The sequence below is a fragment of the Reichenbachiella agariperforans genome, from assembly GCF_900142205.1.
Lineage (GTDB): Bacteria > Bacteroidota > Bacteroidia > Cytophagales > Cyclobacteriaceae > Reichenbachiella > Reichenbachiella agariperforans.
This window is the reverse complement of record NZ_FRAA01000006.1, coordinates 173,014-267,441: the sequence shown is the minus strand read 5'-3', so window position 1 is coordinate 267,441 and position 94,428 is coordinate 173,014. Positions and strand designations below refer to the sequence as shown.

The 94,428-nt window shown below is 43.5% G+C and carries 74 protein-coding genes and 1 tRNA gene (1 of these 75 only partly in view); 29 read left to right on the top strand and 46 right to left on the bottom strand.

Annotated elements, in window-relative coordinates:
* Positions 1 to 662: 662 nt before the first annotated feature.
* The gene (locus BUB99_RS15725; RefSeq protein ID WP_139281045.1) at positions 663 to 3,302 is read left to right on the top strand and encodes a hypothetical protein; all 2,640 of its coding nucleotides are present in this window, start codon (positions 663 to 665) and stop codon (positions 3,300 to 3,302) included.
* Positions 3,303 to 3,372: 70 nt separating this feature from the next.
* On the opposite strand, the gene BUB99_RS15720 is transcribed toward BUB99_RS15725, so the two are convergent.
* Positions 3,373 to 4,242, bottom strand: coding sequence for a UbiA family prenyltransferase (locus BUB99_RS15720; protein WP_073124026.1), 870 nt, complete (start codon positions 4,240 to 4,242; stop codon positions 3,373 to 3,375).
* Positions 4,243 to 4,321: 79 nt separating this feature from the next.
* On the opposite strand from BUB99_RS15720, the gene BUB99_RS15715 reads away from it, so the two are divergent.
* Together BUB99_RS15715 and BUB99_RS15710 are read left to right on the top strand one after the other, a co-directional pair.
* On the top strand, positions 4,322 to 5,410 hold the full coding sequence (locus BUB99_RS15715; RefSeq protein ID WP_073124024.1) for a type III polyketide synthase: 1,089 nt from the start codon (positions 4,322 to 4,324) through the stop codon (positions 5,408 to 5,410).
* The gene (locus BUB99_RS15710; RefSeq protein WP_073124022.1) at positions 5,403 to 6,113 is read left to right on the top strand and encodes a methyltransferase domain-containing protein; all 711 of its coding nucleotides are present in this window, start codon (positions 5,403 to 5,405) and stop codon (positions 6,111 to 6,113) included. The genes BUB99_RS15715 and BUB99_RS15710 overlap by 8 nt, the downstream gene beginning before the upstream one ends.
* An 85-nt stretch (positions 6,114 to 6,198) precedes the next feature.
* On the opposite strand, the gene BUB99_RS15705 is transcribed toward BUB99_RS15710, so the two are convergent.
* The 7 genes from BUB99_RS15705 to BUB99_RS15675 all read right to left on the bottom strand — a co-directional run bounded on the left by BUB99_RS15705 (position 6,199) and on the right by BUB99_RS15675 (position 13,665).
* Entirely contained in the window at positions 6,199 to 6,780 is a 582-nt protein-coding gene (locus tag BUB99_RS15705; RefSeq protein ID WP_073124020.1) for a nitroreductase family protein, read from the bottom strand.
* A gap of 16 nt (positions 6,781 to 6,796) precedes the next feature.
* A complete protein-coding gene (locus BUB99_RS15700) occupies positions 6,797 to 8,116 on the bottom strand; it encodes a M23 family metallopeptidase (RefSeq protein ID WP_073124018.1) in 1,320 nt (439 codons plus the stop codon).
* Positions 8,117 to 8,127: 11 nt separating this feature from the next.
* A complete protein-coding gene (locus BUB99_RS15695) occupies positions 8,128 to 10,119 on the bottom strand; it encodes a protein-disulfide reductase DsbD family protein (RefSeq protein WP_073124016.1) in 1,992 nt (663 codons plus the stop codon).
* A 62-nt stretch (positions 10,120 to 10,181) separates the two neighbouring features.
* Positions 10,182 to 11,432 (bottom strand): methionine adenosyltransferase, encoded by a 1,251-nt coding sequence (metK, locus tag BUB99_RS15690; protein ID WP_073124014.1) that lies wholly within the window; start codon positions 11,430 to 11,432, stop codon positions 10,182 to 10,184.
* A 57-nt stretch (positions 11,433 to 11,489) separates the two neighbouring features.
* Positions 11,490 to 12,194, bottom strand: a complete 705-nt coding sequence (locus tag BUB99_RS15685; RefSeq protein WP_073124012.1) for an SAM-dependent methyltransferase — start codon at positions 12,192 to 12,194, stop codon at positions 11,490 to 11,492.
* Complete coding sequence (locus tag BUB99_RS15680) at positions 12,191 to 12,952, bottom strand: alpha/beta fold hydrolase (protein ID WP_073124010.1); 762 nt, start codon at positions 12,950 to 12,952, stop codon at positions 12,191 to 12,193. Before BUB99_RS15680 ends, BUB99_RS15685 begins: the two co-directional genes overlap by 4 nt.
* On the bottom strand, positions 12,952 to 13,665 hold the full coding sequence (locus BUB99_RS15675) for a pyridoxine 5'-phosphate synthase (protein WP_073124008.1): 714 nt from the start codon (positions 13,663 to 13,665) through the stop codon (positions 12,952 to 12,954). Before BUB99_RS15675 ends, BUB99_RS15680 begins: the two co-directional genes overlap by 1 nt.
* Before the next feature lie 107 nt (positions 13,666 to 13,772).
* On the opposite strand from BUB99_RS15675, the gene BUB99_RS15670 reads away from it, so the two are divergent.
* From BUB99_RS15670 to BUB99_RS15620, 11 genes are all read left to right on the top strand, one after another.
* Entirely contained in the window at positions 13,773 to 14,222 is a 450-nt protein-coding gene (locus BUB99_RS15670) for a GatB/YqeY domain-containing protein (protein WP_073124005.1), read from the top strand.
* Between the two features lie 4 nt (positions 14,223 to 14,226).
* A complete protein-coding gene (locus BUB99_RS15665; protein ID WP_073124003.1) occupies positions 14,227 to 14,766 on the top strand; it encodes a CvpA family protein in 540 nt (179 codons plus the stop codon).
* Positions 14,767 to 14,821: 55 nt separating this feature from the next.
* Positions 14,822 to 15,592, top strand: coding sequence for an alpha/beta fold hydrolase (locus BUB99_RS15660; RefSeq protein ID WP_073124001.1), 771 nt, complete (start codon positions 14,822 to 14,824; stop codon positions 15,590 to 15,592).
* Positions 15,589 to 16,251: a CBS domain-containing protein gene (locus BUB99_RS15655; RefSeq protein WP_073123999.1), complete on the top strand. Its 663-nt coding sequence runs from the start codon at positions 15,589 to 15,591 to the stop codon at positions 16,249 to 16,251. The genes BUB99_RS15660 and BUB99_RS15655 overlap by 4 nt, the downstream gene beginning before the upstream one ends.
* Before the next feature lie 19 nt (positions 16,252 to 16,270).
* Positions 16,271 to 17,143, top strand: coding sequence for an NAD kinase (locus BUB99_RS15650; RefSeq protein ID WP_073123997.1), 873 nt, complete (start codon positions 16,271 to 16,273; stop codon positions 17,141 to 17,143).
* Positions 17,144 to 17,214: 71 nt separating this feature from the next.
* The gene (locus BUB99_RS15645) at positions 17,215 to 18,342 is read left to right on the top strand and encodes a DUF6089 family protein (RefSeq protein ID WP_073123995.1); all 1,128 of its coding nucleotides are present in this window, start codon (positions 17,215 to 17,217) and stop codon (positions 18,340 to 18,342) included.
* Positions 18,343 to 18,369: 27 nt separating this feature from the next.
* Positions 18,370 to 19,068 carry a type IX secretion system protein PorG gene (gene porG, locus BUB99_RS15640; RefSeq protein WP_139281044.1) on the top strand — a complete coding sequence of 233 codons (699 nt, stop codon included), beginning with the start codon at positions 18,370 to 18,372 and terminating at the stop codon, positions 19,066 to 19,068.
* An 85-nt stretch (positions 19,069 to 19,153) separates the two neighbouring features.
* Entirely contained in the window at positions 19,154 to 19,891 is a 738-nt protein-coding gene (locus BUB99_RS15635) for an isoprenyl transferase (protein WP_073123990.1), read from the top strand.
* Positions 19,892 to 19,919: 28 nt separating this feature from the next.
* Positions 19,920 to 22,604, top strand: a complete 2,685-nt coding sequence (locus tag BUB99_RS15630) for a BamA/OMP85 family outer membrane protein (protein ID WP_073123988.1) — start codon at positions 19,920 to 19,922, stop codon at positions 22,602 to 22,604.
* A 14-nt stretch (positions 22,605 to 22,618) separates the two neighbouring features.
* Positions 22,619 to 23,224: an OmpH family outer membrane protein gene (locus BUB99_RS15625; RefSeq protein WP_245816853.1), complete on the top strand. Its 606-nt coding sequence runs from the start codon at positions 22,619 to 22,621 to the stop codon at positions 23,222 to 23,224.
* Positions 23,225 to 23,238: 14 nt separating this feature from the next.
* Positions 23,239 to 23,790 (top strand): OmpH family outer membrane protein, encoded by a 552-nt coding sequence (locus BUB99_RS15620; RefSeq protein ID WP_073123986.1) that lies wholly within the window; start codon positions 23,239 to 23,241, stop codon positions 23,788 to 23,790.
* Positions 23,791 to 24,108: 318 nt separating this feature from the next.
* Here the strand turns inward: BUB99_RS15620 and chrA are convergent, their stop codons facing one another.
* From chrA to BUB99_RS15595, 5 genes are all read right to left on the bottom strand, one after another.
* Positions 24,109 to 25,308, bottom strand: coding sequence for a chromate efflux transporter (gene chrA / locus BUB99_RS15615; protein WP_073123983.1), 1,200 nt, complete (start codon positions 25,306 to 25,308; stop codon positions 24,109 to 24,111).
* Positions 25,305 to 26,276 carry an isopenicillin N synthase family dioxygenase gene (locus BUB99_RS15610; RefSeq protein ID WP_073123982.1) on the bottom strand — a complete coding sequence of 324 codons (972 nt, stop codon included), beginning with the start codon at positions 26,274 to 26,276 and terminating at the stop codon, positions 25,305 to 25,307. Before BUB99_RS15610 ends, chrA begins: the two co-directional genes overlap by 4 nt.
* A gap of 73 nt (positions 26,277 to 26,349) precedes the next feature.
* Positions 26,350 to 27,042: a DNA repair protein RecO gene (gene recO / locus BUB99_RS15605; RefSeq protein WP_073123980.1), complete on the bottom strand. Its 693-nt coding sequence runs from the start codon at positions 27,040 to 27,042 to the stop codon at positions 26,350 to 26,352.
* Between the two features lie 59 nt (positions 27,043 to 27,101).
* A complete protein-coding gene (locus tag BUB99_RS15600) occupies positions 27,102 to 27,707 on the bottom strand; it encodes a thymidine kinase (RefSeq protein ID WP_073123978.1) in 606 nt (201 codons plus the stop codon).
* A 3-nt stretch (positions 27,708 to 27,710) separates the two neighbouring features.
* Positions 27,711 to 28,037 (bottom strand): 2Fe-2S iron-sulfur cluster-binding protein, encoded by a 327-nt coding sequence (locus BUB99_RS15595; protein WP_073123976.1) that lies wholly within the window; start codon positions 28,035 to 28,037, stop codon positions 27,711 to 27,713.
* A gap of 31 nt (positions 28,038 to 28,068) precedes the next feature.
* Between BUB99_RS15595 and BUB99_RS15590 the strand changes: the two genes are divergently transcribed.
* Positions 28,069 to 29,313, top strand: coding sequence for a hypothetical protein (locus BUB99_RS15590; RefSeq protein WP_073123974.1), 1,245 nt, complete (start codon positions 28,069 to 28,071; stop codon positions 29,311 to 29,313).
* 5 nt (positions 29,314 to 29,318) lie between these two features.
* Here the strand turns inward: BUB99_RS15590 and rodA are convergent, their stop codons facing one another.
* The 9 genes from rodA to BUB99_RS15545 all read right to left on the bottom strand — a co-directional run bounded on the left by rodA (position 29,319) and on the right by BUB99_RS15545 (position 38,611).
* Positions 29,319 to 30,545: a rod shape-determining protein RodA gene (rodA, locus tag BUB99_RS15585; RefSeq protein ID WP_245816852.1), complete on the bottom strand. Its 1,227-nt coding sequence runs from the start codon at positions 30,543 to 30,545 to the stop codon at positions 29,319 to 29,321.
* 35 nt (positions 30,546 to 30,580) lie between these two features.
* Positions 30,581 to 32,380 carry a peptidoglycan D,D-transpeptidase FtsI family protein gene (locus tag BUB99_RS15580; protein ID WP_073123970.1) on the bottom strand — a complete coding sequence of 600 codons (1,800 nt, stop codon included), beginning with the start codon at positions 32,378 to 32,380 and terminating at the stop codon, positions 30,581 to 30,583.
* 2 nt (positions 32,381 to 32,382) lie between these two features.
* Positions 32,383 to 32,898 carry a hypothetical protein gene (locus tag BUB99_RS15575; protein ID WP_073123967.1) on the bottom strand — a complete coding sequence of 172 codons (516 nt, stop codon included), beginning with the start codon at positions 32,896 to 32,898 and terminating at the stop codon, positions 32,383 to 32,385.
* Positions 32,891 to 33,739: a rod shape-determining protein MreC gene (gene mreC / locus BUB99_RS15570; protein WP_073123965.1), complete on the bottom strand. Its 849-nt coding sequence runs from the start codon at positions 33,737 to 33,739 to the stop codon at positions 32,891 to 32,893. Before mreC ends, BUB99_RS15575 begins: the two co-directional genes overlap by 8 nt.
* Before the next feature lie 3 nt (positions 33,740 to 33,742).
* Entirely contained in the window at positions 33,743 to 34,771 is a 1,029-nt protein-coding gene (locus BUB99_RS15565) for a rod shape-determining protein (protein WP_073123963.1), read from the bottom strand.
* A gap of 106 nt (positions 34,772 to 34,877) precedes the next feature.
* On the bottom strand, positions 34,878 to 36,404 hold the full coding sequence (purH, locus tag BUB99_RS15560; protein ID WP_073123961.1) for a bifunctional phosphoribosylaminoimidazolecarboxamide formyltransferase/IMP cyclohydrolase: 1,527 nt from the start codon (positions 36,402 to 36,404) through the stop codon (positions 34,878 to 34,880).
* A 75-nt stretch (positions 36,405 to 36,479) separates the two neighbouring features.
* Complete coding sequence (purN, locus tag BUB99_RS15555) at positions 36,480 to 37,061, bottom strand: phosphoribosylglycinamide formyltransferase (protein WP_073123959.1); 582 nt, start codon at positions 37,059 to 37,061, stop codon at positions 36,480 to 36,482.
* Between the two features lies 1 nt (position 37,062).
* Complete coding sequence (locus BUB99_RS15550; protein ID WP_073123957.1) at positions 37,063 to 37,935, bottom strand: geranylgeranylglycerol-phosphate geranylgeranyltransferase; 873 nt, start codon at positions 37,933 to 37,935, stop codon at positions 37,063 to 37,065.
* A 7-nt stretch (positions 37,936 to 37,942) separates the two neighbouring features.
* Positions 37,943 to 38,611 (bottom strand): hypothetical protein, encoded by a 669-nt coding sequence (locus tag BUB99_RS15545; protein ID WP_073123955.1) that lies wholly within the window; start codon positions 38,609 to 38,611, stop codon positions 37,943 to 37,945.
* A gap of 256 nt (positions 38,612 to 38,867) precedes the next feature.
* On the opposite strand from BUB99_RS15545, the gene BUB99_RS15540 reads away from it, so the two are divergent.
* A complete protein-coding gene (locus tag BUB99_RS15540) occupies positions 38,868 to 39,449 on the top strand; it encodes an FISUMP domain-containing protein (RefSeq protein WP_084190591.1) in 582 nt (193 codons plus the stop codon).
* Here the strand turns inward: BUB99_RS15540 and hflX are convergent.
* Positions 39,446 to 40,615, bottom strand: a complete 1,170-nt coding sequence (gene hflX / locus BUB99_RS15535) for a GTPase HflX (RefSeq protein WP_073123950.1) — start codon at positions 40,613 to 40,615, stop codon at positions 39,446 to 39,448. The genes BUB99_RS15540 and hflX overlap by 4 nt on opposite strands.
* Before the next feature lie 77 nt (positions 40,616 to 40,692).
* Here hflX and BUB99_RS15530 point away from each other — a divergent pair, with 77 nt between their 5' ends.
* The 5 genes from BUB99_RS15530 to BUB99_RS15510 all read left to right on the top strand — a co-directional run bounded on the left by BUB99_RS15530 (position 40,693) and on the right by BUB99_RS15510 (position 46,567).
* Positions 40,693 to 41,799, top strand: a complete 1,107-nt coding sequence (locus BUB99_RS15530; protein WP_073123948.1) for a glycosyltransferase family 4 protein — start codon at positions 40,693 to 40,695, stop codon at positions 41,797 to 41,799.
* Between the two features lie 99 nt (positions 41,800 to 41,898).
* Positions 41,899 to 42,666 carry a polysaccharide biosynthesis/export family protein gene (locus BUB99_RS15525; RefSeq protein ID WP_245816851.1) on the top strand — a complete coding sequence of 256 codons (768 nt, stop codon included), beginning with the start codon at positions 41,899 to 41,901 and terminating at the stop codon, positions 42,664 to 42,666.
* A complete protein-coding gene (locus BUB99_RS15520) occupies positions 42,667 to 45,051 on the top strand; it encodes a GumC family protein (protein WP_073123946.1) in 2,385 nt (794 codons plus the stop codon).
* Positions 45,051 to 45,773, top strand: coding sequence for a tyrosine-protein phosphatase (locus BUB99_RS15515; RefSeq protein WP_073123944.1), 723 nt, complete (start codon positions 45,051 to 45,053; stop codon positions 45,771 to 45,773). Before BUB99_RS15520 ends, BUB99_RS15515 begins: the two co-directional genes overlap by 1 nt.
* Before the next feature lie 92 nt (positions 45,774 to 45,865).
* A complete protein-coding gene (locus BUB99_RS15510; RefSeq protein WP_073123942.1) occupies positions 45,866 to 46,567 on the top strand; it encodes an outer membrane beta-barrel protein in 702 nt (233 codons plus the stop codon).
* On the opposite strand, the gene BUB99_RS15505 is transcribed toward BUB99_RS15510, so the two are convergent.
* From BUB99_RS15505 to BUB99_RS15495, 3 genes are all read right to left on the bottom strand, one after another.
* Positions 46,564 to 47,172, bottom strand: coding sequence for a hypothetical protein (locus BUB99_RS15505; protein ID WP_073123940.1), 609 nt, complete (start codon positions 47,170 to 47,172; stop codon positions 46,564 to 46,566). The genes BUB99_RS15510 and BUB99_RS15505 overlap by 4 nt on opposite strands.
* The gene (gene rpoN / locus BUB99_RS15500) at positions 47,172 to 48,605 is read right to left on the bottom strand and encodes an RNA polymerase factor sigma-54 (RefSeq protein ID WP_073123938.1); all 1,434 of its coding nucleotides are present in this window, start codon (positions 48,603 to 48,605) and stop codon (positions 47,172 to 47,174) included. The genes BUB99_RS15505 and rpoN overlap by 1 nt, the downstream gene beginning before the upstream one ends.
* A gap of 158 nt (positions 48,606 to 48,763) precedes the next feature.
* Positions 48,764 to 49,672, bottom strand: a complete 909-nt coding sequence (locus tag BUB99_RS15495; RefSeq protein ID WP_073123936.1) for an SDR family oxidoreductase — start codon at positions 49,670 to 49,672, stop codon at positions 48,764 to 48,766.
* A 213-nt stretch (positions 49,673 to 49,885) separates the two neighbouring features.
* Between BUB99_RS15495 and BUB99_RS15490 the strand changes: the two genes are divergently transcribed.
* A complete protein-coding gene (locus BUB99_RS15490) occupies positions 49,886 to 50,698 on the top strand; it encodes an arylamine N-acetyltransferase family protein (protein WP_073123934.1) in 813 nt (270 codons plus the stop codon).
* On the opposite strand, the gene BUB99_RS15485 is transcribed toward BUB99_RS15490, so the two are convergent.
* The gene (locus BUB99_RS15485) at positions 50,695 to 53,619 is read right to left on the bottom strand and encodes an FAD-binding and (Fe-S)-binding domain-containing protein (protein WP_073123932.1); all 2,925 of its coding nucleotides are present in this window, start codon (positions 53,617 to 53,619) and stop codon (positions 50,695 to 50,697) included. The genes BUB99_RS15490 and BUB99_RS15485 overlap by 4 nt on opposite strands.
* A gap of 450 nt (positions 53,620 to 54,069) precedes the next feature.
* Between BUB99_RS15485 and BUB99_RS15480 the strand changes: the two genes are divergently transcribed.
* The 3 genes from BUB99_RS15480 to hemH all read left to right on the top strand — a co-directional run bounded on the left by BUB99_RS15480 (position 54,070) and on the right by hemH (position 68,259).
* The gene (locus tag BUB99_RS15480; RefSeq protein ID WP_170863818.1) at positions 54,070 to 55,335 is read left to right on the top strand and encodes a LuxR family transcriptional regulator; all 1,266 of its coding nucleotides are present in this window, start codon (positions 54,070 to 54,072) and stop codon (positions 55,333 to 55,335) included.
* 132 nt (positions 55,336 to 55,467) lie between these two features.
* Positions 55,468 to 66,957 (top strand): cadherin domain-containing protein, encoded by an 11,490-nt coding sequence (locus tag BUB99_RS15475; RefSeq protein ID WP_139281042.1) that lies wholly within the window; start codon positions 55,468 to 55,470, stop codon positions 66,955 to 66,957.
* Positions 66,958 to 67,254: 297 nt separating this feature from the next.
* Complete coding sequence (gene hemH / locus BUB99_RS15470) at positions 67,255 to 68,259, top strand: ferrochelatase (protein ID WP_073123926.1); 1,005 nt, start codon at positions 67,255 to 67,257, stop codon at positions 68,257 to 68,259.
* A gap of 6 nt (positions 68,260 to 68,265) precedes the next feature.
* Here the strand turns inward: hemH and BUB99_RS15465 are convergent, their stop codons facing one another.
* Positions 68,266 to 69,402, bottom strand: a complete 1,137-nt coding sequence (locus tag BUB99_RS15465) for a cysteine desulfurase family protein (protein ID WP_073123924.1) — start codon at positions 69,400 to 69,402, stop codon at positions 68,266 to 68,268.
* A 90-nt stretch (positions 69,403 to 69,492) separates the two neighbouring features.
* On the opposite strand from BUB99_RS15465, the gene BUB99_RS15460 reads away from it, so the two are divergent.
* Complete coding sequence (locus BUB99_RS15460) at positions 69,493 to 69,861, top strand: LytR/AlgR family response regulator transcription factor (protein WP_073123922.1); 369 nt, start codon at positions 69,493 to 69,495, stop codon at positions 69,859 to 69,861.
* 452 nt (positions 69,862 to 70,313) lie between these two features.
* Here the strand turns inward: BUB99_RS15460 and BUB99_RS15455 are convergent.
* The 3 genes from BUB99_RS15455 to BUB99_RS15445 all read right to left on the bottom strand — a co-directional run bounded on the left by BUB99_RS15455 (position 70,314) and on the right by BUB99_RS15445 (position 72,409).
* Positions 70,314 to 70,388 (bottom strand) — tRNA-Val (locus BUB99_RS15455).
* Between the two features lie 99 nt (positions 70,389 to 70,487).
* On the bottom strand, positions 70,488 to 71,144 hold the full coding sequence (locus tag BUB99_RS15450; RefSeq protein ID WP_073123920.1) for a DUF2461 domain-containing protein: 657 nt from the start codon (positions 71,142 to 71,144) through the stop codon (positions 70,488 to 70,490).
* A complete protein-coding gene (locus BUB99_RS15445; RefSeq protein ID WP_084190589.1) occupies positions 71,135 to 72,409 on the bottom strand; it encodes a UDP-N-acetylmuramoyl-tripeptide--D-alanyl-D-alanine ligase in 1,275 nt (424 codons plus the stop codon). The genes BUB99_RS15450 and BUB99_RS15445 overlap by 10 nt, the downstream gene beginning before the upstream one ends.
* Positions 72,410 to 72,508: 99 nt before the next feature.
* Between BUB99_RS15445 and BUB99_RS15440 the strand changes: the two genes are divergently transcribed.
* On the top strand, positions 72,509 to 74,632 hold the full coding sequence (locus BUB99_RS15440; RefSeq protein WP_073123916.1) for a T9SS type A sorting domain-containing protein: 2,124 nt from the start codon (positions 72,509 to 72,511) through the stop codon (positions 74,630 to 74,632).
* 3 nt (positions 74,633 to 74,635) lie between these two features.
* On the opposite strand, the gene BUB99_RS15435 is transcribed toward BUB99_RS15440, so the two are convergent.
* The 12 genes from BUB99_RS15435 to guaB all read right to left on the bottom strand — a co-directional run bounded on the left by BUB99_RS15435 (position 74,636) and on the right by guaB (position 86,747).
* Positions 74,636 to 75,430 carry an amidohydrolase gene (locus BUB99_RS15435; RefSeq protein WP_073123914.1) on the bottom strand — a complete coding sequence of 265 codons (795 nt, stop codon included), beginning with the start codon at positions 75,428 to 75,430 and terminating at the stop codon, positions 74,636 to 74,638.
* Between the two features lie 4 nt (positions 75,431 to 75,434).
* Positions 75,435 to 76,001, bottom strand: a complete 567-nt coding sequence (gene def, locus BUB99_RS15430) for a peptide deformylase (RefSeq protein ID WP_073123912.1) — start codon at positions 75,999 to 76,001, stop codon at positions 75,435 to 75,437.
* The gene (gene ruvX, locus BUB99_RS15425) at positions 75,998 to 76,411 is read right to left on the bottom strand and encodes a Holliday junction resolvase RuvX (RefSeq protein WP_073123910.1); all 414 of its coding nucleotides are present in this window, start codon (positions 76,409 to 76,411) and stop codon (positions 75,998 to 76,000) included. Before ruvX ends, def begins: the two co-directional genes overlap by 4 nt.
* Positions 76,411 to 77,145: a hypothetical protein gene (locus tag BUB99_RS15420; protein ID WP_073123908.1), complete on the bottom strand. Its 735-nt coding sequence runs from the start codon at positions 77,143 to 77,145 to the stop codon at positions 76,411 to 76,413. The genes ruvX and BUB99_RS15420 overlap by 1 nt, the downstream gene beginning before the upstream one ends.
* 97 nt (positions 77,146 to 77,242) lie before the next feature.
* Positions 77,243 to 78,205 carry an AAA family ATPase gene (locus BUB99_RS15415; protein WP_073123906.1) on the bottom strand — a complete coding sequence of 321 codons (963 nt, stop codon included), beginning with the start codon at positions 78,203 to 78,205 and terminating at the stop codon, positions 77,243 to 77,245.
* A gap of 8 nt (positions 78,206 to 78,213) precedes the next feature.
* Positions 78,214 to 79,557, bottom strand: coding sequence for a peptidylprolyl isomerase (locus BUB99_RS15410; RefSeq protein ID WP_073123904.1), 1,344 nt, complete (start codon positions 79,555 to 79,557; stop codon positions 78,214 to 78,216).
* Positions 79,538 to 80,374: a hypothetical protein gene (locus BUB99_RS15405; protein WP_084190588.1), complete on the bottom strand. Its 837-nt coding sequence runs from the start codon at positions 80,372 to 80,374 to the stop codon at positions 79,538 to 79,540. The genes BUB99_RS15410 and BUB99_RS15405 overlap by 20 nt, the downstream gene beginning before the upstream one ends.
* 10 nt (positions 80,375 to 80,384) lie before the next feature.
* Positions 80,385 to 82,343: a peptidylprolyl isomerase gene (locus tag BUB99_RS15400; protein WP_073123900.1), complete on the bottom strand. Its 1,959-nt coding sequence runs from the start codon at positions 82,341 to 82,343 to the stop codon at positions 80,385 to 80,387.
* A 1-nt stretch (position 82,344) separates the two neighbouring features.
* The gene (locus tag BUB99_RS15395; RefSeq protein ID WP_073123897.1) at positions 82,345 to 82,752 is read right to left on the bottom strand and encodes an ATP-binding protein; all 408 of its coding nucleotides are present in this window, start codon (positions 82,750 to 82,752) and stop codon (positions 82,345 to 82,347) included.
* On the bottom strand, positions 82,752 to 83,093 hold the full coding sequence (locus BUB99_RS15390; protein WP_073123894.1) for an STAS domain-containing protein: 342 nt from the start codon (positions 83,091 to 83,093) through the stop codon (positions 82,752 to 82,754). The genes BUB99_RS15395 and BUB99_RS15390 overlap by 1 nt, the downstream gene beginning before the upstream one ends.
* Position 83,094: 1 nt before the next feature.
* The gene (locus tag BUB99_RS15385) at positions 83,095 to 85,071 is read right to left on the bottom strand and encodes a GAF domain-containing SpoIIE family protein phosphatase (protein WP_245816850.1); all 1,977 of its coding nucleotides are present in this window, start codon (positions 85,069 to 85,071) and stop codon (positions 83,095 to 83,097) included.
* A 206-nt stretch (positions 85,072 to 85,277) separates the two neighbouring features.
* Positions 85,278 to 86,747, bottom strand: coding sequence for an IMP dehydrogenase (gene guaB / locus BUB99_RS15380; RefSeq protein ID WP_073123888.1), 1,470 nt, complete (start codon positions 86,745 to 86,747; stop codon positions 85,278 to 85,280).
* A gap of 213 nt (positions 86,748 to 86,960) precedes the next feature.
* Between guaB and hemA the strand changes: the two genes are divergently transcribed.
* Both hemA and BUB99_RS15370 read left to right on the top strand, forming a co-directional pair.
* Complete coding sequence (gene hemA / locus BUB99_RS15375; RefSeq protein WP_073123885.1) at positions 86,961 to 88,235, top strand: glutamyl-tRNA reductase; 1,275 nt, start codon at positions 86,961 to 86,963, stop codon at positions 88,233 to 88,235.
* A 2-nt stretch (positions 88,236 to 88,237) separates the two neighbouring features.
* A complete protein-coding gene (locus tag BUB99_RS15370; protein ID WP_139281041.1) occupies positions 88,238 to 90,436 on the top strand; it encodes a WG repeat-containing protein in 2,199 nt (732 codons plus the stop codon).
* 1 nt (position 90,437) lies between these two features.
* Here BUB99_RS15370 and BUB99_RS15365 read toward each other — a convergent pair whose 3' ends face one another.
* The 3 genes in view from BUB99_RS15365 to porU are tightly spaced (at most 14 nt apart) and all read right to left on the bottom strand, a layout consistent with a single transcriptional unit that may run on beyond the window.
* The gene (locus BUB99_RS15365; protein WP_073123879.1) at positions 90,438 to 91,706 is read right to left on the bottom strand and encodes a M16 family metallopeptidase; all 1,269 of its coding nucleotides are present in this window, start codon (positions 91,704 to 91,706) and stop codon (positions 90,438 to 90,440) included.
* Positions 91,706 to 92,923 (bottom strand): type IX secretion system outer membrane channel protein PorV, encoded by a 1,218-nt coding sequence (porV, locus tag BUB99_RS15360; protein ID WP_073123876.1) that lies wholly within the window; start codon positions 92,921 to 92,923, stop codon positions 91,706 to 91,708. Before porV ends, BUB99_RS15365 begins: the two co-directional genes overlap by 1 nt.
* Before the next feature lie 14 nt (positions 92,924 to 92,937).
* Positions 92,938 to 94,428, bottom strand: partial view of a type IX secretion system sortase PorU gene (gene porU, locus BUB99_RS15355; protein ID WP_073123873.1) — the end only. 1,836 nt of this gene lie beyond the right edge of the window; the window shows 1,491 of its 3,327 coding nt (coding positions 1,837–3,327); its start codon lies beyond the right edge, outside the window; it ends in the stop codon at positions 92,938 to 92,940.

The window sequence follows — 94,428 nt, the reverse complement described above, 5'->3', positions numbered from 1 at the left end:
ATCATACATGAAAGATATCGAGAATGGCAGATCGAACAAAGTCCCCTCGTCATTTCGACAGAGCGTGATTGCCCATGGCAAGTGTGCGACGAGAAATCCCGCTCGGATAGCACTGCACTTTCCAATTCACTCTGCCAACAGAGCATGAGACTCCTCGTCGTAGCGCAGGACTCACGTCCCGTCTACTCTGTCGGAGTGACGGTGGTATTTTCGGGCTGTCAGCAAACTGTCAAGGGGAGGAATTACTTGCCACGAAACCTCCTATCCCCTTCAACAATATATTCGCTAGGATCAAGGCTAGCCTATCATGTCATCTCGACGGCAGGAGAGATTTATGTGCGTTACCCCACTTATGCATTAACATGCGTTAAAAGCATATTATACATGACCCAAATTTCTAGAAGAAACCCTATATTTACGCTCCCGTATTCGAATAATTGATTAAGATGCTTCCCCTTCCACCGTTGCATTCAATCATTGTTTTTATTAGAAGATTTTACTGGATTTGAAGACTAGCCAATGTCCCTCAGTAAGGGACGTAAAGTGTCTACTATCGCCCATACATTGGTGGGTGGTTGATCCATTGTGCTAAGCAAATTTGAATCAATACTATGCATGCCAAGAGGCTGAATAGGCTAAATAAATTTATACCCAACATAATTATGAGAATTTCATTCTTTTCTTTCTTCAGGCATACGATCAGCTTGATTTGTTTTATCTGCTTGACATCCAGCGCCCTGTTTGCTCAGTGCCCCACGGAAAACGATTTGGCCAATGGGGGTGTTTTTAGTGGGAACTGCACGGTAAACGTCGGCGATGAAATAGAGATTACCGGTGCGATATTTTGGACGAGCGGAAGGCTGACCATCAATGGAGGTGACGGAGATGTGATTATTGAGAATAATGGCAGCATCACCATCCAAGACGGAGCGACACTGGATTTGGATGACGGAGATCTTTATATAGAAGATGGAGGCTCACTCACCGTAGAGTCAGGCGGTGCGGTAGAGGTCCTTGACAATGGTCGCGATATTTTTGTTTCCGGTGATTTAGAATTGGAAGCTGGCTCTTCTATGGAGGTAGCCGACTTTGCCTACATAGAAGATACTGGCGATGTATCGATATCTGGGGACTTTGTGACAGGTGATGATATAGAAATAGACGGAGGGAGAGTCGTAGTAAAGAATGGCGGCAGCCTAGAATCTGGAGACAACATCGATGTATATGGCGATGGTGTACTCAGGATTGACGAGGGAGGTAGTGCAGCTACCAGTGGTGGCGGTGGAGACGTGACTAACTCGGATCCCGATGGAGACGAAGGACAAGGGACTATCATTGTCAATGGAACCCTGACAGTGAGCGATGACGTAGTTATAGAAGACACCGATCCCTCTACCGTACTGACCGGCTCTGGCACACTCACTGTAGAAAATGACCTAACGGATGAGGAAGGTAATGAATTCTCAAACTGTGGAGGTGATGGAGTCAACTGCGAAGCAGAAGAGCCTGCCTATACCTGTGACGAGGATACGGCATGTACGCCGAGTGGATGTCCTACAGCAGCTGAATTGGAGGCCGGTGGTGTATTTTGCGGCAATTGTACGATAGACGATGATATTTCTATAGAAAACGATGTCTGCTGGGTCAGTGGCAATCTAGTGATAGAAGACGGAGATCTCAATATAGTCGATGAAGCCACGTTGACCGTCGTAGGAGGCTCTATCGCCATAGAGGACGGAGATGTGGAAGTGCAGGAGGGCACGCTACTGGTACTGGCCGGGGCGACCTTCGAAGTGGACGAAGAATTGGTAGTAGATGCAGATGGCAAGGTAGACATCAGTGGGACTGTAACCACCGGCAGCAACGGTGGCACAGGAGTAGAAATAGATGAAGGAACAGTCGTCGTGAGGGATGGCGGCACGCTTACATCTGGGCAAGACATAGACATGTCAGATGGAGCCGTATTGGTCGTACAAGAGGGCGGCACTGTCAACATCATCAACGGAGGAGACCTAGAAAATGACGGGCCTGCCACGGTGATCGTAGACGGTACCCTCAATGTAGATGATGATGTCGACTTTGAGGATTCTAATCCTAGCAGCACCATCACAGGTACAGGTACCATCAACGTAAATGGAGAGTTTGATGACGGAGATGGAGGGACATTTTCAGATTGTGCTGGAGGGGACACTTGCGAGGCGGTAGCAGACGATAGTTGTGACGAGTCCACCGTATGTACCGAAAACAGCTGCCCTATCAACGAAAACGACCTGAGAAACGGAGGCACCTTTTGTGGAGATTGCTATCTCGACATAGGCAATACAGTAAGAATAGAAGCAGATGTCTGCTGGGTCAGTGGCACCCTTACGCTGGATGGAGATGGACAAGATGGAGAGTTTGATCTAGAGACGGGCGTGACGTTTACAGTAGTGAGCGGCACAGTCATAGTAGAAGATGGCGGTGCAGATGTGATGACTGGATCTACCCTTACTATCCTGAATGGAGGCACATTTGTCATAGATGATGAGCTCAGAATAGATGAGGCTGGTACTGTAATAGTAAATGGAGTGCTCGAAGTGGGCAACAACATCGATATCGGAGAGACTTCTTCTGGTTCCCTGATCGTAGATGGTGGACAAATAAATACGGAATCTATTGACAATGATATCCCAGGAAATCTGGATGATCTACCAGACAATGTGGTAATCGAAAATGGAGGGGCTATCAATGCGACCGAAGTGTCCCTTCCAGTAAGTTGGGTTTCTTTTACCGCATCACTTTATAATGATGAAAAAGATGTTCTACTCAAATGGCTTACGGCCTCAGAGATTTCAAACGATGGTTTCTACGTTGAAAAAAGCACAGATGGACAAAATTTTGATGAGATCGGATTTGTAAAAGGTCATGGAAACATCAATAGCGTCAGCAGCTATCAATTTGTCGATTTTGAATTTGGAAGCTCTGCCTACTATAGATTGAAACAAGTGGATTTTGATGGGAAGTATGATTTTAGCCGGACCGTCCACACAATTAAGTCCAGAGCAGAAACCCCTCTAAAACATCTAAATATTTACCCAAACCCATCAAGTCAAGAAATCGTAATCGATGGTTTGCCAGAAGGGCTTTACAGTGTTTTGCTGGTTGATATCACAGGCAGTCTCTTGCTTCAGTTAACAGGGGTTTCACCGCAGCAAGCCTTAATACTAATCAATGACGTTTTGAGCAATCACCACTCGGGCACGTTTGTAGTAAAATTCGTGAGCTCTGGTTATTCTAGCTCTGGTAAGATTTTAAGATATTGAAAAGCCTCTCCTCTGTTTCAAGTGCCACTATGGACATTTGAAACAGAGTCTTAACCTTTTGAAGTCACGGTTACCCTTCTCCCAAAACATACCACCCCAAAAAGAACACATTGAGTAATAGCGAAGAGATGAGGTTCAGGCGCATGGTGTGTTCGAAGTTGGCTTGGTGCTCATCCTTTCTGACTTTGAGATACCAACTGAGGAAATAGCCCATGACAGGGAGCAGACTGACCTGAAAGGCCACAGCAGTAATCCAGTCAAAATAGCAGTAGAAATAGGTCAAGAAACCCATGTTCGAAAAAAAGAAGAACACTCCGGTGAAGTGAAAAGTCCCCAATATACCAAGCCTTAGGCTGATCGTACGGTCTCCTCGGGCACTGTCCTCCTCATGCTGGTAGACCTGCGTCATCGGATAGCTACCCATCAGCAAGAGTGAGCTTAGTACCGCTGGGATTTGCCACTGCATCTCCCACAGTCCTCCGATTCCCAAATCATTTAATCCCAAGACCACCGTCAAAAAGGTGAAGTAACCCTGAAAAATCCCTGCGGCGAGCCAACCTATAACTGGCATTTTCTTGAGCCGAATAGCAGGATGACTGTAAGCTTTGGAAACCAAGCCGTAGATCAATAGCATCACACCAAACTGCCATGAAATCACCCAACCCATCACCAGCGCCAGTCCATCCAAAGCCATCGCCCACCAGTAGAGTTCTAGCGTCGTTTTGGGTGGCTCTTTGAGGCCTCCTATGCTTTTTTCGTCCTTGTCAAAATAGGAATTGTACCCATTGCTCGCGGGATAGATCAAAAAATGTAGGATGAAGAAAATCCAAATCACTTCAAAAGTCTGATCGCTCCGAGTCACCGCCAGGGCAAACAAAAACACAGGCAACAAAAAGAAAGAAAACGGAAAACGAAGATGTAGAAACGTCGATTTGGTCATCCCTCGAAGATAATGACTTATATCACAACCGATACATAGAAAAATCCTGATTTTATGTCTACTTTAAAGTTTCAAATCTATGAGCGCATACATCACCTCCATCGGCACTGCCAATCCAGACAACCGTTACAAACAAGAAGACATAGCCAACTTCATGTGTGACAATCTCGCACAGAGCGACGAAGAAAAACGAAAGCTTCGGATACTCTATCGCGCCACGGGAATCGAGGAGCGCTATTCGATCTTGGATGACTACAAACGCAAAAACGGGGATTTCAAATTCTTCAAAAACAGTCCAGATCTACAGCCCTTTCCGAGCACCAGCGTCCGAATGAAACTCTACCGCGAACAGGCGGTACCGCTCGCCATATCGGCCATCACCAATTGTATCAACGGGAGTTCCTTGGCATCATTTACGCACCTAATCACGGTGAGCTGCACAGGCATGTACGCGCCAGGGTTGGATGTAGACCTGATCAAAACACTGAACCTAAGCCCCAGTATCAACCGCACCAGCATCAACTTCATGGGCTGCTATGCCGCGATGAATGCCCTCGGTCTAGCCAAACAAATCTGCCAAAACCAGGACGCCAAAGTACTGATCGTGAGTGTGGAACTATGTACACTACACCTACAGTCTACCAAGAATGAAGACAATCTCCTCGCGCACTCGCTCTTCGCCGACGGTGCAGCAGCAGTGGTCGTAAGCTCTCAACCGAGTGACAATTGCCTAGAAATAAAATCCAGCTCCAGCTATCTCGCCATCAGCGGCAAAAATGACATGGCATGGCAAATCGGGGATTTCGGGTTCGAGATGGCACTGACCTCCTACGTCCCCGACATCATCAAAAGCGGAATCCATGACCTCACCCGGCAGCTTTTGGAGCAGACGGACATGGATCTCACCGATATAGACGGCTATGCGATTCATCCTGGAGGCAAACGGATTTTAGAATCGATAGAGGCCGAGCTGGGGTTGACCAAAGCAGACAACCGTCACGCCTACGAGGTGCTCAAACACTATGGCAATATGTCCTCGCCCACGATCCTATTCGTGCTCAAACGCGTACTGGCCGAGCAGCGAGACGATCAGAACATTCTATCCTTCGCCTTTGGCCCTGGCTTGACGATGGAGAGTATCCTGTTCAAATCCCATACGAATGTTTAACTTCCTACATCACCGATCCGAAGAGGAAGAAATGATGGATGATTTTGCCTGTGAGGGAGAAGTCGTCAACCAAACGCTACGTGAACTACATGCGATCAATTCCTATCTAGGCGGCACAAATATCTCCCTGCGTGGAGTCAAAAAACTCATTCGCTCCACTTCTAAGGAGAACTACCGTATAGTAGACCTTGGCTGTGGGGGCGGAGATACGTTAAAGCTATTTGCCAACTGGGGACAGAAAAAAAACATCGATCTAACGCTCACTGGCGTAGACGCCAACCCCAACATCATCTCCTACGCCATCCAAAACACCAACGCTTTTCCGAATATCTCTTTTCTTTCTGAGGATGTATTTAGTGAAGATTTCAAATCAAGAGACTATGATATCGCACACTGTAGTTTGTTTTTGCACCACTTTCGTGAGCAGGAGTTCGTCCAGCTCACCCGGCAACTATACGATCAGGTGAGCACCGGTATAGTCATCAATGATCTGCACCGTCACCCGATCTCTTACTACTTCACCAAATGGCTGCTCACCGCCTGGTCACGCTCCGAGATGGTGCGCTACGACAGTGTGCTATCAGTCGCCCGTTCGTTCACGCGTCGAGAACTAAAAAGCTACCTACACCAAGCAGGCATCAAGAATTACACGCTCAAATGGAAATGGGCTTTTCGTTGGGAGGTCCTTATTTGGAAGGGGTGATTCTCTCGCTAGGTAAAAATATTTGCGTTTTCTTTACATAAGGCCTCTCGTATGTAAAGATTTTGCCATTTTCTTTACATAAGAATTACTCCCTGATCCAGTCTACTTTTTTGTCAATGGGCTTTCGTTTGCTGGTTGGCCATTTGTCTTTGGCAGGCATCCCAATGTATAGAAACCCAAGCAGCAAATCTTTTTTACCCAGATCAAAAAACGGCTTTGCCTCTTCGAGGAAAGTCACTCCACCAGTCGACCAGTAGCAACCTACCCCGTGTGCTGTCGCGGTAAGATGCATGTTTTGGACAGCAGCCGCTACGGCACATATTTCTTCTACCTTTCGGATGGATTTATTGCGCTTCATCCCGATGGCAATCACATGTGAGCATTCGAGGGGTTTGTTTCTCAGCTTCTTTGTTTTGTCTTTATCGACTTTCTTGCCTTCTGCTTTTTCGACCGCTGCTACTTGCAGATCACCCAGCGTTTTCAATCCCTCATCACAGAAGACTTGAAAGCGCCACGGTTCTGTCTTTTTGTAAGTCGGTGCCCAGTTGGCATTTTCGAGCATCTCAGCGATGATCTCGTCAGACACACGCTCTCCCGAATATTGTTTCGGGAATATAGACCTCCTGTTTTGAAGCAATTTGCTTACCTCGGCAGCATCGAATTTCATATGGCTACAGTTTAATTTATTGGACAACCTCTGCGGTCATCCTTTCTTCTTGTACACTATCCACGGGCATTTGGATTTGATCCAGTCGCACAAGATACATCTGCGAAAGCGAATCAAACTCCGCTCTGTACAGCGAATCGATGGGTTCTGATGGAGGCAAGTCCACTTTGAGCGCATCCACCTGTACGCCATTCTTCCAAAAACGGTAGCATAGATGTGGGCCTGTCGCTAGGCCCGTAGACCCTACAAAACCTATCGTTTCGCCACGTTTTACTTTCTTGCCCGGTCTCATCCCTGTGGCGATTTTGGACATGTGTAGGTACTGGGTCGAGATATTCCCGTTGTGCTTGATCTTGACATAGTTGCCATTGTTGGACTTATACCTCGCATCGGTAATCGTACCATCTGCCGCTGCAAAAATAGGCGTCCCCCTTGGTGCAGCATAGTCCGTCCCAAGGTGCGCCTTGAACCGCTTCTGCACGGGGTGATAGCGTCTCCCCGAATAACGCGAACTGATTCGCGTAAACGTCAACGGTGCCTTCAAAAACTCCCGTCTTAGGCTTTCGCCATTGAGCGCAAAATAATCTTGACCATCACCCTGATCGAAATATATCCCGTAGTAGGGTTCGTTGATGTGATTGAAATAAGCCGCTTTGATCTTACCCGAACCGATATACTCATCGTCTACATACTTTTCGTCATAGATGATTTTGTAGTGGTCTCCTTTTTGTATCCCAAAGAAATCTACTTGCCAACCAAATACATCCACGAGGTTATTGACTAGATCGACATCCCCTCCCTGATTCAACATATCTATGTAGAGCGAGGTTTGGATATCGCCCGCTAACTCTTGTTCTCTATAGCTAATCTCACGAGAATTCTTGTAGATATTGACCGAGTCCTTGATATCATAAACCACATAGTCGATGGAGTTCGGTTTGTAGATGAAATGCGTCGCGTGCTTGATGCTATCTCCTTGATAGAGCACAGAGTAAGGCTTTCTCACCCCAATCTTTCGGACATCAAACACCGACTTGGAGCTAGAGGCTAGCTGGTGAATTTTCTCATAAGGCACATTATAAGCAGACAGGATATCGGCCAAGGTCTCATTGCGCTGAATCTCTCCTTCGAATACATGTAGAGAATCCACGACGATTCCATAGTAATAATTAGGGACGTAAATCGGCACCTCTGTCTGGATCGTATCTTGCTTCATGACCACAGCTTGCTCCACCTGATCTTGATCCTGCTCTAATACGAGAAAATAAACTCCAATGAAAATGACGGACAATACTCCGGCAGAAAACAACCTCTTTCTCCCTTTCTTCTTTGACATATAAACTACTACTAATCAGCCCGCTTCTCAAAAGCTTGCTTACTTTGATCTAAAAACTCCACAAAGCTAGCAACATTTAAGTCATAGCCTTTGGGCGCGACCAATAATTCACCATCCGTATCCAAGATGACATAGTAGGGTTGCGCATTGTTGTTGAATCTTGTGATCTGAAAATCTGCATTTTTCTTACCTATAGACTTCTTCATTTTCCCGTCATAACTAGACTTGACCCACGCTGATTCGGGTAAATCGGTCTTATCATCCACATAGAGAGCTACTACTACGAATTCTTCTTTGAGACGCTGGAGCACTTTGGGATCAGACCAAACACGGGCTTCCATCTCTCGACAGTTGACACAGCCATGCCCCGTAAAATCAATAAAGAGTGGCTTGTTTTGCTTTTTGGCACATGCCAATGCTTGGTCATAATCAAAGTAGCCCTGTATGCCATGAGGCAGGTGTAGAAAATCAGCATACTTTGGAGTTTCGCAGATCGTATTCTCCACATCCGAACCGACCTGCACACTGAGGTTAAAATCCTGTGAACTCTGCGGTGGGAGATAACCCGCCAAGGCCTTGAGTGGAGCACCAAACATCCCTGGGATCAAATAAACCACAAAAGTAAACGTGGCAATCGCTAACACCAATCCACTGATAGAGGTCTTGTCAGAGGGTGAGTCGTGCGGAAACCGAATCTTGCCCAGTAGATAAAAGCCAAGTATGGTAAAGATCACAATCCAAATGGCTAAGTATATCTCTCGATCAAGAATATGCCAGTGATAAGCTTGATCCGCTATACTCAGGAATTTGAAAGCAAATGCAAGTTCTAGCAACCCAAGAACAACCTTAACACTATTCAACCAACCGCCAGACTTAGGCAGATTGTTGAGCAAGCTAGGAAACAAAGCAAAAACCGTAAACGGCAATGCAAAGGCCAGAGAAAAGGCAAACATGCCCAATATCGGTTTGAGGATTTGACCACCTGCCGACTCCACGAGGATCGTCCCCACTAGAGGGCCAGTACAGGAGAATGACACCACCACGAGTGTGAAAGCCATAAAGAAAATACCGATCAAACCGCCTTTATCAGACTGCTTGTCGATGTTGTTAACAAATTTATTAGGTAATGTGATCTCAAATAGCCCCAAAAAGGAAAGCGCAAACAAAACAAAGACCGCAAAAAATATCACATTGGGGATCCAGTTGGTGGCGAGTTCATTGGCGGTCTCGGCTCCCATGAATGGAGCGATCACCGAACCGATCACGGTATAGATCACGATGATGGACAGGCCGTAAAATACGCCTTTCCATTTGGCACCCGAGCCTCCTGTAAAAAACGATACCGTCATCGGAATCATCGGAAACACGCACGGTGTAAAGATTGCTGCAAGCCCTGCCAAGAAAGCCGCTATCATAAAACCCCACAGACTATAGGGATCGTTGCTACTACGCTGCGAAAGCAGCCCCTTTTCTGATGTGGACTCTTGTGTATCGCCTGCGGCTACCACAGCGCCTTTCGACTCCTTCTTACCCCCCAAGAGTTTGTCAAAATCAAACTCCTCATCAAAGGGAATGCACTTACCGTCCACATCGGTACAGACTTGATAATAATAAGAACCTGCTACAGCTGGCTCATCCGTAAGTAGTTTGATCGTCTGTCTAAACTGTGCTGTTTTCTTAAAGTAAGTGTACTCGCCCTCCCATAGAGAGTCATATTTTTTCTTGGGATCGACTGGAGTCAACTCACCGACCAGTTCGTAGCTCGCATCTGGCGTGAACTCAAAAGTGGTGACCATGGGGCCAAGGTCAGGGTCAAAATCAGAGGAATAGAGGTACCACTGGTCATCGATTTTCACATCGAAAATCAAATCCAACTGATCTCCCTTTTTAGGATCAGAAACAGAAATGTCCAAAGACCACTTGGCAGGTTTGAGAATCTGCGCCAGTCCTTGGACACTTTGTAATAATAATATTGTAACTATAAATGCGATTAATTTCTTCATACTAGTGATTGCTATAAGCCTACTAATCGCAAATAAGCGGAAAAAGTTTCCGCCAAGGAAATTTATAATCCAAATGCCGCTTTTACTTGATCGACATAGTCCAGTTTTTCCCAAGTGAAAGTCTCTACTTCCATCTTGCTGTTACCGCCTGGTGTATTGAACTCCACGGTCTTCACCTCTGGCGTTCTACCCATGTGACCATAAGCTGCCGTCTCAGAATAAATCGGGTTCATCAGTTTCAGTCTCTTGATGAGCGCAGAAGGTTTCATATCGAACAGCTCTGTGATTTTCTTGGCAATCTGGCCATCATTGAGGTCTACTTTTGCACTACCATACGTATTGACAAAAATCCCCATAGGCTCTGCCACACCGATGGCGTAAGACACCTGCACCAATATCTCGTCCGCTACGCCTGCAGCCACGAGATTTTTCGCAATATGACGTGTCGCATAGGCTGCAGATCTATCCACTTTAGAAGGATCCTTGCCAGAGAATGCTCCTCCACCATGTGCTCCTTTTCCTCCGTAAGTATCGACGATGATTTTTCTTCCCGTCAGTCCTGTATCACCATGAGGTCCACCGATCACGAACTTCCCAGTTGGGTTGATATGGTACTTGATGCTGTCATTGAACAATGCAGCGATCTCTGGTTTCAACTGAGCGATTACTCTTGGGATCAAAATCTCTTTGATGTCCTTTTTGATTTTCTCTAGCATCTCTGCCTCTGGACCAAAATCATCATGCTGTGTCGACACCACGATAGCATCTATACGAACAGGTTTGTTGTCATCACTATATTCAATAGTTACCTGCGACTTAGCGTCTGGTCGTAGATAATTGATATCTGTATTCTCTCTTCTGATTTTAGAAAGCTCTTTGAGCAACATGTGAGACAGGTCCAATGCCAGTGGCATAAAATTTTCGGTCTCATTGGTGGCATAGCCAAACATCATCCCTTGATCACCAGCGCCTTGCTCTTCCTCAGAGGCACGCACTACACCTTGGTTGATATCTGGAGATTGCTCGTGAATCGCAGAGATCACACCACAGCTGTTGCCGTCGAATTGGTACTCTCCTTTGGTATAGCCGATTTTGTTGATCACGTCACGCGCTACCTGCTGCACGTCCACATAGGACTGGGTTTTCACCTCGCCACTCAATACAGTCAGGCCAGTGGTCACCAAAGTTTCACAAGCTACCTTTGACTGATTGTCAAAAGCCAAAAAATGATCTAACAGTGAATCTGAAATTTGATCCGCAACTTTGTCTGGGTGTCCCTCAGATACTGATTCTGATGTAAATAGATATGGCATAATTATTCTTAGTTCTTTTTAAAGTCGGCAAATTTAGGGCAATTGTACACAATTGATTTAAGAGTAAATCGAAAATATTACTGGAACCTTATGCAAATCAACCCTTTCTCTTTTCCAGTCTTTGATTTTTTTCGTTTTGATGTATTCATCTCTCCCAGTGACCCCCTTCGCAACGCACAAATAGGTATCACCGTTGCAGGTCTTTAGTAATTCTTCGAACAGTTTCATGTTTCGGTAAGGCGTATCCATAAACAACTGTGTCTGCCGCTGTTGGACGGTAGCCGTTTCCATGGCTTTGATTTTAGCAGTTAGGTCTTTCTTGTCTATCGGAATGTAACCATGAAACGTGAACGACTGACCGTTGAACCCAGAAGCCATCAGCGCCATGAGTATCGAAGATGGCCCGACCAGCGGCACGACCTGAATCCCCAGCTGATGTGCCACCGCCACCGCCTCTGATCCTGGATCGGCGACTCCTGGGCAGCCAGATTCAGAGATAATCCCGACATCACGTCCACGCTGCACGACAGCCAAATACTGCTCGATCTGAGGACGTTTGGTTTTCTTATCTAGTAATTCGAATTGCAAATCCTCGATCACCAACCCCAGTTTTAGCTTGCTGATGTATCTGCGTGCCGTCCGCACATTCTCTACCAAAAAATAATCCAATCCTTGAATCACTTCTTTGATCTGCGGTGAGAGTACCTTTTCCTCTGTATCATCAGCAATGACTGTTGGGATCAAATATAGTTTTCCGCTCATCCTATGAACTGGATTACCTTGTTATAAAAATCTTCTGGTTGCTCCGCATGTAGCCAGTGCCCCGCATTATCGACCGTCTCTAGCGTCGCATTGGGAAATATCTCCTCGATCTCATCCCAGTCATCATCCAATATATAATCTGATTTCCCCCCACGTACGAAAAGCGTCTCCGTCTCTATCGGTAGGTGATAACTCAACGCCTCTCCTACATTTTCAATATTGGCTTTGATCACCGGCAGATTCATCTTCCAGGCAAAACCTTCGCCAGACCGAGTGAGATTTTTCATCAGAAACGTACGTGTCCCTAGGTCGGCGACATATTCTTTTAGTATATCATCTACCTGCTGCCGACTGGCAATTTCACCTATCGGTACTGCATCCAATCCAGCAAATATCTGTTTGTGGTGAGGAGGGTAAAACTTAGGGCCAATATCCGCAACAATGAGTTTATCCACTTTATCAGGGTGAAAAGCGGTGAACTGCATCACGGTCTTCCCTCCCATCGAGTGCCCGAGCAAAATTGGGTTTTCAATCCCCAACTCATCAATAAAATATTCCAAATCTTCCACCATACGGTCATAGCTCCACTCGTCGGAGTGAAACGATTTTCCATGGTTACGCTGATCAATGAGGTATACTTGATATTGTTCGCTAAATCGTTTGCCTAATGTCAACCAATTGTCCAGCGACCCCAATAGACCGTGTATGATAATGAGCGGCTGTCCCTCTCCGAATGTCTTATAATTCAACAACTCCATTATTTCAATTGCTTTAGGTACATCTGAATCGTATTTTCTAACCCCATATAAAGCGCATCACAGACCAGTGCATGACCGATCGACACCTCATCCATAAAGGGCAGCTTCTCTTTCAGATATTTCAAATTATTTAAATCCAAGTCATGCCCAGCATTGATACCCAGCCCCAGCTCTTTGGCCAGCTTACCCGCCGTGACATAATCTGCCACAGCAGCGGCTGGATTACTAGCATACCCCGTAGCAAAAGGCTCAGTGTATAACTCAATTCGATCCGTACCCACTTTTTTAGCGCCTTCGATGATCACTTCACTGGGATCAGCAAAGATCGAAACACGCACACCGTACGACTTGATCTGCTGCACGATATCACGTAGCATGGTCTCGTTTTTGACCGTATCCCAGCCAGCATTGGAGGTGATTGCCTCTGGTGGGTCAGGCACTAGCGTTGCCTGCGCGGGACGCACTTCTTCGATGAATTTTAGGTACCTCGCATCAGGATAGCCCTCAATGTTAAACTCAGTCGTGCAAACCTCATTGATCCGATACACGTCCTCAGTCGTGATATGTCGTTCATCGGGACGAGGATGCACTGTGATCCCCTGCGCACCGAAGCGCTCGCAATCACGAACAACCTGTACTAAATTGGGATTGTTTCCACCCCGGGCATTCCGAAGCGTGGCAATTTTATTTACGTTTACACTAAGTTTCGTCATGAGAATCTGATGAGCTAAAGTATATTGAGCCGCGAATTGGCTTAGAACTGTTTCTAAATTAATTTGCACCAAAATTACACATTTTAAGAGATTAAAAAACAGAGATAATGAGCCTCAAAGATCAAATTAATGCAGATATAAAAGCCGCTATGCTGGCCAAAGAAAAAGAGAAATTAACCGCTCTGAGAGCCATAAAATCTATGATCCTTTTAGCCGAAACGGAAAAAGGTGCGGTAGAAGAAATCTCTGAAGATGCTGAAATGAAGCTCCTTATGAAAGCGGCTAAACAAAGAAAAGATTCTGCAGACCTATTTAGAGAGCAAGGTCGAGAAGACCTAGCTGACAAGGAGCAGGGTGAGCTAGACATCATTAGCAATTACCTCCCAAAGCAACTCACAGAAGATGAATTAAAAGCAGAGGTTCAGAAAATAATCGATCAAGTAGGTGCTACAGGCCCGCAGGACATGGGGAAGGTAATGGGAGCTGCGACCAAAGCAATCGGTGGCAAAGCAGACGGCAAGACAATCTCTGCCATGGTCAAATCTCTATTGAGCTAGTACAGTGAACGTCATCGATATAGTCATATTGGTGTTCCTACTCATAGGTGCAGTGACCGGATTCCGAAAGGGGCTACTCATGGAAATTATTTCCATAGGAGCCTTTTTCTTAGCCATTATATTAGGCATCAAGCTGCTTGACTGGGGCATTATGGTTTTAGCAGACTACATAGAAGGGTATGACAACCTGCTCCCCATCATTGCGTTTACCATCATCTTTGTCGCCATCATTGTCTCATTGCATTTACTCGGCAAAGCACTAAAAAAGATTCTAGATTTGACCTTGCTAGGCAGCCTCGATGATATTGCTGGTAGTTTACTCGGGATACTAAAGTGGGGGTTATTCATTAGCATATTCTTTTGGATATTCGACTCCTTTGGAGGTACGATAGATGAAGAGCGAACCGAAACGAGCTTTCTGTATCAACCTATCGCTTCGTTAGCACCAACCCTGTTTGACTTGTTCTCAGGTCTATTTCCTTACTTTATGGAGTTCTTCGATCACTCCAAAGAGATGTTAAATCAACAAGAAGTTAATGTTTGATTGATCGGAAATTAATATATTATAGATATACTTATAAAAATTATTCACTGAAGACATGCTGGAGGTAGCAAATTTAAAACAAGAAGGAGAATTCAAATTCATAGAACAAGGTGAAGGAAAAGTGATGCTCCTGCTCCATGGTCTATTTGGCGCATTGAGCAACTGGGAAAGTGTGATAGAAAAATTCTCGGCAGATCATCGAATCATCATCCCGATGCTACCCATCTACGAGTTGCCAGTTCGGGAAGCTGGTCTACCCAAATTGATTGAGTACCTTGAAGACTTCATTGCTCACAAAAACCTAGATAATTTTGATCTCATGGGTAACTCACTAGGGGGACACATGGCACTCATGTATATTTTAAAACACCCCAAAAAAGTGGACCGACTGATTTTGACAGGTAGTTCGGGACTCTTCGAAAATGCCATGGGTAGCTCCTTTCCTAAGCGTGGTAACTATAGTTTCATTGAAGAAAAAGTTAGATACACCTTCTACGACCCTAATACTGCTACCAAAGAATACATTGACGAAATTTTCAACACGATGCAAAGCATGCCTATGTGTCTGCGCATCGTAGGGATAGCCAAATCTGCTCAAAGAAATAATTTAGCCACAGAACTGCACAAAATCGAAAACGAGACGTTATTGATATGGGGATTGAACGACACGATCACTCCTCCACGTGTAGGACATGAATTTAACAGACTTCTAAAAAACTCTACGTTGCGGTTCATTGACAAATGCTGTCACGCCCCGATGATGGAGCGACCTGATGAATACAATATAATTCTAGAAGAATTTTTGAACGAAAGAAAAAGCGCATGATAGCTCGAGATCTGATCAACTATACCATTCCACCGCTAAAGCCTACTGACAACATTTCAAAGGCACAAAACTGGATGAGTGAATTTCATGTTCACGAACTCCCAGTAGTGGACAATGGCAAGTTCATCGGAATCTTCAATGAGAATCTCATATTCGACCAAGTCGAGGACGCAGAACTCATTCAGGAGTTTCATCTCCTCAGTGCGCACCTCTATGTCGATCAGAATGAGCACTACTACGAAGTACTCAAAAAAGCCTATGAAGCAAGTTCAAACCTTGTCGCAGTCCTCAACGAGGACAAAGACTATATTGGCAGCATTACCATTCAAGATGTCGTAGAAGCCTTTTCCAAAATGTCTTCTATCAATAGCCCTGGCAGTATTATCGTCATCTCTATGAGCATGATGGATTACTCTATGGCAGAAATCAGTCGTATCGTGGAGTCAGAAGGAGGCAAAATACTCAGCAGCTTTATAGAGCATGCTGACCAGACCGAAAACATACGACTGACGCTAAAAGTTAATTTAGAAAATGCATCTAGTATCGTCTCATCATTTCAACGGTTCGGATATAACATTGCATCCGTGTTTGGCAAAGGCCAAGAGCATCAAATAGACCAAGAACGTTTAGACACCCTCTTGCACTACCTCAAAGTCTAAAAAGAAGAAATCTAACCTCATGCGTATAGCCCTACATGGCAGAATCAATAGAGAAGACTCTATTCACTATCTCGAGCAAATCATCAGCGAGATAGAAGAAAACAACTCTGAAGTCATCTTCACAGAAGAACTACATATATCTACCAAAGGTCACTTTAATACCAACCGTTTCGAAATCATCGATTCCAAATTTGATCTCGCCTCAGTAGACTATTTTTTTAGCCTTGGTGGTGATGGTACATTATTAGAAACGGTCTCCAAAGTCGGCAGTCTAGAAACTCCCATTCTTGGCATCAATCTCGGCAAATTAGGCTTCCTTGCCACCATCAATAAAAAAGACATCAAAGAGGCACTTAACGGGTTCTTTGCAAAAGAATTTTCTTTTGACGAGCGAATGCTCATCCATCTCGACAGCAACAATAAAATATTTAATGGACAAAACTTCGCGCTCAATGAAGTAGCAATACTCAAACGTGACACCTCATCCATGATCATTGTTCACTGCTACATCGATGGTGAATTTGTCAATACATACTGGGCAGACGGAATCATGGTCGCTACCCCTACAGGTTCTACAGGTTACTCACTTAGTGCTGGAGGACCTTTGGTTCTTCCTCAGTCTGACAGCTTTATCATCACCCCCGTGAGTCCGCACAACCTGAACGTAAGACCTCTAATCGTCTCAGGCACGAGTATCATCTCTTTCGAGATAGAAGGCAAAGGGCGTTCCTTTTTGACCTCCTTAGATTCCAGGTCCTATAAAGTTGACAACTCGGTCAAACTATCCATTAGAAAAGAATCATTCGCCGCTAAACTAATCAAGCTCAAAGGATACAATTTTTTCGATACCTTGAGAGTTAAACTTAACTGGGGACTAGATATAAGAAATTAGTTTTCGCGAGATAAATATTTTTATTACTACATTTATGTAGTTTTGTAGCAACAGGTTGTATGAATTTTGTAATGAAGAACACACTAATAGTCACGCTTTTACTGGCTTTATTTATGTCTTGCATCCATGATGCAGAGGCACAAAGAAGACGTAAACCAAGGTATAGTTACCAAAAAAAGAACAATAGCAAGAAGTATTCTAACTACCGAGGGGGTAAAGTAGGGTACACAAATGGTGGCAACTCCAAATATGCCACGATTGGAATTAGCGCTAATATGAACAACTACTTTGGTGACATTTCCAATAACAATGGCAGGTTCAGTACTGACTACAAGTTCATCCCTGATGGATTCGGGATTACTGCATCCAAATCACTATATCCTGGCATATTCGCTAGAGCAGGCTTCAACTATGGCACTATCAAAGCATCTGACTACAGTACGGGTAGTAGTGATCCAGATGGTGATCCTAATGATTACGGAAGATACCAACGAAACTACCATTTCAAAAACTCTATTAAAGAGCTCTCCCTAGGCTTAGAAATAGACTTCTTCCCAACGAAAGGTGGTGCAAAAAACCGTTTTCCAATCAATCCATATATGTATCTAGGAGCAGCTGTATTTCACCATGCCCCTAAGGCCAAAGCTCCTGAAACGGACCAAGCAGGCAACCCTACAGGTCATGGAGGAGAATGGGTAGATCTCCAAAAAATCGGTACAGAAGGACAGTATTCAGACTCACTAAACCTAAAACCATACAGTAAATTTCAATTTGCAATACCTCTAGGTTTAGGAGTAAAAATCAAATTGGCCAGAAACTTTGACCTCAATTTCGAAGTTGGTTTTAGATACCTATTTACAGATTACTTAGATGACATAGGGGGCAAATATGCGAACCTAGACTACTTCGGTAGTGACCATTTAGCTAGAGCGCTTTCGGAGCGTGGTGGCGAGGGTGTAGCTCTAATGGAAAACAAGCCACACGATGTACCTACAACCAGTACAAATACTAACTTAAACGTTAACGACCCTAGTCTACAGTGGGACCCTAATGCAAGTTCCTCCTACACCCATGGATGGAACTATATTCCTGGTACAGACAGGGCAGACGCTAGTAATAAAGACTTCTTGGTGACAACTCAGATTAGATTAGTCTATGTCCTAGATAAAAAAGGAATGGCTAGAGGGAAGTTCAGATAAGTTTAAGACATCTTAGCATACGCTGTTATGAAATATAAAATTTTGCCGATTCTGTCGGCATTTCTTTTTTTGGGACAATTCGCTTTTGCACAACGTACAGAAGTCGGCATAGGAATCGGTGGCATGAGCTACTCGGGAGACCTCTATAGAGGCTATGATGTACTGAACCAAAACCTCGGTGCACAACTTCTATACCGAGTGAATTATGACAAAGATGTCAGCTTCAGATTTTCAGCACTTTATGGAAAAGTATCTGGAAGTGACGAACACCCATTCGACGCTCTCGGAGAGGTTAGAAATGCGAGTTTTGAACGAAGAGTACTAGAAGGAAGTGCTACAATAGAATTTCATTTCTTAGATTACAAGAATCCAAAATCCCTCATTAAATGGTCTCCATATATATTTGGAGGTGTGGGAGTAATGAAGATTTTTGATACTGGATCAGAGGATATCAGCGGCATTCAGCCTGTCATCCCGTTCGGAGGAGGGGTAAAGCATCTCATAGGTAGAAAATTCAATGTCGGGCTTGAGTTTGGCGCCAGAAAAACCTTTACCGATCAATTCGATGGGATATCCGATAATGAACTATTTGAAAAACCAACTTTTCAATTTGGCAATCCTGAAGACAAAGACTGGTATTACTTCGTAGGCGTGTCTGTATCCTACGTGATTTTCAAAGTACCATGTACCTATAAGTATCAACCAAACAAAACACTGTACCGCTAAGGAAATCCCTCTCTAGAGTTCATTTTCAGTAAAAAAAAGTACAACTTTGCGGGTTATTTAGAGATAAAAGCCAGAGCAATTCGGCATGAAGGAGAAGATTGATTCAACAAATATCCCAAAACACGTAGCAGTTATCATGGACGGCAATGGGCGGTGGGCCAAGCAACGCGGTGCTACTCGCCTGTTTGGTCACAGGAATGCCATTAAAGCTGTTCGAGACACAACAGAAGGCTGTGCCGAGATAGGGGTAGGACGATTGACACTCTATGCTTTTTCCACTGAAAACTGGAACAGACCCAAAGTCGAAGTAGATGGCTTAATGAACCTACTCGTCTCTACTATCAAAAAAGAGATACCAACTTTGATGAAAAACAATATCCGGTTGCAACCAATCGGGGACATCTCGCATTTACCAAAGGAGGCACAAAAGAACCTCGAGCAAGGGATATTAGAAACTAGCAAAAACGATGGCATGATTCTCTCCTTAGCTCTGAACTACAGTGGCCGATGGGAAATTGGAAAAAGTGTGAATAAACTGTTACAAAACATCAAGGATAACAAAATTGACATTGATCAAATCGACAACTCATATATCAATAGCTATATCAGCGAACACAGTACTCCTGACGTGGAACTAATGATCAGGACCAGTGGAGAACATAGAGTGAGCAATTTTTTGCTATGGCAACTCGCCTATGCTGAGTTATACTTTACCGACAAACTTTGGCCTGACTTTAGGAAAAATGATCTCTTCGAGGCTGTAATTGACTTCCAAAATAGGGAAAGAAGATACGGCAAAACCAGTGAACAACTAACGCAATAATAACGGCAGGAGCGTCGGCACATATACAATGAAAATCAAGTTATTATTTATACTTCTTATAACATGCACAGGTGCTTTTGGGCAGATTAGGTATGGCAACTACGGTAGAACCAAATCGGAAAATACCGTACGTATCAACTATTCCAACCCTAAAGAATACACTATCGCTGAAATCCAAGTAGTAGGTGCCGAATACCTCGACCATATCGCGCTGACATCCATCTCTGGGCTCAAAGTCGGTGACAAAGTGAAAATTCCTGGTGATGACATCACTCAGGCCATCAAAAAACTTTGGAAACAAGGACTAATCGGTAATGTAGAAATCTATGCCACCAAAGTAGAGGGCTCTAATATTTACCTCACTATTGAACTAACCGAACGTCCAAGGCTTAGTCGATTCAACTTTCATGGTATTACCAAAAGTGAAGAGTCTGACCTACGGGAGAAAATTAACCTTATCCGAGGACGTGTGATGACAGACGCTATTATCAAAAACAGCGAACTCACTGTCAAAAAGTACTTCTATGAAAAAGGATTTCTAAACACACAAGTAGATATCAGATACAGCCAAGACTCTATTATCAGCAATAGTGTCATGTTAGACATTGATATCGAAAAAAATAGAAAAGTTAAAATCAGAAACGTCAATTTCGTTGGCAATGAGAACTTCCCTGAGATGAAACTAAAAGGGAAAATGAAGAATACTGGAGAAAGACCAAGATTCAAAATCGCAGGAGCATTAATCGCGACAGGTATCAATGCCTTAAAGCCCAAAGACAAACGTGTAAAAATCAAAGACGAAGAAGACACAGCATGGTACAGTCTCACTAAACCACTAATAAACTTAGTGATTGAAAACGTTAAACTAAACGTTTTCAAATCTTCTAAATTCGTAGAAGAAAAGTACAAAGAGGACAAAGAGGCACTTATTGCATTTTACAACTCCAAAGGGTATCGTGATGCCTACATCGCAGAAGACACCATTGTCACCATAGACGAGAACTCTGTTGACATAGACATACGCATCGTTCCTGGTCAACAGTACTTTTTTAGAGAGATCACGTGGACGGGTAACTTTATCCATGATGACAGAACACTTGATCAAATTTTGGGTGTAGAGCGAGGTGACATCTACAATATGGAATCTCTGGACAAGAAACTAAATTATAACCCGAACGGCCCAGACATCAGTTCGCTGTACATGGACAATGGGTATCTATTCTTCTCCGTCAATCCAGTGGAGGTCAAGATTGAAGGAGACTCCATTGATGTGGAAATGAGAATCTACGAAGGGGCACAAGCAACTATACGTAAGGTATACGTAACAGGTAACGACCGTACCAACGACCATGTGATCATGCGTGAACTCAGAACGCTTCCTGGACAAAAATTCAGCAGATCGGAGCTTATCAGGACACAGCGCGAACTATCACAACTTGGCTACTTCAACCCCGAAACAGTATCACCTAATCCGATACCAAACCCTGTAGACGAGACCGTGGATATAGAATGGTCACTAGAAGAAAGACCAAGTGATCAAATCGAGCTATCCGGTGGATGGGGTGGATCTTTCGGGTTTGTAGGAACCTTAGGACTGACTTTCAACAATTTCTCTTTGAGAAACTTGACTCACTTTGACAAATGGAGACCTCTCCCCGTAGGTGATGGTCAAAAGCTGTCTCTTAGATTGCAAGCCAATGGCCGCCAATTCCAGAGTTACTCTATTAGCTTCTCTGAACCTTGGTTAGGCGGTAAAAAACCGAAATCTTTCGGCGTGAGCTACAACTATTCTGTACAACGCAGTCTCAACCCCTACAACAGAAGAGAAATACTAGGGTCAATGCAGGTAACAGGTGTGACAGTTAGTTTGGGACAACGACTCAAGTGGCCTGATGACTATTTCACACTGAGTAACGCTGTATCTTACACGAACTACAACCTTTACCGATTTGGGCAGAGCCTAGGTTTTGATGAAGGAACTGGTATAGCAAACAACTTTACCTTCACTACTACGCTATCAAGGAATAGTGTCGACAGCCCGATGTACCCTAGAAATGGGTCATCAATCAGCTTGAGTTTAGCACTAACTCCTCCGTATTCTTTGTTCAATGACCTAGACTACCAATCTGCATCTAACAACGACCGATACAAATGGGTAGAATATCACAAATGGATGTTTGACGCCAAATACTACATGCAGCTAGCGGGTAACCTAGTCCTATCTGCACGAGCACACATGGGATATTTAGGATCATATCAAAGTACTACAGGAATAGGTCCATTCGAGAGGTTCCAACTCGGGGGTGACGGTCTCACAGGCTCTAACTTCCTCTTGGGTAATGATATCATTGGACTCAGAGGGTATGACAACAACTCGATCACTCCTACCGAAACAGTCAATGGTAACGTGATCAGAGGAGGTACTTTGTACAACAAGTTCGTTTTCGAACTGAGATATCCAGTATCATTGAACCCATCGGCAACCATATATGTATTGAGTTTTGCAGAAGCGGGCAACAACTGGCTCGACTTTACAGAGTACAATCCTAACAACCTCTACACCTCGGCAGGTGCTGGTGTCAGGATATTCATGCCCGCATTTGGTCTCTTAGGCATTGACTGGGGCTATGGTTTCGATCCAGACCCAAGCAACCCGAACGGGTCGGCTAGTGGTGGTCAGATTCACTTCTCAATCGGCCAAACCCTACGCTAGAATAAAAAGCAAGAATGAACAAATCATTAGCAAACAATGGACTAATTTTAAATCCTATGATGCGCAAAATGAAGAATATAATTAATTTCGGTTCGATTCTTGTAATACTGCTTCTATGTCAGTCAAATGCGCTTTTGGCACAAAAATTTGGTTACGTAGACACGGATTACGTGCTAAGTCAGATGTCTGAATACAAAGAAGCTAATGCAGAGATTGCAAAATTATCCAAAGCATGGGAGGCCGAAATACAAGAAATGTACAAGGAAATCCAAGCGCTGGAGACATCCTTAAAAGCAGAAGAAGTCTTGCTAACTAAGGAAATGAAAGATGATCGTTACAAGGAAATCGATCGAAAATGGAACGAAGTAAAAGAGTATCAGAATAAGATATTCGGATTTGAAGGCTTGTTTTTTCTCAAAAAGAAAGAACTCATCAAACCTGTTCAAGACAAAGTTTTCGAATCAGTAGAAAAAGTAGCAAAAGTTCATAGATTGCAGATTGTTTTTGACAAATCTGGTGATCTAGTCATGATATATACCGATCCTGTGCATGACTACACGGATTATGTGTTAGAAGAATTAGGGTTGGGTGATAAAAACGATGTAATAAGTAATAACTAATTTAGGATAGAAATATGAAGATCAAATCATTAATCGCAGTATTGGTATTGGTATCTGTATCGCTTGGGGTTCAAGCTCAGGCAACCTCTTTCAAATTTGGATACACCAATGTAGAATATATATTGAGCCAAATGCCAAAAGCTAAACAAGTAGACTCTGAGTACAAAACCTACGAGTCTCAGCTTCAAAACCAATTGCAGTCAAAAGGACAAGAATTCCAAACTAAACTGCAAGAGTATCAGCAAGGAGCTGCTACAATGACCGACATCATGAGAGCTGACAAAGAGTCTGAATTGCAAAATCTACAAGCGCGATTGGAAAAATTCCAACAAGATGCGCAAGTGTCATTACAAAAAAAGCAAAACGAGCTGTATGCGCCACTTTTTGAGGAAATAGGAACAGCGATTAAGGCTGTTAGAACTGAGCAAGGGTTCGATGCTATATTCAGCACAGGTGTACCAGGCGTTGATATTTTATTGGATGCTGATGAGAAATTTGACGTATCAGATTTAATTTTCAAGAAATTAGGCATCACTCCTCCTACTACTGGCGGAGCAGGTAACTAATCAGAAGCTACAAAACGTTTTTAGGGCCTTGTTTAACAGATGTTAGACAAGGCCTTTTTTCTGCGCCACGTTTCCAACAAAACAATAGTGCAGTCTATATTCCCGAGAATTGCTTCATTATTCAAATACTTTTTCTATGCAGTATAGAGATAGCGTTTCCATGAGCAACAATAGAATATCGAACACTCACGCACCCTCTAACAAATTAAACAGGTATTGAATTTCACTCTAGCATAATTGATTGATCCAAAACAATCGCAACTGGTACAAGACAACAAGTATGATAGTATTAGCCAAAGACAATCTCCTAATTTATTACTATAGTAATATCCCTAGAATCAATCCAAGTCCAATCAATACAGGTGCAGGGATCTTAGTATAGATGAGAACCAAAATGGTAGACAAGACAATACCAATGTTAAGATAGCTCTCATACCCAGGGAAAGAAAAATCTATCAGTGGTAAAAGCAATAACAAAGCAGCTGCTAAAATCATACCCGCACTTACTGCATTGACTCCATCTAAGGAGGCCTTTACAATTCTAAATTTCTTTAATTCATCCCAAAAACGAATCACAAAGAAGATCAAAAATGCACCTGGTAGAAATACGCCCACGGCAGACAGAAAGCCGCCTAAATATTGACCTAAAACACCATACTCCCTCATAGATACAGACCCTACAAAACCAGCAAAAGAAAATACGGGACCAGGCACTGCCTGTACCAAGGCATAGCCAGACAAAAACTCTTCTGATGACAAATACCCCTTGAACTCTACAAACTCCGTAAACAGGAACGGCACGAGCACTTGCCCCCCACCAAATATCAAACTACCAATTCGATAGAAATTCTCAAAAAGATCTATTCCTCTCCAATGTGTCACAGCACCTAAACCTGCAGCTCCTAATAACACAGCTCCCCAAAGAAAGAAATTAGCCCATTCTATATTGATCCCCTCCTTCTCTTCCTTTTGCTGACGTTTGTAATTGACCCCTGTAATTGCCCCTCCGATTAAAATCAAAGCGGGAAAAACATAGGGTGTACGGATGAGAAAACTACTAACAGCAGCAGCGATCATCAGACCTATCGCCAACCTAGTGTGAATCACTTTTCTAATGATTATATATGCCGAGTAGCTAACGATCCCTACCGCCGTTGGCTGTATATACCTCGTGAAACTCAACGATATATCATGCTCCTCCAAAGACGAAATCAACACACCAGCCGTAGACATAATGATAAACGCAGGGATGATCCAAACTAAGAGTGTTAAATATGCCAAATTTGGCCCTCCTACCTTGAAGCCTATCGCGGTAAGTGTCTGAGTGGAGGTAGGACCTGGCAAAAATTGACAAAGCGCATGGAGCTCTATAAAATCCTTCTCGTCGAGATATCGTCTCTTCTTGACCATCATATCTAGCATCATAGCAAAATGAGCCTGTGGGCCACCGAATGCAGTCACAGCTAAGATGATCACATCTCTTAAAAAAATATAATATCGAACTTTCTTAATGGTCATTTTTTCAACCCAATCTCAGCGAGACGCTGATGCAAAAACTCTCCCGCAGTGATATCTTCGTATTTTTTTGGATGTTCGTCATCTACACACCCAGGCAAACAGGTCAAATCCATTTCCGATCTTGGGTGCATAAAGAACGGAATAGAAAAACGAGATGTCCTCATCAGTTCTCTTGGTGGATTGACCACCCGATGTATTGTTGATTTCAATTCATCATTGGTGTGCCGAGCCAGCATATCTCCTACATTCACAATGATCTGCTCAGGCAGGGCGGTAATAGGTATCCACTTGTCATCTCTACGCTTGACCTGGAGTCCATCCGCACTAGCCCCCATCAGTAGCGTGATCAAATTAATATCACCATGCTCCGCAGCACGTACTGCATCTGCTGGTATCTCCTCAGGGTTGTCTATTGGGAAATAGTGAATCGGACGCAGGATACTGTTGCCATTATGTACACGACTTTCGAAATAGTCCTCTTCCAAATCAAGATACAGCGCAATTGCTCGCAGCATATTTTTACCCGTCGATTCTAAGGTTTTGTAGGCCTCTGACGCTACATTCTCAAATGCGACCACTTCGGCAGGCCATATATTATCTGGATACTGTTCCTTGATGGGGTCATCATCCTCTACTATTTGTCCAACGTGATAAAATTCTTTTAAATCCCCTGTCTTTCTACCTTTCGCGTGCTCCTTGCCCTTGCCGATGTATCCTCTCTGACCAAACAACTCTGGCACTTCGTACTTTTCTTTGACCTCCGTCGGCAGGGAAAAAAAATCCTGCACACATTGATATAGATTTTGAACCAATGCATCAGATAACCCATGATTTTTTATTGCCACGAAACCAATGTTGGTATAGGCACGACCCAGTTCAGCTACGAAATGGGCTTTAATGTCTGGATCTGTGGATAAAAAATCTGCCAAATCCAGTGACGGTATCTCGTCATATAGATGCTCACTCATGTCATTTTGATTTGAAGTAGTTGTTGTTCATTTCGACTGTTAAATTAATATATGTTCACCAGATTGAGGGAGACTACTTAAACAATTGTGACAGCACCGTCATTGATTTTAGTTCCCCAAACCCTTCAATGTGCTGACCATAATAGTTGACCATATAACTAAGACAGTCCTTCCTCAGCCTATTGTCCAATACTAGCGGAGCATTAAGATCATGATTGTTCATATACAATATACTATCATAAATCTGATTAAAATCTGTATTGACACGCTGGAGTATGTTGTCCTTTTCGAGTTCTGATTTTTGGTGGATCCCAAAACCAATAAAATGGGTCAGGTGGACCATCAAATACACATGCATACTTTCATATCCATTGGTTCTCTGATCCAGCAGCATGATAAAATGACATAAAAATTCGAAGACTATTCCCCGTTGATCTTCCTCCCTGAGGACTTTGTGCAGCAGCTCCGTCACAAAGAGAGCGATAGACGACTTCTTGACCTCAAATGGGATACTCGAAAGCGTATAGGCAGACTTGTACTCTGATATTCGCTGCAGCTGATCGACCTTGTTGTCCTTGTGATAGACTACCATTTCCAATAGTGTAAGAGGCTGTAGCAGCGCCAGGCCCTTCTTCGATCTCTGGCTTCTCACCCCATTGATGATATAGGATTGTAAACCGAATTCGTCAGTATAGATGCGTGCGATGATCGAACTTTCGCGGTATTTGATATAGTTGAGAACTATTCCTTTCGTCTTATGTAGCATGTGCTAAAAATTTGACCTAGCGAAATTCCAATTCAGCAACTGACACACGACCATATAGCTCATAATTTTTCTTTGGGATCAAAATCCTCATAGAAACATTTTCTACATCTCGCTTCGTACACATTCTTCTCCCCCAACATCACCTTGTCCTTGGTCGCTGACAGCCGATACGAAAACGAAGCGACACTCCCGCACTTCATACAAATCGCTCGGACTTTGGTGACATACTCAGCTATGCCCATTAGTGCTGGAATAGGCCCAAATGGCTCTCCCTCAAAGTCCATATCCAAACCAGCTATGATTACGCGCTTACCTGAGTTGGCCAGCTTACGTGATACGGCTACCAGTTCCTTGTCAAAAAACTGCGCTTCGTCTATCCCCACCACATCTGAGTTACCTGTCAACAGCAGGATATCATCGGCAAACTGCACTGGGGTCGATCGTATGGAGTTTTCATTATGCGACACCACATTCGTATCATGATATCTCGTATCTATAGCAGGTTTGAAAATCTCAACCTTTTGATTGGCAATCACGGCACGGTTGAGCCTACGAATCAGTTCCTCTGTTTTGCCTGAAAACATAGACCCACAAATCACCTCTATCCAACCTGATGACTTGGCACCCATAGCTCCTCCCTGATCAATCCCTGGTTCTATGAACATAGCTTAATCTTCCGAATATTCGAGATGCATAAATTTATTTTCTTCCGCCACCTTGATCACAACATCTCCCAGCACGGAGCATTGACATGCTAGCCTTTCGTTAGGCTGAAGGCGACTATTAGCCCTAAATTTTTCTTCCACAGGGGATAATTCCGAAAGCTGGTCTGAACCTTGTAGCACGATAGCACGACAGGTCGTACACCGACCTTTGCCTCCACAGGCAAACATCCAATCCACATGGTTTTGATGGATCAGTTCTAAAAGGTTTTTATCTTCGTCGTTGGTGAAAATTTCCTTCTTGTGAAGGTTTTGTATAACGATTCTCAGCATATTCTATAACTTTACAAAAGAAGCAATTATTATGCACGGTAGCAAATTAAATCCCCAAGCCAAACACTCCTTCATTCACGATTATAGCCAGCTCATATTGGACGATTTTTTCGGACAAAACGAAGCAATCAGCGGGCAACAAATCATTTCTCTCACTTCCATCAAACAAGTTAACTTCTTTATTTTAAAGGTACTTTTTGAGGAATGGCAGGAGGAGACCAAAAAATTCAAAAGCCCATATTTTAACTACCAAAACGAAGAGGTGAGTCATGCCCTTCACACGTTGGTCAATACGCTATCCAAGCACATTCATATCCAAAAGGAAGATCTAAGACCACTACTAGAGCGGGCTGTCACAGAAACCATAGACTACCTCTATACGCCGAGTGATTATCTGCTACAAGAAGCTACCAAACTGAATTCTACTGATCTAATCCAAGAGTTAAAAAATCTAGGAAAATATATCAAGCTCTATAAAGACCTGTACGATGCGATCATACAAAATCTGGAAAAGGGCATGTCAACAGATGCACCTGTTCTAAAAAGTGTAATTAAAAACGGGGTAGAAAATTACGCGCTCAATCAAGAAGAGCAACAGGAAATAGAGATACTCTTCAATACCGTGACTCCTTTTGATCTCCTAGAAAAAGAAACGCCTGTAGAGCCAGTAGCCTCCGAGCCTGAGACAGCAGAAGAAGTAAATTTCTTTGATACGCTAGAAGAGCTACCCGAAGAACCCGTTCATGTCTCACCAGAACCGATAGAACCAGAGCCACAAAAAGAGGAACTCATCACAGCGCCTGAAGAAAGGCCTAGTCCAATCTATGAAGAAGACTCGATGGTAGAGGAGTTCGAGCCAGAGGTTGCACCAACCACATTTGAACCTGAAACTCCTGTAGAAGAAAAACCTAAGAAAAAAGGCACTTCATCTAAGCCTAACTTGAATGAGCAGTTTGCTCCACAAGACATACGTACACTACACCAGCGCTACGAAGAATCAGGAGAGCAAGCAACGATCGCCTCATCCCATGAGTCCAAACCTACGCCAGAGTTGGTCAGCTCTATCAGTATCAATCAGCGTTACCTGTTCATCAAAGATCTATTCGAAGGAAACGAAAAAGACTATGAAAAGGCTCTTTACCAAATGGAGACAAGCAAGTCTTTTGATGCATCAGTAGAATTACTCGTTCAAAGCTATGCTAAAAAATACGCTTGGGACATGAACTCTGATGAGGTGAAAGAGCTGCTAAAAGTGATCTTTAAACGCTTTAGATAAATACGCTATCTCACTAGTACCTGCATCCTATTGGCATCTAAAGCAAGTAGAATAAAAAGCAAAACAGTAAATGACCAGAGGGACGACCCCCCGTAGCTAAAAAATGGGAGGGGAATACCAATTACCGGAAACAAACCTATGGTCATGGCTATGTTCACAGCGAAGTGAAAGAAAATAACGGCCAACACGCCATAGCCATATACACGAGCAAATTGTGTCTTTTGTCGTTCGGCGATAATTGAAATTCGTATCAGTAGGGTCACAAATAAAACAACCATCACCAAGCTACCCATCCAGCCCCATTCTTCTCCCAGCGTACAGAAGATAAAATCTGTACTTTGCTCTGGCACAAAATCAAACTTGGTCTGAGTTCCTTGTAAAAATCCTTTCCCAAAAAATCCACCCGATCCTATCGCAATTTTAGACTGTGTCACATTCCATCCAGCACCTAAGGGGTCTGCGTCAGGATTGATCAATGATACGACCCTACTACGCTGATGAGGTTTCAGAACATTTTTCATAATAAAGTCTACACTCGTCACCGTTGCAAAAATTCCAAAACCTACTACCACAGTGATCAAAATGCGTTTCGGGTGCTTCACCGATGCTCCGATTATCACCAAACAAAGTACACCTGCCGTAATAAAGATTACAGTTTTGCTCACCAAAAGTGTCAGCACAAACAAGACAACTAATCCAATCGCCAGTATAAAATAAATCGGGGAGAGCCCTTCTCTAAACAGTATAATAGCAAACGCAGCAAATACCATAGCAGAACCAGTATCCCCCTGCATGACGATTAGTACCATAGGCAAAAACATAATACCCGCAGCAATCAGTTGTGTCTTGACATTCGTCATCTTGACATGAATATCACCTAGGTATTTCGCTAATGCCAAAGCTGTGGCGAACTTGCTAAACTCAGATGGCTGAAACCTGAAGCCACCGATCTGAAACCATGACGTAGATCCAGCGACTTCACGTCCAAACAAGAGTACCGCGATAAGCAAAAACACCATCACACCATAGATTATATAACCAAAGGAGTCAAAAAATTTGTAGTCCAGACTAATCACACCAATGATCAGCAGAATAGAAGTACCTATCCATACCAGCTGCTTACCGGGATTGAAAGACAAAGAGAACATACTAGATGCCAGCTCTTCTTCATAGACTGCTGCATAGATATTCACCCAGCCTAGTATCACCATGGCAAAGTATAGTAGGACCACTGTCCAATCAATTCGATCTAATACGCTATCTCCTCTCAATACAAAAAGTCCCCTTTTAATACAAAATCCTCAAGCCACTGGCGGGTTATTTCTCCCTTGATGTAGGACTCTATCATCAAACTCGAAATCGAGGCTGCAGCCCTACCTCCCCAGCCGGCATTTTCTACATATACCGATATAGCAATCTTCGGTTGCTCCATAGGTGCAAACGCCATGAAGGTAGAATGATCCTCGCCATGTGGGTTCTGAACCGTCCCTGTCTTGCCACATATCTCAATATCTTTGATAATAGCACGGCCTGCTGTACCACTTAGTGCCCGTTGCATTCCCTCTATCACTACTTGAAAATGCTCTGGCTTAATCCCCGTTTCGATTTTCTCAGAATAATAGGGATCCAAATATTTCGTAGAACCTACCGACTTGACCACATGAGGTCTATAGTAATGCCCCCGATTGGCCATAATCGCTGCTAGATTAGCCATCTGAATCGGGTTGAGTAACGTTTCTCCTTGGCCAATACTAAGCGAACTCAGATTCGACACCTTCCATCTCCCAGTTCCATAAATCCTATTGTACAGCTGTGGACCTGGCACTTGTCCCGCCTTTTCGTTAGGGAGATCCACACCTAGGGGAGTTCCCAAACCAAATTTGTGCATCTGCTCTTTCCAATTCTTCAATCCAATAGGAGCCTGTTCGAATTGACTCAGTTCTGGATGCTGATTGATAATCCTTCTAAATACTTTGAGAAAATAATTGTTAGACGAATACATGATTCCCTTTCGCATATCGTAGTACCCAGGAGGAGCATGATCCCCTATCAAGCTGTTGTCACAGTAAATTTGTTCGTTGGCAGTGACCACACCTTCCTCTAGGGCTATGAGCCCTTGCACTACTTTAAAAATAGACCCTGGTGGATACATCGCCATTAATGGGCGGTTAAAAAGTGGCTTCAGACTGTCCTGAGTTAGCTTTCCATAGTTGCTACTAAACTCACGGCCACTTAGTAAACTGGGTTTATAAGTCGGTGCAGAAACAAAAGCCAATATCTCTCCTGTCGAGGGTTCGATCGCTACCACACTACCAGTCTTCCCCTCCATCAGCTTCTCGGCATATCGCTGTAAATCCAAATCTATTGATAATAATAAATCATCGCCAGGTATAGAAAGGGTATCCAATTCTCCATCTTTGAATGAGCCTTGATCCACGCCTCGAACGTTCACCATTTTGTACTCTACACCACGTTTACCACGTAACTCATTCTCGTAAGAAGACTCTATACCCGTGATACCAAGATAATCTCCCTGTCGATAGTAGTTCGTTGTGTCCGCTCGTAATTGCCTCTGGTTGATCTCCCCGATGTACCCGAGAACATTACTGAGGTTGTCAAAACTGTAACCGCGAATCGTCCGTGCTTCGGGGTAGAATCCCTTTACACCCGTCATTTGATCCGAAATAGAGGCAAACCACTCACTAGAAATTTGCTTAGCAAACTGTGAAGGCTGAATATAAGAGTACCTCTTGGCCTTGTTCATCGTCGCATCAAAATCCTCTCGGGTGATCCTAAACAACTTACAAAATGCCAAAGTGTCGGGAATAAAGACCTCTTTGGGAATGACCATCAGGTCGAATATTGGCTCATTGTGTACGATGAGCTGGTTATTTCTATCATAGATCAACCCGCGATAGGGATATTCGACGACCTTGTGGATGATGTTGTTTTCTGCTGCTGCTTTATAATTTTCATCCAAAATCTGAATAAAAAATAACTTGACCAAAAAGGTCGCAGCGATCAGTACGATGAAGATCCTGACGATATATTTTCTATCATCATGCATCCCTATTTGATCTTTCGATAAAACAAATACTGAATAATCAATATCATGGCTAACGTAAACAGAGAGGTATAAAATGCAGTACTAAGTGTCTTCCAAAACATCGAAAACCCTGCTGCCTCTATAAAGAATATCAGTAAACTATGAATCAATATCAAAGGGTAGGCAAACATCACAAACCATCGAAAACCTTGATTTCGGATATTGATTTTGGCTCCCGCGTCATAGCCTCCACTAGGTGTCATCACTCGAGACCAGTACATTTTTAGATACACCAAACCCAAACAAGCCGCAGCATGCATACCTAGCGTATTATAAAAAACATCGACAATCATACCCACGATGAATGCCAATATGAGCTGAATAATAGCTCCAGTGTCTACAGGGATCAACAGCAAGATCATCAAATAACCAAAACAAAAAGCTACGTCAAAGAGCACCATGTTCTTGAACAACAATACCTGCCCTAGTAAGAGCAAGAAAACACCCAGTAATCCCTCGAAAACTCTAAATCTACCCATCCTCTCGAGTCGTTATTTGGATCAAAGAATCTATTTCCATTTTGTCTGGCAAAGACAACAAATAGACATGTTTCAGTCTGTAAAAATCAGTAGCTAGCTTAATCTGTGCATCATAAAAAGTCGCTTGATCTTCTAAGTGTACTTCACTCACTGTACCTATCAACTCCCCTTCTGGAAAAATCGAATTGTACCCAGAAGTCACAATAGAGTCCCCCACATTAAGCGCAATGTGCCTTGGGAAATATTCTATATCGGCATACTCTGGATCTTCGCCACTCCATGAGATCGTACAGAGCCCATTGGACAAGCCATGTTTGGCAGAAATCATCGCCCGTCCATGTAACAACGACACCACGGTCGCATAATGCTCCGAGACATATTTAACCTGCCCCACGATACCATTAGAACTGATCACGCCCATGCGTTCTTTCACGCCATCAGCCAGCCCTCGGTCAATCGTCAAGTAGTTGTTTCGGAAGAAAACGGAGTTGTCTATCACACGTGCATGTAGCGCGGGAGTTTGAGTAACCATACTGCTATCCAAAGTATCTGTCACAGCAGTAATCAAAGGCAAGGTCGAAGTATCTCCAAAATCCAATAGCTGCTGACGAAGCATAGCATTCTCTGCTATTAATTCATTATTTCGCTCTAGGAGAGAAAAATAATTGGTGACCGACGAAGACGTTTTATATAGGGATGCAGCCACCTGATTTGACGAAGTAAAATACGTCGCACTATGGTAGCTGTTGCTTTTAACAATCACGAAAAAACAGATTCCCTCCAAGACAATGAACACCAGTAGTGTTCTATACTTGAATAGAAACTGAAGGAGTCTGTTCATTTACTATGACATTAATACAGCCTTGAAAGCTTCGATGTTTTTAAGCGCCTCACCAGTACCTCTTACGACGGCCTTTAGCGGATCTTCTGCGATGTGTATCGGCAGTTTTGTTTTCAGTCCCAGACGCTTGTCTAGCCCTCTGAGCAAAGCTCCTCCGCCCGTTAGGTAGATCCCATTGTCATAGATATCTGCCGACAACTCTGGTGGTGCTATCTCTAGTGCTTTGAGCACAGCCTCTTCTATTTTAGAAACCGATTTGTCAATTGCAAACGCCACTTCTGAATAAGATAATTTGATCACTTTAGGAATCCCTGTCATCAAATCTCTACCTCGGATATCAAAATCCTCAGGCCCCTCATCCAACTCTGTTAGAGCTGAACCCACGTTGATTTTCACTTTCTCAGCAGTTCGCTCACCGATGAGCAGGTTATGCTGACGTCTCATGTAATCCAAAATATCCTTATTGAAAGCATCTCCCGCTACACGGATCGATTGATCACATACGATACCCGACAGGGCAATCACCGCAATCTCTGTCGTCCCCCCTCCAATATCTACAATCATACTACCAACAGGTCTTTCAATATCTATCCCTATTCCAATCGCCGCGGCGATTGGCTCATGGATCATATATACTTCTTTGGCGCCTGCATGCTCACACGAATCTCTTACTGCTCTTTTTTCCACTTCGGTAATACCTGATGGGATACAGACAATCATTCGATGTGAAACAGGAAATAATCTTCTTTTGTCCTTGTCGATCATTTTGATCATACCACGGATCATAGATTCGGCTGCCTGAAAATCTGCGATCACACCGTCTTTGAGAGGACGTATGGTCTTTATGCTTTCATGCGTTTTTTCATGCATCTGCATGGCCTCACGCCCGATAGCCAACACCTTGTTTTTAGCTTTATCGATAGCAATAATTGAAGGTTCGTCTACAACCACTTGTCCTCTACTAATAATCAACGTGTTAGCGGTACCCAAGTCAATGGCAATGTCGCTCGAAAACAAATCTAAAAATCCCATACTGATAGCTTAATCAAAAATTTTATATTGAGTGGATTGTGACAAATTACGCACAATTTAACTCTCAATCAACATTATACAACTACGAATATATTATTTGTATTCCTTAATGCTTAAAGTGCCTCGTACCTGTCATGACCATCGCCATTCCGTGCTCGTCACAGTAGTCGATTGACAGTTGATCCTTAATCGATCCACCAGGCTGAATCACCGCTACTACCCCTGCATTGTCTGCAAATTCAACACAGTCTGGGAATGGGAAAAATGCATCGGATGCCATCACAGCTCCTTTTAGCTCCATCCCGAAAGTTGCCGCTTTTTCTACCGCTTGGTTGAGTGCATCGACTCTAGAGGTCTGACCAGTCCCACTCGATAGCATCATGTCCTTGTTCGCAAACACCACCGTATTAGACTTGGTATGCTTACAGACTTTAGATGCAAAAAGCATGGCCTCCACTTGCTCCTGCGTAGGTGCTGTTTTAGTTACTGTTTTCAGATCTTCCGCTACATCGGTTTTCAGATCTGCATCTTGCATGATCACACCATTAAGAAGCGTCTTGAATTGCTTCTTGCTCGTAGCAACAGGCTTGATCTTGAGGATAATTCTATTCTTTTTAGACTTCAAAAGCGTTACGGCCTCTTCGTCATACTCTGGAGCGATAAGCACCTCACAAAACAACTTGTTAATTTCTTCTGCAGCAGCCATGTCTACTTTCGCATTGGTAACAAGCACTCCACCAAAGGCCGAAATATTATCAGATGATAATGCTCTAAGATAGGCCTCCTTTACTGATGTCCCTTTGGCAACACCACAAGCGTTAGTATGCTTGATGATTGCAAACGCTGTCTCTCCTTCAAATTCTCTAATGAGGTTAACCGCAGCGTCTACATCGACGAGATTGTTGTAAGAAAGCTCCTTACCGTTCAGTTTGTCAAACAGTTCATTCAAATCCCCAAAGAAAGCGCCCTGCTGATGAGGGTTTTCTCCATATCTCAATGGAGAAGCCTGACGAATACTTTCTTTGAAAACATCCTCTTGGCCTCCCTGATTAAAGTAATTGAATATCGCACTATCGTAGTGAGATGAGATATCAAATGCTTTGGTAGCAAATCTCTTTCTCTGCTCTAAAGTTGTCTCTCCGTTTTGAGCAGAAAGTATATCAACTGTTTCTGCATACTGCTCCATTGACGAAACGATCAGTACGTCATTAAAATTCTTAGCCGCACCTCTAATGAGCGAAATCCCTCCGATATCTATCTTCTCTATAATCTCTGCTTCGGGTGCTCCGCTAGCCACTGTAGCTTCGAATGGGTACAAATCCACTACGACCAAATCAATATCTGGAATGCTATGCGTCGCTTTCTCTTCTTTGTCACTTTCATTGTCTCGACGGTTTAGAATACCTCCGAAAATTTTAGGATGAAGTGTTTTGACACGACCAGAAAATATAGACGGATAGTCTGTGATCTCTTCGACAGGTGTCACGGCTATACCCAAATCTTCGATGAACTTTTGCGTACCTCCTGTAGAATAAAGCTGAACATTATTGTCAGCCAAAACTTTAACCAACTGATCTAAATTGTCTTTGTGAAAGACTGAAATAAGTGCGGATTTGATTTTTTTAGAACCCATTTTCTCTGCTTAAAAAATAAGCTGCAAAGCTACTTATTTAATTGACAGACGCATAGTGTTCTCTCTAAAGATTCCCTAGCCTTTATGTTCTAGAAGATAAGACTCGATAGCTTTAGGAAAATAAGCGTATTCTAATTCGTGAATTTTTTCGGCAAGGCTATCAGGCGTATCATCTGCTACTAAACTGACACGCTCCTGACACAATATCCGGCCATTGTCATAGACCTCATCTACGAGATGAATCGTGATCCCACTTTCGGTCTCCTGATCCGCTATCACTGCACGGTGCACCCGATCTCCATACATACCTTTCCCTCCATACTTAGGCAAGAGAGCCGGATGAATGTTGATCATCTTCTCACGGTAGGCTTCTATCAAATATTGGGGAACTAACCAAAGAAAACCCGCCAGCACGATGTAGTCTACCTCATGCGTACGTAAACTATCTAACACGTTCTCGCTTTGATAAAATGTCGGACGATCGAAAACCTGTGAAGGAACCCCCAGTTTGGCAGCTCGCTCTAGCACATAGGCAGTAGGTTTATTAGACAAGATGAGCACGACCTCTATCTGGTCATGACCTGAGAAATAATTTGTGATTTGCTCGGCGTTAGAACCACTACCAGATGCGAATATTGCGATTTTTATCTTGCCCATATTATATATAAAGAATAGCCATGCTGAATATGCCTGCAACAATAAGCCACTTACAATAATTACTCAAACGCGTGAAGGCAATTTTTGTATCCGCGCGTACCAGTAGTCCAATAAAGTGAACATAAAACAACCCCATGATTGAAAAATAAATGGTCATTTCCAAACTGGCCAAACGATACAAAAAGTAACACAGCGCAAAAAAGAAAGCCACCATGAGTACATATAACACATATTTTGTTTTCCTCATACCTATGACTATAGGTAATGTTGCACCACCGAATCGTTCGTCTCCCTCCATATCTTCTATATCCTTGATCACCTCACGAATCAATGTAATCCCAAAGGCAAAAAAGGCATACACAAAAAGCAACAAATCAAACCGCTGGTAAAACACGCCTAATACCAGCAATGTCGCTGCGGTCATCAGTGCCACGACAAAATTCCCCACAAAAGGTAGTCTTTTCAACTGATTCGAATACCACCATAGCAATACCGCACAGACCAAATTAACCAACCCCACCCATACCGACACCCATACACCTAGTAATATACCAGCGGTATTCATACCAAGGTGAGCCAGCATCACAGGTCTTCGTTTGATGTTTTTCCCAACGATCACTTTGTTGGGCTTATTGATGAGGTCTATTTTAATATCGTAGTAGTCATTGATAAAGTATCCGCTGGCCGCTACAATCATAGTCGCTACTACCAATCCGAGCAATCGAGCATCCATCAATAGGTCGAATGGATTTTGATTGCGCCCGAGCACAAACACCGCTCCAGCGTACTGCGTGCATCCGATGATGAAAAGATTATTGACACGGCTCAGTTTGAGCGCATCGATTAGTAATCTAAAATGAGATTTGATTGGCATATATATCCTACATATTGCCCCAGTCCTGCTTGAGGTCGCTCAAGGTCAGTGGAGGCAAATCCGTAGCGGTAGTATCTGTACCTATTTCTATTGAATTCGACTTCCATCCAGCGTGCGCTCTCGAAAAAGAAATGGTCTTAATCTCCAAACCCGCACGAATCAGAGTGTAACCGACGAGTAACACATCGGCATTACTCACAGAGTCTCCCACGTACATGGCGTTGGATTGATCGCTCGCTCGCAAAGGAGAAGGCCTCTCATGGATATAAAACCCATACTTTTCCAATCCATACACCTTGTCTGCGTCTTTATCTTTAACATAGTACCGAATGATTGTCTTTTTGACGGGAGAGCCGTACTCTGGAGATTGTCGCATCAGTTCTGCATAAAACAAAGAATCTGTATTCAGATCCTTCACAGGTTTGAGCTTTGCCTCAGGTTTGGTCTTGAGTATTTTAACCTTGTGAGGCTGGTTAATTGTCTTTCCGCTGTCTATGAATAAACTGTAATTTTCTATAGGCTGCACATTCCCCTCCTCGTCTATAATGACACGTTGGTGGGTCACCTTTTCTTCCGTATGCGTATTAATTACCGAAAGGTGAAGCGCAACGATGGACAGTGTAATTACAACCAAGGTAATTATAGGGTTATGAGAGCTTGAACTTTCGTCTGTCATCAGCTATGTTTTTTTGGTCGTCAATGGTGTGTAGTTCATCGATCCATGCAATTTAGCATAGCTTAAGGTGAAAATACACTTCGAAATGTGCTATTTTATCGCTTAAATTTAAGCTAGAACCCAAGAAAGCACAAAATCACCACAGATTGCTAGAAAATTTTATATTTTTGGGCGTGCTACGTAAAACTATACTTAGCATAATTCAAATTATTAAGAACTGGAATTATACCTAAATAAGAGAACTCAATTAAATCCTATGAAAAAATTATTACTGTTGCTGATAATTTTCACAACCACACTAAGCTCCTACGGCCAAGAGATGAGTACGATGACCGATGCTCGTGACGGAAAAGTGTATAAGACTGTGAAACTACAAATCGAACTAGAAGGTGGGATTTTTATCGAAAGAGAATGGATGGCCGAAAACCTGAATTTTGAAATGGAAAATTCGGTCTGTTACAAGAACTACCCCGCCTACTGTGGCAAGTTCGGTCGTTTGTACAACTGGGTAGATGCTAAATCTGCATGTCCAGAAAACTGGCATCTCTCTACTCAGCTCGAATGGCAAGAACTCATGATCGCCTATGGCGGATACAAGACTGCAGGAAAGCACCTCAAAGAGGGTGGTTCCAGCAATCTAGGCATCATTATGGGGGGCTTCTCAAACGTAGAGGGTCAGTTTAGTGACATCAGCAAAACTGCCCATCTCTGGGATGCAGAACTCGGTGATAAAAGGACTGCAGGTTTGATATCGCTTTATGCTGACTATGACGAAGTATCACACGATGTAATCAGTGCGCGTAATATGAACAGCTGTAGATGCGTAAAGGACTACTAATAGTAGTCTGGTGCTAAGTAATTAGGATATATCTGTAAGTGGTGCTTTTTGACTTTCTCAAAGAGCATCCTTCTAAACTCCGCTACATTCTGTTTTTTCACTGCCGATATAAATATATTGGTTTTACTCGTAGAGGTCGTGTCTATACCAGACGAAAAATCAAAGCCTCCTTCTTCAGGAGATCCAAGTTGATCTATCTTGTTATAAACCACGATCATCTCTTTATCCCCAGCACCTAGCTCAGTCAAGGTATCATTCACCACCGTCATTTGTTCTTCGAATGATGGATGAGAAATATCAACTACGTGTAGGAGAATATCTGCTTCTCTCACTTCCTCCAAGGTAGACTTAAACGATTCTATCAGGTTATGAGGTAGTTTTCTAATGAACCCAACCGTATCTGACAACAAGAAAGGCACGGTATTGATCACTACTTTTCTGACCGTAGAATCTACCGTCGCAAAAAGCTCATCCTTGGCGTATATTTCTTCTTCCTTGCAGAGCATCTTCATAATAGTAGACTTACCCACGTTGGTATACCCCACCAATGCTACGCGTACTACACCCTCTCTAGATTTTCTCCTAGTCTCTCCTTGCTTATCTATTTTCTCCAGCTTCTTTTTCAAAACGGCAATTTGATCCCGAATCATCCTTCTGTCCGTCTCTATCTCCTTTTCACCTGCTCCACCTCTGGTACCAGTCCCTCCACGCTGACGCTCTAGGTGCGTCCACATTCTAGTCAATCGAGGCATCAGGTATTGATATCTCGCTAGTTCCACTTGAGTCTTTGCCTGAGCCGTTTTTGCTCTTTTGAGAAAAATATCAAGAATCAACAAACTACGATCATAAATCTTAACCTCAAGATCACGCTCCAAATTACGCAACTGCGATGGCGTCAAGTCATCATCGAAGATCACAATATTAATCTCACGATCTACCACATAGGTATGAATCTCCTCCAACTTACCTTTCCCTACAAAACTCCGAATGTCTGGCTTATCTAACTTTTGCACGAAGGTCTTAGAAGTCTCTATACCCAGCGTACTTGCTAGGAATTCCAGCTCGTCTAAATACTCTTGTGTTTTCTCCTCAGATTGTTTCTGTGGTGACAATGCCACTAACACCGCTCGTTCTGTCTCCTTCTCTGTTAGATAATAATCTCCCATTCTTTGATTTTTTTACAAAATTCATCAATTATCTGGATTTAGTATAGTTTTACATCAAATCCTTGAAGAATCCATTCATGAGAATTGCCATTACCGTCAATACGTCTTGGAATATATACAACTTTAGGTCAGGACTGATCAGAGTACTATTGGCACAAGGTCATACAATCATTGCCGTGGCACCCAAAGATGAATTCTCCCAACGACTCATCGACATGGGGTGCATCTACCGAGACGTCACCATGAACAATACGGGTTCTAACCCCATCAAAGACCTAAAACTATACACTCAACTCAAGACAATCTATCGAGAAGAAAAACCTGACATCATCTACCAGTACACCGTCAAACCAAACATCTATGGATCAATGGCTGCTAAATCACTCAGCATCCCAGTCATCAACAATGTTAGCGGTTTAGGTACTGTATTTCTAAACAAAGGAATCACCCCTCGTATAGCCAAGCTTCTCTATAGACAAGCCTTCCAAAAAGTCGAATTAGTTTTCTTTCAAAATCAAGACGACAGAAAGGATTTTACCGATCAAATTAAGCTACCTAGACTCAAAACAAAACTACTACCAGGGTCGGGTATTAATCTATCCGAATTCAAATCTGAACAGGAGCTGGTTACTACCCCATTTACCTTCCTCATGATTGCACGTCTAATCTTAGACAAAGGAATCATTGAATACCTAGATGCTGCTCGGGAACTCAAAAAAACACACCCTGAAGTCACCTTCCAGCTACTGGGGCAACTCGATGAAGGTCATGCTAGAGGCCTCAGTGCCAGTACTCTTCAGACTTACATAGACGATGGATCTGTAAGCTACCTAGGCACCAGTGATCAAGTCAAGGCGACCATAGAGCCCTGCAGCTGTGTCGTACTCCCCTCATACCGAGAAGGGACCCCAAAGACACTACTAGAAGCCTCCGCCATGAGTAAGCCTATCGTCACGACGGATGTACCTGGATGCAGAGAAGTCATCATCGATGGACAAAACGGATATTTGTGCATGGTCAAAAACACTACAGATCTACAAAAAAAGCTAGAAAAAATGCTCACCCTAGACCATGACACACTCGTAGAAATGGGGAAAGCAGGCCGAAAACTGGTAGAGAAAAAATTTGATGAATCGATCATTATAAATCATTATCTAACCGAGACATACAAGATTCTCTCCTAAGAAGAGAAAAGAAGTAGCTATTCTCAGGTATATTACTCCTTTTATTTGCTGTACTTCAGGGCATTTAATAAAATTGCACACTACAAAATTGACACGTACTTGAACAAAACCATAACATTGATCTTACTCGCCTTTTTATGCTCCTGCAAGGCATACAAGCAAGACATTATGTTCAAGCTGGATTCGAAATTTTCCGAAGCTCAACTATCAACAGCCATACTCCATGCTGAGCGCAACTACGTCATCCAAACCAACGACTACTTAGAGATAGATGTATACACCAACAAAGGTGAGCGACTCATTGATCCTAACAACGAACTGCAACAAGGCATGACGGGCAACAACCAGCGCATGCGTGAAGAGCTTTCCTATCTCGTACAAAAAGATGGCACTGTCAAGATACCCATTGTCGGACAAATACACCTAGATAGCCTAACCCTCAACCAAGCGGAAAAACTTCTAGAAGAACGTTTCGACGAGTACTATAAAGACGCTTTTGTCAAGCTAAGCTACAGCAATAAAAGAGTCATCGTTCTCGGTGCTGTAGGTGGCCAACTCATCCCTCTCACCAATGAAAATATGAGTTTACTCGAGGTTTTAGCACTCGCAGGAGGTCTAGAGTTAGGGGCGAAAGCGCAAAACATTAAAATAATCAGAGGTGCTCTCAACAAGCCCGAAGTGTACCAAATCAACCTGAGCACTATCCATGGAATGACCGACACCATGATCAACATGGAACCTGGAGATGTCATATATATCGAACCATGGAGAAGACCATGGCTACAGGCTACCAAAGACATTGCACCTGTTCTAAGCTTGCTCAGTAGTACCCTAGCACTCGTATTGGTACTTCAAAACCTAAAATAATTGAATTTTTCGCCAGAACATAACGTCCTCAACCAAACCAACAATCAGAACGCTGATAGTAGTGGCTCACCACTTGATGATTTGGATTTTGACAAAATCAAGCAGGTTTTTGTCAAAAACGTCATCTGGATGCTACTCATTCTATTACTCATCAACGCCAGTACCGTACTCTATGTCCGCTATACCAAGCCCATCTATAGCTCCGAGTCTATTCTAAAACTCGACATCAAAAGTGAGGCTGGCATATTGGGGATACAAAACCCAATGGATCAAGACATCAAAGGACTTTCTGGGGAAATAGAAATTCTGAAATCTAGATTATTTGCTAGTCAAGTAGTTAATGCCGTGGGCATGGATGTGTCTTATTTCCGCCCAGGAAGAAGCCACCTCTCAGATGAGCGTTACGGCAACTCTCCATTTCAGGTATTGTACAATGAACTGAGCTCAGAGCTACTAGACCGCCGTATCTACATAGAATTTGTAGGGGACAACCATTTTTATCTCAGCCTAGATCATGATCAGACAGAAGGGAGGCCCAAATACAAGTTTGGAGAAATGATCTCCCACAGACTTGGAGAACTCACCATCCAAAAGACCAGCAATTTTGCATCACAAAAGAACCTTGTAGAGTTCTATTTCATCATCAATAGTGAAGATGCTCTGATTAATTATTTTCAAAAAAACATCGTCGTAGAGCCTATTAACTTCAACGCAAACACCATAAAAATAGCCCTCTCTGACCCTAACAAATACAAAGCAAAAAGTCTACTCCAAGCAATAGACACGATATATCTGAACTTCACTAAGGCGGCCAAAAATCTAGCAGTAGAGCAAAAAATCTCTTTCCTTGATAGACAGATGAAAAAAACACAAGTCGAATTAGAACAATATGAAGACTACTTTGAGAAGTTCACCATCCAAAACCGAACCACAGACTTGTCCAGAGACCTGAACAATACCATTCAGTTACTTAATCAACTCGACTCGCAGCGTTTCAAAATCCGAAATCAAATCACTGCCATCGAACTAGCCTCCGAGCAACTAGACGAGGGCACCCCTATCAGCCCAGTAGACATGCCCAAAGAAATCATGCAGTTGTTGGTCGACTACAACAAGCTGAAAAATGAAAGAATGTTAAAACTCGAAAGTTACAATGAGAACACACAAGTCATACAACGTTTAAATCAAAGGTTAGAAATCAGCCAAAATTCTGCAAAATTTAGACTTACCTCTTACCTAGACAACCTAATCTCGACGCAAAAAGAGCTGGCCGAAAAACGCAAATTCCTTGAAAGTAACTTTGCAGAACTCCCTTCTATGGGAACCTCCTACAACAAAAACCGCAGGCTTCATTCCTTACAAGAAGAATTTTATTTCTCTCTCATCCACAGTAAGATAGAGCTAGAGATTGCTAAGGCAGGTACTGTCACCAACTTTGTTATTCTCTCTCCAGCCTCCATGCCCAACGAACCAATAAAGCCAAAAAAATTAATCATCTATGGTGCTGGCGCAATCATCAGTTTAGTGATTTGTTTTCTATTTGGCGCGATTGCTTACATCAGTGATGACAAAATTTCAAATTCGCGCGAGCTCGAGAAACACCTAATGGCTCCACTACTCGGCGTAGTGCCAAAGTATAGGGCAGAAAAACTCCCTACGACTAGACTTGTGGTATCTAACAACCCTAAGTCATCTATGAGTGAGGCACTGCGATCTATCCGTACCAACATGGAGTTCATGTCCTCTGGCAATGGCCGGAAAATCATCTCCATCACTTCTACAGTTAGTGGAGAAGGGAAAACTTTTATCACGGTCAATCTAGCAGCCATATTTGCTTATTCAGGACTCAAAGTGGTAGTCATCGATCTAGATATGCGTAAGCCTAAGGTTCACTTGGCTTTCGGAAAACAAGAAACGAGCAAAGGTGTTAGTACCATTCTCATCGGCAAAAACACGGTTGATGAATGTCTCAATACGACCGAAGTAGAAGATCTGCACTATATCAGTGCTGGCCCGACACCTCCGAACCCCTCAGAACTATTGCTCGGCAAACGGTACGATGAATTTATATCTGAACTAAAAGAAAAGTTTGACATCATCATGTTAGACACACCACCAGTGGGACTAGTGACCGATGGTATACTTGTGATGAAGAAAAGTGACCTTCCGCTCTATGTAGTTCGTGCCAACTATTCTAAACGATCCTACCTTAAGTCTGTACACGGACTGATTAGAAACAACAAATTTCATAACATGTCCGTCATATTCAACTCCGCTAGTAACAAAGGAACCTATGGCTATGGATACGGCTCAGGTGGCACATCAGGCTACTATGAAGAAACCGTTAAATCTAAAAAAAGAAGCTTCTTTAGAAAAAAATCATAATGATCAATTGGTTTAACCATCGAAAACCACAGCCCTCAATTCATACAGATCTCCATTCACACCTCATCCCAGGGATCGATGATGGAGTAAAATCTTGGGAGCAATCATTAAATATTATTCAAGGGCTTTATGCATTAGGTGTTAACAAAATCATAACGACACCACACATCATCAACGACTACTACCCCAATAAGCCTGAGACAATCTTAGCCGGGGTAGAAGAGTTAAATCAGCGGCTCACAGAGGCCGATATTAAGGCTAAAGTAATAGCAGGAGCAGAATACTATATAGACGATTGGTTCATCGCAGCGATTGATGATGACACAGAATTACTCACCTTTGGCAACCAATACATACTGGTAGAAACAGCTTTTATGAACAAGCCTCTGCAATTAGAAGAGGTGTTTTTTAAACTACGAGCAAAGGGGTTCACCCCTATCCTAGCTCACCCAGAGCGATATCAGTACCTCCAAGAAAACTATAGTCTGATCCAACCCATCATCGATATGGGTGTCAAACTACAAATCAATTCCAGCTCCTTCATTGGTTATTACTCCAAAGAAGCAAAAAAAACAGCTGAGCACCTTGTCAAACAAGGGCAAGTACACTTCATCGGATCTGATATCCATCATGAGCAACACCTAGCCAATTATCAAAAGGCCATGAAAACAAAATATTTCAAGAAGGCAGGGCAACTTTCACTACTCAACAACTCATTGTAACACTAGGCATAGATAAACACCGCTGAAAACTTATAATTTCAAAATTCATCTATCTTTGCCAGTCGAAAATCGAAAGGCTTTAAATCAAGCAAATGAAGAATAGAATCACAGTTATCCTAGGAGCGCTCACACTTCTCCTTACTTTACATATAGAAGCAAATGCTCAGTTGAGCGAAGAAGTGACCAAAAAAACACCTGAACTACCTGGTGAATTGATGGTGGATTTTGGATTCAACCTTATGACCGGTAAACCAGGCTACTGGAGCGATACCCACTGGTGGAGATCTAAATCGGTTGCTATATACTTCGTAAAACCTTTTGAACTCAGTAAGAAAATAGAATTTAGGCCTGGGATTGGCGTAAGCCTAGACAAACTAGGGTCAAAAAATGGCGACTTCTTAGGAGACAAATATGAAGACGTTGATGATGATTGGAGCTATACCAAGGCTCAGTACAGTCTCAACTATGCCGAGATCCCTATGGAGTTTAGGTTCAACATCACAGGTAACGACCACAAAGCGAGCCCTTTCATCTCCGTAGGAGGTATGGCTGGTATCATCTTCGATCAAAAAACGAAAGTAAAGTATGATTTAGATGGAAAAACCAGAAAAATCAAAGAAAAAGGTGATCAAGGGACTTCAAAACTAAGACTTGGAGCACAGGCTAGAATAGGCTGGGGTAGCTTTAGTATCTTCTACAAGCAGTATTTCACTCCTGTATTTACGAGCAGAGGTCCTTTGGATGGAGAGGATATCACCTACTCCACAATCGGTGTCTCTATCTCTGGTTTCTAAATAAACCAATAAAGAGCAGCAAAGCAGGTCAATAGCCCTAGTAGGCTACCTGCTAAGATCTCATGCGCTCGGTGAGCATTCAGTTGAAGCCGAGCACTCATCACCCCTCCTGCAACAATCAGCGTCGCAATCAAAGGATAGACCAACATACCGTTCGGGTACCTCCAGCACAGCGCAAGCAAATAACCACACACACCACTTAACGCTGCAGCATGAATACTGATTTTGTAACGAGAAGTCACTAAAGTCAGCAAGATGAGTAATAGTGTAGTGGACAGAAAAATCACCCCCACGATCTGGTTGACGCCTACTTTATAGATAAACAAATAGGTCGTCATCATAAAAAACAAGGTGATAAAAACAAAGGGCACCATGCGCTCTTCTCTGTCCTCCATTCGTAGACTTTTGATCGATCCCGAAACTTTAAGAATAGAAATACTAATCATCGGGATCACAAATGTCGTGACGAACAAAAACGGGAGTGTCATCAACGAGATAGGTTGTATCAAGTGTGGAGCAAATGCAAACAACAAACAAAAAGTCAGCGTCGGCATCAGCAATGGATGAAACAAATGAGAGACGATTTGGCTAACCTTATCTCTCACTATAACTCCTTTCGTAATCTTGCTACTGGCAAATTGAGCTGTTCTCTGTACTTCGCTACCGTACGGCGCGCAATATTGTACCCCTCAGCCTTCAGGAGTTTTTCTAATTTGTCATCCGACAAAGGCTTAGACTTGTCCTCGTTCTCGATAAAAGTCTTCAGTTTTAACTTGACTTCTCTGCTACTTACATCTTCGCCAGAGTCCGTAGCGATTCCTTCAGAGAAGAAATATTTGAGTGGGAAAATCCCAAACTCCGTCTGGATAGATTTGCTATTCGCTACACGAGAAATCGTCGAAATATCCATCCCAATGATCTCGGCGATATCCTTCAATATCATCGGTCGCAGCTTAGACTCATCTCCATCCAAAAAGAAATCATATTGATATTTGATGATCGCATTCATGGTGTTGAGCAAAGTCTGCTGACGCTGCTTCACAGCGTCAATAAACCACTTGGCCGCATCTAGCTTTTGCTTCACGAAAGACACCGTCTCCTTGAGTTTCTTGTCCTTCTTGTCACTCTTGTGATAGGACTGAAACATGTCCGAATATGAGCGACTAACTTTGAGCTCTGGAGCATTCTTAGAGTTCAAAATCAACTCCAACTTGCCGTCATCGTTCGTCAATATAAAATCTGGCAGCAGATACTGTATTCTCACCAAACTATCGTTCGTCCCACCAGGTTTTGGGTTGAGCTTTGTGATCATATGAATGGCATCTTTGAGTGCCTCATCCGTGACATCTAGTTTTTTGATGATTTTATCATAGTGCTTTTTAGTAAACTCCTCAAAACAGCTCCCCACTATTTTTAGTGCTAGATCAACCTCATCACCATGCACTTCTTTTTTCTCCAACTGTATCATCAGACACTCTTGGAGTGATCGCGCAGCTATGCCCGCTGGGTCAAACCCTTGTATCTTGGTTAGAATCTCTTCCAACTCCTCCAAGCTTGTTTCAATATTTTGAGAGAAAGCCAGATCGTTCATGATCGCTTCAAGATCACGTCGAATATAGCCATCGGACTCTATGCTACCAATAAGCTGTCGTCCTATGATTTCTTGGGTCTCATCTAACTTCAAAAAACCCAACTGTACAATCAGTTGATCCTGAAGAGAAGTCCCTGAGGAGATGGGCATCTCTCGTTCTTCCTCTTGGTGATTGCCATCACCTTGCATTTTATATCCTACATAATCATCCTCATTGAGGTAGTCATCGACATTGAGCTCATCGCTATCGGTGTTCTCAGCACGTTCTTCTTCGTTACTCACTTCCTCGTCATCATCCTTGCCTTCCTCTAGCGCAGGGTTGACCTCCATTTCTTCTTTTATTCTTGCCTCCAACTCAGCAGTAGGCACCTGTAGCAGCTTGATGAACTGTATCTGTTGCGGCGACAGTTTCTGACCGAGGGATTGTATTAATCCTAATTTTTGCATGAATAATTACTTTTAGATGAATCCACCAAATTTATTCTATTTCACATTAAAAGAAGTAACGCCAACGGATTTTGACAAGAGGATTTTTACTCAAAAAAATCATTTGACTCAATAGAGAAAAACTCACACTAACTCATGTAGGAACAATATCAGCGCGGTTAGACCGCCAAATCACGTACCTGAGTATCCAAAATCTGTATTCCTTCGTCAAAGCTAACGGGTTCATAGCCCAGCACCAGTCGAGCCTTTTCTATTACAAACCCTGTTTTGGGTGGTCTCTTTGCTGTTTGTGTAAAGGTAGAACCGTCTACTTTCGTAATCTTAGCCTTATCCAACTCGAAATAGTCACAGGTTTTCATTGCCATGTCGTAGGGAGTCAGCATGTCTTTTCCTGAGATATTAAAAATGCCCTGCGCTCTTTTGGCCGCTGATAGATAACAGCCCATCGCTAGATCCTCTGCTAAGGTCGGTGTACGCCACTGATCATCTACAATCTTTAGTTCTTTGCCTTCTTCTAGGCTGCTCTTGACCCAAAGCACGATATTGGAGCGACTCATCCCAGGAGTAATCCCATAGACCAGTACTGTCCGAAGTATAGACCAGTCAATACCGCTATCCTGCACGATAGTCTCCGCATCCAATTTGCTCTGCCCATAGTAACTCAATGGTTTAGCTGGATCATTCTCCGTATAAGGCCCCGCCTCTCCATCAAAGATAAAATCCGTGGACAAGTGCACCAAAAAACTACCCGATAGACGACACGCATCTACCAAGTACTGCACCGCATCCACATTGAGTTGACGACATTCTTCGCGGGCAGTCTCACACTGATCAACATTAGTCATAGCAGCTGTATTGACCACTACATCTGGCTGATAGTACTGAATCACCTCTAGCACCTCGGCCTGCTGCGTAATATCCATCCGTGCATACTCGAATGACTGCTCTAGGTAGTCCAACCGACTCTTTCCGTGCGAAGTGGCGATGACCTCTTCTCCTTTGTCCAAGAGGAGTTTGACCAACTTCTGTCCCAAAAGCCCATTTGCACCTGTTATCAATACTTTCATCCTCTAGGTTTTCTTCTGTATACTTTAGATAAATTTACGAATGTAAACTTAGATAAAATATCATTATAGGATTCTAAAAAGGAGTTCCCAACCCTATTTAGTCGGGTATTTTCCGAACCAAATAAAACAAGCAGAGGAGTAAAATCTTTGATAGGGAAAAGCTATTCTTGTTCGGACAAAGGATTCTAGTTGCTCGAAAATTATCTAAAAAATATGTCGACAGGTTATCTAAAAAGACAAAAGCCCAAACTAAGCGAACAAGAGATTAGCCAATACCTCGCTCGAATACGAACTCCTCGCGAACTCAAACCATCCCTGAGGTATCTCAGACTGCTCCACCGAAATCATCTAATGAATATTCCTTTCGAGAATCTTGACATTTCTATGCGAAGGGAAATCATATTGGACATCAAACACCTGAATGAAAAGATTCTAATCAAAAGACGTGGGGGGTTCTGTTATGAGCTCAATGGTTTTTTCTATTGCTTGCTACAATCACTAGGGTTCGAGGTACATCTAATAGGAGCGCAAGTCTACGACCGGCAGGGCAACTTAGGCCCAGTGCTAGATCATGCCGCACTGCTAGTCTACTTAGATGACAATATCTACCTCTGTGACGTTGGGTTTGGCGATTCCTTTAGTTCTCCGAAAGTCATACACCCCGGAGAATTACAAATGGACTATACCCGCTATTTCAGGATAGATAAAAACGCTGATGAAGACTACACACTCTCTAAGTCTGAAGATTCGCTACAGTTTGATGCGCAATATGTGTTTAGCAAAAAAGAATATCAATTGGTAGAATTCATCGATATGTGCCATTATCATCAGACCAACCCAAAGTCGCATTTCACCAAACAAAACATCATCTCTCAGGCCAAACCAGATGGTCGAATCACACTAACAGATAAAAAATTGATCACACAACGACTAGGCGAAAAACAGGAGCAGGACATTCTAAATCACGATGAATTCTGCTCACTGCTCCAGCAGCATTTTGGCATCACCTACGAGATGAACTTCTAGCGATTCAATGCCTGATAAAGCACCTCCACAGGGTGAAGTGCCACTTTGCCTGTACCATCTTTGATCTGATGACGACAGCTCGTCCCTGGCGCAGAGATGATCGTCTCCTCAGTAGCCGTGCGCACAGCGGGGAATAACACCAATTCACCGACCTTCATAGAGGTTTCATAATGTTCCTTTTCGTACCCGAACGAACCCGCCATTCCACAGCAACCTGACTGAATGACTTCTACCTCAAAGTTGGCAGGAATGGACAAAGTGTCTTTTAGTGTAATCACTGACGATAAGGCCTTCTGATGACAATGCCCATGTACTTTGAGCTGCTTACTCTCCGTGGTAAAACGCGAAGCATCAATATTTCCTCTCCTAAACTCACGTGACAAAAACTCCTCGATGGTCAAACAAGCGTCTGCTACTTCGGTCGCTTTTTGCTTCAACTCGACATCACAGAGATCTGGATATTCATCCCGTAATGTCAAAATCGTAGAAGGTTCTATCCCGACGAAAGGAGTCTCTGAAGAGATTTTACCATGAAGTATATTGACATTCTTGTTGGCTACTTTTTTTGCCTTTCGCACCATACCCTTGGAGATCAACGCACGCCCAGACTGGTCATGATCTAACTGCATAACATTAAAGCCCAGCTCGTCCAAGAGCTGTATCGCGGTGATTCCGATTTCTGCATCCAGATAGTTAGTAAACTCATCAAAGAATAGGTACAACTTCTTATCAGACTGCTGGCTCTTGAGTTTTGATCTATTCTTCTTAAACCAAGCACTCATAGTCCTCTTTGGCATGAGAGGCATAGACCTGTCCTCATGTACACCCATAAGGGCTTTCCCCAGTTTTCCAGTCAATGTGTTTTTAAAAACCGCATTGTATGCCCATGGCACCAAAGAGGCCATTTTCATACTGAGGTCGTATTCACCCATCATGCGTTTGGCTAGTGGCATCCCGTTAGCATCATAGTACTGCTGTTCAAATTCCGCCTTGAGTCTAGCCATGTCCACATTAGAAGGACACTCCGATTTACATCCCTTACATGACAGGCACAAATCCATCACCTCTTTGATCTGCACACTGTCAAACTTGTTGAGTTTATCAGAATGAGTGAGTACTTCTCGCAGCATATTGGCACGGGCACGAGTCGTATCTTTTTCGTTTCGGGTCGCCATGAAACTAGGACACATCGTGCCTCCACTCCCTTCAGATTTTCGACAATCACCTGAACCATTGCACAGCTCTGCTGCACGTAGGATTCCTTTGCTTTTGTCCCAGTTAAAATAAGTCTTGATCTCTGGGTCTGGCTGGTTCGGCTCATACCTTAGGAACTCGTCCATCTTTGCCGTGTCAGTTATCTTCCCAGGGTTAAAAATCCCTTTTGGATCCCAAGATTTCTTGACCGCTCTGATCAATTGATAATTTTTTTCTCCTATCTGCTCCCGGATAAACTCCCCTCTAAGACGACCGTCTCCATGCTCCCCACTGAGAGAGCCTCGATATTTTTTGACCAAACGAGAAATTTCTTCCGCCACTACCCTGAACATCCGGTGACCTTCTTCGGTCTTCATGTTGAGTACTGGACGCAAGTGCAGCTCCCCAGACCCAGCATGTGCATAGTGCACACAGTTCAGATTATACTGAGCCAAAGTCTCGTTAAACTCACGAATATACTCTGGTAAGTCTTGCACGTCCACCGCCGTATCTTCGATCACAGGCTGAGCCTTAGCATCTCCAGGGATATTGGCTAAGAGACCAAGTCCTGCTTTTCTGAGATTCCAGACTTTGCCTATATCTCCGCCTTTCAAAATAGGATAATGATAACCGAGTCCATCCTTTTTGAGTTCAGCGATCATCGCTTCACACTTTTGGTCTAGCATCTCGTCATTTTCTGCAGCTAGCTCTACTACGAGTATCGCACCTGGATCACCTTGGACAAAAAAGCGATTCTTCTGCTGTTCTATATTTTCTTTGGTACACTGAAGGATGATGTCATCGATCAGCTCACTGGCGTGTGGCTCATATTTTAGTCCGACCAAGTTGGCCAATAGCGACTCATTGATGTCGTTGCAGTGGATACATACCAAGGCTTTGTTCTTGGGAGGCAAAGGCAGGGTATTGAGCTTCAGTTCTGTGATAAACATCAAAGTCCCCTCAGAACCCGCGATCAGTTTACAGAAGTTAAATGGCTCACCTGTACTTTCGAACGGTTGGTTAATAGCCAATAAATCCACTGCATAGCCTGTATTTCTTCTAGGAATACTCGGTTTGGGAAATTCCTTGGCGATCTCTTCACGTACCTCCGCAGGCTGCAAAAGAGAATTAATCTCACGGTAGATTTGTCCTTCTAGAGAATCCTCCGCTGCTTTCGCTGTAAAACCTTCCTGACTCACCGCCCCAAAGGTCACCTCACTACCGTCTGACAAAAAGCCCGTTACTTCTAACAAATGTTCACGGGCACTACCGTAGACCACAGAGTTCGATCCACAGGAATTGTTACCAACCATGCCACCGACCATCGCACGATTGGCTGTAGAGGTTTCTGGCCCGTAGAACATCCCAAAGGGCTTCAAGTGACGGTTGAGGTCGTCGCGGATTACACCTGGATGAAGTCTCACCCAGTTTCCTTCTGGGTTGACTTCCAGTACTTGATTAAAATGCTTAGACACATCCACTACGATACCATTTCCGACCACCTGTCCTGCCAGAGAAGTACCAGCCGTACGAGGAATCAGCGAGGTGTTGTGTTCATTGGCAAACTGAATCAGGAGACGAATATCCTCCTTGTCGATAGGCATAGCTACTGCGAGAGGAAGCTCACGATACGCCGACGCATCCGTAGCATACAGCGTACGCAACGTCTCATCTACAAACAAATCCCCTTTTAGCGTATTCGCCAATTTCCCCAGTGCATTTTTCATGGTCGCAAAAATATGATATTAGCCGGAATCTATACATGCAAAACAGTCAAAATAATGCATAAAACTTGCAGCATTCCATACCCATGAAGTAATCACAAAATTCATGTCATTCAGAGGGTATTTCAACCCCGTTTGTATTTGAATACACTTTCAACCTGTAGGCTTTTGTACCTGTCCACTAGGGATATGTGTGCTTTTGGGTTAATTTCGAAGTAAGAAACCTTGAAACCTAGCTAAACCATTATGGCGAGATTATGTACTTGCATGATGCTCTTGTACCTGTCGATGACCTCATTGACTAGCAGAGGATATTCCGATTTAGATTCCCTGCGAAGCATTCTTACTAACTATGAATCTGAAAGTGGGGCGTATAGTATCATACTCCTCCAAATAGGAAAACAGTTAACCGAGTCGAAACCTGATTCAGCACTGATTGTTTCAGATCAAATCATGAAAACGCTCGACTTGCATCCAAACGATTCCTTAAAGGCATGGGTCTATAACCTACGGTCGATAGCCTACAGCTACAAAGCACAATATGATAGCTCAGTAGCCTACTCCATCAGAGCACTAGATTTGGCACGATCCAATAAGGATACAATCTGTATTATGGATGGGTATAACAATCTGGGGATTGATTTCATGTATCAGGAGGATTATGTCACCTCAAGAACCTACTACATGCAACTGGAATCTCTAGCCAAAAGCTATAGAGATACCCTCCGTTGGGCGCATGCACTCAATAATCTCGGGATGCTCGATGGATATGAAAACAAAACCGATGAGGAACTTGATCGCTATGATCAAGCGGCTGGTTTATTTAAGCACATAGGGGAAAAAGAAGGTTATGCCAACACGCTGCTCAATACTGGTACGGTCTATTCGATGCTAGGTAAGTATGAACTAGCTGAGACAAATTACCGGCAGGCTCTGGGGATTTTTAAGGAGATCGGTTATACCTCTGGTGTGATACACGCCTACTTGAACCTTGCGGAGAACTATCATCTGGAGGGGCAAAATGAAAAAAGTTTGGCGATCTCTCGACGTGCACTTGCACTCGTGATGGATCATCATTTTGAACAGGACGAAATCTACCTCTATGAGCTGATGAAGAAGGTGTACGAATCCAAACAAGACTATCGACAAGCCTACCAATATCAGAAGCAGCAATATGAACTGCAACAAAAGATATTCAATACCGAAAAGTCGCTTCAGATCAATGATCTTCAAGCCAAGTATGAAACCTCTCTCAAGGAGTCTAAAATAGAAAAGCTCACATTAGAAAACGAATTGAAACTGGCGAGTCTAACACAGGCTCGCTGGCAAATCGCTGTTTTGATTGGTGGGGTACTGATGGTTCTTCTGATTGGGGGATTATTGTTTTGGATCAAAGCAAAAAAAGCACAGTCAGATAAGCTCGAGCAGAAGTTAAGAATGGAAGAGTTGCAGCGTAGATATGTAGAACTCCTCAGTGGCCCAGCCAAAATTGATTTGGATATTGCCCTAGACATGTTCAATGCCAAGCTGGTCAATCCACTAACCGATCGTGAGTACGAAGTGCTGCAAAGTAGTATGACTGGTAAGACCAATCAAGAGGTCGCGGATGCGCTATTCGTCACACTGAGCACCGTCAAGTTTCATCTCAAGAACGTCTATCAAAAACTAGGCGTGTCCAATCGCAAAGAAGCACTCAAATATGTGGTTAAATTGAAATAGCTCTTTAAGAGCCGTATGGGGTGTTTTATAAAAAACTATCCCATGGGATAGGTACAGAACTATCCCTATGGTGTAGGCTGATCCTGTTAGGAAGTGAAGAATTTCACGGTATTGAAACTTAAATCTTATACCATGAAAAATTCACTTAACCTTATCCATTTATGGTGTCTGATGATGATTAGCCTCATGGCAATCGATCAGTCTCAGGCACAGTCGATTTCTTATAATTCATCGTTTGACCTTTCGAATGGAGCGACTTATAATGACAATTTTTTGATCCTTGGGCAGACAGGTGCTCCTCGTAGTATGATCATGAACCCGGATGGCACCAAACTTTATGTGGCTGAAAATGGCGGAGAAGTATTTCAGTATAGTCTGGTCACACCTTTTGAAATAAGCGGTGGCGTCTCTTATGACAATGTATTTCAGGATTTATCCAGTGATGTATCCAGCAACAGAGGGATGGCTTTCAATAACACAGGAGAAAAGTTATTTGTTTTAGATATAGCTGGTGATGTCCATCAATTCTCTGTCAGCATCGGGTTTGACCTTTCCTCCACAGTGGAGTATGATGACATTGTATTTGACGCCAATGTCTCTGGAGCATCAGGCTTAATATTCAATCCGGATGGAACAAAAATGTACGTTAATAGCTCGGGATCTCCATATAGTGCAAGACAATACACTTTGTCAACCCCTTTTGACATTAGTACAGGTGTGACAGTAGATGGGCTCAGCGTCACGTTTACTTGGTACTACCAAAGCATGGGTATGGCCTTCAACAATGATGGAACAAAACTCTATTCGGTCACACCAAACTATGATGTGATTTCAGAGTATCTGCTAAGTACACCATATGATATTACAACTGGGGTGACCAAGACAATATACGAAGTGGATATTTCAAATGAGGAAGGCTTTCCAAGGGATCTTCTGATCAACCAAACAGGCACAGCTCTCATCGTGCTAGGTGATGATGGGAACGACATCATTCAATACGATTTGAATCCAACTGTCTTTAACGAAAATGGAGATAACAAAGGTGGTATTGAAAACTCCGCTAAAATTCATATCAGTGGAGATACATTCACCCATGCTGGTGGTACATTGATATACAAAACTGATTATGGAGTGTCAGGCATACCCAAAGGCTTGACACCAGTATTGACTGTAGCAGCGGATGGTTTATCAGTCGAACTGACCTTAACGGGAACAAGCATATCACACCAAGACGCTGATGATGTGTCCGGTCTACTCTTCACATTTGCCAATTCTGCTTTTACTGGTGGAGATGCTTCAGCAGTAGAAAATGCTATATCTGCCAGTAGTGGTATATCAATTGATTTTAAACAAAACAGGCCAGTGGTTGCATATGGTGATGGCTTCAACCTTGATACGGCTGTCCCCCAACTACTTGGGTCTTACAGCATCTCTTCTGAAGAGCCCGATGCACGTGGCGTGACATTTAGCACCAATGGATTAAAAATGTACATTACGGGTGATGCAGCTGATAACGTAAATCAATATTCATTAGCCAAACCATTCGCCCCCAGTGCTGGATATAGTTTGGATATTGCCATGGATGTTTCTAGTCAGGTCAATGCGCCCCATGATATTACTTTTAGCCGTGATGGGACTAGAATGTTCGTTCTAGACCATGGAGGAGCTGTAAATCAATACAGCGTCAATTCGCCATGGGATTTGACGGGAACTGTTTCGCATACCGTCACTCATTTAGTGACTTCACAGGAGGGGGCAGCCACAGGTGTGACTTTTAGCCCCGATGGCACCAAGATGTTTATAGTGGGGACTAGTGGAGATGAAGTCAATCAGTACTCATTATCTAACGCATTTGACCTTACGACTGGTGTGACATTTGACGAGAGTCCATTCAGTGTATTGTCCGAAGATTACAACCCTATGGATATAGCATTCAACGGTACAGGTACTGAAATGTATATCTTAGGCGGAGCAGGTAGAGATATCAATATTTATTCATTAGAGAGGCCATTTGACATTACAGAAGGTGTAACTTTTGTCACTAATACTTTTTATATGGGAGCGGTTGACGCCTTTCCAAATGGATTCTGTTTCAATGCGACGGGTAGTTCCTTGTTTACCGTGGGATATTACGACGAGGTGGTAAATCACTTTCAGATTTCGAACCCTCAAATACTTATAGAAGCGGTAGCAGGTGATGGATCAAGCGATGGTAGTCTGATTGGTTCATTTTCAATCAAAATATCAGACGATCAATTCAGTTATGCAGGAGGAAGCCTTACCCACGGTGCTGACTATACCATTGATAATCTCCCCGCTGGACTAACTCCTTCCTTTTCTGTGGCTGCTGATGGTCAGTCTGGTATTGTTACTTTTTCGGGTAAAGCTACGAATCACCAAAACATCAACGACCTGGAGGCGCTTGTTTTTACTTTCGCTGATCAAGCTTTCGAACTAGATGATGCATCTATTGTAACCAATGCTATCAGTGCCAATAGTGGCATTGGGGTTGATTTTATCGATGATGGAGGCTCACTCACATATGGATCTATTTTTGACCTAACAGGAGGTGCTACTATTCAGACATCACACTACATAGGTGATGAGGAGAATTATGCCAATGACCTAGTGTTCAGCCATGATGGATTAAAGTTATTTGTGATTGGTAGCGAGGGAGACTTAATCAACCAATATGGGTTAGTGTCGGCGTATGACCTCAGAGCTGGTTTAACACACGAAGGATCAATAACCAGTGGGGATTCTTACCCACGAACTATGACTTTCAATGACGATGGGTCAAAGTTATTTGTATTAGGCACAGGTTCTCGACAGGTACATCAGTTTGGTCTTTCGGTCAATTTTGACATTACCTCTACTGTCACGCCCGAAGGGTCATTTAATGCCACTGCTCAAGAAATCAACCCATACAGCATGAAATTTAGTGATGATGGTATGACGATGTATATAGGAGGAATCACTAGCATGAAAATCCACAAATATCAATTGACAAGTGCTTACGACATTACCTCCACGACAACATTTGTTCACTCGACTGTGGAATTGGGTAACATATATGATTTTGATCTTAGTGCAGATGGAAAAAATCTTGTGGTATTGACTGGAGACAATCAACTAGAAACTTACTTTTTGAGCAGTGCTTTTGATTTGACTTCTACCATGATAAAGGGAGAAAGTATTTTCAGTACTGAACCTATACATAGCCAGGCACAAGGCATGGTGTTTTCACCTGCGGGCAACAGATTGTTTATGACGGGGTGGGGTGATCAAGTGACACAATATGAACTGGTCAGTGCTGGTTTTGTAGAAAGTAACTCTAACAATGGGTCGATATTGACTACCGTTCAGGGTTTTTTATTGAAAGGAGAAACTTTTACCAATCAGAGAAATACACTTGCTCACGGTAGTGACTACACGATTGCTAACCTACCAGCCGGTCTGACACCTGTATTAGAGGTAGCTAACAGTGGGACGAGTGCAACACTTTCATTTACGGGTAATGCCACCAATAATTCAGACTCAGATGACATCAGTAGCTTGATATTTACTTTTAATAATTCGGCATTTTCGGGTGGTGATGCCTCAGCTATACTAAATACTACATCTGCTAACTCAGGTATCGACATAGATTTCAGAGACGGTACAGCATCTATTACTTATGAAAACGAAACCTTCACCAGCTTTAACGAATCCTATGCGGACGACGGTTCGGTGCTCGGAGAGTTCACAGTGACTGTTACTGATGATTCTTTCAACAATGCTGGAGAAACGCTTAGCTATGGCGATGACTATACGATCAGCCCTATACCCGCTGGATTGACGCCAGTGCTCACCGTAGCAGCAGATGGTTGGTCTGCTCTTTTAACTTTTGCAGGGAAAGCAACCGATAACGAAAAAACAGATAATGTGTCCGATTTGGTATTCACGTTTAGCAACAGTGCCTTCGGTAATGGTGACGCAAGTAATGTAACAAATGCCGCAAGCGCCAGTAGTGGGTGTGGTATCACCTTCAGAGAAATCGAAGGAGTAATTTATGCAGACAATGGTTTTCAGGTAACTAATATGGCAGTGAACGAAACGACTTTTGACGTGTCAGAACAAGCCTCCAATCCATCAGGCTTAGCATTTAACCCAGATGGCACCAAGTTGTTTATGTTAGCCTCTACTAATGCAACGGTCAATCAATATACGCTGACTACACCTTATGAAATCGCCGCAGGTGCCGTATTGGATGGTACGCCTTTGGACATATCTGAATATGAAACTGGAGCCTTTGATATCGCCTTTAGTACCGATGGACATACGATGTTCATCATCGGCTATGCCAGTGACAAAATCCATCAGTTTGATCTCTCTACAGCATTTGACATCAACAGTACCGTGACGCATGAGGGAGAATATGCTGTCACACAAGGTGTTGGGCTCACCTTCAGTGTAGACGGGACTCAGATGTACACGACCTCTTTATCGAGCTCGACACTGAAACAATATGCTTTGGAAACACCGTTTGACATCACAGGCACGGTAACGCTAACGGGAACAGTCTCTGCTGGTAATTATTCCCCTAGGTTTTCCCCCAGTGGGGAGGAGTTATTTATTATCAATAGTAACTCAGATGTGATTTATCAGTTCAATCTTTCCCAAGGGTTTGATATAACCACAGCCGAAAGTACGAGTGAGAGTATCTATGTCCGACCGGATGACTCTGCCCCACTAGGTTTTGTCATTAGCAGTGATGGTACGAAATTTTTGGTATCTGGAGGGGTAGGTGATGTAATTCTCCAGTATGAAAGCATGCACACGGCAGTATTTAGTGAATTAGCGGCCAATAATGGGGAAGTTTCTGGGTCGTTTGAGATTCAAATCAATGGCGAAGCATTTGCCAAGGCTGGTGATGTCTTAGAAGCTGGTACAGACTATACACTGAGCGGACTGCCTGCAGGACTGTCAGAAGCATTGAATGTTGCAGCCGATGGATTGTCGATTACATTGACTGTGACTGGCAATGCTGAAGCACATCAGGATGCCGATGATCTTACAGCCGAAATCAGCTTGTCGCTGCTAGATGGGTCTTTTGACTCGGGTGATGCAGCTAGTATCCAAAATTCAACACTTGCGTTTCTACTGGATTTTGATTTTCTGGACAATGCTACCATTAACTATAATGCCCGTATTTTTTCAGAAACCTATCAAAATGAAGGAGAACTAACGGGGGCAATGGGCCTTCATATAATTAATGACACATTTACCAATGCAGGAGGTACACTTACTGAAGGGGAAGATTATACGATCGCAGATATTCCTGATGGATTAATACCAAACCTGTCAGTATCAGCCAATGGCTTGAATGCAACACTCACATTCAGCGGTACAGCTACTCATCATCAGGATACAGATGATATGGATGACCTTATCTTTACATTCGAAAATTCTGCCTTTACTACCTATGACGCAGATGTAGTTTTCAATTCGACAGCACACGGTTCAGGAGGAAAAATTGACTTTGATGAAAATGATCGCAGGATCATGTATGGCAACAAACTTGACTTTACTGAGCAGTTTAACTGGAACCAGGTAGCCAAATTCAGTGTCGCTAACGAGAATGCAGGATCTAGCTTTGCCGTCAGTCAGGATGGCATGAGGATATTTGTTTCCAGCTGGGAAGAAAATGCCATTTATCAGTATGATCTCACCACGCCTTTTGACCTATCAGATGGAGCAGCATATGCTTCTGTATCCTTTGATGTTTCTAATGAAGGGGTATCGCCTGGGGATGTTGATTTTAGTCACGATGGAGTCAAAATGTATGTACAGATCAGCTCCGACGACATACTTCAATATCACCTGACTACACCTTTTGACCTGTCCGGTGGTGTGAGTTACGAGGGGTCATACGATATGGGCAACGATATTCAGCCAAGTGGTATCACCTTTAGCCGTGATGGTAAAAAAATGTACATGATCGGGTCGCATACGGATAAAATATATGAGTACACGTTAGAAACACCTTTTGACCTGACAGGTACTGTAGACTATGATGACGTTTCGTACAGTGTCCCTGGATACAATTATGCCGGGATTTTGCTTTCGGACAATGGCAGAGAGATTTATCTGATCAACACTTCGTATCCAGGACAAACGTCGATTCGGCAATATCAAATGAATATCGCAAATGACCTGAGCAGCGGCGTGACGAGCATCGGTGGTAAAAGTCTGTTTGAATTGACCAACCATGCCGGAGATGCGCGCATCAGTCCAAACGGAAAATTCCTTTGGGTACTGGCCAATAACCAAGAAATCTTGCAATTGGCATTGCCAGTCGATGGATTTATGGAAGTGGACAAAAATGATGGAGATGTGGCTGGCTCTCTATTTATAGAGATCGATGATGAGCGATTCACTTCAGCAGGAAGTATTTTGACGTATGGTTCTGACTATACGATCGACAACCTTCCGACAGGTTTAACAGCTACATTGGATGTAGCTGAAGATGGGTTTTCTGCTACTTTGACACTGACAGATAAAGGTGAACATCATCAGGATATACATGATGTGGATGACCTTCAATTTACCTTCAATAATTCGGCATTTGTCGGTAATGACGCTTCCGTAGTAGCTAATGCTGTAGCAGGCTCTAGCGGTCGGTCAGTTGATTTTAGAGACAACCATCCTATGCTTTTTTATGGCAATGGCTTGAATATGGAATACGCCACGAATGCGGGTAGCCCACTAGATGTGTATAGTGAAGAAACCTACCCTGCTGGAATTGTATTTAGCCATGACGGAACAAAAATGTTCACCGCAGGTGGAGATAACTCAGCTATTCATCAGTACAGCCTGTCCATTCCTTATCAAATTACCTCTGGGGTTAGTTTTAATGGGTCGTTTGATGTGAGCATGGAAGATGAACACCCAGAAGACATCGTTTTTTCTGAAGATGGTTCAAAAATGTACGTACTGGGTGATGACAGCTATGTCATCTATGAGTATAACCTAAGCACTCCTTTCGAGATCACAACAGGAGCCACTTATAGTGGCAACTCTTTGGGTGTAAACACTTACAGCAGTGGATCAGCGATGACAATGAGTCCTGATGGCACGAAAATGTACCTAATGGGAGATGGTATACATCAGTTTGGTCTTCCTACACCATTTGACCTTACCAATGCCACCTTCGAGGCGACTTATGAACCTGAGCTAGAGGGGCTCTCAGGTGGAGTAATTTCTCCTGATGGGCGTTATTTTCTTATGCTGTCGAGTGGATATGCGGTAAGCTATATTCTCAATACACCATTCGATATATCAAATGGTATTGCGATCAATGGTACACCTTTAGAGATAGATGGTGAAATTGACTATGCCCATAGTATTGCGATTCAACCCGATGGCAGTCGCGTTTTTATAATTGATATTAATGAAGGTACTGGGGCTAGCATTCATCAGTTTGAAATGGATTTTGGAGGATTCACCGAAACGGTTGTAAATAACGGAGCTGTCGAAGGTGAACTTAGTATATCTCTGACCGACGACACTTTTACCAACCCTGGTGGGGTGTTGACTGCCTACAGTATTACGAATTTACCTACAGGGCTGACGTCTTTAATGTCTGTCTCTTCGGATGGTTATACAGCTACTGTGACACTTACTGGCAGTGCGGTTGATCACAAAGATACCGACGACCTCAGCAACTTGATTTTTAACTTTACCGATGCAGCTTTTACTAACTATGAGGCATCTGAAGTCGCAAATGCGACGAATCATAGCATCAATGCAGGAATCGATTTTCTAGCCAATTCAGATGACGAAATATTGTCGTTTACTCTTTCAGAGCAAACAGGTGCAGCGACCATTGACAATGGTGAAGGCAGCACAGTGTCCATAGAGGTGGTCGCAGGTACAGATATATCTGCTTTGACTCCTACGGTCACCGTGTCGGACGGTGCGACGGTTTCTCCAGAGAGTGGCATTGAACAAGACTTTACTTCTCCAGTAGTCTATACCGTCACAGCAGAGGACGCGACTTCTAACGCTATAACTGTAAGCGTAACGGAGGCTCTGGCCAGCCCTACCGACATCTCGATCTCTGAGTCTACTATTGATGAAAATAATGCCGTCAGTGATTTGGTTGGCACTTTATCTACAGTAGATGCAAGTTTCGCAGATAGTCACACCTACACACTGGCTAGTGGTACAGGAGACGCAGACAATGCTTCTTTCACCATTGACGGCAATGAGTTGCAAGCCAATACCATATTTGATCACGAAACGAAAAGTGCCTATTCGATCAGAGTGCAAACCGATGATGGAAACGGTGGGCTATACGTCGAACAGTTCATCATCAATATCAACGATGTAAATGAAACACCCACTGATCTGGAGTTGTCTAGCTTGGAGATTAATGAAAGCAACCCAGTAGGTACTGTGATTGGCTCCTTCAGTACGACCGACGAAGACGAAGGGCAAACCCATACCTACACCTTGGTCTCAGGTACAGGCGATGAAGGCAATGCCTCATTTGCGATCTCCGGAGATCAATTAGTGACTACCGAGGTTTTAGATTATGAATCACAAACCAGCTATTCAATTCTCGTACAGACAAATGACGGTAATGGTGGGATTTATGAAGAATCATTTACGATTTCTGTCAATGACCTAGCTGCATCTATCACCTCTATCGATTTGGATAATACTACTGTCGTAGAAAATGCTGACGCAGGCACGCTAGTAGGTGCTTTATCAACGGCTGGAGAAGATTTGTCCGGGAGTTTCACGTATGAACTGGTGACGGGTACAGGTAGCGATGACAACAGTTCTTTTGAAGTCATTGATGACGAAATCTTCACGACCGAAAGTTTCAACTACGAGGTAAAAAGCTCCTATGCTATTCGAGTCAGTACTGATGATGGCAATGGGTACTCTTTAGAAAGAACCTTTACCATCTCGATAGATGATGAGGCAGAATCCACGGATACAAATATCCTGACTTTTGTATTGCTAGAACAAACGGGTACTGCTGTCGTCGATAATGAGACCAATACCATATCTCTAGAAGTTGCCTATGGTACTGATATGACGAGTTTGATACCCACGATCACAGTATCAGCAGGGGCGGATATTTCTCCTCTCGGTGCACAGGATTTTAGCACTCCAGTGACCTACACAGTCACTGCAGAGGAGCCAACATTTACAGAGGAATGGGTTGTGACCCTGTCGGAGGCTCCTAACAGTGCGTCGGACATAGTGAGCTTCGTTCTAGACGAGCAATCAGATGCCGCAACTATCAATGCGGGCAATCATTCCATCAGTATAGAAGTAGAGCCAGGCACTGAGATATCCAACCTTACACCAACGATTACCCTATCAGACGGTGCTATGATCACACCAGATGGCGCACAGGATTTCACAAACTCTTTTACCTATACTGTAACTGCTCAGAATGGTGTCACGACACAGGATTGGGTGGTGACCGTTAGTATTGCGAACACGCCTCCTGCTCTGGTGGATGTAATCGCTGATCATACGGATATCAATGGGTTTGACCTCTCCACCAGAGATTTGTCAGGCGCTTTCACAGATGTGGATGGTGATAATATCATACTAACAGTATCTAGCAGTGACGAAATGATCGTTACAGCTGCTATTGATGAAGATGGTATTTTAACCGTGTCCGAAGTAGGCTTAGGCACGGCGGTGATTACTGTCACAGCTGATGATGGCAATGGTGGAACGACCGATGCTACGTTCAACTTCACGGTGAATTTTGTAGCCCAAGCAGCACCAACCGCAATCATGCTGGATAATATATCCATAGATGAAAATCTCCCCGTCGGTACGATCATCGCGCTAATGAGTAGAACAGATGTGAACTTGTACGATGAACCAACCTACAGCTTGGTAGCAGGTGATGGAGATACAGACAATGCCTCATTCTCCGTCAATGGTCTTCATTTGAGGTCTAACGAAGTATTTGATTTCGAAACCAAAACCAGTTATTCGATTCGTCTACAGGTAGACGATAATAATGGGGGAACGTATCAGCAAGTTTTTACGATCACGATCAATGATCTAGAAGACAATGCAGCGCCTACTCTCACCAATGCATTGGCAGACCTAACACAGGCTGCAGGTTTTGCAACGATAGATATTGACCTAAATGACGTCTTCACAGATGTGGATGGAGATCTTTTGAATTATAGCGTCAGTAGCAGCGATACGGAAGTGGTAACGGTAGCAGTATCCAACAACAATGTACTGCAAATCACTGAAGGAAACATCGGGATATCTACTATCACGGTGACAGTGGAAGATAGCGATGGCGAATCAGTGAGTGATACATTTATCATCACAGTAGAAAAAACAGATCAAACGATCTCTTTCGACGCACTGGCCGACAAAGTCTTCGGGGATGCTGATTTTGATCTAAACGCTACGGCCAGTTCTAGCCTAGATGTTACCTTCAGCGTAGTAAGTGGGCCAGCGACTATCGCAGGAAACACCGTGACCATCACGGGAGCAGGTGAAATAGTCATCGCAGCAAATCAGTCGGGAGATGAAACTTTCAACGCAGCGAGTCAAGTCACACAAACATTCACCGTTGAGAAAGCTGATCAGGTAATCACCATAGAAGCGATCCAAGATCAAACCACCGATGGAGAACCCCTAGAGATAGTAGCAAGTACTACCTCTGGACTCAGCTTGACCTACCAAGTATCTGGCTCTGCAACACTTTCAGGCACTACAGTTACCCTGACTGGAACTGCTGGACTGGTGACAGTCACGGTCAGTCAAGCAGGAGATGACAATTACAACTCTGCTAGTGAGCAAGTGACTTTTAACGTCACCGATCCTGACAAAACAGATCAAACGATCTCTTTCGACGCACTGGCCGACAAAGTCTTCGGGGATGCTGATTTTGATCTAAACGCTACGGCCAGTTCTAGCCTAGATGTTACCTTCAGCGTAGTAAGTGGGCCAGCGACTATCGCAGGCAGTACCGTGACCATCACGGGAGCGGGTGAAATAGTCATCGCAGCAGATCAGTCGGGAGATGAAACTTTCAACGCAGCGAGTCAAGTCACACAAACATTCACCGTTGAGAAAGCTGATCAGGTCATCACCATAGAAGCGATCGAAAATCAAACCACCAATGGAGAACCCGTAGAGATAGTAGCAAGTACTACATCAGGTTTGACCCTAAGCTATGCTGTCAGTGGTCCAGCAACCATCAACGATGCTTCGATTACTTTGGATGGAATAGCAGGAACTGTGACTGTCACGGTTAGTCAAGCAGGAGATGACAACTACCACTCCGCAGAGTCAGTTATTAGCTTTGACGTGACTGAAGAATCTACCGTGACAGCTGTTGCCCCTGAGGTCAAGATTCAGTACTACCCTAACCCCGCTACGGATTGGGTCAGTGTAAGCGGAATACAATCAAATGAAGCCCAGATTCAAGTTTTCGACCTTCGAGGAACACACATCATGACTGAAATAATCATGGAAGATCAGCGGCTATCAGTACATAGCCTCCAATCGGGTGTCTACCTCATGAAAATCACAAACCAAGATATAACTACAACAACTAGATTAGTGATACGAAGATAGCCTAGGTATAAGGTTTCAAAACTATCTTCAGGGAGCGGTGAGAGCCGCTCCTTATTTATCCCCTCTTAGAATTGGTATAAAAAATCAATACTCGAAAAAATATCATCCCAAAACCATCACTTTGTCATGATTATAAAGACATATGGCAGGATGATAAAATCAGACAAGCGTTATTTAGCAAGTACATAATAATTAATTTTTCTCAAATGCTGCTGGCTCCAGAATTCCCGTTCTGGAGCTTTTTTTATCCCCCTACTCCTCGGTACATTTACCACAGACACTGTAGATTTGCAGTCTATGAAAAAAGGAGTTTTGTTGGTCAACCTCGGCACACCAGATAGCCCTAGTGTTCCTAATGTCAGAAAGTATTTGCGTGAATTTCTCATGGACGGACGGGTCATCGATATCCCATATATATCCAGATGGTTTTTGATCAATTTGATCATTGCACCATTTCGTGGACCCAAATCCGCCAAAGAATACCAAAGACTCTGGGAAGACCGTGGCTCTCCTCTCAAATTCTACAGCGAAGATCTAAGAGATCTTGTACAAGACAAACTAGGGAACAACTATCAAGTAGAGCTAGCAATGCGCTACCAGTCTCCCTCCATAGCCTCGGCACTTGCTTCTCTCAAAAAAACTAACATTTCTTCTCTCAAAATCATTCCACTGTTTCCACAATACGCCTCTGCCAGTACGGGATCTGTGATAGAAGAGGTCATGCGAGTTGTTTCAAACTGGCAAGTCATTCCTAAGCTTGACTTTGTGAGTCAGTTCATCGAGAATGAGAAATTCCTAGACACCATCGTCGCTAATGCGCAAAAATTCATGGCTACTACGGATTATGATCATTTCCTATTCAGCTACCACGGACTACCCGAACGACAGATCATGAAAGCTGAAATCAAGAAATGTCAACTTGGAAGCTGTTGTGAACATTTTGGTGATGCCAATAGATACTGCTACCGCGCGCAATGCTTCGAAACCACCAGATTATTAGCCCAAAAACTAAATATCCCAGCTGACCGAATTGCCACTACTTTTCAATCCCGATTAGGAAAAACTCCGTGGATACAACCCTACACGGATGTTCACCTCCAAGAACTCGCAAAAAACGGAATCAAAAAGGTTCTGGTTTTCTCTCCCGCATTCGTGGCGGACTGCCTAGAAACTACACTAGAGGTAGGAGAGACCTACCAAGAAGAATTCATCGCAGCAGGCGGACAACAGTGGGATTTAGTACCCAGTCTCAACGTAGAAGAGACCTGGATCGACTGTGTAACTGATATGGCAAGAGATTAATGACCCTTAGCGATTATTAACAATCTCAGCCAAAGAATCTACAGCGTAGATTACTTCTTCTCGTGTCGTATATTTGGAGAGCGAAAAACGAATCGCTCCACGCATAGGGTCAGAGTGTATCGCCTCCAACACATGAGAACCAATGCTCGAACCACTCGCACAAGCGCTACCGCCAGAGACGGAGATCCCCTTGATGTCTAAATTAAAAAGCAGCATATCGTTCTCTTCGGACTCTGGTACACCAATATTGAGAACAGAATACAGGCTCCTATCCATATCGGCCGAAAGACCGTTGTAGGATACCCCCTTCACTTTCTCATTCAATTCCGTGATCATGAGCCTTTTTAACCCCTCTATATGCGTACGGTTAGTTGCCATATCTCTGTAGGATATCTCCAGAGCCTTAGCTATTCCTACTATACCCGCTAGATTCTCTGTACCTCCGCGCATATTTCGTTCCTGCGCACCGCCATAGACAAAAGGGTGAATTTTCGTCTCATGATTAATATACACAAAACCAACCCCCTTAGGCCCATGGAACTTATGACCAGACCCTACCACGAAATCAAGTTGACTATCCGCTAGCGAATGAACATATTTCCCCATCGCCTGCACCGTATCGCTGTGGTATAAAGCACCATACGCTTTAGACAACCCTGCAATAGCCAAGACATCATTTAGATTACCCAGCTCATTGTTGGCATGCATGAGCGACACCATTGCACCAGGATTTTCCTGTAGCAACACCTCAAGGTGCTCCACATCAAGTGCTCCTCCATCGAGCAATCGAACATACCTCACGCAGATCACACCCTGTCGCTCCATTGCTTCCAGAGTATGCAAGACCGCATGATGCTCTAGTACCGACGTGATAACCACCTGCAGCCCTAGCGTCTCTACAGCGGATCGCAACACCATGTTGTCAGCCTCTGTGCCACCAGAGGTGAAAAATATCTCTGCGGGCGAAGTGTTGAGCAATTCTGCTATCTTTTTACGTGACCGCTCTACCACAGAACGTGCCGCTCTACCATGCGCATGTATAGAGGAGGGATTCCCAAAAATTTCGGAAAAATAGGGCATCATTTCTTCCAAAACTTCAGGATCAACAGGTGTAGTAGCAGAATTATCGAGATATACTTTCATCGGACAAAAATAAGGAGCATTTAACTTATCTTCGCGCAAATCACAACTTAGACTTTTATTTCATCAACAAATCACGCTTGCCAAAAAGCTATGAAAAAAGAAACCTATAGTTGTGTCTGTATAGACGATGACAGACTATTTCTGGAAATCCTTTCCAAGTACATCAAAAATCTTGACTTCCTAAAACTGGAAGCCACCTTCACCAACCCTATGCTTGCCCTTAATGAAGTCGATCAATCCAAGCCTGACATCATTTTTATAGACATAGACCTACCCGAGATCAATGGGTTCACGTTCATAGACGCGCTAGATTACAACCCTATCGTGATCATGATCACCTCACACTGGGAGCACGCAGACACCGCCGCAAAACACGGCATAGACGCCTTCATCACCAAACCACTCAAAGGTACAGAGCAATTCACCGACACGCTATTTAATGCAATTGCTAAGAGGTGATCGCTAAAAGCTGACCCCAAAACAGAAGCGAAAACAATCCGACACAATCTCCAAAAGTAATTTCTTGGAGGAATCTATCAACCGGATCCAGATCGATAAGCCCCTCTTCGCTTCAACGAATGAGAGGAGCCCTAAACCTGACAGGTTTTTAGCCATTCACAAGAGTAAAAGTTAAGGTTTTCTGATGAGGTCATTTTGGTGAAGCTGGATCACTCCGTATTCCTATGGGTAGGAATCAATATTCGACATTGAGCATTCAATAATCATTACTCCAATCATTTAAATATTACCTCAAAGGCTCATAGTAGCTGGTTATTCACGAAAAACAATAATGAATCTTGAATCACGAAGTAATCCTCGATCTCTCTACAGAAATACGGATTGATCCGTATTTTACATAACACGAAAAGTATAGACACAAAAAAAGACAGCCGTAAATGACTGTCTTAGTGTGGGCGCTGAGGGATTCGAACCCCCGACCCCCTCGGTGTAAACGAGGTGCTCTGAACCAGCTGAGCTAAGCGCCCAAGTGTGTATTTTTTCACTACTTGTTCCTAAATCCGTTGATTTGGGAGTGCAAAAATAGAAACCAAATTCATTATTGCAAACATTACGAGGATAAATTTTCAATTAATTGCATTTCGTAGGAATTCATTGAATTTGGCGGTCTTTTGACACACGACTAGTGCCTCCTCTACAAAACCTTGAGCAGCTACCTCCTCATCCGAAAACTCTTTAAGCACATAGAAACTTTTGTACCGAAGTAGATCGATAAAAGGATGATCCTTTGGATAGCCTTTTGGGGCTGTCTTGAGTTGCTCACCTTGAATCTTGCCAAAGGTGGATTTGAAATCCTCCGTATCTATCACAGCCATTAAATCCTTAGGGTTATAATCTATCTCTTGCCGTATCTTCGCTAGCATATCAGGCTGAGGCTTATACATCCCTCCTCCTACGAAATTATGTCCTGGTGCCAAGTGCAGATAAAACCCTGTCCCTTCAGATTTTTTTCCTTGATCTCCCATCAGTGCACCAAAATTGGTTTTATATGGCGTCTTATCTTTGCTAAAACGAATGTCTCGATTGATTCGGAAAACACATTTTTTGGGATCTACTCCTGTGAGCGATGGATCGAACATCGCGATACCGTCAATGAGCACCTGGACTAAGCCCAAGAACTCCACACGGTGACCTTGATAGGCTGTGCGGTGCTCATCAAACCATTCCTTATTATTATTCTTGCTGAGCTCCTTCAAAAAATCTACAACTGGTTTTAATCCCATATCTCTTTGTTTTGAATGAGGCGTTCCATTTGCATACTCCTTGATCCTTTGATCAAAACTGTAGCTCCCGAGATTTTATCTTCCCTTAGATAATCTATGAGTCTATCCACGTCGAGCAATACATGCACAAACTCAGAAGCTTTCTTAAACTCATTTCCGACTAAGTAAAGATTCTTAATCCCTAACTCCTCCGCTTCAGAGACGATACGCTCATGCTCTACCATCGTATAGTCTCCGAGTTCCTTCATCTCACCGAGCATGGCTATTTTCTTTCCCACATTCATATTTGCGAGATTCCTCAATGCAGCCTTCATAGAATCTGGATTTGCATTATAGGCATCCAGAATGATCGTATTGGAACCGATTTCCACGATCTGTGATCGATTGTTATCTGGTTGGTAGGTATCTATGGCATTGTACGGATAGTCCACTTCAAAATGCTTTGCAACCGTGACAGCTGCCGCTATATTCATATAATTATACTCACCTATGATTTCCGTACTATGCTCGTGATCTTGGTCATCGAGGTAGTTTACATAGGGTTTTGCTTCGATCAGCTTACAACTGTCGTTCGGATAATCAACCGATTTTTCAAAACGCTTGGACATATTGACCAGTACAGAATCTAGCTTGTTGATGAAGGGGAGCCCATCTGTCTTTCGTAAGTAATCGAACAGTTCACTTTTGGCTCGAATGATATTGTCTCGCCCGCCAAACTCTCCGATATGTGCCGTACCTATATTGGTAATCAGACCATGCGTCGGCTCTGCGATACGGCAGAGCAACGAAATATCTCCAAGGTGATTCGCTCCCATCTCGATGATCGCAAAATCGACCTCACTATTGATCCCTAATAAGGTCAGCGGTACCCCGATATGATTGTTAAGATTACCCCTAGTATAGTGCACTTTGTATCGCTCACCGAGTACGCGTGCAGTCAGTTCTTTGGTTGTCGTTTTGCCGTTAGACCCTGTGATCGCTAGGAAGGGAAATGTAAATTGTCTGCGGTGATGATTAGCGAGCAACTGTAGAGTCTGTAGCACACTATCCACCAAAATAAAGCGGTCATCCTTCGCTATAGCAGGGTCATCGACCACAGCATAAGAAGCTCCAGATGCTATGGCTTGCTGTGCGTATTGGTTTCCATCAAAATTGTCGCCACGGAGGGCAAAAAAGAGCTGCCCCTTTTCAATAGATCGTGTATCGGTATTGACACCAGTACTGCTTAAAAACTTATCGTATAAACTAGAAATGAATTCTTTCAATATTTTTGTCTTTTGCCGTCGTAAGGTAAAATTTATTTATGGGTCATTCAATAAACAATCCAAAGTATTGGCGTATAATGGAGGTATCAACACGCTAAGATGAAAAGTCTTCTAAAAATAGTCATATTATCTACGCTCACCCTCCACGGGGCGGCCAAAGCACAAACCACGCTTTCTCCCTACACACCTGTCGTCTACCATCAGGAACAAATCCATTTCCCCTTCGCTGGCGGCATCAATAGTGCCCAATATCAAACGATGGATTTGGATCATGATGGAGACCTGGATTTGATTGTTTTTGATCGATCGTCGGACAAAATCAACTGCTACGAAAACCAACAAGACCACTATACATACCACCCCGAGTTCGAACATCTGTTTCCGTCAGGGATTCAAAACTGGATGATACTCAAAGATTATAACTGCGATGGACGTAAAGACCTATTCACCTCCTCGCAACTCGGTATTCATGTCTATCAAAACACCTCAGATGACTTCTCCATCAGTTGGGAAGAAGTCGCCAACCCACTACTCACCAATATCAACACCAATCCCATCAACATCTTTCTCAACACTACGGATATCCCATCTATAGAAGACCTAGATGGTGACGGAGATATAGACATTCTGGTGTTCGACTTTGCAACGGGTATCACCATCGACTTTCATGAAAATCTCTCCATGGATCTCAACAAGACATGTGACCTGATCTACACCCATGCCTCTGACAACTATGGAGGACTTCAGGTATGCGACTGTGACAACTATCAGTTCGCAGGTGACTGCTCGGCTGGCGGTCGGCTCAAACACCTCGCCGGAAAAGCCATACTCTCTATAGACCAAAACCAAGACGGGCTAATGGACTTAATCATCAGTGAAGAAGATTGTCCAGAACTCAACTATCTAGCCAACCAAGGCAATAGCGGAATGGCACTTTTCAACTCCTTGTTTCCTGATTTCCCCTCCGAAAACGAACCACTCGATTTTACACTTTTTCCAGCAAGCTTCTACGAGGACGTGACCTTTGATGGTCAAAAAGATCTGCTCATCTCTCCAAATGTGAGAGACAACTCCCAGCGGAATATCAACTTCCAACAATCCAGTTTGGTTTATCCCAATCAAGGCGCTAACAGTTTTACTAGCTCACGAGCATTCCTACAACAGGAAATGATAGACGTAGGTGAATGGGCCTATCCCAGCATCGCAGACATCAATGGAGACGGCATCAACGATCTCGTACTTGGCAACAAAGGCTCATTGCTCCATGACCAATACGTCAGCACGCTAACGATATACCTCGGTCAAGCCGATGGCAGTTTTTCATTCCATAACTCGGATCAGTTTGGGCTTGGGAGTTTGGGACACACCGACATCAAACCACAATTCGTAGACATCAACGGTGACCATAGACTCGACTTGGTATTTACGTCTGTAGACGAAAGGTTTAGAAACAAAATGCACTACCTACTCAATCTTGGCAGTGGAGAAGAGATGACTTTTAATCTAAGCCAGCTGACAGAAATCACCATTAGCTACACCTCGGGTGATGACGTATTGTTATACGATATGGACGATGATGGAATACTCGATGCACTTATCGCTCGGAGCTATGGCGAGCTAGACTACTACCGCAACACTGGCGAAATGAACTTCGTCATCGAGACCTTTAATCTACTCGATGCAGAAAAGGGCGCACCTACCAATCTATCGATAACTATAGGAGACTTGGACAGTAACGGTTCGAACGACCTACTGACCACCGACCGTTCAGGCCAAATGACGGTGTACAACGACTTCCCAAACCAGCTAGACCAGCCCTACAGCCTGCAAGTGCAATACGAACCCAATACCTCTCTGCACACCACCCGACTAGGTCGCTACACCAAACCTATAATCGGTCAGCTTTTCGGCAAAACAGTCGTCGCAGCAGGCAGCATACAAGGGGGGCTATGGCTATATCAAGCCTCTCCTTCAGATGCACCAGACCTAACATTGCTCGCCTACCCTAACCCTACTGGAGCGGATCGTCAAGCAACATTTCGCTCAAACCAGGATGCTACGCTCTACCTCCTCACCACCGCTGGACATCTCGTTCTCAAAGGCGTGTCCTTACGAGCTGGACAACCTCAGACCTTAGACTTCTCTACACTAAGGAAGGGGGTTTACATCGCCTACATCCAGTCTGGAAATGCTAAAGCTTCTCAGAAAATTATTGTTGATTGAGTTTTAACGGATATCAAACGCATCCGCATCACGCAAGAAAGCAAACTTTTGTCGTACCATATCCAGAGCCAGTTTATCTACTTTTTGGATTAGTATCCCTTCTTCACCTATCAGGGGACGTGTCATCTGCTCTCCTAGTGCATCATACACTGCACTGTGCCCATCATATAGATGCTCGTTACCATCCAAACCTGTCCGGTTGACGCCTGCCACATACGCCAGATTCTCGATCGCACGTGCAGGCAGCAAGGTGTCCCAAGCCTTAATCCGTACTTTGGGCCAGTTGGCGACATATAACAGCAGGTCATAGCCATAGTCTCCGTCCAGCGTCACATGATTACGTGCCCATACTGGAAAACGCAAGTCATAGCATACCATCGGACATATACGCCAGCCTTTGTAAGTCACTACCAGACGCTCCTGTCCTACAGTGAAGTAATCCTCCTCCTTGGCCAACGAAAACAAGTGCCGTTTGTCATAGAACTGAATCGTACCGTCAGGAAAAGCAAACACAAAACGGTTGTAAAAGTGCTCCCCTTGACGCACGATGTAGCTACCTCCAACTAATGCATCGCGCTGGGCAGCCATCTGTAGCATCCACTTTTGCGTCTTGAGGCCTGACACCTCAGCGAGCTCTGCGGGGTTCATAGAAAACCCCGTACTGAACATCTCAGGGAGCAAAATCAAATCCACCTCCTCATGGATAGTCCAGATTTTCTCCTCGAACATCGCCAGATTCCCATCGGCATTTTCCCAGTGGAGTTCTGCTTGTATGATGGCAATCTTGAGGTCCTTCATTTTACTACTTTTTCTTAGGGAGTTTTATTTTATAATCTGCATCACACTTACCCTTGGTGATGTTGGCGAGTTTTCCTTTGAGAATGCGCTTTTTGAAAGGCGTCAGGTAATCCGTGAACAAGACTCCCTCAATATGATCGTACTCGTGCTGAATAATACGGGCTTTCATCCCGTCAAATTCCTCTTCGTGTTCTTTGAAATTCTCGTCTAGATAGTTGATTCGCAGACGTTCTGGTCGGCTCACGTCTTCACGTATGCCAGGGATACTCAAACAGCCTTCGGTAAAAACCCATTCCTCTCCATCTTCCCAGAGTATCTCTGGGTTGATGAATACTTTTCGAAAGTCGGACATATCCTCTTCACCCTCCTCATCGTCTAGGGGGCTACCATCCACGACGAACATACGTATCGACATACCAATCTGTGGTGCTGCTAGACCGATCCCACTGGCACTCGCCATGGTCTCGAACATATCCTCAGCGAGCTTCTTTACATCAATACTTCCTTCTTCTATATCCTGAGCTTCTTTCTTCAAAACAGGATCTCCATATACCACGATCGGATAAATCATATACTAGACTCTAAAAACGACTGTAAAATAATCGTCGCACTCAATTTGTCGACGTTCTCTTTTTTCCTTCGGTCACTTTTTTTCATCCCGCCATCTAGCATCGCTTTTTTAGCCATCTTGCTGGTAAAACGCTCGTCAACGGTATGAATTTGGTGCGTTGGAAATTTTTTCTGGAGCAAAGTTATAAAATGCCTTACAGATGCGGTACTATCTGTATCCTTATTCATCAAATCCTTCGGCATCCCGATCACAATCGTCTCAATCCCCTCGGTCTCGTGATACTTGACTAAGTAGTCCAGCGCCTGATATGTTGGCACAGTATCTAAAGGTGATGCGATGATCTGCAATGGGTCGGTCACTGCTAGCCCTGTTCTCTTTTTGCCATAGTCTATGGCGAGCACTCTCCCCATTAGTTTTGGATTACTTTGGTTCTGAAAAGTGCCTTAGCCCTTTTCTCTAGTTCCATGGCTTTTGGAAACAAAATATCGTTCTCTATACGCGCATGCACCTGTAGCTTGTCATCAAAGGCCTTCAGCTCCTGCAGGATAACCTTGAGCTGGACATCCTGCAAATCTACCAAGCTATAGCTATTGGTAATCCCACGAATACCCGCCATCTCATCGTCAGAGTCGTGGTGGTGGAGTGCAAATTCTTGAATAGAAAAATCATCTCGATCCAAGAGTGGGTTACGAGAATTCGGTTCGGTTAAGTAGCTATCAAGGTCGAGAATGTACGCAAAAAACTTATCCTCCTCTTCGTAGATATGTTTGATAAAATCCTCTACAAACATCGGTAAGATCATTTTCAAATCTTCCTTTAATACAGAAGTCGTTCCTCCATTGAGTCGGTTGACAGTCTTGAGCAGAAAGGGTAGCGCATCCTTGATAAATACCTGATGTGAATGCTTGAGATAAGCGATCACCAACTCTACCGGACATTTTCTTAAAGCTAAAAAATCCATCGCCCGTTCGCTTCTGCTATTTTCTAGCACGGCAGACAGTTGCTCCGAGGAGAGATTGTGTTCAGCACACACCTCTTTCAAGGTTTTGTTTCTGGATTCATAAAACTCAACTCCAAAAAAATCCAGCACTTTGGCATAGACAAAATTCTCGTTGATTAAGCTTTCTATTGATTTGTTCTCCATAGGGTTATTGAGTAATAGCGTCTACCAAAGATAAAAAATCAGAAAGCGAGGAGCAATTAAAAACGAAGACTCCTATCAAAGATCATCTAAATGCGACCTATAATAACGCTTGTATGATTTTGGTCATGGACATGCCTTCTGCCTCCGCTTTGAAGTTGCGCACGATACGGTGACGCAGCACAGGTTCGGCGATAGCCTTGACATCTTCGATATCCGGTGAATATTTACCACTTAGTAGCGCATTGCATTTGGCCGCCTTGATGAGGAACTGTGATGCTCTAGGTCCAGCTCCCCACTCTAGATAAGATTTGGTCACATCTGTAGCACGATCAGAGTTAGGACGTGTCTTATGCACTAGGTCTACGGCATACTCTACCACATTGTCTGCCACAGGCACGTCGTTCACCAACTGCTGAAAAGCGATGATTTGCTCTCCATTCAATACTGGTTTCACTCCTTCCGATACATTTATCTTTTGCTTGACGATATCTACTTCGGACGCAAAAGACGGATAATCTAGCGTCACCATGAACATGAATCGATCAAGCTGCGCTTCGGGTAGCGGATAAGTCCCCTCTTGCTCTATTGGGTTCTGTGTCGCGAGTACAAAAAATGGTTTTTCTAATTCCCATTTCTTTCCTCCGACAGTCGCCGAATACTCTTGCATCGACTCTAGCAATGCCGCCTGCGTCTTAGGTGGCGTACGGTTGATCTCATCAGCGAGTACGATATTCGAGAAGATAGGCCCTTTGATAAATTTAAAGTTTCGGTCTTTATCCAGAGTCTCCGCTCCCAAAATATCCGACGGCATTAGGTCAGGTGTGAACTGAATACGACTAAAATCTAAATGAAGTGCCGAAGAAATCGTTTTGATCAAAAGCGTTTTGGCAAGTCCTGGCACCCCTACCAACAAAGAGTGCCCCTGACAGAATATAGCCGTCAACAGTAGTTTCACGACATCATCTTGTCCGATGATTACTTTAGAAATTTCCGCTTTGAGATCAGTGTAAGCCTTGTGCAAGGCATCCGCTGCTTCTACTTCATTTTTGAATTCGGTCATATGATTTCTTAATCTAGCAGGATACGACAATAATCGTACTCTTCGTCTATGTTGATGTATACCTCGCCTTGAGCACCTTTGAACCAGTCAGACATGATACCGTTGCGCTTGTTAGCAAGTGCTGCCGACCTGATCTTCTGATAGTCATCCAAAAGATTCGCTTGGTGGGGTGGTATTTTTGCTCTGTAATATACAATTCTAACGGCAGCTTTGCCATCAGGCATCTTATACTCAAAAGGTTTGGACACCTCGCCGACTTTCATCGTGTCGATGGTGAAAAACATCGTAGGATCTAGCTCCTCCACAGAGATACGCATGGCACCATCTGCATCACTAAAATATCCCCCATTACCACTGGTCTGCTTGTCATCTGAGTGCTCCTTGGCCAATATATCGAATCGCATACTGTCTCTGACAATACTCGTTCTCAAGCTATCCAAAAAGTCCTTGCTCTCCTGAATATCTGACTGTGTTGCTTTGGGGATCAACAAAATGTGTCTGGAGTTGTACCGATTTCCTCGGCGCTCGATGAGCTGAATCAAGTGAAACCCAAACTGGGTCTCTACTGGCTCGGAAATTTCTCCTGGCTTCATGCCCAAAGCTGCTGCTTCGAACTCTGGCGCGAGTTCGCCACGGTTAAAGAAACCTAACTCGCCTCCCTGACGCGCCGACCCTGGGTCCATCGAGTACTTACTTGCCAGTACCCCAAAATCCATCCCATTTTCAATTTGATCCTTGAACTCTAGAAGTTCCAGTCGGATTTGATCTTTCACCTTGTCATTAGGCTCAGGGATTTTAACCAAGTGGCCAATCGTCACTTCGGTAGAAAAATACGGCAAGCTATCCGATGGGATCTTCTTAAAGAAACTCTTAACCTCCGAAGGAGTAATACTGACATCCGCACTGATGAGCCCCTGCATCTTTCGTACAATCATCTGCTCTTTGATCTGATCAAAGAGTTCCTCTCTAAACTGAGCCACTGTCTTACCGTAGACTTCTTCTAGCTTTTCTTCGGAACCGATCTGCTGGATAAAATAAGACATCCGCTGACCCAATTCCTGCTCTACCTGTATGTCCATCACCTCCACCGAATCGAGTTCTGCTTTGGCTACCATGAGTTTATTGATCACGAGGCTCTCTAATATCTGACACTTCACATCTCCCTGGGTAATCTCCCCTCTGGACATGAACTCCATATAGCCTTTTTCCAACTCAGACTTGAGCACAATATAATCATCCACCTTGGCGATGATCTTGTCTATCACCACTCCCTTGTCTGCCTTTTGTCCCATCGCTACCGAACAGGTCAGTAGCAACATGATCAGACTTGCCTTAATATATTTCGAATTCATTGTTCTCTTTTGCGTTCTTTAATAGGTCCTCCTCTAGCTGTCTCCTCAGTTCGACCTTCTTCTTATTGATTAGAATGCTTTCTATGTTGTCATGGATGTATTCCAATGGAGAAATTTGATTGGAAATTTTATAATCAAGCAAGCGTATGAAGTAATAGTTGGATTCATCCGAGCTCTCTATGTAGCTATTGTTTTTTAAAAAGGTGACCTTGTCCTGCACATTGGCAAAGGGTGTGCTAGCGATCACTTCATCGAAATTGAGCCACAGCTCCGTCTCCAGCGAAGACTGAGAGGCAAACCGATAACAATAAGATTGGATCTCTTCTAGGTCAGAATTAGGGTAGGAGCGAATCAGCTTGCGAAAATTATCCATCTGAGGCGCTTCGGCAGGTACTACCGCATAAAGGCACCTGATGATGTTTTGTCGGAGAATAAAATTTTCAAACTTATCGTCGTAATAGGTCTTGATTTCATCTTCTGAGATATTCTTCTCCAAACGCTGGTTCACGTAGTACTTTTCAAACTCATGAACCATCAGTGCATAGCGATAGTCTAGTACTTTGCGTTCGATATTCGCCTCATCAAAATCGATCTCTTGCGAAGCGCGTGAAATTGTTAATTGCTTTCTAATCCACGAATCAACGTACTTCTGAATGATCTGAGCACTATCAGTACTCCCTGAGCCTGTCAACCCTTCGATATCATCTTCATACAGGTACACCTCATTGACGCGAGCTATGGCCTTCTTGTCCTCTTCGACAACTGGTTCTAACGGAGCATAGAGTTTCTCACAGCCAAATAAGACTAGACTCAGCAATAGGGCAATATTAATTGAATGTTTTAACAAAACTCTTCAGTACTTTTTTGTTCAGCTTATATGGGTACTTTTTGCGCAATTGCGCAATCCATAGTTGCTCTAGTTCCATTTGATAATCTGAAATCACGAGACCTCTCACACTGTCCAATGGTCGCTGTGCAGCAGGAATCACTTTGCTGACCACCCATAGGATGTGATAATCCTCCGTAGATTGGCGGTGATTGCCCACCGTCCAGTTTTGATCAAGAAAATCAACTTCTCCTTTCTTAATTTTCAAATCATCAATTTGCAAAGCTAAAGCTTCTTGGGAATTGAATAGACTATCCAACTGGGAATTTGAAAAGCTCAGGTAACTGCTCGCACTATCCAAAACCGCTTTGTCCTCTGCGGTCAATTTCCGTACCTGTAGGAACTCCTCAGAAACATAGACATCCTTGTTGGATTCATAATAGTCCTGTAGCCCTACACTATCCGTCAATGCTTTTTGCCAGACCTCCTTCTCCATCAGGTTAAACAGCAAAATACCGCTCCTGTATTCATCCAAAATCCGCTGATACTCCACATTGTTCTGCTCGACGAAAAGCATCTCTGCATCCAAAATACGTTTGGTCTCGAAGCGCTGGTAGAGCTGTCGCTTATACGCTTCCAAATCTGCAGACTGTCTGTTTCGTTGATTCTCCTCCGCAAAAGCATAAAAGTCTCCAACAGTGTATTCCTGATCTTCCAGCGTAAAGAGCGCATTGGCAAGCGTTGTACTCGTCGTGTCGTAACTCCACTGCCCCATCTTCACAGTAGAATCCATAGCAGATAGCGCCTCCCGCCAAACCACTGAATCCAACTGATAGGCATGTTCTTTTTTGAGCGTAGTGATCACCACAGATTGTGTCGCTTTTGATCTGCTATCCCGCTTGACACGCTGCTCTAATTCTGCCTGCATGTCCTCGAAACTCCCAACAGGCTTTTTCTCCAGCAGCATTATAATATGCCACCCAAACCGCGTCTCCACTGGCTCACTCATGTCTCCTGGGTTCTGTAAAGCAAATGCCGCATCCTCAAACTCCGGCACCAAAGCCCCCGTCCCGAACCATCGCATCTCACCATTATTGTTAACTGAACTCTTGTCCTCGGAGTACATCTTGCACTGCTCATTCCAGTCCTTTCCTTCCTTTAGATTCTCATAGATCGAATCGATCTTTCGCTCTGCCTTATCCGATGCACTATCCTGCTGATGACGAATCATAATATGCGCTACTTTGACTTGCCCTCTAGCAGGACGCTTGTCGATGACCTCTAGTAAGTGATACCCAAACTGGGTTTTGATTGGCCCCACGACTGTGCCTACCGGGTTGTTATAAGCAGCATTTTCGAATGGATAAACCATCTGTAGCACAGAAAAATAACCCAAGTTGCCCTGATTCATCTTTGCACTGGGATCTTCGGAATACCTGGTTGCCATAGTTGCAAAATCCGCACCCGCTGCGATCTCTGCCTTAATCCCTAAAAGGCGGTTGTAGACCGCTAAAGTATCGGATGGCAATGCATTTTCGTCTACTTTGAGCAGAATGTGAGCAGCTGACACCTCTGACTGCAACCGATCGTATGCTTCTTCTAATAGGTTTTGGTTGTATTGGGTAGCAATCAAGTAGGGTTCTACCAACTGCTTTTTGTATCCTTCGAGTTCTTGTATGAAAGCTGGGCTCTGATCCATACCGAGCCCTTGAGCTTCCTGTACTTTCAGTCTAAATTTGACATAGAGATCCAAATACTCCTCCACCTTGTACTCTGCACTATCCGCGCTAGGTGGTTCAGCATTTTTCAGAAAATAATACTCGAAAGTTCCCAGATCATAGTTTTGATCACCGAGACGAAACAGGTCTTTGGACAGCAGATTGCTATCGGTCTGGGCTTGGGTATAAAAAAAGGTAAGGGAGAGTAAAAGGGTAATTACAGATTTTAACTTCATTGTCATTTTAGAATTTCTTCATCATTCGACAAATGTTACGATTCTTTTCTATTTTGAACTCCACTTTGTCCATTATATTTCTAACGAGCATGATCCCTAACCCTCCCTTCTTTCGAGAACGAATAATCTCCTCTAAATCTGGCTCTTTGTAGCTGTCATAGACAAAGCCTTTGCCATGGTCTATGATCTCAAATATCACACAGTGGTCTCCATGATCCTCTACAAAAAGCTCCAGCTTTTCGGATGCATCGCATTGGTTTGAATGTATAATGAGGTTGGCACAGACCTCATCTACCGCCAAAATAATCTTGTGGCATTCATTTTCGGAAACCCCCATATTGCCCAGCGTCTCCGCTACGAAAGCACGGATCTCTTTGAGTTTCTCCTTAGCACATGATGTCTTGAACTGGTGCATTATTTAACCGCCTCCAAGGCTTCTTCTTTATCTTTTTTAATCACTAACAATTGATCCAAACCAAGTATCTCAAACACTTCGAATACTTTTTCTTTCATTCCAAACAACACGAAACGAATCCCTTCAGCTTCTATCTCTTGAATGTTAGACATAAATACGCCTAAGCCTGCCGACGAGATATAATCCAAACCTCGTAGATCGACTAAGATGTGTTTGCTCTCAGTCATAGCCGTGGTGAGCGCCTCATCCAAATGAATGGACGAAGAAGCATCCACCTCTCCTATCACTATGATCTCATAGTGTCCCGTCTGCTCATCTATCTGCTTCTCTATATTTACCATATCATTTAAATTTTAGAATCACCAACGTATAATCATCGTCCAACGAACGCTTGCCGCAGAACTCGTATAGCTCATCTATTATTCCTTTCTGTATTTCTTGAGGTTGTTGGTCTGCATATCGTGTCAACGCCGCAAGCAATCTATCCATACCAAACTGTTCTTTGCTGGCATTGCAAGCTTCCGTCACACCATCAGTGTAGAGCACCAGTACATCGTCCGGTTGATACTCGAAATCATTGACTTGTACGTATTTATGAAAATTAGAGTTTCTTAATATACCCAATCCCAAGCCTTTGTTCTTGAAAAAATCTGACGTCTGGGTGTCGGTTCTATAGAACAATGAGGGGCAATGTCCTGCACGAGCAAAATTGATCCGCTGCTCATTACTATCGATCACAAAATATGAGACTGTAATAAAGGAAGTAGTCTCCAAGCAGCGACTCAGTGCGCTATTGGCATGGATCAAAAAATCCTTCGGGTCTAAATCCAACTGCACCAAACTTTGAAAAATCCCCTTCATCTGTGCCATGTTAAAAGCAGCAGAGGTTCCCTTGCCCGACACGTCACCAATGATCAACGCAGTGCGGTGGTCGTCCAGCTGGAAATAGTCGTAATAATCACCTCCCACCTCATCAGCAGCTACTGTGAAGGCATGTATATCAAATGCCTCGGTAGACACCAGATCATCTGGAAGCAACTTGCTCTGCACTCGGTTAGCAATATCCAACTCTTCTTTGTAACGCTCTGTCACGATGGCCTCATTGAGCAACCTAAAATTCTCGATCGAAATGCTCGCTTGGTTCACAAAAGTGTCGATGATATCTACCATCTCCTTGTTAAATCCATCATCCACCTGCTTGAGCAGGACGAGACTGCCTATTTTCCTGTTTTTGATCAAAACAGGAAAATATAGAACCGATCGGTTCAGGGTGTTCTTAATATTAGCAGAGATCTTAGGGTAAACGGTATTTTTTTCAAACTCCGAGTTCAGCACTTTCTTGAATCGACTCTTTTCAAATGCCTTTTCTATGTCTTTGATTTCCTTCTTTTGAAGATTGTAGGTGAGCGTCAACTCTACATCGTCTTCCTCATCATGTATCTCCAACCAAGCAGCATCAGAGAACACCGCGCTCACCGCACTATCCAGTAAGATTTCATATACTTTCTCTTCGCTCTCACCAGCAGGTATAGACTGGCTGAGTCGCTGAAAATTGACAGCCTCCTTGATCTTTCGTTCAAAAACAGAAGTAGTCGGTAAGTTGAACAGGATCACTAAAAATGAAATCAATGAATATACTACTATGAAAGTGATCACGGCTAGGATGTAAACACTGTCTAGCAAGTCCCTCACCAGTACTGTCTGCTCAGAATAAGACATCAGGGATTTGAAGAAATACCAGATATAGATTACCACCAAAAAAATGAAAAGCAAGCTCCTCCACTTCTGTTTAAAGTTGAGATAAGCGATCCACTTCAGATTAAAAGAAAGCACAATGCCAATCAACGCCAAGATAGAATACAGCACTAAAAACGAAGTATCCTGATAGTCATGCGAAAACAAATCAAAGATCAACGTCATCATCAGCGCATATTCGAATATCTGCCATGCCGCCAGTAGAGATTTGGATTTCTGATACAGAATCAGACGCTTCCACACCACATAGGTAGAGATCAAAAACCCAATGACCAATCCTAGAATCACGTGATAGAATAGGTTGATGATAAGCAGGTTCTGTGCGAATTTATGCGCGCCGAATATAGAGAAGAAAAACTCTATCATCAGAGTGACCAAGGTAGCTATCAGACCAAAAACAAAAACCCGCCAGAGTAACTCCACGAAGTTTACACTCTCGGCTTTCCCTATATTATAGCGGTAGAAGGTCAGTACTGATATGATAAAAAAAGTCAGCAGCAGATTGGCCACAAAACCTGGCAAGCCAAACTCAATATTGTTCTCCTGACTGAATAGCGTCATCATGTCGACTATTGTCAGTAGCGACCAAAAGACAGATCCGAATATTACACTAAGTCTAATTATGCCTTTTTGGGATAGCATATACGCTTTTTATCAATTCGGGGCAATTTAGCAATAAAAGTGAAATTCTCGCCCTGCCTAAAACAACAAAGGCCTTGATAGATATGATCTAACAAGGCCTTCAAAAAAATTGTTAACGCATCTTCTTCCTATCGAGAATAGTTAGGTGCTTCTCGCGTGATTTGAATATCATGTGGATGAGACTCAGCCATCCCAGCACCTGTCACTTTCACAAAGCGCGCTGCTTTAAGCGCCTCGACATTGCCTGCTCCACAGTAACCCATACCTGCTTTCAAACCTCCTGTAAGTTGATAAAGCACCTCAGCTACCATGCCTTTGTATGGCACTCGTCCTACGATCCCTTCTGGGACTAATTTCTTAATATCATCTTCAGCATCTTGGAAATAACGATCCTTAGAACCATCCTCCATCGCCTCGACAGACCCCATACCTCTGTAGGTCTTGAATTTTCTTCCTTCGTAGATGATTACTTCTCCTGGTGCCTCTTCAGTACCTCCTAGCAACGAACCAATCATAATACAGTTGGCTCCTGCTGCGATCGCCTTGACAAAATCTCCAGAGAATCTGATACCGCCATCAGCGATGATCGGCACATCTCTTCCTTCGAGTGCTTTGGCTGCTTCATAGACCGCTGACAACTGTGGCATTCCTACTCCTGCGATGATACGCGTGGTACAGATACTACCTGGTCCTACCCCCACTTTGATAGCATCTGCTCCAGCATCTGCTAGCGCGACTGCCGCCTCTGCAGTGGCAATATTACCCACGATCACGTCTAGTTTTGGAAATTTACTTTTGATACGTTTACAGGTATCAATCACTCCTTTCGAGTGCCCGTGTGCAGTATCGATCGATACTACATCTACGCCTGCTTCGAGCAGCTTCTCTACTCTTTGTTCGATATCTGGCGTGACACCTACCGCTGCACCTACTCTCAGTCTACCAAACTCATCCTTACAAGCCATTGGCTTGTCGATGTTCTTCAGTATATCCTTGTAAGTAATAAGTCCTGTTAAGACCCCTTTGTCATTGACGATAGGTAATTTTTCGATTTTGTGCTCTTGCAGGATAGCCTCAGCTCCTTTAAGCCCCACTCCGTCATTGGCAGTGATGACATTTTCACTGGTCATAACCTCTCTCACGCTGAGTTTTGGGTTCTTTTGGAAACGCAAATCACGGTTGGTCACGATTCCGATCAATTTACGATCTGTATCAATAACGGGAATCCCACCGATTTTGTATTCTTTCATACAAGCCAATGCATCACCAATCGTAGCAGTCTCTGGTAAAGTGACTGGATCGAGGATCATACCACTCTGCGATCGCTTGACCTTGCGTACCTGAGCAGCCTGTTGCTCAATCGTCATGTTTTTGTGAATGATACCAATACCGCCTTCTAAAGCCATCGAAATAGCCAAAGCGGAATCCGTGACAGTATCCATCGCGGCAGACACTAAAGGAATGTTTAATTTGATATTCTTCGTCAAGTAAGTACTAGTATCAGTATCTCTTGGTAAGACCTCCGAATATCCTGGGAGAAGAAGCACATCATCATAGGTGAGGGCTTCAAAAACGAGTTTAGAACTGTCGAAATGCATGGGCAAATAAGTGTTTTTATTTGCCGTGCAAAACTATGGTCTAAAGCATGATTTTCATCACCTTCTTCACAATATTTTCAATAAAAACATGGAATAAATTCCAATACCCACAATAATCAATTTGTAATGATTATAAATAATAGTCGTGACAGCTCTTTGACATTAATAATTATCATTTTGACTTAATTTTGCCTCTTGGAGAGTGAGTGATATATGCACAATCAATTTAAAGCAGTAGGATTATCTTATAAGAAAACCCCCTTAGAGACGCGGGAGTTATTTTCTATGGATCAAAGGGCAATCAAGGCCTTCTTGAATCTTTTGAATGACTATTCGGAGATTTCAGAAGCCATTGTCCTGTCGACGTGCAATCGTACGGAGATTTTCTACTCCTCACCTACTGACCAATTTGATACAATTCTCAAGCTCATCGGTATAGCCAAGGGCATAGAAGAGACACAAAACTACGCCCAGTACTTTTTTAGTTTCGCAAAACATGAAGATGCTGTCCTTCATTTGTTCAATGTATCCATTGGACTAGAAGCACAGGTGATTGGGGATCTCCAAATCATCAATCAGGTCAAGAATGCCTATCAATGGTCTGCGGACGAAAACATGGCAGGCCCGTTCATCCATAGATTGCTGCACACCATCTTCTTTACGAATAAGAGAGTCGTGCAAGAAACTGCCTTTAGAGATGGAGCAGCTTCTGTATCTTATGCTACAGTAGACCTGATCAGTGAGCTCACCACGGGCATTCAAACCCCTAAAATACTCGTACTCGGTCTCGGTGAGATCGGAGAAGATGTCGCGAGAAACCTCGAGAACATTGCCAGCAAAGAAGTCTTCGTCTGCAACAGAAGCATCGAAAAAGCACAAGCACTCGCTGACGAACTCGGCTATCAAGTGATTGACTTTGCGCAATATAAAAGTGCTGTGGCTGAAGCCGATATTATCATCTCTTCCGTCACTACTGATGAACCCATCATTCACAAGTCTCTCTTTGCAACCAACAAAGTAATGAGTCACAAATATCTATTTGATCTCTCGGTACCGAGAAGCATCGAAAAAGATATCGAATCTGTCAATGGGCTTTTGCTCTACAACATTGACAACATACAAGCGAAAGCATCCAAGGCCCTAGAAAAACGAATTGCGGCTATCCCGGATGTAAAAAGCATTATCAATGAAGCCATCACTGAGTTTGGCAGTTGGACACAAGAGATGGAAGTTTCTCCCGTGATCAATAAATTAAAAAACGCATTAGAAGATATTCGCAAAAACGAAATCGCTCGTCACCTCAAAAAAATCAGTCCAGAAGAATCTGAATTGGTGGATAAGGTGACCAAGAGCATGATGCAAAAAATCATCAAACTCCCAGTCCTTCAACTCAAAGCCGCATGCAAAAGAGGAGAGGCCGATTCATTGATCGAAGTGCTCAACGACCTATTCAACCTCGAGAAACAAGAAGAACAACTTAAAAAGTAAGCGTGAGGAAACTGATTCGCAGTGGTAGTGCTACCACTCTATTGCTATGTTTTCTTCTAACCTACACTTTACCCTCATTCGCTCAGGGCAATTATTCCTATTTTGAAGAAAATGAACGTGTGGGGCTCAAAGATAAAAATGGAGAAACCCTCATCACACCAAAGTATCAAAAGCTTGGTTGGTCATCAGGCTTTCAATATCCCGTCAAAGGTGTCATTGGCTACTACGACGGTACAGCATGGGGACTAGTCACAGTCAAAGGAAAAGTCGTCACCACTCCAAAATACTACAGCCTAGAAGCCGTGCATGGTAGCCTGATCGTCGCATCTATCAAAGGAAAGTTCTCTAACCTCCTCCTATACGGAACAATCAACGCCAACGGGCAGACAATCATCAGCTTCAAAAACCAAACGATCAAACTAGACCATGATCACATCATAGTCTCAGAAAAAATCAAACACAAACGCTACAGCGGCCTGTACACCCAAACCAATAAAGAAATCCTCCCCAAAAGTTATCGAACGATACAATACCTAGACCATGGTATGTTTCAGTTCACAGATACGCTAAACCAGCACGGGCTTGTACGTACGACGGGGGAAATTATACTCACACCAAGCCTCGATAGCATCGCGCCCTATTCTGGAGACTATGCCCTCGTGTACAAGACCGGAAAAGTCGGATTAATTTCCGCTCAAGGCCAGTACATCCATCAGCCCAAATACAAAGCAATAACCAGCGACCAGACGACAATACCCTTCGATCAATTCGACATCAAAACATCAGAAGACCAACTAAACGGCAGCTGGTCTGCGGACTCTATTTTTATGATTAGAGATCGGTTCTTAGCCATCTGTACCAATGGCTGGGCTGAGATCATCAATCAAAACAAAGAGACAGTTTACCGTGGGCTTCTTCCTACGAAAATTGACGCTTTCAAAAGCCACCTAGTCATCACCAATTATAAGACGACTACATTGATTCCATCCGGAAAAACTGTCTTTAGAACTGTCAATTTTGACAGTGTCAAAATTGACAAACATTATCTCTATGGATATACCGACAAGCATTGGAAGGTCTACAATTCCTTTGGTCGTGAACTCAATGGCAAAAGCTATGATGGTATTCAGACCGAAAGCAACAACCTGATTCCTGTCAAAAGAAATGGCTACTGGGGCTATCTGGACTTATCTGGTGAGGTAGCCATCAACTACAAGTATGAAGCTGTCAGCCCATTCTTCCAAGAAATAGCTGCGGTCAACTACTTAGGTTACAACAACGTCATCAATCAATTCGGAGAAGTCGTGGGAGAAGCCTCTTATGATTCCATCTGGATAAATCACGACAATACTGCGCGCGTCAAACAACGCTCCAGAACAGACATCCTCAACAAGAATGGTGCGGCACTCTTCCAAACCTACAATCAACTGACACCTCACCAACTGGGCTATCTGGAAAAAACCGAATCAGGGCAAGTCGGCCTTATCGATCACAATGGCCGTATACTATTCTACCCAAAATATGACATGATTTCGCCACTCATCAGAGACCGTTTTATCATTATTCAAAAGCGGAACCAAATAGCCGTTTCTTTCAAAGACGGGTCTTTTTTGATCCCTTTCACAGACGACTACCAAGCTATCTCAGACATCTCAGAAGGTTTTCTCTCTATCCAAAAAGACAATCAATACGGTTTTATTGATTTTGATCAGCAACTGCGCATCGCCAATCGCTATGACAGTGTTGGGCATTTTCAGGAGGGCTTATGCCCTGTCCGGTTACACGGTCACTGGGGCTATGTAGACAAAAAAGAAGAGCTAATCATACAGCCTAACCTGGACAGTGTCTCTCACTTTGTTGATCACATGGCTATTGTAAAAAGAGATGAAAAATATGGCGCGTACGGTATAGATGGTGAGATAGCCATAGACATCAACTATGACCAAATCACAAAGACTCCTCGTGATATGTTCATCGTAGCGTCAAATCAAAAATATGGCTTATATGACAGTCATGGAAACAAAATACTTAGCCCTTCCTATGACCTGATCTCAGAGAGTAGTGATGGCTATTTCATCGTATCGCGTAGAACAAAAGCAGGGCTGATGAATACCAATGGACTTTATACAATTCCTCTAAAGTACGATGAAATCTACGAATTGAAATATGGACAATATGTCTGCAAGAAAATCGTGAAGTAGATTATTTTTTCAACCCAACAATGGCAGTATATACCTTGTCCATGTCAAAGTAACGCCCCACTGCTGCCCGAATATCCTCTGACTGGATAGCTTTCAAGGCCTCAAAGTAAGATTCGTAGTAATCATACCCAAGTCCAAAATCACTCACCTTTTGAAACATCTTCATCAACTGGAACGGGGTATTGATCCCTGCTAGAAAAGTACCTGCGAGATAGTTGCTTACTGCTTCGATCTCCTCATCACTTACCCCATGTTGCTGTAGTGCATCGATTTCCTTTTTGATTTCGTCTAAGGTATCCTGCGCATGTTCTGCTTTCACATCCGTAGAAATCACCCCGAAAGAACCATGATCTAAATGAATGGGGTAGGAACTGATCCCATAGGTATAACCTTTTTCTTCACGAATATTTTTCATCAGGCGAGACCCAAAATAGCCCCCCAAAAAGGTGTTAGCCAGCAGATAATCAAAGTAGCCCTCCGTCCCTTTGTTTGGGATATCCCACGCTAGGCGAATAGAAGTCTGTAAGCTATCTGGGCGCTCGACATAGCAGTCATGCTGCGTGCTTTTTCGTTCATATCGCAGCTCGCCTCGATCTAAGGTTTTGATATTGGAGAAATTAGCTTTTACAGCAGCCAACATCGACGAATCGATCTGACCTGATAGGTAAATACGCGGCTGATTAAACAAATAGTTCTCGTAGTAGTCCACTACATCCTCCCTCGTCAAAGCATCGATCTGCTCCATCTGCAATGCACGACCATAAGGATAATCCAGCCCATAAAGAACCTCACGCATCTTTTTAGAAGCGTACATGTCATTCTTTTGATCGTTGAGTCGGAGTTGATCTTTCCTCAGAGATTTCAATCTATCGATAGATTCCTGAGGGAATACTGATTCGTACAGCACCTCCATCAACAGCGCGACCACTTCGTCAAAGGTTTTGGTGACTCCAAAAACTGCAATAGAAATATCGTCAAAGCCAGCTGACACCTCGATAAAAGCACCTAACCGATCAAAAGACGAAGAAATATCTCGGCCTGACCGTGTCTTAGTGCCCTCCAGCAACATCTTAGCAGTGAGCCAAGAGATCGCCTGCTTGGGCTCATACCAAATCCCTGCGAGTACCTGCAGCTCCAGTTTGAAAACGGGTTGCAGACCTGCATTGATGGTAAATAATGGAATGTTGTTTTTTAAACGCGACTCTTCCGCTTCTTGTATCGGAGAGTAGCGTATTTCGCCCGCTTGTGGGGCTATTGATCGATCGAGCATTAATTGAGATCCTCTTTGCTATCTTCTTTGTCAAAATTGAACAACAGCGAGAATCTAATCGTCTCTGCCAATGGGTGATCTTGCTTACCTGGAATCAAATAAGAGAAATCTATCCCAAATTTCTGATACCTAAAGCCAACACCCAATGTAAAATATTTTCGTCCTCCCTTGGCATCATTCTCATAGAAATAGCCCGTACGTGCCGCGAACAGCTCTTTGTACCAATACTCCGCCCCGAAAGAGATCATGATCTCCTGCATCTCTTCCTCAAAGGTAGGCTCAGGTGCATCTGAGAAAGAACCAAACATCCCGCTAATCAAGTTTCTATTCGGATCTTTACCACTTTTTAATTTTCGGGTACCATCAGCATTATATACAGGATCACCATCCTCATCAAATTCATATACAGGAGGAGTAGGTACCAGTAGTTTGTTGAAATCTACGGCAAAAGTCAGGCTATTGAATGGGTCTAACTCTAGCTTCAGAGCTGTACCAAGTCTTAGATTGATTGGGATAAAATCTTTGAACTCATCGGTACTGTAGGTTACTTTCTGGCCAATGTTAGACACATGCGCTCCCAGTGCCCAGTTGGCATTGGTACTCCCGAGGTGAATGTCCTTGTTGTAGTAGGTCCCGATATCTACAGCCACACTCGATCCTTTTTGACTCACTCCTGAGATACTACCGATAAGGTTGGACCAGATATATCTAGCTGTCACTCCGATACCTAGATTTTCACTCAATTTTCTAGAGTAAGTAGCATCTACCGCGCCTTCTCGTGGGTTATCTACTCCGAGCGGTTCGCCGAACTCCCCAGTCAGCTGAATACTCCCCAGGTCAAAGTATCTCATAGACACAGCGACTGCTTGTACACGATCTATCTTGTAGTAACCCGAGAGATAGTACAGCGCCATGTCGTTGGTAATAGTCGCCAGCCATGGAGAATAGGAGATTGATGCACCGAATTTTCTATCTACAAATGCTAGTTTACCGTTGTTCCAGTGCACGCTATTGGCATCTGCACTCGTCGCTACGCCTACATCTCCCATACCAGAGGCACGAGAGTCAGGAGCAAACCCGATAAATGGCACTGCAGTCGTGATCACTCTGCGCGTAGTATCCTGCCCATTGACTACACCAGACTGTGCAAATAGTTGGAACTGCATAGCCATCAGCCCTACCAGCATTATTACTCCATTAATCTTAATATTTTTCATTCCAGTTGAGGTTATTACAAAACAATGATCTTGTTGTAGACCTGCGATTTAGCACCATCTACATTGCTTTGCACTACTAATTTATAAATATAGATTCCTTTTTTCACTTTATTCCCATTGGCATCACTGCCATCCCATTCAATGTCCTCGACCAAAGTAGGTGCTTCTCGCACCTCATAGTCTATCCTCAATACCTGCTGGCCTTGCAAATTGGTGATGGACAGGGATATATCCAAATCTTCCCCCAATCTATCGTGCAAAAAGCTGAATGTTGTTTGATCCTGCATCGGGTTTGGAAAATTTTTAACCTCCGATAATAAAATTTTTAACTCATCAGAAACTTGAAAAGTCACAGTGCTTTCTGATTTGTTATTTTGATTATCATAAGCCACTAGCCTGAGGCTATGTTTGCCATCACTGAGGTTGTTCATCGGATACAAAACCCAGCCTTCTTGGTAAGTATCTAGACTACTTGTATAATAAGCGTTGAGGTTTACTCCTTCCTCATCGTCCAGGTACATCATAATATTGGCATCAGCCCCTAGTCGAGAAGTATTGATCCCACTGATGTCTTGGAGACGCGCCAATAGTATCGTATTCTCACCAACTTGGTCACCAGTTTTAAATCCCGTGTCTCCCATATACAAGTGCATAACAGGGGCGCCTTGATCAACTATCGGGTCGGTCGCAATTCCTCCTACTATGACTTCACTATAATAGCCATGAGCATCGGTAGCGCGCAATGAGTCCTGCGCATAAAAACTGACTTTCCCTTCCCCGAAATCATAATCGATATTTTTAGAGACAATGGTTTCGATCGTAAAAGTTCCATTCGTCACCGTGGCATCTCCTTGGAACAAAATCACATCCCTATCCTGATAGGTCGCAGGGTCTCCTTCGTCTCCCAACGTGGTAAACGGTGCAGGTTTATCGAACAAAGTCACCGTCACTTTCCCTTCAAAAAACTCGTCTCGGTCACCGGTAGCAGTCATTATCTGACCTGACAGGGTGTAATTGCCTAGTGCTTTCAGGCTATCTAGGTCATCCAATGCCTGACCGTTGATATGAGTGAGTTCCACTGCTGACTCTGGGAAGGCCAAACGCATGCTCGCATCGCCTAGTAAACCATAGTTTCTATTGCCAAACCCGACCAAGCTGTTGTTTTTAGTTTCCTTCATCAGGTCTCCCAATCGTTTGAAATACTGCCCATCTTTCTGGCTCAGTGCTTCATAGAAAGCCTTATTTATCTCGTAATTGGTATCCGCATATACATCTCTTGTCGAAGTTAGCATCGCAATCGCCCCACCCTCTGGAGCTAAAAGAATTTGCTCTCCACCAGACACAACTTCTGGGTTGTCATAGTTACCAAAAGCACAAGTAGCAGTGACGACAAAGGGCAGTAAATGTCGGTTGTTTAATTTTTCAACCATGTCCACTGTAAATACCTGCTCTGTAGCCAGTACCCGTTCATTGCCATGGCCTACATAGTTCAGTATCAGCGACCC

Coding starts and splice junctions, on each gene's coding strand:
- BUB99_RS15660 (WP_073124001.1), top strand. CDS start 14,822: ATGCTGGAGGTAGCAAATTTAAAACAAGAAGGAGAATTCAAATTCATA.
- BUB99_RS15410 (WP_073123904.1), bottom strand. CDS start 79,557: ATGAATTCGAAATATATTAAGGCAAGTCTGATCATGTTGCTACTGACC.
- mreC (WP_073123965.1), bottom strand. CDS start 33,739: ATGAACAGACTCCTTCAGTTTCTATTCAAGTATAGAACACTACTGGTG.
- BUB99_RS15460 (WP_073123922.1), top strand. CDS start 69,493: ATGAAAAAAGAAACCTATAGTTGTGTCTGTATAGACGATGACAGACTA.
- BUB99_RS15440 (WP_073123916.1), top strand. CDS start 72,509: ATGAAAAGTCTTCTAAAAATAGTCATATTATCTACGCTCACCCTCCAC.
- recO (WP_073123980.1), bottom strand. CDS start 27,042: ATGCTACATAAGACGAAAGGAATAGTTCTCAACTATATCAAATACCGC.
- BUB99_RS15595 (WP_073123976.1), bottom strand. CDS start 28,037: ATGCTGAGAATCGTTATACAAAACCTTCACAAGAAGGAAATTTTCACC.
- purH (WP_073123961.1), bottom strand. CDS start 36,404: ATGGGTTCTAAAAAAATCAAATCCGCACTTATTTCAGTCTTTCACAAA.
- BUB99_RS15475 (WP_139281042.1), top strand. CDS start 55,468: ATGAAAAATTCACTTAACCTTATCCATTTATGGTGTCTGATGATGATT.
- BUB99_RS15710 (WP_073124022.1), top strand. CDS start 5,403: ATGTTTAACTTCCTACATCACCGATCCGAAGAGGAAGAAATGATGGAT.
- hemH (WP_073123926.1), top strand. CDS start 67,255: ATGAAAAAAGGAGTTTTGTTGGTCAACCTCGGCACACCAGATAGCCCT.
- BUB99_RS15630 (WP_073123988.1), top strand. CDS start 19,920: ATGAAAATCAAGTTATTATTTATACTTCTTATAACATGCACAGGTGCT.
- BUB99_RS15600 (WP_073123978.1), bottom strand. CDS start 27,707: ATGTTCATAGAACCAGGGATTGATCAGGGAGGAGCTATGGGTGCCAAG.
- BUB99_RS15435 (WP_073123914.1), bottom strand. CDS start 75,430: ATGAAGGACCTCAAGATTGCCATCATACAAGCAGAACTCCACTGGGAA.
- BUB99_RS15550 (WP_073123957.1), bottom strand. CDS start 37,935: ATGCCAATCAAATCTCATTTTAGATTACTAATCGATGCGCTCAAACTG.
- BUB99_RS15625 (WP_245816853.1), top strand. CDS start 22,619: ATGAACAAATCATTAGCAAACAATGGACTAATTTTAAATCCTATGATG.
- ruvX (WP_073123910.1), bottom strand. CDS start 76,411: ATGGGGAGAGTGCTCGCCATAGACTATGGCAAAAAGAGAACAGGGCTA.
- BUB99_RS15705 (WP_073124020.1), bottom strand. CDS start 6,780: ATGAAATTCGATGCTGCCGAGGTAAGCAAATTGCTTCAAAACAGGAGG.
- BUB99_RS15415 (WP_073123906.1), bottom strand. CDS start 78,205: ATGACCGAATTCAAAAATGAAGTAGAAGCAGCGGATGCCTTGCACAAG.
- porV (WP_073123876.1), bottom strand. CDS start 92,923: ATGAAAAATATTAAGATTAATGGAGTAATAATGCTGGTAGGGCTGATG.
- BUB99_RS15725 (WP_139281045.1), top strand. CDS start 663: ATGAGAATTTCATTCTTTTCTTTCTTCAGGCATACGATCAGCTTGATT.
- BUB99_RS15675 (WP_073124008.1), bottom strand. CDS start 13,665: ATGACGAAACTTAGTGTAAACGTAAATAAAATTGCCACGCTTCGGAAT.
- BUB99_RS15400 (WP_073123900.1), bottom strand. CDS start 82,343: ATGACAATGAAGTTAAAATCTGTAATTACCCTTTTACTCTCCCTTACC.
- BUB99_RS15510 (WP_073123942.1), top strand. CDS start 45,866: ATGAAGAATAGAATCACAGTTATCCTAGGAGCGCTCACACTTCTCCTT.
- BUB99_RS15695 (WP_073124016.1), bottom strand. CDS start 10,119: ATGAAGAAATTAATCGCATTTATAGTTACAATATTATTATTACAAAGT.
- BUB99_RS15620 (WP_073123986.1), top strand. CDS start 23,239: ATGAAGATCAAATCATTAATCGCAGTATTGGTATTGGTATCTGTATCG.
- BUB99_RS15395 (WP_073123897.1), bottom strand. CDS start 82,752: ATGCACCAGTTCAAGACATCATGTGCTAAGGAGAAACTCAAAGAGATC.
- BUB99_RS15670 (WP_073124005.1), top strand. CDS start 13,773: ATGAGCCTCAAAGATCAAATTAATGCAGATATAAAAGCCGCTATGCTG.
- BUB99_RS15635 (WP_073123990.1), top strand. CDS start 19,154: ATGAAGGAGAAGATTGATTCAACAAATATCCCAAAACACGTAGCAGTT.
- BUB99_RS15685 (WP_073124012.1), bottom strand. CDS start 12,194: ATGAGCGGAAAACTATATTTGATCCCAACAGTCATTGCTGATGATACA.
- metK (WP_073124014.1), bottom strand. CDS start 11,432: ATGCCATATCTATTTACATCAGAATCAGTATCTGAGGGACACCCAGAC.
- BUB99_RS15610 (WP_073123982.1), bottom strand. CDS start 26,276: ATGAGTGAGCATCTATATGACGAGATACCGTCACTGGATTTGGCAGAT.
- BUB99_RS15485 (WP_073123932.1), bottom strand. CDS start 53,619: ATGAAAAATGCACTGGGGAAATTGGCGAATACGCTAAAAGGGGATTTG.
- hemA (WP_073123885.1), top strand. CDS start 86,961: ATGCACAATCAATTTAAAGCAGTAGGATTATCTTATAAGAAAACCCCC.
- BUB99_RS15530 (WP_073123948.1), top strand. CDS start 40,693: ATGAGAATTGCCATTACCGTCAATACGTCTTGGAATATATACAACTTT.
- porG (WP_139281044.1), top strand. CDS start 18,370: ATGAAATATAAAATTTTGCCGATTCTGTCGGCATTTCTTTTTTTGGGA.
- guaB (WP_073123888.1), bottom strand. CDS start 86,747: ATGCATTTCGACAGTTCTAAACTCGTTTTTGAAGCCCTCACCTATGAT.
- def (WP_073123912.1), bottom strand. CDS start 76,001: ATGATTTATCCGATCGTGGTATATGGAGATCCTGTTTTGAAGAAAGAA.
- BUB99_RS15700 (WP_073124018.1), bottom strand. CDS start 8,116: ATGTCAAAGAAGAAAGGGAGAAAGAGGTTGTTTTCTGCCGGAGTATTG.
- BUB99_RS15515 (WP_073123944.1), top strand. CDS start 45,051: ATGATCAATTGGTTTAACCATCGAAAACCACAGCCCTCAATTCATACA.
- BUB99_RS15365 (WP_073123879.1), bottom strand. CDS start 91,706: ATGCTCGATCGATCAATAGCCCCACAAGCGGGCGAAATACGCTACTCT.
- BUB99_RS15385 (WP_245816850.1), bottom strand. CDS start 85,071: ATGATGACGCTATTCAGTCAGGAGAACAATATTGAGTTTGGCTTGCCA.
- hflX (WP_073123950.1), bottom strand. CDS start 40,615: ATGGGAGATTATTATCTAACAGAGAAGGAGACAGAACGAGCGGTGTTA.
- BUB99_RS15390 (WP_073123894.1), bottom strand. CDS start 83,093: ATGGTAAATATAGAGAAGCAGATAGATGAGCAGACGGGACACTATGAG.
- BUB99_RS15540 (WP_084190591.1), top strand. CDS start 38,868: ATGAAAAAATTATTACTGTTGCTGATAATTTTCACAACCACACTAAGC.
- BUB99_RS15680 (WP_073124010.1), bottom strand. CDS start 12,952: ATGGAGTTGTTGAATTATAAGACATTCGGAGAGGGACAGCCGCTCATT.
- chrA (WP_073123983.1), bottom strand. CDS start 25,308: ATGACCATTAAGAAAGTTCGATATTATATTTTTTTAAGAGATGTGATC.
- BUB99_RS15420 (WP_073123908.1), bottom strand. CDS start 77,145: ATGGAGAACAAATCAATAGAAAGCTTAATCAACGAGAATTTTGTCTAT.
- BUB99_RS15480 (WP_170863818.1), top strand. CDS start 54,070: ATGAAAACGCTCGACTTGCATCCAAACGATTCCTTAAAGGCATGGGTC.
- BUB99_RS15545 (WP_073123955.1), bottom strand. CDS start 38,611: ATGACAGACGAAAGTTCAAGCTCTCATAACCCTATAATTACCTTGGTT.
- BUB99_RS15490 (WP_073123934.1), top strand. CDS start 49,886: ATGTCGACAGGTTATCTAAAAAGACAAAAGCCCAAACTAAGCGAACAA.
- purN (WP_073123959.1), bottom strand. CDS start 37,061: ATGGGCAAGATAAAAATCGCAATATTCGCATCTGGTAGTGGTTCTAAC.
- BUB99_RS15565 (WP_073123963.1), bottom strand. CDS start 34,771: ATGGGATTTTTAGATTTGTTTTCGAGCGACATTGCCATTGACTTGGGT.
- rpoN (WP_073123938.1), bottom strand. CDS start 48,605: ATGCAAAAATTAGGATTAATACAATCCCTCGGTCAGAAACTGTCGCCG.
- BUB99_RS15580 (WP_073123970.1), bottom strand. CDS start 32,380: ATGCATGATGATAGAAAATATATCGTCAGGATCTTCATCGTACTGATC.
- BUB99_RS15715 (WP_073124024.1), top strand. CDS start 4,322: ATGAGCGCATACATCACCTCCATCGGCACTGCCAATCCAGACAACCGT.
- BUB99_RS15450 (WP_073123920.1), bottom strand. CDS start 71,144: ATGGGATTAAAACCAGTTGTAGATTTTTTGAAGGAGCTCAGCAAGAAT.
- BUB99_RS15575 (WP_073123967.1), bottom strand. CDS start 32,898: ATGGGTAGATTTAGAGTTTTCGAGGGATTACTGGGTGTTTTCTTGCTC.
- BUB99_RS15590 (WP_073123974.1), top strand. CDS start 28,069: ATGCACGGTAGCAAATTAAATCCCCAAGCCAAACACTCCTTCATTCAC.
- BUB99_RS15655 (WP_073123999.1), top strand. CDS start 15,589: ATGATAGCTCGAGATCTGATCAACTATACCATTCCACCGCTAAAGCCT.
- BUB99_RS15650 (WP_073123997.1), top strand. CDS start 16,271: ATGCGTATAGCCCTACATGGCAGAATCAATAGAGAAGACTCTATTCAC.
- BUB99_RS15495 (WP_073123936.1), bottom strand. CDS start 49,672: ATGAAAGTATTGATAACAGGTGCAAATGGGCTTTTGGGACAGAAGTTG.
- BUB99_RS15645 (WP_073123995.1), top strand. CDS start 17,215: ATGAAGAACACACTAATAGTCACGCTTTTACTGGCTTTATTTATGTCT.
- BUB99_RS15720 (WP_073124026.1), bottom strand. CDS start 4,242: ATGACCAAATCGACGTTTCTACATCTTCGTTTTCCGTTTTCTTTCTTT.
- BUB99_RS15465 (WP_073123924.1), bottom strand. CDS start 69,402: ATGAAAGTATATCTCGATAATTCTGCTACTACACCTGTTGATCCTGAA.